This window comes from Pelagibacterium lentulum, assembly GCF_003992625.1.
GTDB lineage: Bacteria > Pseudomonadota > Alphaproteobacteria > Rhizobiales > Devosiaceae > Pelagibacterium > Pelagibacterium lentulum.
Genome location: NZ_RZMW01000003.1, coordinates 1 through 113322 on the forward strand (window position 1 = coordinate 1; position 113322 = coordinate 113322).

Annotated in this window: 113 protein-coding genes, 1 tRNA gene and 1 pseudogene (1 of these 115 only partly in view); 50 read left to right on the forward strand and 65 right to left on the reverse strand. The window is 58.3% G+C overall.

The window, feature by feature from the left end:
• Positions 1-395: 395 nt before the first annotated feature.
• From clpS to EO133_RS00275, 6 genes are all read right to left on the reverse strand, one after another.
• Positions 396-701, reverse strand: coding sequence for an ATP-dependent Clp protease adapter ClpS (gene clpS, locus EO133_RS00250; RefSeq protein WP_127070593.1), 306 nt, complete (start codon positions 699-701; stop codon positions 396-398).
• 209 nt (positions 702-910) lie between these two features.
• Positions 911-2737 carry a translational GTPase TypA gene (gene typA, locus EO133_RS00255; RefSeq protein ID WP_127070594.1) on the reverse strand — a complete coding sequence of 609 codons (1827 nt, stop codon included), beginning with the start codon at positions 2735-2737 and terminating at the stop codon, positions 911-913.
• Between the two features lie 126 nt (positions 2738-2863).
• Positions 2864-3247 (reverse strand): VOC family protein, encoded by a 384-nt coding sequence (locus tag EO133_RS00260; RefSeq protein ID WP_127070595.1) that lies wholly within the window; start codon positions 3245-3247, stop codon positions 2864-2866.
• Between the two features lie 55 nt (positions 3248-3302).
• Entirely contained in the window at positions 3303-3917 is a 615-nt protein-coding gene (locus tag EO133_RS00265; protein WP_127070596.1) for an RNA polymerase sigma factor, read from the reverse strand.
• A complete protein-coding gene (locus EO133_RS00270; protein WP_127070597.1) occupies positions 3911-6031 on the reverse strand; it encodes a putative bifunctional diguanylate cyclase/phosphodiesterase in 2121 nt (706 codons plus the stop codon). The genes EO133_RS00265 and EO133_RS00270 overlap by 7 nt, the downstream gene beginning before the upstream one ends.
• 129 nt (positions 6032-6160) lie before the next feature.
• Positions 6161-7384, reverse strand: a complete 1224-nt coding sequence (locus EO133_RS00275) for an argininosuccinate synthase (RefSeq protein WP_127070598.1) — start codon at positions 7382-7384, stop codon at positions 6161-6163.
• Between the two features lie 197 nt (positions 7385-7581).
• Here EO133_RS00275 and EO133_RS00280 point away from each other — a divergent pair, with 197 nt between their 5' ends.
• The 3 genes from EO133_RS00280 to EO133_RS00290 all read left to right on the forward strand — a co-directional run bounded on the left by EO133_RS00280 (position 7582) and on the right by EO133_RS00290 (position 9470).
• Entirely contained in the window at positions 7582-8229 is a 648-nt protein-coding gene (locus tag EO133_RS00280) for a LysE family translocator (protein WP_244640563.1), read from the forward strand.
• Between the two features lie 7 nt (positions 8230-8236).
• Positions 8237-9088 carry a 23S rRNA (adenine(2030)-N(6))-methyltransferase RlmJ gene (locus EO133_RS00285; RefSeq protein ID WP_127070599.1) on the forward strand — a complete coding sequence of 284 codons (852 nt, stop codon included), beginning with the start codon at positions 8237-8239 and terminating at the stop codon, positions 9086-9088.
• Between the two features lie 190 nt (positions 9089-9278).
• Complete coding sequence (locus tag EO133_RS00290; protein WP_127070600.1) at positions 9279-9470, forward strand: YqaE/Pmp3 family membrane protein; 192 nt, start codon at positions 9279-9281, stop codon at positions 9468-9470.
• A 145-nt stretch (positions 9471-9615) separates the two neighbouring features.
• Here the strand turns inward: EO133_RS00290 and EO133_RS00295 are convergent, their stop codons facing one another.
• The 15 genes and pseudogenes from EO133_RS00295 to rplU all read right to left on the reverse strand — a co-directional run.
• A complete protein-coding gene (locus tag EO133_RS00295; protein WP_127070601.1) occupies positions 9616-10302 on the reverse strand; it encodes an aspartate/glutamate racemase family protein in 687 nt (228 codons plus the stop codon).
• Positions 10299-10838 carry an RNA pyrophosphohydrolase gene (locus tag EO133_RS00300; protein ID WP_244640562.1) on the reverse strand — a complete coding sequence of 180 codons (540 nt, stop codon included), beginning with the start codon at positions 10836-10838 and terminating at the stop codon, positions 10299-10301. The genes EO133_RS00295 and EO133_RS00300 overlap by 4 nt, the downstream gene beginning before the upstream one ends.
• Positions 10835-12001, reverse strand: coding sequence for a divergent polysaccharide deacetylase family protein (locus tag EO133_RS00305; RefSeq protein WP_127070603.1), 1167 nt, complete (start codon positions 11999-12001; stop codon positions 10835-10837). Before EO133_RS00305 ends, EO133_RS00300 begins: the two co-directional genes overlap by 4 nt.
• 54 nt (positions 12002-12055) lie before the next feature.
• Positions 12056-13432 (reverse strand): S41 family peptidase, encoded by a 1377-nt coding sequence (locus EO133_RS00310; RefSeq protein ID WP_127070604.1) that lies wholly within the window; start codon positions 13430-13432, stop codon positions 12056-12058.
• The gene (locus tag EO133_RS00315; protein ID WP_127070605.1) at positions 13432-14847 is read right to left on the reverse strand and encodes a murein hydrolase activator EnvC family protein; all 1416 of its coding nucleotides are present in this window, start codon (positions 14845-14847) and stop codon (positions 13432-13434) included. The genes EO133_RS00310 and EO133_RS00315 overlap by 1 nt, the downstream gene beginning before the upstream one ends.
• A 52-nt stretch (positions 14848-14899) precedes the next feature.
• Positions 14900-15385: a 23S rRNA (pseudouridine(1915)-N(3))-methyltransferase RlmH gene (gene rlmH, locus EO133_RS00320; protein WP_127070606.1), complete on the reverse strand. Its 486-nt coding sequence runs from the start codon at positions 15383-15385 to the stop codon at positions 14900-14902.
• A 15-nt stretch (positions 15386-15400) separates the two neighbouring features.
• The gene (rsfS, locus tag EO133_RS00325; RefSeq protein ID WP_371870911.1) at positions 15401-15811 is read right to left on the reverse strand and encodes a ribosome silencing factor; all 411 of its coding nucleotides are present in this window, start codon (positions 15809-15811) and stop codon (positions 15401-15403) included.
• 280 nt (positions 15812-16091) lie between these two features.
• Positions 16092-16652, reverse strand: coding sequence for a nicotinate-nucleotide adenylyltransferase (locus EO133_RS00330; protein ID WP_244640626.1), 561 nt, complete (start codon positions 16650-16652; stop codon positions 16092-16094).
• A gap of 56 nt (positions 16653-16708) precedes the next feature.
• Complete coding sequence (locus EO133_RS00335; protein WP_127070608.1) at positions 16709-18001, reverse strand: glutamate-5-semialdehyde dehydrogenase; 1293 nt, start codon at positions 17999-18001, stop codon at positions 16709-16711.
• A gap of 29 nt (positions 18002-18030) precedes the next feature.
• A complete protein-coding gene (gene proB / locus EO133_RS00340) occupies positions 18031-19179 on the reverse strand; it encodes a glutamate 5-kinase (protein ID WP_244640560.1) in 1149 nt (382 codons plus the stop codon).
• Entirely contained in the window at positions 19167-20210 is a 1044-nt protein-coding gene (obgE, locus tag EO133_RS00345) for a GTPase ObgE (RefSeq protein ID WP_127070609.1), read from the reverse strand. The genes proB and obgE overlap by 13 nt, the downstream gene beginning before the upstream one ends.
• Positions 20207-20755, reverse strand: a complete 549-nt coding sequence (locus EO133_RS00350) for a GNAT family N-acetyltransferase (RefSeq protein ID WP_127070610.1) — start codon at positions 20753-20755, stop codon at positions 20207-20209. Before EO133_RS00350 ends, obgE begins: the two co-directional genes overlap by 4 nt.
• Positions 20739-21299: a GNAT family N-acetyltransferase gene (locus tag EO133_RS00355; RefSeq protein WP_127070611.1), complete on the reverse strand. Its 561-nt coding sequence runs from the start codon at positions 21297-21299 to the stop codon at positions 20739-20741. The genes EO133_RS00350 and EO133_RS00355 overlap by 17 nt, the downstream gene beginning before the upstream one ends.
• A 116-nt stretch (positions 21300-21415) precedes the next feature.
• Complete coding sequence (rpmA, locus tag EO133_RS00360; protein WP_127070612.1) at positions 21416-21682, reverse strand: 50S ribosomal protein L27; 267 nt, start codon at positions 21680-21682, stop codon at positions 21416-21418.
• A 102-nt stretch (positions 21683-21784) separates the two neighbouring features.
• Positions 21785-22237, reverse strand: a pseudogene (gene rplU / locus EO133_RS00365) (50S ribosomal protein L21); the annotation flags it as partial.
• A 410-nt stretch (positions 22238-22647) separates the two neighbouring features.
• Here rplU and EO133_RS00370 point away from each other — a divergent pair.
• The 9 genes from EO133_RS00370 (at position 22648) to EO133_RS00410 (ending at position 30657) form a co-directional block, all read left to right on the forward strand.
• Positions 22648-23718 (forward strand): ABC transporter ATP-binding protein, encoded by a 1071-nt coding sequence (locus EO133_RS00370; RefSeq protein WP_127070614.1) that lies wholly within the window; start codon positions 22648-22650, stop codon positions 23716-23718.
• 48 nt (positions 23719-23766) lie between these two features.
• On the forward strand, positions 23767-25005 hold the full coding sequence (locus EO133_RS00375) for an extracellular solute-binding protein (RefSeq protein WP_127070615.1): 1239 nt from the start codon (positions 23767-23769) through the stop codon (positions 25003-25005).
• Between the two features lie 80 nt (positions 25006-25085).
• Positions 25086-26006: a carbohydrate ABC transporter permease gene (locus tag EO133_RS00380; RefSeq protein ID WP_127070616.1), complete on the forward strand. Its 921-nt coding sequence runs from the start codon at positions 25086-25088 to the stop codon at positions 26004-26006.
• Positions 26003-26872 carry a carbohydrate ABC transporter permease gene (locus EO133_RS00385; protein ID WP_127070617.1) on the forward strand — a complete coding sequence of 290 codons (870 nt, stop codon included), beginning with the start codon at positions 26003-26005 and terminating at the stop codon, positions 26870-26872. Before EO133_RS00380 ends, EO133_RS00385 begins: the two co-directional genes overlap by 4 nt.
• Positions 26869-27543, forward strand: a complete 675-nt coding sequence (locus EO133_RS00390; RefSeq protein WP_127070618.1) for an N-acetylmannosamine-6-phosphate 2-epimerase — start codon at positions 26869-26871, stop codon at positions 27541-27543. The genes EO133_RS00385 and EO133_RS00390 overlap by 4 nt, the downstream gene beginning before the upstream one ends.
• Positions 27540-28436 (forward strand): N-acetylglucosamine kinase, encoded by an 897-nt coding sequence (locus EO133_RS00395; protein WP_127070619.1) that lies wholly within the window; start codon positions 27540-27542, stop codon positions 28434-28436. The genes EO133_RS00390 and EO133_RS00395 overlap by 4 nt, the downstream gene beginning before the upstream one ends.
• Positions 28437-29324 (forward strand): N-acetylmuramic acid 6-phosphate etherase, encoded by an 888-nt coding sequence (locus tag EO133_RS00400; RefSeq protein WP_127070620.1) that lies wholly within the window; start codon positions 28437-28439, stop codon positions 29322-29324.
• Positions 29321-29752, forward strand: coding sequence for a GNAT family N-acetyltransferase (locus tag EO133_RS00405; protein ID WP_244640559.1), 432 nt, complete (start codon positions 29321-29323; stop codon positions 29750-29752). Before EO133_RS00400 ends, EO133_RS00405 begins: the two co-directional genes overlap by 4 nt.
• Positions 29749-30657: a DMT family transporter gene (locus EO133_RS00410; protein WP_127070621.1), complete on the forward strand. Its 909-nt coding sequence runs from the start codon at positions 29749-29751 to the stop codon at positions 30655-30657. Before EO133_RS00405 ends, EO133_RS00410 begins: the two co-directional genes overlap by 4 nt.
• On the opposite strand, the gene EO133_RS00415 is transcribed toward EO133_RS00410, so the two are convergent.
• Genes EO133_RS00415 through EO133_RS00430 form a run of 4 tightly spaced genes read right to left on the reverse strand, consistent with a single transcriptional unit; the run spans position 30647 to position 34693 of the window.
• Entirely contained in the window at positions 30647-31759 is a 1113-nt protein-coding gene (locus tag EO133_RS00415; protein ID WP_127070622.1) for an anhydro-N-acetylmuramic acid kinase, read from the reverse strand. The genes EO133_RS00410 and EO133_RS00415 overlap by 11 nt on opposite strands.
• 11 nt (positions 31760-31770) lie before the next feature.
• A complete protein-coding gene (locus tag EO133_RS00420; RefSeq protein WP_127070623.1) occupies positions 31771-32769 on the reverse strand; it encodes a serine hydrolase domain-containing protein in 999 nt (332 codons plus the stop codon).
• A complete protein-coding gene (locus tag EO133_RS00425) occupies positions 32769-33731 on the reverse strand; it encodes an ABC transporter ATP-binding protein (protein WP_127070624.1) in 963 nt (320 codons plus the stop codon). Before EO133_RS00425 ends, EO133_RS00420 begins: the two co-directional genes overlap by 1 nt.
• Entirely contained in the window at positions 33728-34693 is a 966-nt protein-coding gene (locus tag EO133_RS00430) for an ABC transporter ATP-binding protein (RefSeq protein ID WP_244640558.1), read from the reverse strand. The genes EO133_RS00425 and EO133_RS00430 overlap by 4 nt, the downstream gene beginning before the upstream one ends.
• Before the next feature lie 200 nt (positions 34694-34893).
• Here EO133_RS00430 and EO133_RS00435 point away from each other — a divergent pair, with 200 nt between their 5' ends.
• The 4 genes from EO133_RS00435 (at position 34894) to EO133_RS00450 (ending at position 39140) form a co-directional block, all read left to right on the forward strand.
• The gene (locus EO133_RS00435; protein ID WP_127070625.1) at positions 34894-36387 is read left to right on the forward strand and encodes an ABC transporter substrate-binding protein; all 1494 of its coding nucleotides are present in this window, start codon (positions 34894-34896) and stop codon (positions 36385-36387) included.
• Between the two features lie 178 nt (positions 36388-36565).
• Positions 36566-37519, forward strand: a complete 954-nt coding sequence (locus EO133_RS00440) for an ABC transporter permease (protein WP_127070626.1) — start codon at positions 36566-36568, stop codon at positions 37517-37519.
• Positions 37516-38346 carry an ABC transporter permease gene (locus tag EO133_RS00445; RefSeq protein WP_127070627.1) on the forward strand — a complete coding sequence of 277 codons (831 nt, stop codon included), beginning with the start codon at positions 37516-37518 and terminating at the stop codon, positions 38344-38346. The genes EO133_RS00440 and EO133_RS00445 overlap by 4 nt, the downstream gene beginning before the upstream one ends.
• The gene (locus EO133_RS00450; protein WP_127070628.1) at positions 38343-39140 is read left to right on the forward strand and encodes a GntR family transcriptional regulator; all 798 of its coding nucleotides are present in this window, start codon (positions 38343-38345) and stop codon (positions 39138-39140) included. The genes EO133_RS00445 and EO133_RS00450 overlap by 4 nt, the downstream gene beginning before the upstream one ends.
• On the opposite strand, the gene EO133_RS00455 is transcribed toward EO133_RS00450, so the two are convergent.
• From EO133_RS00455 to EO133_RS00510, 12 genes are all read right to left on the reverse strand, one after another.
• Positions 39137-39943, reverse strand: a complete 807-nt coding sequence (locus EO133_RS00455; RefSeq protein WP_127070629.1) for an ABC transporter ATP-binding protein — start codon at positions 39941-39943, stop codon at positions 39137-39139. The genes EO133_RS00450 and EO133_RS00455 overlap by 4 nt on opposite strands.
• Complete coding sequence (locus EO133_RS00460) at positions 39940-40953, reverse strand: ABC transporter substrate-binding protein (RefSeq protein ID WP_206513444.1); 1014 nt, start codon at positions 40951-40953, stop codon at positions 39940-39942. The genes EO133_RS00455 and EO133_RS00460 overlap by 4 nt, the downstream gene beginning before the upstream one ends.
• Before the next feature lie 31 nt (positions 40954-40984).
• Complete coding sequence (locus EO133_RS00465; protein ID WP_244640557.1) at positions 40985-41794, reverse strand: ABC transporter permease; 810 nt, start codon at positions 41792-41794, stop codon at positions 40985-40987.
• Positions 41795-41855: 61 nt separating this feature from the next.
• Positions 41856-43154: a PQQ-dependent sugar dehydrogenase gene (locus EO133_RS00470; RefSeq protein ID WP_127070630.1), complete on the reverse strand. Its 1299-nt coding sequence runs from the start codon at positions 43152-43154 to the stop codon at positions 41856-41858.
• A 69-nt stretch (positions 43155-43223) separates the two neighbouring features.
• Positions 43224-44264, reverse strand: coding sequence for a trans-3-hydroxy-L-proline dehydratase (locus EO133_RS00475; protein ID WP_127070631.1), 1041 nt, complete (start codon positions 44262-44264; stop codon positions 43224-43226).
• A gap of 4 nt (positions 44265-44268) precedes the next feature.
• The gene (gene lhpI, locus EO133_RS00480; RefSeq protein WP_127070632.1) at positions 44269-45954 is read right to left on the reverse strand and encodes a cis-3-hydroxy-L-proline dehydratase; all 1686 of its coding nucleotides are present in this window, start codon (positions 45952-45954) and stop codon (positions 44269-44271) included.
• On the reverse strand, positions 45951-46952 hold the full coding sequence (locus EO133_RS00485; protein WP_127070633.1) for a 4-hydroxyproline epimerase: 1002 nt from the start codon (positions 46950-46952) through the stop codon (positions 45951-45953). Before EO133_RS00485 ends, lhpI (EO133_RS00480) begins: the two co-directional genes overlap by 4 nt.
• A gap of 4 nt (positions 46953-46956) precedes the next feature.
• Entirely contained in the window at positions 46957-48204 is a 1248-nt protein-coding gene (locus EO133_RS00490) for an NAD(P)/FAD-dependent oxidoreductase (protein WP_127070634.1), read from the reverse strand.
• Between the two features lie 70 nt (positions 48205-48274).
• Entirely contained in the window at positions 48275-48997 is a 723-nt protein-coding gene (locus tag EO133_RS00495; protein ID WP_127070635.1) for an amino acid ABC transporter ATP-binding protein, read from the reverse strand.
• On the reverse strand, positions 48990-49646 hold the full coding sequence (locus EO133_RS00500) for an amino acid ABC transporter permease (protein WP_127070636.1): 657 nt from the start codon (positions 49644-49646) through the stop codon (positions 48990-48992). Before EO133_RS00500 ends, EO133_RS00495 begins: the two co-directional genes overlap by 8 nt.
• 14 nt (positions 49647-49660) lie before the next feature.
• Positions 49661-50386 carry an amino acid ABC transporter permease gene (locus tag EO133_RS00505; protein ID WP_127070637.1) on the reverse strand — a complete coding sequence of 242 codons (726 nt, stop codon included), beginning with the start codon at positions 50384-50386 and terminating at the stop codon, positions 49661-49663.
• Between the two features lie 113 nt (positions 50387-50499).
• On the reverse strand, positions 50500-51318 hold the full coding sequence (locus EO133_RS00510; protein WP_127070638.1) for an ABC transporter substrate-binding protein: 819 nt from the start codon (positions 51316-51318) through the stop codon (positions 50500-50502).
• A gap of 155 nt (positions 51319-51473) precedes the next feature.
• Between EO133_RS00510 and EO133_RS00515 the strand changes: the two genes are divergently transcribed.
• On the forward strand, positions 51474-52202 hold the full coding sequence (locus EO133_RS00515; protein WP_127070639.1) for a GntR family transcriptional regulator: 729 nt from the start codon (positions 51474-51476) through the stop codon (positions 52200-52202).
• A 34-nt stretch (positions 52203-52236) separates the two neighbouring features.
• Positions 52237-53187: a bifunctional Delta(1)-pyrroline-2-carboxylate/Delta(1)-piperideine-2-carboxylate reductase gene (lhpI, locus tag EO133_RS00520; protein ID WP_164734819.1), complete on the forward strand. Its 951-nt coding sequence runs from the start codon at positions 52237-52239 to the stop codon at positions 53185-53187.
• Between the two features lie 18 nt (positions 53188-53205).
• On the opposite strand, the gene EO133_RS00525 is transcribed toward lhpI (EO133_RS00520), so the two are convergent.
• Positions 53206-54828, reverse strand: coding sequence for a CRTAC1 family protein (locus tag EO133_RS00525; protein WP_127070641.1), 1623 nt, complete (start codon positions 54826-54828; stop codon positions 53206-53208).
• A 1-nt stretch (position 54829) separates the two neighbouring features.
• Entirely contained in the window at positions 54830-56242 is a 1413-nt protein-coding gene (locus tag EO133_RS00530; protein WP_244640556.1) for a vanadium-dependent haloperoxidase, read from the reverse strand.
• A gap of 324 nt (positions 56243-56566) precedes the next feature.
• Here EO133_RS00530 and EO133_RS00535 point away from each other — a divergent pair, with 324 nt between their 5' ends.
• A complete protein-coding gene (locus EO133_RS00535) occupies positions 56567-57679 on the forward strand; it encodes a glycosyltransferase family 4 protein (RefSeq protein WP_244640625.1) in 1113 nt (370 codons plus the stop codon).
• Entirely contained in the window at positions 57676-58800 is a 1125-nt protein-coding gene (locus tag EO133_RS00540) for a glycosyltransferase family 4 protein (protein ID WP_127070643.1), read from the forward strand. Before EO133_RS00535 ends, EO133_RS00540 begins: the two co-directional genes overlap by 4 nt.
• A 560-nt stretch (positions 58801-59360) precedes the next feature.
• On the opposite strand, the gene EO133_RS00545 is transcribed toward EO133_RS00540, so the two are convergent.
• Positions 59361-60173 carry a sugar transferase gene (locus tag EO133_RS00545; protein WP_244640555.1) on the reverse strand — a complete coding sequence of 271 codons (813 nt, stop codon included), beginning with the start codon at positions 60171-60173 and terminating at the stop codon, positions 59361-59363.
• A gap of 276 nt (positions 60174-60449) precedes the next feature.
• Between EO133_RS00545 and EO133_RS00550 the strand changes: the two genes are divergently transcribed.
• The gene (locus EO133_RS00550) at positions 60450-60662 is read left to right on the forward strand and encodes a hypothetical protein (protein ID WP_127070644.1); all 213 of its coding nucleotides are present in this window, start codon (positions 60450-60452) and stop codon (positions 60660-60662) included.
• 163 nt (positions 60663-60825) lie between these two features.
• Here EO133_RS00550 and EO133_RS00555 read toward each other — a convergent pair whose 3' ends face one another.
• A complete protein-coding gene (locus tag EO133_RS00555) occupies positions 60826-62046 on the reverse strand; it encodes a hypothetical protein (RefSeq protein WP_127070645.1) in 1221 nt (406 codons plus the stop codon).
• 240 nt (positions 62047-62286) lie between these two features.
• On the opposite strand from EO133_RS00555, the gene EO133_RS00560 reads away from it, so the two are divergent.
• Positions 62287-62844: a transglutaminase-like cysteine peptidase gene (locus EO133_RS00560; RefSeq protein WP_127070646.1), complete on the forward strand. Its 558-nt coding sequence runs from the start codon at positions 62287-62289 to the stop codon at positions 62842-62844.
• Between the two features lie 15 nt (positions 62845-62859).
• Here the strand turns inward: EO133_RS00560 and EO133_RS00565 are convergent, their stop codons facing one another.
• The 18 genes from EO133_RS00565 to hemC all read right to left on the reverse strand — a co-directional run bounded on the left by EO133_RS00565 (position 62860) and on the right by hemC (position 83375).
• Complete coding sequence (locus EO133_RS00565; protein ID WP_127070647.1) at positions 62860-64038, reverse strand: glycosyltransferase; 1179 nt, start codon at positions 64036-64038, stop codon at positions 62860-62862.
• Between the two features lie 59 nt (positions 64039-64097).
• Positions 64098-65093, reverse strand: coding sequence for a 50S ribosomal protein L11 methyltransferase (locus EO133_RS00570; RefSeq protein ID WP_164734814.1), 996 nt, complete (start codon positions 65091-65093; stop codon positions 64098-64100).
• A gap of 178 nt (positions 65094-65271) precedes the next feature.
• Complete coding sequence (locus tag EO133_RS00575; RefSeq protein WP_127070649.1) at positions 65272-66582, reverse strand: lipopolysaccharide biosynthesis protein; 1311 nt, start codon at positions 66580-66582, stop codon at positions 65272-65274.
• Between the two features lie 2 nt (positions 66583-66584).
• Complete coding sequence (locus EO133_RS00580) at positions 66585-68336, reverse strand: asparagine synthetase B family protein (RefSeq protein ID WP_127070650.1); 1752 nt, start codon at positions 68334-68336, stop codon at positions 66585-66587.
• A 77-nt stretch (positions 68337-68413) separates the two neighbouring features.
• Positions 68414-70537 carry a GumC family protein gene (locus tag EO133_RS00585; protein WP_164734815.1) on the reverse strand — a complete coding sequence of 708 codons (2124 nt, stop codon included), beginning with the start codon at positions 70535-70537 and terminating at the stop codon, positions 68414-68416.
• Entirely contained in the window at positions 70530-71351 is an 822-nt protein-coding gene (locus EO133_RS00590; protein ID WP_127070652.1) for a metallophosphoesterase, read from the reverse strand. The genes EO133_RS00585 and EO133_RS00590 overlap by 8 nt, the downstream gene beginning before the upstream one ends.
• A gap of 12 nt (positions 71352-71363) precedes the next feature.
• Positions 71364-72788, reverse strand: coding sequence for an O-antigen ligase family protein (locus EO133_RS00595; protein WP_127070653.1), 1425 nt, complete (start codon positions 72786-72788; stop codon positions 71364-71366).
• Positions 72789-72816: 28 nt separating this feature from the next.
• Positions 72817-73302 carry a hypothetical protein gene (locus EO133_RS00600; RefSeq protein WP_127070654.1) on the reverse strand — a complete coding sequence of 162 codons (486 nt, stop codon included), beginning with the start codon at positions 73300-73302 and terminating at the stop codon, positions 72817-72819.
• Positions 73303-73669: 367 nt separating this feature from the next.
• A complete protein-coding gene (locus tag EO133_RS00605; protein ID WP_127070655.1) occupies positions 73670-74077 on the reverse strand; it encodes a hypothetical protein in 408 nt (135 codons plus the stop codon).
• Between the two features lie 262 nt (positions 74078-74339).
• Complete coding sequence (locus tag EO133_RS00610; protein ID WP_127070656.1) at positions 74340-75032, reverse strand: TetR/AcrR family transcriptional regulator; 693 nt, start codon at positions 75030-75032, stop codon at positions 74340-74342.
• Positions 75025-76560 (reverse strand): tripartite tricarboxylate transporter permease, encoded by a 1536-nt coding sequence (locus EO133_RS00615; protein ID WP_127070657.1) that lies wholly within the window; start codon positions 76558-76560, stop codon positions 75025-75027. Before EO133_RS00615 ends, EO133_RS00610 begins: the two co-directional genes overlap by 8 nt.
• 9 nt (positions 76561-76569) lie before the next feature.
• Positions 76570-77118, reverse strand: coding sequence for a tripartite tricarboxylate transporter TctB family protein (locus EO133_RS00620; RefSeq protein ID WP_127070658.1), 549 nt, complete (start codon positions 77116-77118; stop codon positions 76570-76572).
• A gap of 73 nt (positions 77119-77191) precedes the next feature.
• Positions 77192-78226, reverse strand: coding sequence for a Bug family tripartite tricarboxylate transporter substrate binding protein (locus EO133_RS00625; protein ID WP_127070659.1), 1035 nt, complete (start codon positions 78224-78226; stop codon positions 77192-77194).
• Positions 78227-78568: 342 nt separating this feature from the next.
• Positions 78569-78644: transfer RNA gene (locus tag EO133_RS00630), tRNA-Thr, on the reverse strand.
• 138 nt (positions 78645-78782) lie between these two features.
• Positions 78783-80219 (reverse strand): heme biosynthesis protein HemY, encoded by a 1437-nt coding sequence (locus EO133_RS00635; protein WP_127070660.1) that lies wholly within the window; start codon positions 80217-80219, stop codon positions 78783-78785.
• Complete coding sequence (locus tag EO133_RS00640) at positions 80216-81619, reverse strand: COG4223 family protein (RefSeq protein WP_127070661.1); 1404 nt, start codon at positions 81617-81619, stop codon at positions 80216-80218. The genes EO133_RS00635 and EO133_RS00640 overlap by 4 nt, the downstream gene beginning before the upstream one ends.
• 42 nt (positions 81620-81661) lie before the next feature.
• A complete protein-coding gene (locus EO133_RS00645; RefSeq protein WP_127070662.1) occupies positions 81662-82411 on the reverse strand; it encodes a uroporphyrinogen-III synthase in 750 nt (249 codons plus the stop codon).
• Positions 82412-82430: 19 nt separating this feature from the next.
• Positions 82431-83375 (reverse strand): hydroxymethylbilane synthase, encoded by a 945-nt coding sequence (gene hemC, locus EO133_RS00650; protein ID WP_280516073.1) that lies wholly within the window; start codon positions 83373-83375, stop codon positions 82431-82433.
• Between the two features lie 125 nt (positions 83376-83500).
• Here hemC and tsaD point away from each other — a divergent pair, with 125 nt between their 5' ends.
• From tsaD to EO133_RS00675, 5 genes are read left to right on the forward strand one after another with little or no spacing between them, the layout of a single operon-like run.
• Positions 83501-84565 (forward strand): tRNA (adenosine(37)-N6)-threonylcarbamoyltransferase complex transferase subunit TsaD, encoded by a 1065-nt coding sequence (gene tsaD, locus EO133_RS00655; protein WP_127070664.1) that lies wholly within the window; start codon positions 83501-83503, stop codon positions 84563-84565.
• Entirely contained in the window at positions 84562-85554 is a 993-nt protein-coding gene (locus EO133_RS00660) for an NAD(P)H-dependent glycerol-3-phosphate dehydrogenase (protein ID WP_164734816.1), read from the forward strand. The genes tsaD and EO133_RS00660 overlap by 4 nt, the downstream gene beginning before the upstream one ends.
• Before the next feature lie 3 nt (positions 85555-85557).
• Positions 85558-85848 (forward strand): YciI family protein, encoded by a 291-nt coding sequence (locus tag EO133_RS00665; protein ID WP_127070666.1) that lies wholly within the window; start codon positions 85558-85560, stop codon positions 85846-85848.
• Positions 85849-85852: 4 nt separating this feature from the next.
• Positions 85853-86269, forward strand: coding sequence for an EVE domain-containing protein (locus tag EO133_RS00670; protein WP_127070667.1), 417 nt, complete (start codon positions 85853-85855; stop codon positions 86267-86269).
• Positions 86270-86329: 60 nt separating this feature from the next.
• Positions 86330-86746: a DUF1761 domain-containing protein gene (locus tag EO133_RS00675; RefSeq protein WP_127070668.1), complete on the forward strand. Its 417-nt coding sequence runs from the start codon at positions 86330-86332 to the stop codon at positions 86744-86746.
• Between the two features lie 70 nt (positions 86747-86816).
• Here EO133_RS00675 and EO133_RS00680 read toward each other — a convergent pair whose 3' ends face one another.
• Entirely contained in the window at positions 86817-87002 is a 186-nt protein-coding gene (locus EO133_RS00680) for a DUF1674 domain-containing protein (protein WP_127070669.1), read from the reverse strand.
• A gap of 131 nt (positions 87003-87133) precedes the next feature.
• Here EO133_RS00680 and htpX point away from each other — a divergent pair, with 131 nt between their 5' ends.
• The 6 genes from htpX (at position 87134) to EO133_RS00710 (ending at position 94215) form a co-directional block, all read left to right on the forward strand.
• Positions 87134-88108, forward strand: coding sequence for a zinc metalloprotease HtpX (gene htpX / locus EO133_RS00685; RefSeq protein ID WP_127070724.1), 975 nt, complete (start codon positions 87134-87136; stop codon positions 88106-88108).
• 117 nt (positions 88109-88225) lie between these two features.
• Positions 88226-89419, forward strand: coding sequence for an RsmB/NOP family class I SAM-dependent RNA methyltransferase (locus tag EO133_RS00690; protein ID WP_127070670.1), 1194 nt, complete (start codon positions 88226-88228; stop codon positions 89417-89419).
• A gap of 92 nt (positions 89420-89511) precedes the next feature.
• On the forward strand, positions 89512-91158 hold the full coding sequence (locus tag EO133_RS00695; RefSeq protein ID WP_127070671.1) for a heparinase II/III family protein: 1647 nt from the start codon (positions 89512-89514) through the stop codon (positions 91156-91158).
• 92 nt (positions 91159-91250) lie between these two features.
• Positions 91251-92843 carry a bifunctional phosphoribosylaminoimidazolecarboxamide formyltransferase/IMP cyclohydrolase gene (gene purH / locus EO133_RS00700; RefSeq protein WP_127070672.1) on the forward strand — a complete coding sequence of 531 codons (1593 nt, stop codon included), beginning with the start codon at positions 91251-91253 and terminating at the stop codon, positions 92841-92843.
• An 86-nt stretch (positions 92844-92929) separates the two neighbouring features.
• A complete protein-coding gene (locus tag EO133_RS00705; RefSeq protein ID WP_127070673.1) occupies positions 92930-93901 on the forward strand; it encodes a sodium-dependent bicarbonate transport family permease in 972 nt (323 codons plus the stop codon).
• Complete coding sequence (locus EO133_RS00710; RefSeq protein WP_127070674.1) at positions 93898-94215, forward strand: P-II family nitrogen regulator; 318 nt, start codon at positions 93898-93900, stop codon at positions 94213-94215. Before EO133_RS00705 ends, EO133_RS00710 begins: the two co-directional genes overlap by 4 nt.
• A gap of 168 nt (positions 94216-94383) precedes the next feature.
• Here EO133_RS00710 and katG read toward each other — a convergent pair whose 3' ends face one another.
• Both katG and deoD read right to left on the reverse strand, forming a co-directional pair.
• On the reverse strand, positions 94384-96573 hold the full coding sequence (gene katG, locus EO133_RS00715; RefSeq protein ID WP_127070675.1) for a catalase/peroxidase HPI: 2190 nt from the start codon (positions 96571-96573) through the stop codon (positions 94384-94386).
• A 263-nt stretch (positions 96574-96836) separates the two neighbouring features.
• The gene (gene deoD / locus EO133_RS00720; protein ID WP_127070676.1) at positions 96837-97547 is read right to left on the reverse strand and encodes a purine-nucleoside phosphorylase; all 711 of its coding nucleotides are present in this window, start codon (positions 97545-97547) and stop codon (positions 96837-96839) included.
• Between the two features lie 189 nt (positions 97548-97736).
• Here deoD and leuD point away from each other — a divergent pair, with 189 nt between their 5' ends.
• The 4 genes from leuD to leuB are packed head-to-tail and all read left to right on the forward strand — an operon-like array spanning position 97737 to position 100286.
• The gene (gene leuD, locus EO133_RS00725; RefSeq protein ID WP_127070677.1) at positions 97737-98342 is read left to right on the forward strand and encodes a 3-isopropylmalate dehydratase small subunit; all 606 of its coding nucleotides are present in this window, start codon (positions 97737-97739) and stop codon (positions 98340-98342) included.
• Positions 98343-98349: 7 nt separating this feature from the next.
• Positions 98350-98778, forward strand: coding sequence for a GNAT family N-acetyltransferase (locus tag EO133_RS00730; protein ID WP_127070678.1), 429 nt, complete (start codon positions 98350-98352; stop codon positions 98776-98778).
• A gap of 5 nt (positions 98779-98783) precedes the next feature.
• Entirely contained in the window at positions 98784-99173 is a 390-nt protein-coding gene (locus tag EO133_RS00735) for a RidA family protein (protein WP_127070679.1), read from the forward strand.
• A 15-nt stretch (positions 99174-99188) separates the two neighbouring features.
• Positions 99189-100286, forward strand: coding sequence for a 3-isopropylmalate dehydrogenase (gene leuB, locus EO133_RS00740; protein ID WP_127070680.1), 1098 nt, complete (start codon positions 99189-99191; stop codon positions 100284-100286).
• Positions 100287-100330: 44 nt separating this feature from the next.
• Here leuB and EO133_RS00745 read toward each other — a convergent pair whose 3' ends face one another.
• Positions 100331-101329 (reverse strand): LLM class flavin-dependent oxidoreductase, encoded by a 999-nt coding sequence (locus EO133_RS00745; protein WP_127070681.1) that lies wholly within the window; start codon positions 101327-101329, stop codon positions 100331-100333.
• A 148-nt stretch (positions 101330-101477) separates the two neighbouring features.
• Here EO133_RS00745 and EO133_RS00750 point away from each other — a divergent pair, with 148 nt between their 5' ends.
• The 5 genes from EO133_RS00750 (at position 101478) to EO133_RS00770 (ending at position 105450) form a co-directional block, all read left to right on the forward strand.
• Complete coding sequence (locus EO133_RS00750; RefSeq protein WP_164734817.1) at positions 101478-102050, forward strand: acyloxyacyl hydrolase; 573 nt, start codon at positions 101478-101480, stop codon at positions 102048-102050.
• A 178-nt stretch (positions 102051-102228) separates the two neighbouring features.
• Positions 102229-102750: a fasciclin domain-containing protein gene (locus EO133_RS00755; RefSeq protein ID WP_371870910.1), complete on the forward strand. Its 522-nt coding sequence runs from the start codon at positions 102229-102231 to the stop codon at positions 102748-102750.
• Positions 102751-103120: 370 nt separating this feature from the next.
• The gene (locus tag EO133_RS00760) at positions 103121-104164 is read left to right on the forward strand and encodes an aspartate-semialdehyde dehydrogenase (RefSeq protein WP_127070683.1); all 1044 of its coding nucleotides are present in this window, start codon (positions 103121-103123) and stop codon (positions 104162-104164) included.
• Positions 104164-104472, forward strand: coding sequence for a YciI family protein (locus EO133_RS00765; RefSeq protein WP_127070684.1), 309 nt, complete (start codon positions 104164-104166; stop codon positions 104470-104472). Before EO133_RS00760 ends, EO133_RS00765 begins: the two co-directional genes overlap by 1 nt.
• Before the next feature lie 93 nt (positions 104473-104565).
• Positions 104566-105450: an EamA family transporter gene (locus EO133_RS00770; protein WP_127070685.1), complete on the forward strand. Its 885-nt coding sequence runs from the start codon at positions 104566-104568 to the stop codon at positions 105448-105450.
• On the opposite strand, the gene EO133_RS00775 is transcribed toward EO133_RS00770, so the two are convergent.
• Positions 105447-106106, reverse strand: a complete 660-nt coding sequence (locus EO133_RS00775) for a carbonic anhydrase (protein ID WP_127070686.1) — start codon at positions 106104-106106, stop codon at positions 105447-105449. The genes EO133_RS00770 and EO133_RS00775 overlap by 4 nt on opposite strands.
• Positions 106107-106233: 127 nt before the next feature.
• Here EO133_RS00775 and EO133_RS00780 point away from each other — a divergent pair, with 127 nt between their 5' ends.
• The 5 genes from EO133_RS00780 to EO133_RS00800 all read left to right on the forward strand — a co-directional run bounded on the left by EO133_RS00780 (position 106234) and on the right by EO133_RS00800 (position 110599).
• The gene (locus EO133_RS00780) at positions 106234-106440 is read left to right on the forward strand and encodes a DUF1737 domain-containing protein (RefSeq protein ID WP_127070726.1); all 207 of its coding nucleotides are present in this window, start codon (positions 106234-106236) and stop codon (positions 106438-106440) included.
• Positions 106441-106560: 120 nt separating this feature from the next.
• Positions 106561-107712, forward strand: a complete 1152-nt coding sequence (locus EO133_RS00785) for an MlaE family ABC transporter permease (RefSeq protein WP_127070687.1) — start codon at positions 106561-106563, stop codon at positions 107710-107712.
• A gap of 3 nt (positions 107713-107715) precedes the next feature.
• The gene (locus EO133_RS00790; RefSeq protein ID WP_127070688.1) at positions 107716-108498 is read left to right on the forward strand and encodes an ABC transporter ATP-binding protein; all 783 of its coding nucleotides are present in this window, start codon (positions 107716-107718) and stop codon (positions 108496-108498) included.
• Positions 108488-109978 carry an MlaD family protein gene (locus EO133_RS00795; RefSeq protein WP_127070689.1) on the forward strand — a complete coding sequence of 497 codons (1491 nt, stop codon included), beginning with the start codon at positions 108488-108490 and terminating at the stop codon, positions 109976-109978. Before EO133_RS00790 ends, EO133_RS00795 begins: the two co-directional genes overlap by 11 nt.
• An 18-nt stretch (positions 109979-109996) precedes the next feature.
• The gene (locus EO133_RS00800) at positions 109997-110599 is read left to right on the forward strand and encodes an ABC-type transport auxiliary lipoprotein family protein (protein WP_127070690.1); all 603 of its coding nucleotides are present in this window, start codon (positions 109997-109999) and stop codon (positions 110597-110599) included.
• 3 nt (positions 110600-110602) lie between these two features.
• Here the strand turns inward: EO133_RS00800 and EO133_RS00805 are convergent, their stop codons facing one another.
• A complete protein-coding gene (locus EO133_RS00805; RefSeq protein WP_127070691.1) occupies positions 110603-111184 on the reverse strand; it encodes an NUDIX domain-containing protein in 582 nt (193 codons plus the stop codon).
• 286 nt (positions 111185-111470) lie between these two features.
• Here EO133_RS00805 and sdhC point away from each other — a divergent pair, with 286 nt between their 5' ends.
• The 3 genes in view from sdhC to sdhA are tightly spaced (at most 20 nt apart) and all read left to right on the forward strand, a layout consistent with a single transcriptional unit that may run on beyond the window.
• Positions 111471-111854: a succinate dehydrogenase, cytochrome b556 subunit gene (gene sdhC, locus EO133_RS00810; protein WP_127070692.1), complete on the forward strand. Its 384-nt coding sequence runs from the start codon at positions 111471-111473 to the stop codon at positions 111852-111854.
• Between the two features lie 20 nt (positions 111855-111874).
• Complete coding sequence (sdhD, locus tag EO133_RS00815; protein ID WP_127070693.1) at positions 111875-112219, forward strand: succinate dehydrogenase, hydrophobic membrane anchor protein; 345 nt, start codon at positions 111875-111877, stop codon at positions 112217-112219.
• A gap of 8 nt (positions 112220-112227) precedes the next feature.
• A protein-coding gene (sdhA, locus tag EO133_RS00820; protein ID WP_127070694.1) for a succinate dehydrogenase flavoprotein subunit crosses the window boundary here: on the forward strand, positions 112228-113322 show its 5' portion. The gene runs 708 nt beyond the window's last position; 1095 of the gene's 1803 nt are visible here — the first part of the coding sequence; its start codon is at positions 112228-112230; its stop codon lies beyond the right edge, outside the window.

A 113322-nucleotide genomic window follows, 5' to 3' on the forward strand; every position in this document is an offset into this window, starting at 1 on the left:
TGGCATGACTGGAGAGGGCGGGGATAAGTTTTTTGGCAATGCTTCTCTGTTTCGCCCCCGGGCTTGACCCGCGGGTCGGTGCCCCAAGCAAGCGCTGCAAAGAGAGATCCCCGGGTCAAGCCCGGGGACGATAGCGGAGGGGATGGGGCAGAACGTGAGGCGCGGGCTTCTCGGCTTTGCCTCGTCGGTACGGGCAATTCCAAAATCATCACGCGCTCAAGTATCCATAACCAAACTATCCGATCTCGCCCGCGGGCTTGACCCGCGGGTCTGTGCCCCAAGCAAGCGCTGCAAAGACAGACCCCCGGCTCAAGGTCGGGGACGATAGTGGAGGGGATGGGGCAGGATGAGAGGCGGGGGGCGGCGTTGGTGCAGAAGCCGAAACGCTGCGCCGGTCATTCTTCGGGTTCGGTGGTGAAAAGCAGCGGAAATCCGTTCTGCTGGGCCAGATCAACCGCTTCGGTCGCCTTGGTTTCGGCAATCTCGCGCGTATAGACGGCGATTACGCACACGCCTTTTTGATGGGCTACCATCATTTTTGCATAGGCGGTGTCGGCTGTGAGCCGGAACACGGCCTTGAGCACCTGCACCACGAATTCGCGCGGGGTGAAGTCATCATTGACCAAAAGCACCTTATGCAGCTTGGGCTGTTTGGTCTTGATCTTGGGTTTTGTACGGGTCCTGGTATCGGTCTCGCTCATCGTCCTTGCGTTCCCGAAAGAGCTTGCACCTAGAGCAAATCTGCTTTTCATGGAATCGCAGACTCTCTCTAACTCCTTGAAATGTCGCGAGTTCGAACCGGAAAACCGTTTCCACCTTTCCTGAACACGCTCTAAAGCGCGATAAAAAAGCGCGCTGGCGGCGTTTATACCATACCAGCGCGCGATTGTTCCAGTGACCGTTTGGTCGGTTAGCTTGCCTGAGCCTCTGCGGCTGCGGCGCGGGCGGCCCGCTTGCGCTCATGAGGATCGAGATGGATTTTACGCAGGCGCACCGAGGTCGGCGTCACTTCCACATATTCATCGTCGGCAATATAGCTCAGCGCCTGTTCGAGACTGAGCTTTTTGGGAGGAGTCAGTCGGATCGCCTCGTCCTTGGACGTGGTGCGAATATTGGTGAGCTGTTTGCCCTTGAGCGGGTTCACTTCGAGATCGTTTTCCCGGTTGTGCTCGCCAATGATCATGCCTTCATAAACATCGACACCGGGATCGATCAGCATGGGCCCGCGATCTTCAAGATTGAACAATGCATAGGCAACGGCCTGACCTGTCCCGTTGGAGATCAGAACGCCGGTGCGGCGCATGGGCAGTGGGCCCTTGAAGGGCGCATATTCGTGAAAGACGCGGTTAAAGATCGCCGTGCCGCGGGTATCGGACAAAAGTTCGCCCTGATACCCGATCAGCCCGCGTGTGGGCACATGCAGGCGCACACGGGTGCGACCGGCGCCAGAGGGGCGCATTTCGACCAGATCGCCGCGGCGCTCGGTCAGCTTTTGCACAACCACTGAAGAAAATTCGTCATCGACGTCGATGATTACTTCCTCGATCGGTTCGAGCTTTTGCCCGTTTTCCTCGCGGAACAGCACTTTGGGACGGCCAAGACACAGCTCGAACCCTTCGCGCCGCATGGTTTCGATCAGAACGCCGAGCTGGAGTTCGCCGCGACCGGCAACGTCAAAGCTGTCATTGTCATCGCCGGGGGTGACGCGAATGGCCACATTGCCTTCCGCTTCGCGCATCAGGCGCTCACGAATCACACGCGATTGCACCTTGTCGCCTTCGCGACCGGCCAGCGGGCCATCATTGATGCGGAAGGTGACCGAGAGGGTCGGCGGGTCGATCGGCTTGGCCTCAAGCGGTTCGGTGACCTGGGGCACCGCAAGCGTATTGGCAACGGTTGCGGTTTCGAGCCCTGCAATGGCGACGATATCGCCGGCCTTGCCTTCGTCGATGGGCTCGCGTTCGATGCCGCGGAACCCGAGAACTTTCGAGATACGGCCCTTTTCGACAATCTTGCCGTCACGGTCGAGCGCGTGAATGGCATCGCCGGGCTTGACGGTCCCTGAGTGAATGCGGCCGGTCAGAATGCGGCCGAGAAAGGGGTTGCGCTCGATGGTCGTAACCAGCATCTGGAACGGCCCGTCCTCGACTTTGGGTTCGGCGAAATGCTCAACCACCTTATCGAGCAAGGCGCCGATATCGTCCCTGGGGCCGGAGGGGTCATCGGCCATCCAGCCCTGCTTGGCCGAACCGTAAAGTACGGGGAAATCGAGCTGCTCGGGGGTGGCATCGAGGGAAACGAAAAGATCGAAAATTTCGTCGAGCACTTCGTTATGGCGCTCTTCGGGCTTGTCGATCTTGTTGATCGCAACGATGGGGCGCAGGCCGATCTGCAGGGCCTTTGACAGAACGAATTTGGTCTGCGGCATCGGGCCTTCGGCAGCATCGACGAGAATGACCGCGCCATCGACCATCGAGAGGATACGTTCAACCTCGCCGCCGAAATCGGCGTGGCCCGGTGTGTCGACGATGTTGATGCGGGTGTCTTTCCAGTTGAGCGAGGTCACCTTGGCCAGAATGGTGATGCCGCGCTCTTTTTCCAGATCATTGGAATCCATAACGCGTTCATCGACGCGCTGGTTGTCGCGAAAGGTCCCCGATTGACGCAAAAGCACGTCGATAAGAGTGGTTTTGCCATGATCGACGTGTGCAATGATCGCAATGTTGCGCAAGCTCATAAGGGTCAGCCAGTTTTTGGGAGGTTTGAAAATCTTTGGCTGCCCATACCCCAGCGGGGGCTGCGAAACAAGGAAAAACGGCGCGAACCCGCTATGCGTGCCGCGCCGATGGTTTTGCGAATGGGCTTATTTGAGGCTTCTCGGCTTATCTTCGGGCTGCCACAGCCCGAGCCCGAAGCCGTCGGGATCTTCAAAATCGGCGCTCCAGCCGCCCGGTGCTTCTTCGACCGGGGTTACAATCGTGACCCCTTTTTCGGCCAGTTGGGCAACGACATCGTCAATGCCGCCATCGGCAAGCTCGAAAATCAGGGCTGGCGTATTGCCGCGTTTGCCTTCCATCTGGAAGAAGACGAGTTCAAGGCCCCGATCGAGCGTGCCGGAGAGCCAGAAGGGATCAGCCCCTTCCTGACGTGTGAGGTCGATGCCAAGCACATCTTTGTAAAACGTCTCGGTGCGTTCGATATTGGCGACGTAAAAGACAATCGAGGCACGGTGCGGTTTGGGGAGCATGGTCGGGGGTTTCCTTGGTATGGGATTGAAAACTTACGCCTGCTTGTTGCCGCGACTAGTCTTTTTGTGAGCGCGCTATGATAAAAAGATGTCCATCAGGATCGTGGCTGGCAAAAACGCCGCCATGGCGCGCCAGAAACGGTGTGAGTGCCTGCCGGATGGCGCCATAGGCGAGATCGAGATTGAGGCTGTTTGCGCCTTGCGGCAGCGTTATGCCGTTGCGGGTCAGCGCCTTTTTAAGGCTGCGAATACGCTGGCGCAGAGCGTCGTCTGAAATGCCCAAAAGATAGGTGATGTCCTTGCGTGTATGGCCCGAAAGCGCAAGGGCCGCAATCACGCGCAAAGCCGGGGGCAGGGATTCCAGAAATGCGGCGATTTCCGTGCCGGAGATAGCTGGTTGCGCATCGTCTTCTGGCGCGGTTTCGGCTTCCCAGCTTGTTTCCCGCCGCCGTCGCCGGATTGCCGAACGCGCGTCAAAGGCCGCGCGTCGCCTTATGGCACCAGCCATCCAGCGCCGGTCGGCCAGAGAGGAAAAATTGGAACGTCCCGCCGAAAGGGCGGCGATCAGAACGTCCTGAACGATGTCTTCAGCTTCCTCCGGTAGTCTGGCATAGCGTCGCGCTGTTTGCAGCAGATGCGCATAAGGGAGCTTTTCCGGCATGCTTAGCATGCGGTCTTTTCCGCTTTTATGGTTTCTGAGGCAACCATTTGTGCAAACGCTTCGGCTGAAACGGGGGGTGAGAAATAATAGCCCTGAACCTGCGCGCACCCTTCTGCGCGGATGACTTCGAGCTGTTCGATGGTTTCCACGCCTTCGGCAACGGTCGTCATTCCAAGGCTGGTGCCAAGTCCGATCATCGCTTTTACAATTGCGCGGCTATCAGATTTTGTGGCGATATCGCTCATAAAGGCGCGATCAATCTTGATCTTGTCGAAAGGGAAGGCCCGGAGGTAAGAGAGCGCAGAATAGCCGGTGCCGAAATCGTCCATGGCAATCCTTATGCCCAGATCCCGCAACTTATGCAGCGTATCGAGATTGGCGGCGCTGTCCTCGAGCAGAAGCGATTCCGTGATTTCAAGCTCAAGGCGCCAAGACTCCAGCCCCGAACATTTCAGAGCTTCGGCCACTTGCGCCACAAGATCGCCGCGGGCGAACTGAACCGAGGAAAGATTGACCGCGACGGCAATTTCGGCGGGCCAGTTGGCAGCGGCTTTGGCCGCCTTTTCGAGTACCCGAACGCCGATTGGCCGGATCAGCCCCGACTCTTCGGCAATGGGTATGAACTCGACGGGGGAGATCGGGCCAAATTCGGGGTGGGTCCAGCGCAGCAGTGCTTCTGCAGCGACGATTTTATTGCAATCAAGTCCAACAAGGGGCTGAAAGACCAGTTCAAGCGCATCGGTTTCGAGCGCCGCCCGCAGGCCGGTTTCTATGGCGCGTCGGCGCTGCAAGGCGGCGTCCATACCGGCCTCAAAAAAGTGATAGGTTGAACGGCCTTCCGATTTGGCACGCGCAAGCGCAAGGTCGGCATTGTTCATCATCGTATCGGCACTGTGGCCATCGGCGGGTCCCACTGCAATGCCGACGCTCGCTGTTACCTGCTGGCGCAGGATGCCATCGATAATGGGCTCGGCCACCGAAGCAACGATGGCGCTTGCGGTATCGGCCGCCTGGCGCGGATCTTTAAGCCCGGTCAAAATTATACCGAACTCGTCACCGCCCAACCGGGCAACGCGTCCCTTGCTGCCTGCCAGATCGACAAGCCGCTGGGCAATGGTGCGCAGCACATGATCGCCCATGGCGTGACCGTTGCTGTCGTTGATGGCCCGGAAATTGTCGAGATTGATCGCCAGCAGCGCAAAGTGCCGACCCGCTTCAGTATTCTGGCATGTCGCTTCGAGATGCTCGCGGAAAAGCGCGCGATTGGGCAGGTCGGTCAAGGCATCGTGGGTTGCGATATGGCGCATGCGCGCTTCGGCGGCCAGTTGCTCGGTAATGTCCTCGTGCGTGGTCACGACGCCGCCGCCATCGAGCGGCTGGTGGCGCAGGGACAGATATGTGCCGTCGGTCATCTTGACGACTTCTCGCACATATTTCCCGCCGGTCAGGATCGCCATGCGTTCGCGGAAATATTGCTCGCGATCGACCGGAGCGTGCCGGTTGGAGGCGAGTCGATGATCGAGAATGGCGGCAAATTCTGTTTCGGGCCGTGTTAATTCTTCCGGCAAGCCATACATTTGCGCATAGACGCGGTTGCAGGCGACAAGCCGACACTTGGCGTCAAACATGGACAGGCCCTGGCTCATATTGTTGATGGCTGCGTCGAGCAGGGCATATTGGCGCTCAAGTTCATGCTTGCGCTCGGCCATCATATCCGAGCGCGCAAGCTCGTCGGTGACGTCCTCATGGGTGACGACCCAGCCCAGACCTGGCGCGTAGATATGGGCGGTTTCGAGCGTTCTCTGGGCCGCTGTCAATTCGAGATTGACCATGCGGGCGCCTGAGCGGTTGCTCAGCAACTCAGCGGTATAGGCTTCATAAAAGTCCTCGACGCTGGTGTCGGGGTGATTGCCCAGTTTGCAGCTTAGCGCGACAAGCTCGTAAAGCGACATGCCTCTGCGGATCGCAGTGCCGGGAAAGCCATAAATATCAAGGTAATGCTGGTTCCACAGGACGAGGGAGAAATCCGGGCTCCAGACACAAAAGCCGAAGGGAATTGCCTGAAGTGCTGCGTCGAGCAGCAAGGCTTCGCCGGTGCGGGGTGAACCCAATTCTTCCTGCATTGCGCGTGAGGTCCAACTCGAAAAATACCGCGGCAGTCTAGAATGGTGTCGCTTAACGCGAACTTAAGGTCAGCTTTTGCAAAAAAGGGCCCGAAACGGGCCCTTTTTGATATGTTTTCGTCAGAGGTCTCAGTGGCCGGTGCGCAGCTTGCGCGCACCATAGGTTTTGAGCCGCAATCCATTGAGCTTGATGAAGCCTTCGGCGTCGTGATGGTCGTAAGTGCCGGTGCCTTCCTCGAAGGTCACAAGGTCTTCCGAATAGAGCGAAAAGGGCGAGGACCGGCCGATGACATGAGCCGAACCCTTGTAAAGCTTCAGTGTTACCTCGCCAGTAACGTATTCCTGGCTCTTGTCGATCAGCGCCTGAAGCATTTCGCGCTCGGGGGCAAACCAGAAACCGTTATAGATCAATTCGGCATAGCGCGGCATGATCTCGTCTTTCAAATGCGCCGCGCCGCGGTCGAGCGTGATCGATTCAATGCCGCGATGGGCCGCAAGCAGAATGGTGCCGCCCGGCGTTTCGTAAATGCCGCGGCTCTTCATGCCGACAAAGCGGTTCTCGACCAGATCGAGCCGCCCGATGCCGTGCTTGCCGCCAAGTTCGTTGAGCTTGGTGAGCAGGTTGGCGGGCGAAAGCTTTTCGCCATTGACCGAAACCGCATCACCCTTCTCAAACCCGATGGTGATGGTTTGCGGCTCATTGGGTGCATCGATGGGGTCGACAGTGCGCTGATAAACGTAGTCGGGGGCTTCAATGGCGGGGTCTTCGAGCACCTTGCCTTCCGAGGAAGTGTGCAACAGGTTGGCATCGACCGAAAAGGGGGCTTCACCGCGCTTGTCTTTTGGGACCGGGATCTGGTTGGCTTCGGCATATTCGAGCAGTTTGGTGCGGCTCTGGAGATCCCATTCGCGCCAGGGTGCAATGACCCGGATCGAGGGATCGAGCGCATAGGCGCATAGCTCGAAGCGCACCTGGTCGTTACCCTTGCCGGTGGCGCCATGGGCAATGGCATCGGCGCCGGTTTCACGCGCGATCTCGACAAGCCGCTTGGCGATTAGCGGGCGGGCAATCGAGGTGCCCAGCAGGTAAACCCCTTCATAGACCGCGTTGGCGCGGAACATGGGGAAGACGAAATCGGAAACAAATTCCTCGCGCAGATCGTCGATATAGATTTCCTTGATGCCCATCATTTCGGCGCGCTGGCGCGCCGGTTCGAGTTCCTCGCCCTGGCCGAGATCGGCGGTGAAGGTCACGACCTCGCAATTATATTCATTGCGGAGCCATTTGAGGATGATCGAGGTATCCAGCCCGCCTGAGTAGGCGAGAACGACTTTTTTGATGTCTTTGCTCATGGATGGGCTTTGTGCTTGGAATTGAAAACTTGGGTTTGAAAATTGAAAACAGGTGGCGCACCCTAATCAGATCGGCCCACTTTAGGCAATGGCGCGCGCAAATCGGGCGTTGTTTGCGCGAATTTTGGGTGGACGCGGGGAAAATTGCAGCGCAGTGTTCGCGCAAATAAGCTCATTCCTTCAAGCGATAGCCCACAATGATCGAATTCGTTCCCGACCTTCCCGTCCTGCTCGGTTTTGCGCTTGCCGCCATCGTGCTTGCGATCACGCCCGGCCCTGATATGGCGCTTTTTATTTCCCGCACCATCAATTTCGGCACGCATCATGGCTTTGCGACGGTTCTGGGCGCGGTGACGGGCATTGGGGTGCATACGCTTTTGGCCGCATTCGGCATTTCCATCCTGATTTTAACGGCACCTGCCGCTTTCATGGCGCTCAAGATTGCCGGGGCGGTCTATCTGATCTGGCTGGCGATTTCCGCCATCCGGTCGGGCGCCGGGCTTGTCATCACCAAGGGCAATGGCCGGGTGCCCAGCCTTAAGGCCAGCTATTTTACCGGACTGGGGATCAATCTCACCAATCCCAAAGTGGCGTTGTTTTTCGTGACCTTCCTGCCCCAGTTCGTTTCCCCCTCCGATCCGGCGGCGGCGGGCAAGCTGGTGTTCCTGGGGCTCGAATTTATCGTTTTGTCCGTGCCTATCGTTATCGGGATCGTGCTTGGCGCCCATTGGCTTTCGGGTACGCTGGCGCGCAGCGAAAAGATACAAAAGGCGCTGAACTGGAGTTTTGCGGCGGTCTTTGCCGGATTTGCCGCGACCATCTTGATGGCCGAAGCCCGGAAATAGCAGCCAGATGAATTATCGACACGCTTTTCACGCGGGCAATTTTGCCGATGTGGTCAAGCATATCACCCTCACCCGTATCCTGGCCCATCTGTTGCGCAAGGAGGCCGCGTTCCGGGTGGTCGATACCCATGCCGGTGTCGGGCTTTACGATCTTTGGGGCGATGAGGCCGAGCGCACAGGCGAATGGCGTGAGGGGATCGCGCGCTTGTTCAATACGCCGCCGCCAGAAGCGGTAGCCGAACTTTTCGTGCCCTATCTCGATGCGGTCAGGGCCCAGAACCCGGATGGCCAGTTGCGCTATTACCCCGGCTCGCCCTTTGTGACCCGCCACATGCTGCGCAAGCAAGACCGGCTGATGGCGCTCGAGCTGCACCCCAGCGATGCGCAGGCGCTCAAGGAAAATTTCGCCGGCGATATCCAGACGCGCGTAACCGAACTTGACGGCTGGGCTGCCCTGGGCACGCATTTGCCGCCCAAGGAGCGGCGCGGGCTTGTGCTTGTCGATCCGCCTTTCGAGCAGAAGGGCGAATTTCAGCGCATGGTCCAGAGCCTTGAAAAGGTGCATAAGCGTTGGCCGACCGGGATTTATGCCTATTGGTATCCGATCAAGGATCCAAGGGATGTTTCCGCCTATGGTGCAGCGCTCAAGGCCACAGGTATCAAGAAGATTCTGCGGCTGGAATTGACCATTCGTGCGGCCTCGACCCCGCCGCGCCTGCATGGTTCCGGCATGATCATTATCAATCCCCCCTTTATGCTCGAAGCGGAGATGCAGGCGATTCTGCCGTTTCTGGCCAAACGGCTTTCGGACGAGAATCGGGGCCGGTTTTCGATCCAATGGATCGCCGGGGAAACCTGAAATTTTCGGGACAGGTGGAACGGCTTGTGAGTCTGGCCGCTTATTCCCCCAGAGCCGTTCAGGATTTGATTGAATCAAATCCCGTGGCTCTAAGTCCTTGTTTTGTTGCGTGTCCGAACCGCAAAACCGTTTCCACTTTTGCCGGACACGCTCTATTCTGGACAAAAATGAATAATGGATAGGGTTTAAAATGACATTTGGCGATTTTATCAGGATTTTGTTTTCGATCCTCATTCCCCCGCTCGGGGTCTTCCTGCGCGTGGGGTTCGGGCTGCATTTCTGGCTCAACATCCTTTTGACGCTGCTGGGCTATGTTCCCGGCCTTGTGCATGCGATCTGGATCATCGCCAGTCGCCGCACCCAGGACGGTCTGCCGCGGTAGGGCTGGCGCTTGTTGCTGTCTGGCTGCCGGGAATAAATCCCGGAGTGACAATTGGGGGTGAGGGAGGCGTCGGTGTAAGAGTGTGGACGCAAAACCGGACACGTTCGGGCGTTCGGGTAAGAGCCAATATCGCTACCCATCGTGTCTATCCCATGATGAAACGGGCGGCGGCCTCGGCGTGCAATTGGGTCGTATCATAGACCGGCAGGGGGCTGTCATCATCGGAAATCAGCATGCCGATTTCGGTGCAGCCGAGAATGACCGCCTGCGCGCCATTGGCGGCAAGGCGCTCGATGGCGGTGATATAAGTCTGCCGCGATTGCTCGGTGACAATGCCCCGGCATAACTCGTTATAGATTATGGCGTTGAGATCGGTGATCCCGACATCGGGCACGATGGGGTCAAGGCCATGCCGGCGCAGCCGCGCGGTATAAAAATCCTTTTCCATCGTAAAGCTGGTGCCCAATAGCCCGACCCTTTGCGCACCGTCGTCCTTGAGCGCCTTGGCTGTCGGGTCGGCGATATGAAGAAAGGGAATATCGATGGCCGTTTCGATGGCGGGGGCGACGATGTGCATCGTGTTGGTGGCCAGAACGATGGCCTCCGCACCTGCCGCTTCGAGCGTCTTTGCGCTTTGCGCGAGAAGGGCGCCTGCCTTGTCCCAGTCATTGTCGCGCTGCATCTGGGCGATGGGGGCAAAATCGAGCGAATGGAGCAGGATGGGCGCCGAATGCAGCCCGCCCATTGTGCGTGCGACCGCGCGATTGATGGCGCTGTAGTAATGGGCGGTGGACTCATGGCTCATGCCACCGATCAGACCGAGCGTTTTCATGAGGCTTGTATGGCTTCAGCCGCCAAACGCTTCGGGATGTCCTTGAAGGCGGCGACGATCTTGAGATAGGCGGGGCGCTTGAAAGGCACGATGATGTCGGGCAGGGCTTCAAGATCCTCCCAGCGCCAATCGTCAAATTCAGGATCGCAATTGGGCTGGGTTTCGGTTGAAAGGTCGATTTCCCTGTCATCACCCTCGAAAAGGAATGCGAACCATTTTTGCCGCTGGCCGCGATATTTGCCCTTGAGCGCGATTCCAAGCACCTCATCGGGCAGATCGTAATAGATCCAGTCCGGTGCCTCATCGAGAAGCGAGACCGAGCGGATCGCGGTTTCTTCATAAAGTTCGCGATAGGCGGCAGCGGCCGGGTCTTCGCCCTTGTCTATTCCCCCCTGGGGCATTTGCCAGGGGCGTTCGACCTCCGAGGTGTCGGGGCCGGGGGTAAAGATGCGCCGGGCGATAAAGACCCTGCCGGCAGGATTGAACAGAGCGATGCCGACGCAATCGCGATAGGGCAGGTTTTCGCGGGAAATCACTGGTTGTCTCCAACTCTCGATAAAGCGCTGATGGGGACCAGCACCACGCCGGCTTGATCCAGGTCTTCGGCCCATTGACTCAACGTGCGGATCGAGACCGGCAGAGCGGTAATCGAACCGATGGCATAGCCGCGCTCGCGCGCCTGGGCCTCGAGTGCAGCAAGCTCGGAAGCGATCGCTTGGCTGGACGGGTTGGCGTCCAGTTCGCGGTCGATGCGGGCAAAGGGCACCTGGTTCTGGCGCGCCAGTTGGGCGGCAAGCGAGCGGTTGGAGCTGCCATCGTCGAGATAGGCAAGGCCCCTCATGCTCAGTTCCTCCATTACCGGGCCGAAATCGGCGGCCGAGGCGGTAAAGCGTGCGCCCATGTGGTTGATAAGCCCGGTATAGCCCCCCATGCGGCCAAGCACCCAATAGAGCTTTTCGAGATTTTCCCGTGGCGGGTTGTCGGCGAGAAGCGTATGGGGCCCCGGATCATTCTGGGGGTAGTCGAAGGGTTCGAGCGGAACCTCGAGCATAAGTTCATGGCCGGCTTCGCGGGCCTGGGCAGTCAATTGCTCAAGACCCGTGCCATAGGGCGCAAAGGCGAGCGTTACCGCGCCGGGCAGCGCGCGAATGGCCTCACGGGTCGTGGCTTCGTTGATGCCAAGGCCGGTCATGACGATGCCGATCAGGGGGCGGCCACCGGCTGCTTCGAGAGAGATCGAGGGACGTGCATAGGCCTCGAACGGGCGCACGCCATCGCCCCCGACGCGCGGCAAGGGGCCCATCTGGGTCGTTTCGACAAGTTCGGGCAGGGAACCGAATTCAGTCAGACGGTCGCCGGTTGCAACAACGCCATCGTCGCCAAGGGTGATGAAGGAGGGGCCGGTGCCGATGGCCGGCTGGCTAGAGGCGGGCGGGGCCTCGCCAGCGGGAAATTCCTCGCCCATCTCTATGGCAATCGGATTGTTGGCTTGCGCTGTGCTCAGGGGCACCTCGGCTGCGGGCCTGCCGCCCATTGGATCGTCCGTAAAGGCGATCCAGAGGCCGATCCCGATGCCAATGCCGACGACGAGCGCGGCGCTGGTGCGCGCCCAGGGCCAGTGCCGCCATGAGGCAAAAGCGCCGGACGTCTTTGTCCGGCGCCGCTTGCCGCCCAAAGGCGCGTTCAGTTCCTCACTCATACCTTGCTCCAAATCCAATTGAGCATGGACCCTGCCCCCAAAGCAAAGTGGCGCTTATTGTCCGGCTGCTTCTTCGAGCGCTTCGAGTTCCTCGATCTGGTCTTCGCTCGGCGCGATCACGGCATCGGGATCGGGCGGGAAGGCCTCATGGGTCTCTTCGCCGAGGATGAGGCTGATCGCGAACTGGAGCTGGTTGTCCTCCTCCCGGTTGGCGGGGACATAGACCGACGATCCTACCGTCGCTTCTTCTTCCTCCTCTCCGGCAATATGCCCGGACAGCCCGGCCTCTCCGATGATTTCGTCACGGCCCTGGAATTCCTCTGGAACGTTCTGGAAGACGACGATGTCGGGCTGGATGCCCAGTGCCTGGATCGAGCGGTTGTTGGGCGTGTAATAGCGTGCCGTCGTTAACCGCATGGCGCCATCGGGCCCAAGCGGGATGATCGATTGGACCGATCCTTTGCCGAATGAGCGGGTGCCGACGATTGTCGCACGGCCATGATCCTGCAGTGCGCCGGCAACGATTTCAGCCGCCGAGGCCGAGCCGCCATTGATCAGGACTATGATCGGCACATCTGCAATCATGGCGTCCAGATCGTCGGGCCGTGCATCATAGCGCGAACTTTGACCCGCCACGCGACCGCGTGTGAGCACCACGCTGCCCTGGGAGAGGAAGGCGTCGGCAACGAATTGGGATTGATCGACCAGCCCGCCGGGATTGTTGCGCAGGTCCAGGATAATGCCTTGGGGCAAACCGTTTTCGGCTTCGTCGACGATTTCCCGGATCGCCCGGTCAAGGCCGGAATAGGCCTGAGCGGAAAAGCGCGATAGCCGGATGATGGGCACGTCGCGCTCGTAGTCCCAGCGCACGGCCTGAACGGCAATGACATCGCGGGTGAGGGTCAGTTCAATCGGTTGGCTGGCGCCTTCGCGCGCGATGACGATATCGATGTCGGTGCCGATCTCGCCGCGCATGAGATTGACCGCCTCGTCGAGGGTCATACCCATGACCTGTTGGCCATCGATTTCAATTACAAGGTCATTGGCCAGTACGCCGGCGCGGGCGGCTGGGCTGTCGTCATAGGGGGTGACGACCTTGACCAGGCCGTCTTCCATCGTGACTTCGATGCCAAGCCCGCCAAAGGTGCCCGAGGTGTCCTCGCGCACATCGGCAAAGCTTTCAGGAGAAAGATAGGCCGAATGAGGATCGAGCGACGACAACATGCCCTGAATGGCGGCGCGGACCAGTTCGGTCTCGTCGGGCGCTTCGATATACTCGTCGCGAATGCGATCGAGCACCAGCCCGAACAGCTCGAGCTGACGGTAGAACTCATCGTTGGGATCCGCGTTCTGCGCAAGCACCGTACCGGGTGCCATCAGTCCGAGAACCAGAACGCCCACCGCCATAATGCGCCGTTTAAATACTGCCATCAGCTCGATCCACTTTCTTCCTGATCCGGGCTGGCCACCCACCACCCTGCCGGGTCGATGGGGATGCCGCCCTCTCTGAGTTCAACATATAGGGTTGGGCCGTTAACATTGGCAGACCCCGATGTGGCGATCTGACCGGTCGAACGCGCGCCCATCGCTCCGATCGGGGTGCCCATCTGCACGAACTGGTCAGGCTCGACATCGATACGGGCCAGTCCGGCGAGAACGATCATATAGTTTTGTCCGGCATTGAGAATGACGATTTGGCCATAATTGAGGAAGGGCCCGGCATAGGCAACCCAGCCGTCGGCAGGGGCATGGACTTGTGCCTCCGGGGCAACCAGATAGGTCATGCCCTGAGTAATGCCGCCATAACCGTCCGAGGCTCCATAGGTCGAAAGGTGTTCGCCAAGGACCGGGGCGGTGAGAAAACCGCGTGCCGCTTCAAGGGGTACGGCCGGTTCGGTGCGCTCGGTGTCGGCAAAGGCGAGTGCCAGCGTTGCGGGGTCGAGCGTGGGTACGGTCTGGCCGGCGCTGGCCGCCCGATGAGCCGCATCGGCTGCGGTCACGGCGGCAATGCGCGTTTCCAGCCCTGCGATCAATTGTTCGAGAGATGATGCGCGATCGGCCAGGGCCTGGGCTTCGGCCTCCTCGCGAATCAAATCTTCGCTGAGCCACTCCAGCCCCTGGGTCCGGGCGTGGATGATGGTTGCAATGCGCAGGCGCTCGCCATTGAGGGTTGCAAGATTGGCGGCCAGAAGGTCCGCTTCGGCCAGGGCCGCGTCCTTAAGCTGCTGAAGGTCGGCAAGATCGGTGGTGACGGTCTCGGCTCGGGTCTGCAATTGAGGCAATACCGCACTTAACAGCATAGCGGCGCGGGCCGAGCCGAGCGCATCGGAGGGATCAACGATCAGAGCCGGGGGCGGGGCGGCCGAAATGCGCTGCAGCGAGGCCAAGAGATTGGAGATCGAGCGGTCGTGGCCATCGAGCCTGGCTCGGATCGATCGCTCGGAGGCAAAAAGCGCCTCAAGCCGTTCCTCTATGATGCGAATTTCGTTGTCGGCCTGATCGACCCTTTGTCCGGCGGCCACGAGTTCGGCGCCAAGCCGGGTTGCATCGCCGCCAAGGGCCTCGATTTCCGCGCGGATCTGTTCGATCCGTTCCTGGGAAAGATTGATCTGCCCGGCAATAGCTTCAAGATTGCTCGTCGCTTCTTGCGCAGCATCGTCCAGTACTCTGGTGGGCACGGCATCTGGATCGGGCAATTCGTCCTGTTGTTGGCTGGTCCCGTCATTGTCCTGCGCGGGGAGGACGACGGGCAGGCAAAGGGTAATGACAATGGCAATCAGGGCCGGGCGCAGGGTGCGCAGGCGCGTGAATATATCAGGTCTGGTGCCACCAGAAGATTGCAGCATTGGGCGGGACGAACCTCCGAATCAGCTCAGGACCATAGCAGAGTGCGGTTCATCAATCGCCCCGGTGATAAGGATGGCCCGATAAAATTGTTGTCGCCCTATAAAGCTGCTCGGCGGCCATGATGCGCACGATCTGGTGTGGCCAAGTCATGGGCGAAAACGAGAGGATGAGATCGGCCCTTTGCCGCAAGTGCGGATCGAGCCCGTCGGCGCCGCCGATCACAAGGCTCAGGGCGGCACGGCCTTCTTCGCGCCACGCGCCGATCTTTTGCGCAAAGGCCTCGCTATCAAGGCCCTTGCCGCGTTCATCAAGTGCGATCAGCACGGATTTTTCCGGCAGATTGTCGAAAAGCAGGCGGGCTTCCTCGGTTTTACGGGCCGCAGCGCTGCCCTTGCGCGATTCGGGATATTCGGAAACCGCAAAACCTGACAGCCCGAGCGCCTTGCCGCCAGCTTGCGCGCGTTCGAGATAACGGCTCACAAGTCCTCTTTCGGGGCCGTCTTTCATGCGCCCGATGGCAAATATGGAAACGCGCATGGACCTGTCAGTCGGTCAATGCGTGTCGGCGCCGAACTCCGCGGCCCACATCTTCTCGATATTGTAGAATTCGCGGACTTCGGGGCGGAAAATATGCACGATCACATCGGATGTATCGACAAGCACCCAATCGGCGGCGGCAAGCCCTTCCATGCGCGGCTTGTCATAGCCATTGTCGCGCAGGGCCTTGACCAATTGGTCGGCAATGGCGGCAACGTGACGATTGGAGCGGCCCGTCGTCACGACCATGTGGTCGGACAGGGACGATTTTCCGGTAATGTCGATGGCGATTGTGTCTTCGGCCTTCGCATCCTCAAGGGTTTCAAGGATGATATCGATCTGGGGGCGCTGGGCCCCGGCCTTTGGTGCTGCATCAGCGCGCGATGCTGTGGTCGTGGGCGTGGATGCCATTACAGCGTTCCCCATGCCCGGTGCGCAAAACCATTTTTCATCAAGTTGGTTTTCGATCCTTTTCGGTTGCACGGCCAACCCCCATGGCTGGCCTGTCCTTAAGAGCCTATCCTGTTTGATTCAATCAAAACAGCGGCTCCAAGTCCTTGTTTTGTTGCGCTTCCGAACCGAATAAGTGGTTTCCCCTTGTTCTGGAAGCACTCTAAATATGCGCCTTGCGGGTTGATTTGCCAAGAGCAAGGCGCACCCGTTATCCCATCATCACAAGATGTCGGTATTGAGACAGCGGCCGCTTCTACCGGCCGTTACGCAACTGGGTGGACGAAAGCGAACTCATCATGCCGTTGAGAAATACCCAGGCAGGGACGCGGCTGGTGGGCAGAAGCCGGGCGTCAGCCTCGTCGATGCGGTAGCGGGCAAAGCGTTGGGCTGCCTTGGAGAAGGGGCCGGTGCGCGTGGAGCCGGGCCGGATATAGACGGCGATGGGCATGAGGGTGAAAATCTCTTCCCAACGCTCCCAGCGGTGAAAACCGGCAAGGCTGTCCGCGCCCATGATCCAGACAAAGTGCCGGTCGGGCAGGCGCGTCTTCAAAAAGCGCAGCGTTTCATAGGTGTAGCGGAAGCCGTACTGGGCCTCAAAGCCGGTGATCTTGATCCTTGGATCGTTGGTCAGCCCGCGCGCCGCTGCCACCCGCTCCCCGATGGGGGCAAGCGTGCGCGTGTCCTTCAAAGGATTGCCAGGGGTGACAAGCCACCAGACCGCATCGAGCCCGATACGCTTGAGGCTTTCGTGCGCGACCAGCCTGTGGCCCTCATGAGGCGGATTGAAGCTGCCGCCGAACAGGCCGATTTTCATGCCCGGCGCGGAAAGCGGCAGATCCGTTATCCCCGGCGCGTCCATAATGCGCGCCGTCAAGGGCGGATCTGCCCGTTGCCGCGAACCAGATATTTAAAGCTCGTCAATTGCTCGACCCCGACCGGCCCGCGCGCGTGCATCTTGCCGGTCGCAATCCCGATTTCGCCGCCAAAGCCAAATTCGCCGCCATCGGCGAACTGGGTCGAGGCATTGTGCATCACAATTGCCGAGTCCACTTCCGAGAAGAATTTTTCGACCACAAGCGGGTCCTCAGCGATCACCGCTTCGGTGTGGTGGGAAGAATAGGTTGCGATGTGATCGATTGCGGCCTGGGCGTCATCGACCACTTTTACCGAAATGATGGCGTCCTCATATTCTGTGCGCCAGTCCTCCTCGGTGGCGGTGGCGATGTCTGCGATCTGGCCAACGACGGTTTCATCGCCGCGGATTTCGCACCCCTTCTCGATCAGCGCGTCAAGGATGGGTCGCAAATGGGTATCGAGGACGTCGCGGTGGATGAGCAGGGTTTCCGCGGCACCGCAAATGCCGGTTCGGCGCATCTTGGCATTGGCGATCACGCTTACTGCGGTTTCAAGCGCGGCGCTCTTGTCCACATAGATATGGACGATGCCCTCAAGATGGGAAAAGACCGGCACACGCGCTTCGGCCTGAACGCGGCCTACCAGCGATTTGCCGCCGCGCGGCACGATGACATCGATATTGCCATCCAGCCCCTTGAGCATTTCGCCAACGGCGGCACGGTCACGGGTGGGGACGATCTGGATCGCATCAATGGGCAGGCCTGCGGCCTGCAAGCCGCTTTGCAGGCAGGTATGGATGGCGCGGGAGGAATGAAAGCTGTCCGAGCCGCCACGCAGGATCACGGCATTGCCAGCCTTGAGGCAGAGCGCGCCAGCATCGGCGGTGACATTGGGGCGCGATTCAAAAATAACGCCGATCACGCCAAGCGGGGTGCGTACGCGGGAAATATCGAGCCCATTGGGGCGTTGCCAATTGGCAATGGTGCTGCCGACAGGATCGGGCAGTTCGGCAACCGTTCTGAGCGCTTCGATAATGCCGCTTATGCGCGCATCGGTCAAAGCCAGCCGGTCGAGAAAGGCTGCGCTCATGCCGCCGGCCTTTGCCGCCTCGATATCTTTGGCATTGGCCTCAAGGATTTCGGCGCGCGCAGCGTCGAGCGCATTGGCGGCCTCATTGAGCGCCAGAGTCTTGGCCTTTGGGTCCGCGTGCGCCAGTACGCGCGCAGCAGCGCGGGCTTTTTCGCCCAACTGGGCCATGATTTTTGCAATGTCATCGGTTCCGATGATGGCTCCGGCCAATGCCGACATTATGCTCCGCCTCCCTGATAATGGGTCTGTTATCCTAAAAGCACGAGATTGTCGCGATGGACAAGCTCGGTGCGTGTCGAGGGGCCAAGCAAGTCCTTGATGGTCTCGCTTTTCTTGCCCTTCACAAGATCGGCGGTTTCGCGGTCAAGGCTGACAAGACCGCGTGCGATTTCCCGGCCCTCCAGATCGAGGACGGCAACAGTATCGCCACGCCCGAAATCGCCCCGGACCCGGACCACGCCGATGGGCAGCAGTGAACGGCCCGATTTCAGCGCGCGCACCGCACCGTCATCAATCGTTATATGGCCGGTGACGTCCAATGTGCCCATGATCCAGCGCTTGCGTGCGGCCCGGGTTGTGGGCGCGGGAGCAAAAAGCGTATGGCGTCCGCCATTCATCAGATGGCGCAAGGGGTTCTCGATGGTGCCTGGCCCGATCAGCATGGCAGTGCCTGCCTGGGTTGCGATGCGGCCGGCTTCGATTTTGGTCGTCATGCCGCCGCGTGAGGTGAAACTTGCTGCCCCGCCCGCCATGGCTTCGATCTCGGGGGTGATTTCAGTCACGAGCGGAATGTGGGTTGCCGAGGGGTCTTTGGTCGGCGGGGCGGTATAGAGCCCGTCGATATCGGACAAAAGCACCAGTGCATCGGCTTCGATCATGGTCGCAACGCGGGCGGAGAGCCGGTCGTTGTCGCCATAGCGAATCTCGGCTGTGGCGACCGAGTCGTTCTCGTTGATGATGGGGACCGCGCCAAGGCTCAAAAGCGTGTTGATCGTCGTGCGGGCGTTGAGAAAATAGCGCCGCTCCTCGGTGATATTGGGGGTCAGAAGAATTTGTCCGGTAACGATATTATGGGCTGCAAGGTGCTGGGACCAGGCCTGGCTCAGCGCAATCTGTCCGGTGGCGGCAGCGGCCTGGCTTTTCTCCAGCGGCAGGGTTTTCTCGGTCAGCCCCAGGAGGCGGCGCCCCAGAGCTATGGCACCCGAGGAGACGATAACGATCTCGGCGCCTGTGGCCTTGAGCGCAGCGATGTCGGTAGCCAGCGCAGCAAGCCATGAGCCGCGCAGGGCACCGGTCTGCCCATCGACAAGAAGGGCCGAGCCGATCTTGATCGTGAGGCGCCGATAGGGCGCCAGAGGATTGGTCAGAGACGCTTGCGCCTGCATCAGGGTTCCCATTTTTCCTGTGCCTCAACCTTTGAGGAGCGTGCTTCATTGTCTTTGTTGTGGTCGAGCACGTCCAGGACGCCATAGAGCACTTTTTCGACGTTGAGTCCGGTGGCGCCCGAAATTGTGAGGATCGTACCTCCGGAAGCCTTTTCGAGCGCTTCTGCGCGCTCTTTGAGGGTTTCGGGGTCGAGCGCATCGATCTTGTTGAGCGCAAGGATTTCCTCTTTTTCGGCCAGCCCGCCGCCATAGGCCTGCAATTCGGCGCGGATGGTCTTGTAGGCGCCAGCGACATCATCCTGGGTGCCATCGACAAGATGGACCAGAACCCCGCAGCGCTCCACATGGCCAAGGAAGCGGTCGCCGAGCCCGGCGCCTTCCGACGCCCCTTCGATGAGGCCGGGAATATCGGCAAGAACGAATTCGCGGTTGCCCGCGCGCACCACGCCAAGGCCGGGATGAAGCGTTGTGAAGGGATAATCGGCAATTTTCGGTTTTGCCGCGGTGACGGCAGAAAGGAAGGTGGACTTGCCCGCATTGGGCAGGCCCACAAGCCCGGCATCGGCAATCAGTTTGAGGCGCAGCCAGATCCATTTTTCCTCGCCCGGCAGGCCGGGATTGGCCCGGCGCGGCGCCTGGTTGGTCGAGGATTTGAAATGGGCATTGCCAAAGCCGCCATTGCCGCCTTCAAGAAGGGTGATGCGCTGGCCGACTTCGGTGAAGTCCGCAATCAGGGTTTCCCCATCATCTTCAAAGATCTGGGTGCCGACCGGCACTTTGAGAACGGCATCGGTGCCGTCTGAGCCCGTCCGGTTCTGGCCCATGCCGTGCTGGCCGGTTCCCGCTTTGAAATGCTGTTGGTAGCGATAGTCGATCAGGGTGTTGAGCCCATCGACACATTCAACGATCACATCGCCGCCCCGGCCGCCGTTGCCACCATTGGGGCCACCGAATTCGACGAATTTTTCGCGCCGGAAGGCGATCGAGCCGGCGCCGCCATTACCGGAACGGATATAGACCTTGGCAGAATCGAGAAATTTCATTGTGTCCTCGTGGCGCGGAAAAAATCGCTGCGCGTCAGTTGGGTTTCGATATGATCGATCTCGGCGCTCTGGGCAAGACAGATGCGCTTGCCAATGCCGGTCTCAACGAAACCGAATTTCTTTTGAACCGCCAGGGAGGCGGTGTTGAAGTAAAAAACACCCGAAATGAGGGTGTCGGACTGCGAATTGGCGAAATACCACTCAAGCACCGCCTTAAGCGCCTCGCTCATATAGCCCCTGTTCCAATAGGGCTGGCCGAGCCAATAGCCGATTTCGGTAAACTGGCCCTCGCGATGAGTGCCGCAAAAGCCGATCAGCCCACCCTTTTTCTCGCAGACGGCGAAGGTAATGGTTTCGGGCGTCCAGTCGCGCTTTTGCCGCAAGAGCCAGTCGAGCGCCATGTTAAGCGTATAGGGATAGGGTACGCGGGCAAGGTTTTTTGTGACTTGGTAATTGTTCAGAAGCGAGGCGATCCGCGGCCCGTCGCGCAGGCGCGGACGGCGCAGCACCAGCCGTTCGGTCTCGATTTCAGGCTGACTGGTCATTGGGGCCTTCCGCGGGCGCGAGCTTATACAAGGCAATTTCGACCCCCTTGTGGGGTCCGCAAGAGCCGAGAGCCTGGCTGACAAGGCTAAAGCCAAGCTTTTCAAGCAGTCGGCGCGAGCCGATATTTTCGGCGATTGCCCTTGCCTTGATCGCTACAGGACCAATGGCAAGCGCTGCATCCAGCAGTGCGCCCGCCGCTTCGCTCGCAAAGCCTTGCCCCCAATAGGGTTCGCCGATCCAGTATCCAATTTCGGGCATTTCGTTCTGCGCAAGGATCAGGCTGACAACACCGACAAAACCGTGCTCACGGCTGATTATGGCATAAGCTTGCTCGCTCTGGCTGCGCGCAACATCGCAAATAAAGGTTGTGGCATCGTCTTCGCCATAAGGATGTGGCAGACGGCTCAGCATCGCATGAATCTTGCGATTATTGGCAAGACGGGTGAGTGCTGGCACGTCAGAAAGATCGGGCGCGCGCAGGATCAGCCGGGCTGTTTCCAGCCGGTCGGGCAGGGCGGCGCGCAGGGCTTGGTTCTCGATCATGGCCAAGGTGTGTACTCACAAACAAAAAAGGGAGCCGGTCGACCCGGCTCCCCTGTTCTTTAGCGTAACGGGCCGCCGGGGAGAAGGTCTCCGGCAGCGCTCCGATACAAGCTGCCTTATTCAGCAGCCTTTACCGGTTCAACCGATACAAAGCTCTTGCCGCCAGACTTGGTGGCGAAGGTGACCTTGCCGTCGACCAGTGCGAAAATCGTGTGGTCCTTGCCCAGGCCGACATTGGTGCCCGGATGCCACTTGGTGCCGCGCTGACGCACGATGATGTTGCCGGCAATTACAGTTTCGCCGCCGAACTTCTTGACGCCAAGGCGCCGACCGGCTGTATCGCGACCGTTGCGGGATGAACCGCCTGCTTTTTTATGTGCCATTGGTGTCCGTCCTTATTCCTTGTCGGCCGACTTTTCGGCCTTCTTGGCTGCGGGCTTCTTTGCAGGAGCCTTTGCCTTGGTTTCCTTCTTTTCCGCAGCGGGTGCAGCTTCTGCCTTGTCGGCGGCCTTTTTCGCAGGCGCCGTCTTGGCTGCGGGCTTGTCTTGAGCCGCTTCAGCAGCTTCGGCCTTGGGTGCCGCTGCCTTTTTGGGCGCTGCAGCCTTTTTGGCCGATGGCTTTGCGCCGCCGGTCAGGATTTCGGTGATGCGCACCAGCGTCAGTTCCTGGCGATGGCCGTTCTTGCGGCGATAGCCCTGGCGGCGCTTCTTTTTGAAAACGATGACCTTCTTGTCACGGAACTGCTCGACAACTTCACCGGCTACCGCGGCGCCATCGACAAGCGGGGCGCCCAGGGTGACGTCGGCATCGGCGCCAACCATCAGGACATTTTCAAACGTTACGACATCGCCTTTGTCGCCGGCGATCTTTTCAATCCGGACCAGATCATTGGCAGCAACCTTATACTGCTTGCCACCGGTCTTGATGACTGCAAACATATCTTTTTGCACCGGGACGCTTCCCGGTTCCCTTATTGTCCGCACCTTACGGCGCCGCGGGTATATGGGCCCTGAAGTCTTGAACCCCGCGGTCTTTTTGCCGGTGTGGTTTGTTTTAGAAAACCGCGCCGACGGCCAGCCTTTGGCAACGTATTGACGTCAACGAAAATATGCGCAGAGGCAATGCCCATGCGCTTTTCAGCGGTGCTTATGATGTTTCTTGCCCCAAGAGTCAAGCATTTGTCGTGCTCCCGGCGCTGCTTTCAGCCTGGGGAGACCGGGGCAACTGCTTTCGGTGTCTGTCGCGTGACACCTGATACCGATCTATGAGCACGGTTGACGAAAATTCTAAAATGGTATCAGATTGGCTTTATGTTGGTATGTCCCGGCGCGACCGTTTTGGAGGAACGATGGCACGTTTGTCGCTGCGCAATGTCAAAAAGCAGTTCAAGGACACCAAAGTCCTCCATGGGATCGACCTCGACATAGGGGATCGCGAGTTCGTCGTTTTCGTCGGGCCTTCGGGCTGCGGGAAATCGACGCTTTTGCGCCTGATCGCCGGGCTCGACCCGATTACGGAAGGCCAGTTTCACCTCAATGGCCAATTGATGAACGATGTGCCGCCTTCAAAGCGCGGCATTGCCATGGTTTTCCAGTCCTATGCCCTTTACCCGCATATGGATGTCTATGAGAACATGGCCTTTGGCGTGCGGCTGATGGGGCTCAAGCAGACCGAAATCGATGCACGGATCGATGAAGCGGCCAATATGCTGCGTCTGGGCGAATTGCTAAAGCGCAAGCCGCGCGAGCTTTCGGGCGGACAGCGCCAGCGCGTCGCCATCGGCCGGGCGCTTGTGCGCAAGCCGGATGTTTTCTTGCTCGATGAGCCGTTGTCCAATCTAGATGCCGCGCTGCGCTCCGATGTCCGGCTCGAAATCGCGCGCCTGCATCGCGATATCGGCGGCACAATGATCTATGTGACCCACGATCAGGTCGAGGCCATGACATTGGCCGACAAGATCGTGGTCATGAATCTGGGGCGGATCGAACAGGTCGGCAGCCCGCGTACGCTTTACGAAACCCCCGCCAATACGTTCGTGGCGACCTTCATTGGATCGCCCCGCATGACGCTTATCAAGACCAGCCGGGATGGAAACCGGCTCGGGCTCGAGGATGGCGGCTCGGTTGTGATCGAGGATCTGCCCAATGCCAATGCCAATGGCACGCTGACGCTGGGCGTACGCCCCGATGCACTGACGATTTCACGAGATGGCGAAGAGGGTTTCGCCGCAAGTGTCGTCTATACCGAATATCTGGGTGACGATGCTTATGTCTATGCGCGGCTGGCCGATGGAACGCTGGTTTCGGTGCGCACCCACCCCAACGCGCTTTATGAGGCGGATGAGAAGATCCGGCTCCATGTCGATGCGGCCCAGGCCCATTTCTTCGATACGCAATCCGGCCAGCGCCTTGTGGTATGAGCGCGGCCAAACCTATCCATCAAGGATGACCTACAAAGGAGAGGAAACATGCAAAAGACAATAATCCGCTCGGTTGCGGCGCTCGCGGCTGCAAGTGTTGCGCTGCCAAGCTTTGCCCAGGAGATCAGCTTCTGGTCATGGCGGCAAGAAGACCGGGCGCAATATCAGGCCATTATCGATGCCTTCCAGGAACAAAATCCCGGCATCACGGTGAATTTCGAGGCCTTTGAAGCGGCCAATTACAACACGATCCTCTCGACGGCTCTGGCCGGGGATTCGGGCCCGGACGTGATGATGGTGCGCGCGCATGGCGCGTTCGAAACCGTCGCCGGGGGTGGCTATCTCATGGCGCTAAACGATGAGAATGTGCCGGGATTGATGGATTTGCCCGAGCCTGCGCTTGCCGCCCAGACTCTGCGGGCCGATGGCCAGATCTACGCCGTGCCCTTTGCCTCCCAGACCATGCTGGTGATCTACAACAAGGACATTTTCGACGATCTTGGCCTTGAAGAGCCCCAGACCTGGGATGACCTTCTGGCTGTAAGCGAAGCCATCCAGGGGGCAGGTCTATATGCCTTTGCCAATGGCACAGCGGAAGCCTGGCAGAATGAAACCATCGTTTCGGCGCTCGGCTCCTCGATCATCGGGCAGGATTTTTACGAGGACCTGATGGCGGGGGAGGCCGACTTTACCGATGAGCGGTTCGTGGCCGCGCTCGAGGCGCTTGTCGAGATCAAGGATTACTTCCCGGACGGCTTTGTCGGGCTCGACTATCCTTCCGCTCAGCAGATCTTTGCGTCCGGCATGGCGGGCATGTTTGCCGGGGGTTCGTTCGAGATTGCCAATTTCCGGTCCCAGAATCCCGATCTCAATCTGGGTGTCTTTCCCGCTCCGGTGGCCAATGAAGGCGACCAGCACCTTGTCGGGCTGTTTTTCGATGGCGGCTATGCGGGCAACGCCCAAACCGAGCATCCCGAAGCGGTCGCGACATTCCTGACCTATCTGGCGAGTCAGGAATTCGGGCAGGTTTTTGCCAATACGCTCGGCAATATCTCGCCGATCCCGGGCGTTGTGTTCGAGAGCGCGCTTTTGCAGGAAATTTCCGAGCTCAACCAGAACTCCATTCCCTATATCATGCTCGTTCATTTCCGCTATCAGGAGCCATCGGGTTCGGTGCTGTTGCAATCTGAAGTCCAGCGCATGATGGCTGGTGAATCGACGCCACAGGCTGCGGCCCAGGCTGTGACCGACGGTATCGCCACCTATTACGAGCCGTTCCAGAACTGAGTGTGCAATCAGCGTTCCGGGGCGGTGTATGCCGCCCCGGAGCCAATGGCAAAGCCTTTTTGATTGGAGGATCACACGTCATGCCGCGTTTGCGTCTTACCGGACGAGGGCTTTGGATCACCGCGCTGATCGTGCCCCCGCTTGCGGTCATGGTGACTTTTGTCGCCTATCCGATCCTTTCGGCGCTTGCCTATGCCTTTTATGACTGGCAGGGCTTGCAGCGCGGCGAGTTCGTGGGGTTCAAGCATTTCCATACGGTGCTGTTTACCGAACCGTTTGCCTCCTGGACGCGCAATGCGTTTATCAACAACGTCATCGTCTTTTTCTCGCTAATGGTCATCCAGAACGGGTTCGGGTTCGTTCTGGCCTATGCGCTCTGGCGCGAATTGCCCGGCGCCGCGTTCCATCGGGTGGCGGTATTTTTACCGGTGGTTCTGTCCACGGTCATTATCGGCTTTCTCTGGAAGCTGTTCTTTCATCCGATCTTCGGGCCGGTAAATCAGATTTTTCGTGGCATGGGGCTCGATTTCCTCGCCCAGCCCTGGCTGGGGCAATCCTCGACCGCGCTAGGTTCGCTGATTTTCGTCAATGCCTGGGCGTGGGTGGGGTTTCCAACGCTGGTTTTTCTTGCCGGTATGCAGCGCATTCCAACCGAATTGCTCGATGCGGCGCGCATGGAAACCAATAGCGAATGGGTTCTGATCCGCAAGATCGTCTGGCCGCTCGTTGCGCCAAGCGCCACGGTTGTGTTTATCCTCTTGTTCATCGGCTCGTTCAACTGGTTCGAGTTGCCCTATATCATGGTGGGGCTCGATGGTTCGCCCTATGGCTCGACCGATGTTCTGGGGCTCTATTTCTACCGCACGGCCTTCGGCAATCAGTCTGCCGGGGTGCAAGATTTCGGCCGGGGCAGCGCCTTGGCGGTCTTGACCTTCATGTTCATCGCGGTGGTTGCGGCGTTCTGGACCATCCGGTTGCGCAAGCGGGAGATCCAGATATGAGCACGGCAAGCGCGAAGGCCATGGCCTATGACAATAAGGGGATATTGGGCACGCTGGGCCGCGACGGGCTTTTGCAGATCATTCTGATCGCCAACACGATCCTGATGCTGTTCCCCATCGTCATCATGATATTTTCAGGGTTCAAATCCAATCCCGAGATTTTCAACAATCCCTTTGCGATCCCAGATTTCACCAATCTTTCCAATTACATATCGGTCTGGACCCAGACCAATTTCATCCGCTACCTGTTCAATTCGGTGTTTGTGACCGGAGTATCGATTCTTTCGATCCTGGTGCTGGGCACGATGGCGGCCTATGCGATTGCGCGGTATGAGTTTTTCGGTGCCAGCTTTATCCTGCTGTTTTTCATGGCGGGGCTGACCCTGCCGCTCAAGCTCGCGATCATCCCGCTGTTCATCCTGTTTCGCGATCTTGGCATTCTCAATACCCATTGGGCGCTTGTGGCTGTTTATGTGGCGATGGGGTTGCCCTCGACGGTTTTCATCATGACCGGGTTCATTCGCACCTTGCCGCGCGAACTAGAAGATGCGGCGCGCATGGATGGGGCAAGCGAATTGCGCATCATGTGGTCGGTGCTGTTGCCGCTCTGCCGCCCGGCGCTGATCATTTCGGCGATCCATAATCTGGTGCCGATCTGGAACGATTTTTTCTTCCCCCTTGTCTTTATCCAGCGCGATGCCCTCAAGACGCTGCCGCAGGGGCTGACCGCGTTCATGGGGGAATATACGACCAATTGGGGCGTGATGTTTGCCGGGCTGACGCTGGCTGCTGCCCCGATCACGGTGATCTATATCATCTTGTCGCGCCAGTTCATCAACGGCATGACATCGGGAGCGCTCAAGTGAGCGCGGTGCTCAAAAAAGGCGGTTTGATCGTCTCGTGCCAGGCGCGGGCCGGCAATCCGCTGCACGGGCCGCATTTCATGGGCGCCATGGCGCTTGCCGCGCGCGATGGCGGCGCTGTGGCGATCCGGGCCAACGGGCCAGACGATGTTGCAGCCTGCAAGGCTGCCGGTCTGCCGGTCATTGGCATCAACAAGGTGTTCTCCGAAGACTACGAGGTCTATATCACGCCCGATTTTGCGGCGGCAGAGGCACTCAAGGTTGCGGGAGCCGATATCATTGCGCTCGACTGCACGCCGCGCCCGCGTGATGGGCAGGTTCCCGACATTCTCGTGCGCCGTATCCGGGACGGGCTGGGCCTGCCGGTCTTTGCCGACATTGCAACGCTTGAGGAAGGGCTTGCCGCCGAAGCCATGGGCGCGGACTATATCGCGACAACCCTGTCAGGTTATACAAGCTATACCCAGCCCAAACCCGACGCGCCCGATTTCGCGCTTATCGAAGCGCTGGCGGCACGCGTTTCGGTGCCGATTATCGCCGAGGGCCGGTTCAATACGCCCGAACTTGCCCGCGCCGCGCTCGATGCGGGCGCGCATGCGGTCGTGGTCGGCACCATGATCACCAATCCGCGCGAAATCACACGGCGCTTTGCCGTAGGGCTTGCTCAGGGATGAACCGCTATCTGGGGATCGATATGGGCGGGACGGGAACCCGCTGGGTGCTTACCGATGCCAGAGGCACCGAACTTGGCCGGGGCCGCGCGCCAGGGGCGACCGGGCATTTGTTCAACCCCGAAGCCAGGGCGCGGTTTAGCGCGGTGATCGCCGAGATCGCCCAGCAAAGCGGCGGGCCTGTCGATGGGCTTTATGCCGGCGTGACAGGGTTGGGGGGCAAGGCGGTCGAAGAGGCACGCGTAATTTTATCCAAGGCGCTGGACTGTCCGCGGGACACGATCTGGGCCAGCGATGACATGAGCCTTGCCTATCGCGCGATCTTTGCGCCGGGCGAAGGGCATCTGGTTTCTGCCGGGACGGGCAGTGTCGGGTTGCATATCGGTCAAGATGGTGAGCCGATCCGTGTGGGTGGGCGCGGTATCCTGATCGATGATGGCGGATCGGGGGCATGGATTGCCCTAAGGTCGCTCGATGCTGTGTTTCGCGAGATCGATCTCAAGGGACCGGAGGCGGAAACGACGCCTTTGGCGGAACACCTTTTCGCCGCGATCGGGGGCAGCGACTGGGACAGCGTGCGCGCCTATATTTACGGCGGCGATCGCGGGCAGATTGGCGCTTTGGCACAGGCGGTGGCGCAAGCGGCAAGGGCCGGGGACAAGACTGCTCTTGGGCTGCTCGATGCGGCGGGGCGCGAGTTGGCGCGACTGGCACAGGCCCTGGTCGCGCGGGGCGGGCACAAGCCGGTTGCCTTTATCGGCGGGGTCCTGGCGCTCGATCCGGCGATTACTGAGCGGCTCAGGGCCGAGTTGAACGATATTGAACTTGTTTTTCCCAAGGTGGATGCCGCGCTTTCCGGTGCCTGCCTTGCAGCCGAGCATTACGGAGCCAGATAGATGATCAAGACAGAAATTGCAGCCGCCCGTTTTGCCGATCTCGAAAGTTGGTCGGGGTCCGAATTGATCGAGGGCATTATCGAAGGTCAGTTTGCCGCCATCGCCGCGGTCCATGCGGTGCGGCCCCTTCTGTCCGAAGCGGTTGAGAAAGCCACACAACGCCTGGAAGCGGGCGGGCGGCTTATCTATCTGGGCGCTGGCACATCGGGGCGCATCGCCACCCAGGATGCGGCGGAATTGCCGCCGACTTTCAACTGGCCCTATGCACGGGCGATCTCGCTCATGGCGGGGGGCAATGGCGCTTTTATCGAGGCGGTGGAAGGGGCCGAGGACAGCGAAACCGCGGCGCCGCAAGCGCTCGATCATCACGGCGTCGGCCCCAATGACGTCGTGATCGGGCTGGCGGCGAGCGGACGGACGCCCTTTACCATCGCCGGGCTTGCTCATGCGCGCAAAAAGGGCGCGCTGACCATCGGCATTCACAACAATCCGGGCGGGCAGGTTGGCGCGGTCAGCGAAATCGATATCCTGCTCGATACCGGCGCTGAAATTCTGGCCGGATCGACGCGCATGAAGGCGGGAACAGCGCAAAAGGCCGCGCTCAACTGCATTTCGACCGGCGTGATGATCGCCCTTGGTTATGTCTATAAGGGGTTGATGGTCGAGATGCGCCCGACAAACGAGAAATTGCGGATAAGGGCCGCCGAGATCGTTGCCGCGATCACCGGGGCAAAGCCCGAGGTTGCGCAAACGGTGCTGGTGCAAACCGATTATTCGATCAAGCTGGCAGCGATTATGATTGTGCAAGGGCTCGATCTGGCGGCAGCCGAAAGCGTGCTTGCCCAAGCGGGTGGCAATCTGCGTATCGCCATGGACGGGCGCGCGTGAACACGTTCAGCCTGACACTGACGGACAATCCCGAGCCCGAGCGGTTGAAAGCGCTTGGCGACAATCTCATGGACTTCAACGATGCCGATGTGGGGTCTGCGCAAAGGCGGCTCCTCGCCATCTTCATTGATGATGAGGCAGGCGCTCTAAAGGGCGGGCTTTACGGCCAGACAGGCTGGGGCTGGCTCTATGTGCAATGGCTGTGGCTGGACCAAGACGCGCGCGGGCAGGGCATGGCCGGTCAACTTTTGGCGAAAGCTGAGGTTGAAGCCCGCGCCCGTGGGTGTCACAGCGCTCATATCGACACCTTCAACCCTTTGGCGCTCAAGGTCTATTTAAGGGCTGGCTATGAGGTCTTCGGTGTGCTTGAAGACTTCCCGCAGGGCCGCACGCGGTCATTTCTCAAAAAACGGCTGATGACAGATTGAGCGAAACACGTACGGCGTCAAAAGCACTGACGCTTGCAATATTGGGTATTGCCGGGCTGTGTCTGATGGACGTACTGGCCAAAACGCTTGGCGCCAATTTTCCAATCGCGCAGGTGGTGTTTTTCCGCTTTGCCGGTGCCGCGCTCTGGCTGGCGCTTTTCATAGCGCTAACCAGGAGGGCATGGCCGCAATGGCGGTTTTTGACCCGGCACGGTTTGCGGGCGGTGCTGGGGTGCCTCACAGCCTTTTTGTTCTTTTATGCCGTAACCAATCTACCGCTTGCGATTGCCACCGCACTTGGCATGACGGCGCCGGTCTATATGGCGCTTTTGGGCGTGCTCTGGCTCAAGGAGCCCTGGAGCCGCTCGTTGCTTATGGCGATTGGTATGGGGCTTGCCGGTTCGCTCGTTATCATCGTTGGCGGGGAGGACGCGGTTTCGGCAACCGGCGAAGCGACACCGCTGGCCTGGATTGCCGCCGTGCTTGCGCCTTTCACCTATGCGTCGGCGCTGGTTCTGCTCAAGCGGCACGCGACAGATGAGGGCGCGGTGGCGACGACTTTTGCGCAGGCCATGCTGTCTGGCCTGATTGCCCTGCCCTTCGCCCTGCCGGTCTTTGTTATGCCCGGACCTGACGACTGGTTCGCCTTTGTCGGGATCGGTGCGTTGGGCGCAATCTGTTATATCCTGCTTTTGACCGCACTGCGGATGATCCCGGCTTCGCTGTTCTCGCTCGTCGATTATACCGGCCTGCTCTGGGCCGCGTTTTTCGGCTTCGTGCTGTTTGCGGAAGTGCCGGGGGCAAGCCTCTGGCTTGGCGGTGGGCTTGTGATTGCCGCCTGCGCCATCGGGGTCAATGGCGCGCGGCCAAAGCCGCCACGCCGGGGCGTCAAGCTCAAGCCGTAAGCCGGCCGCCTGTCATGGGATGCGGAACTCCGGTTGTGGTGGGAAAACTGATCGGCAGACCGCGCAGGGTACGCACGGCAAGCAGGGCAAAACATTCCGCTTCGATTGCATCCCCGCGCCAGCCGACGCTTTCTGCGGGCAGCGCCTCGACCTTTGCGCGCTGGTTCAGCGCCTCCATAATGGCGGGGTTGTGCCGCCCGCCGCCACAAACGATCAGTTTTTGCGGGCGCTTGGGCAAGAGGTCCAGCCCGCGGCCAACGGCGGAAGCGGTGAAGGCGGTCAAGAGCGCTGCGCCATCTTCGAGCGAGCAGCCATCGGCCATTGTTTCGGAAAAGTCGAAACGATCCAGAGACTTGGGATAGGGGGCCTTGAGATAGGGATGATCGAGCAGGGCTGTCAGACGATCCTCATCGACGCGCCCGGCGCGTGCCAGTTTCCCGCCCTTGTCCATATCCTCTCCCGTTCGTGCCTTGACGAAATCGTTGATCGGGGCATTGGCCGGACCGGTATCGAAGGCGACCAACTTTTCGCCATCGGTCCAGGTGATATTGGCCACGCCGCCAAGATTAAGCACGGCGGTTGCGCCGGACAGGTCGAGATTGCGTAAAAGCGCCTGATGGTAGATTGCTGAAAGCGGCGCGCCCTGTCCGCCCGCGCGTATGTCGGCGGTACGGAAATCGTAGGCGACTTTTACCCTGAGCATATCGGCCATCAACTGACCGTCGCCCAATTGCCGTGTGTCGCCGATGCGGCCGGGTTGGGGTGCGCGATGAAGCACGGACTGGCCGTGGAAACCAACGATTCCAATATCGGAAAGCGCAAGCCCGCTGTCTGTGACCAGCATACGCACCGCCTCGGCCTGCGCGCGGGTCAGTTTTTCTTCCGCCTCGGCAAAGATTGCGGGTTCGGGGCCGTCAAAATTCCATGTGCGGGCGGCATCGAGCGTTTCGACAAGCAGGTCGCGGATTGAAGGGTCATAGGGCGCAAGCCTATAGGCGCCGAATTGGGAGACGGTTTGACCATCGGTTTTCAAAAGCGCCACATCGATATTGCCGTCCAGAACGGTTCCGGTCATCAGGCCGACTGCCCAGATCGGGTCCATAAGCGATACTCCTATGCAGCGTTGACGATATCGCCGACGGCCCGGCGCAGTGCAAAAATGCCGCTGTCGAAATGGCGGGTGGGATGGATGCGGTTGGTCAATAGCGCCCAGGCGCGTGATCTGTCGAAATCGATCCAGAGACCAGTGCCGGTAAAACCGGTATGCCCGATTGTGTTTTCCGAGGCATTATCGCCGCCCGGCCAGCCGATATGAGGCCGTTCCCAGCCATGGGTGCGGGTGGGGGAAAGCGGGGTGCGCATCAGGGCGATTGCATGATCTGACGCGCCGGAGCCGTCGAGCAACCCCCTGGCGAAATCGAGAACCGCTTCGGCGGTGCCGAAAAGCCCGGCATGACCGGCGCCTTCGAGCGCATGGCAATTGTCGTCATGGACGATGCCGCACAGAATTTTGTTGCGCCAGGTGCAGTCTTCGGTTGCGGCACTCATTTCAGGGGCAGCCGCCCATGCAAAGCCCCTGCCTGGATTAAGGCTGCGTAGGCGCGAAACCTTTTCAAGCCGCTCAAGGGCAAGCCCCAAAAGGATGAAGTTTATATCCGAATAGACCGCCGGGCCCGCCTTCCATTCGCGCTGCAGAATGAAGGCGCGCAGGAGATCGGGGTCGCGTCCATAGGTATAGATCGGTTCGACAGCGGGAAAGGGTGTCTGGTGACCAAGGCATTGGCGGAAGGTTACTTTGCGTTCCCAGGCGGCGGGCTGGTATTGGCGCAGATCGGGCAGGACGGAAATGAGCGGAGCATCGAGGTCGATCATGCCGGTTTCGGCCAGAGCCAGGATGCGGGGGGTCGTGAAGATCACCTTGGTCAGCGAGGCCAGATCGAACCAGGTATCCTCGGTCATCGGGCGCGTTTTGGGAATGGTTTGTGCGTCACCGAGATGGCGCAGGGCCTTATTGCCCTTGTCGTCGATAATGCCGAGAACCGCGCCGGGGATGCGTTTTGCGTTCACAGCGGCAGCGACCGGCGCGAAGGCCTTGTCGATGAGAGCGTCCATCAGGCCACCTCATAAAGATGGCAGGCGGTGGTGGCCGGTTTTGCGCACGCGGCAATCTTGCGGGCAACAAGTGCAGGCCGCTCGGTTGTGCAATGGGGCATGGCGCTGGGGCAGCGGGTGTGAAAGGCGCAGCCAAGGGGTGGGTTGGCCGGATCGGGCAATTCACCCTTGAGGACCACCCGTTCGGCGCGCGGCACATTGGGTCTTGGGATGGCCGAAAGCAGGGCCTGGGTATAGGGGTGCGCGGGCGTTTCCATCACGTCTTCGGACGGTCCGATTTCCACGATACGCCCCAGATACATGACCGCGATCCGGTCCGAAACGTGCCGGATGACGGAAAGGTCATGGCTGATGAAAATGATGGAAAGCGCGAGCTTTTCCTGCAGTTCCGCGATCAGGTTGATGATCTGGGACTGGATGGACACATCGAGCGCCGATACCGCTTCGTCGGCCACCAGCAATTTGGGTTCAAGGGCCAGCGCGCGGGCAATTGCAATGCGCTGGCGCTGGCCGCCGGAAAATTCGTGCGGATAGCGCTCGGCGCTGCCTTCGGGCAGGCCCACAAGGGCTAAAAGTTCGGCAATACGCGCCGCGCGGGAGGCAGTGTTGCCGATCTTATGGACCTTGAGCGGCTCGGAAATGATGGCGCCGACCTTATGGCGCGGATTGAGCGCGCCGAAGGGATCCTGAAAAATGATCTGCATGTCGCGGCGAAAGGGCTTGAGCTGTCTGCGCGAAAGCCCTGCAATCGATTTGCCCTCAAACCGGATATCGCCGCCTGAAGGTTCAATCAGGCGCAAGAGCGCGCGCCCAAGGGTCGATTTTCCGCAACCCGATTCCCCGACGATGCCCAAAACCTCACCGGCTTCGACCGATAGCGAGACCTCGGACACCGCCTTGACCGTCGTGCCGTGCGCGCCGGGATAGGTCTTGGAAAGGTTTTCGATTTCCAGAAGGGTCATGACGCAGGATTCCAACAGCGGGTTGCGTGGGGTATGCCTTCAAGGCGAGGCAATGTGGTGGTGCAGGGCTCGATGACCGCGTGGCAACGGGGATGAAAGCTGCATCCTGCAGGCCGGTTTCCCGGTGGGGGTACGGTGCCTGAAATAGCCGGAAGGCGGGTGCCTGGCGGGTTGGATGCCGGAATGGTTGCGAGCAGTGCTTCGGTGTAGCGATGGCGAGGATTGGCAAAAAGCTCGGCGGCGGCGGCTTGTTCGACGATGCGTCCGCCATACATGACCGCAACCCGGTCGCAATATTGGGAGACGACGCCCAGATCGTGGGTGATCAACAGCACCGCCATGCCGGTTTCGCGGCGCAGGTCGTCGATCAGGTCGAGGATCTGGGCCTGAACCGTGACATCGAGCGCGGTGGTGGGTTCGTCGGCAATCAGAAGGCGGGGATCGCAGGCGAGCGCCATGGCAATCATCACGCGCTGGCGCTGGCCGCCCGAAAGCTGATGGGGATAACGGTCAAGCGCGGTGCGCGCCGAGGGAATGCCGACACGATCAAGCAGTTGGGCTGCGCGGGTGCTGGCCTCCTGGTTGGACACCTTGCGGTGCAGCAGGATCATTTCGCGCAACTGGTCTCCTATCGACAGGACCGGGTTGAGCGAGGTCATGGGCTCCTGAAAGATCATGGCTACGTCTTCGCCGCGGATTGCGCGCAATTGCTTTTCACTGAGCGCGAGCATGTCGAGCTCGCCAAGGCGGATCGTGCCGGAGCGGTATTGCATGGGTGGTTCGGGCAAAAGCCGCATGATCGACAGTGCCGTCACGGACTTTCCGCAGCCCGATTCGCCAACCAGGCCCAGCATTTCGCCCGCGCCGATCTGGAGCGATACGTCCTCGACAATGGCGCTGGAACCCACCGAAATCGTGAGATTATCGATGCTCAACAATGGTGCGGCTATGGTGTCGGTCACGCTCTCTCCCTTGTGGCAAGCCTTGGCCCCGCAACTTGCGCTTGCAAGATGAAAACTAATACCATAGCGTTCAATAAGTCCAGATTGGTTTTAAATTGGACATATACTGCCTGGCGGCCGGGTTGGGTCCGGTTCCTTCAGGCATGAGGGAATATCGGTGGGGCCGGGCCGGCCTTGCCTGGCTTTTTCGGAGGACCATCATGACCATCAAATCCATTGCAGCCGGACTGCTCGCAACAACGATGCTGGCCGGCGCAGCGCAGGCAGCAACCTTGCAGGTAGCGATCGATTCCGCTCCTGCGGGGCTCGACCCGCATCTGATTACCGCGTTCAACTCGGTCGTAATCGTGCAGGGCAATATCTATGAGGGCCTGACGGCAATCGATATCGATCTCGCTGTCGTCCCCGGCCTGGCGGAAAGCTGGGAAGTCTCGGATGACGGGCTGACCTATACGTTCAGTTTGCGAGAGGGCGTCACGTTTCACGACGGGTCGGCCATGACGGCACAGGATGTTGCCGCTTCGATCGCGCGCGTTCAGGCCGAAGCCACAGGCTCGCCGCTGGCCAGTCGCGTGTCGCCTATCACAGCGGTCAACGTGGTTGACGATCTGACGGTGGAACTGGTTCTCAATGCGCCTTTTGCGCCGATCCTCACCTCGCTTTCCGGCATTGCCATCGTGCCGGCCGAATTTGAAAGCGATGTTGACGCGCTTCAGCAAACACCCGTGGGCACCGGCCCGTTCGCCTTTGCCGACTGGCAGCCCAATTCCTATATCGAATTGACTCGGTTCGAGGACTATCACCAGCAAGGCAAGCCGCAGCTCGATGCGGTGCGGTTCCATTTCGTGCCGGAATCGGCGACCCGGCAGGTGGGGATCACCTCGGGCGATTATCACCTGCTGCCCGCCATAGATCCGGCAACCGCCCTGCAATTGCAGGGCATACCGAATGTGACCGTGCAGGAAACGCGCGACTTGTCCTATACGCTTGTGGGCTTTAACGCGGCGCGTGAACCGTTCGGTGATCCGGTGGTGCGTACGGCCTTCAACATGATGCTGGATCGCAATGAGATCATCGAAGGCGCATTGTTCGGTGCTGGCGTGCCCGCCGGCCCGCTATCGCCGGCCCTTGTCAACTGGGCGCTCGATACGGGTGAATATGCCTGTTACGAAACCGATCGCGACGCGGCCATGGCAATGCTTGAAGAGGCAGGGGTTGAACTGCCCGTGCGGCTGACAATGAACGTACTGCCGCGTCAGGACACGCGTGACATCGCCCAAGTGGTGCAACAGCAGGTGTCGGGCGCCTTCGAGATCGAATTGCTCAATCAGGAAATCGGGCAATTCGTGCAGGATTGGCAGAACTCGAACTTCGATCTTTTCGTTTCGGCCAATGGCGGTAGCCCCGATCCTGACGAGTATTTCTACCGCACCTTCCGTGGCGGCGGCTCGACCAATGTGTTCCGGTATGATGATGCCGAGATCGATGAATGGCTCGACGCGGGGCGGAGCGAAACCGAGTTCGAAGCCCGAAAGGCAATTTATGATCAGGTGCAGCGCAAGCTCGCCTGTGAGGGCCCGATTGCTCATATTGCCTATGGCAACCTGTTTACCGCAGTCGCCAATTCGGTCGAAGGCTTTGAAATCTACGCCAATGGGCGGCTCACAAGCCTTGTCGATGTGACCGTGCAGTAGTTTGGATATGGTTCCGGGGTGCGCAAATTGTGTGCCCCGGAGCCCAAATGAGCAATGCCCCTGGATCGTGCCGGCACTTCCTTGAATCGCCAGCCTGATCTGACCTTCTGTTTCATCGCAAGTCTTATCGGGAAACTGATCCCGCTTTTCCAGACTTGCTCCAGACGCGAAAGCAACGATGCGAACCCGATTCCTTTTTTCCCGGTTGGCCGATCTCGCCTTCGTCCTGTTTGGCGTCTCGATCATCGTATTTCTGATGATTCGGCTGGTTCCGGGCGACGCGGTCGCCATCATGCTGGGCGCAAATACCGACATCACGCCCGAACGGGTGGCCGAATTGCGCGGCAGGCTGGGGCTCGACCTGCCCTTTTACGTGCAGTATTTCAACTGGATCGGCGGTGTATTGCAGGGCGATTTCGGCACGTCGATCTGGACCGGGCGACCTGTCGCCCAGGAAATCGGCGCCCATATCTGGCCGACATTGCAATTGACGTTGCTTTCGGTCGCCGTGGGGGCCGGGCTTTCCATTCCCATCGGCTGTTTCATGGCGCAGGCGCGTGGACGGGGCATCGAGGTTGCAGTGCGCGTGGGCGCCATTGCCGGGCTGACCATTCCATCTTTCTGGCTGGGGATCGTTTCGATCTTCCTTCTGGCCAAATTGCTGCCCGGCGTGTCCGCGCTTGGTTATGTGCCCTTTACCCAGGACCCGCTCGGCAATCTGCAGCGCATGATTTTGCCGGTCATTGCCCTGAGCCTGCCCATGCTGGCCAATCTTTCCCGCCTTGTGCGCTCGGCTATGCTCGATGCGCTGAGTCAGGATTATATAAGGACGGCAAAGGCAAAGGGCGCGAGCCAACGCCTCATCGTTTACAAGCACGCCCTGCGCAACGCGCTCATTCCTTTCATCACCTCGGTGGGTGTGATGACCGGTTATCTTTTGGGTGGTGCGATCGTTGTCGAACAGGTCTTTGCCATTCCGGGGCTGGGGCGGCTGGTGCTGGGCGCCATTGCCGAGCGCAATTATCCTCTGGTGCAGGCGACCATTCTTGTGATGACCTCGGCCTTTGTGATCGTCAATTTCCTTGTCGACCTGCTTTATGCGGTCATCGATCCGCGGGTGGCGCAGAAATGAGGCGGTTCGTTGCAAAAAACAGACTGTTGAGTTTCGCGCTGGGCTTTGTGGCGCTGCAGGTGCTGCTTGCGGTAGCCGCGCCACTGGTTTCACCCCATAGCCCATTTGCCCAGGTGATGGCCCAGCGGATGCAGGGACCGAACCTGCTTAACTGGCTGGGCACCGATCAACTTGGGCGGGACGTATTCGCGCGCATCCTTTACGGCTACCGCACCTCGCTTCTGACCTGCGTGACCGCGGTTGGGCTGGCGCTTGTTGTGGGCGGCACGCTGGGCATGCTCGCCGCCTATTATCGGGGCTGGTTCGACCGGATATTGATGCGGTTCATGGACGTTCTGTTTGCCTTCCCCATCCTGCTGCTTGCCATCGGGGTTATCGCGGTTCTGGGGCCGAACATGTGGAGCGCAGCCATCGCGATTGCCATTGTCTATACACCGATTTTCGCGCGGCTTTTGCGCGGGCCGGCACTGGTGATCTGCGAGAGCGAATATGTCATGGGAGCAAAGGCCATCGGCGCATCGGACGCAAGAATCATTTTCGCCCATCTCCTGCCCAATTTGGCCTCGGTGGTTCTGGTGCAAACGTCGCTTCTGCTTTCGGCTGCCATTCTGGTGGAAGCCTCGCTGTCATTTCTGGGACTTGGGGCACAGCCGCCGGTGCCCTCGCTTGGTCTGATGCTTTCCGAAGGGCGCAATTTTCTCATGCTTTCCCCCTGGCCCGCGATCTTTGCCGGATTTGCGATCCTGTTTTTGTCCTTCGGGTTCAACCTTCTGGGCGACGCCTTGCGCGATACGCTTGATCCCCGGCTCAGAGGCCAAGACCAATGAGCGCACAATTGGACGGCGCCAAGCCGATGGCCGAGGTTTCAAACTCAAGCCAGTTGCTGAACGAGATCGCGACGCGGCTGCCGGCTTATGAATCGGTTGGCCCGCTCTATCAAAGGCTGTCGCGCACGATCCGCAGCCTGATCGAAGCCGGGGTGCTGCGTGGGGCCGAGGCGTTGCCATCGGAACGCGACCTTGTGCGCGTAACGGGCCTTTCGCGCATTACCGTGCGCAATGCGATCAAAGATCTGGCGCGCGAAGGGTTGATTTCAACCCGGCATGGGGCGGGCACCTATGTGTCCCATCATATCGATCAGCCACTTTCGGTTCTGGCGGGTTTTACCGCCGATATGGCGCGGCGGGGTGCGGTGTCCCGCTCGGTGGTGCTGCACAAGGGCGAAGGTCTGCCCAATCCCGACGAGTTGTTGAAGCTGGGCCTTTCGCCCAATGACAAGGTTTTAAGGCTTTCGCGCGTGCGCATCTCCAATGACGAGCCGCTGGCGGTCGAACACGCAGTGGTGCCACTTTTTGCGGTTGGGCCGGACGATATTTCCGATTCGCTATATGAAGCCATGCGGGCCCGCGGGCATATGCCGGTGCGGGCGCTGCAAAGGTTGCGTTCAGCGATTGCCAATGACGAGGAAGCGCGCTTGCTCAATGTGATGGCCGGCAGTCCGATCCTGCATATCGAGCGCCGGTCCTTCCTTGCCAATGGCCGGCCGATCGAAGTTACGACCTCTGCCTATCGTGGAGACCGGTACGATTTTATCGCGGAACTCAAGATCGAAGCCGATTAGCGCCCATAGAAATCCGATTGCGGATCGGACAGGACAAGCTCGCGCATTTTTTTCGACAGATGCTGGCGCAGGGCGATAAAGCGGGTGTCGGCGCGGATGGCGTCGGGGTCGCGCGGGCGTTCGAGATCGACCGTCAGCGTTTCCACAATCCGTCCCGGACGGGTACCCATAAGCAGAATGGTGTCGGACAAAAGCAGCGCCTCATCCACGCTATGGGTGACAAAAAGAACGCTGGCCTTTTGCTCGGACCAGAGCGAGAGCAGCTCGGCCTGCATCAATTCGCGGGTCTGTGCATCGAGGCTGGCGAAAGGCTCATCCATCAAAAGCAGCGAGGGGTTCGGTGCAAAGGCGCGGGCCAGCGCGACGCGCTGTTTCATGCCGCCCGAAAGCGTGTCTGGCCAGGACTGGGCAAAACGGGACAGGCCGACCTTTTCAAGCCAGTGGAGCGCGCGCTCGGTGCGCTCGGCTTTGGACAGCGGCAGGCTGCGCAGGGAAAATTCGACATTTGCAGCAACACTTGCCCATGGGATCAGCCGGAAGGACTGAAAGACAAAGCCGATTTCGGGGCCCGGTCTCGGCGGGGCACCAAACGCGGCTATCGTGCCGCTATCGGGGGCAATCAACCCATCGGCAAGGCGTAACAACGTAGTCTTTCCGCAGCCGGACGGCCCCAAGAGGCTGATGAACATGCCCTGGGGCAAGGCAAAGTCGATATTGCTCACAGCCGGGCGAGCGTCGGCCGGGTCAAAGGTCTTTGAAACCCCGGCAAATTCCAAAGCCGGTTGGGAAGGTTTTTCGGTCATCGGGCGGGCGGGTCGAGATCGGGCGCCTGGCCGAGTGTTTCAAGTATGGTATCGAGGGGCGCAAACGCGGTCCATTGCGTGATCGGTGCCGGGTCGAGCCCATCGAAATCGGGCGTTTCAAACAGCCAGTCTTGCGAGAACTGGAGTTCGTCGGCATTGAGGCCGCCATTGACGCTCCAGCTTTGGGCAAACGATTGTGAAAGCTCACGCCGTTCTGCATCGGAAAGCTGGGGCGCATAGGGCGCGATAGCCTCGGCCCAGAAATCGGGATCGGCGGCAAAATCGCGCGAGAGCGCAATAAGCGCGCGCAGCACCGCCTCGATATCTTCGCGCCTTGTTTCCAGAACCTCGCGCGAGACGACATTGACCTTTTGGACGACCGGAGCGGCCTCGTAATAGGTGTCTGGGTCGACAAGGATTTCCAGGCCGCTTTTATCGGGCATGGCCAGCCAGACCCCAATCGACATTGTGGTCATATCGATCTGGCCTGCGGCGAGCGCCTGCGCGCGGACGGAGGGCTGGCCCAACGCAACAAATTCGATAGCATCGGTTTGCGCGCCCAAGGCTTCGAGCACATTAAGGCTGAGGCCGTGATCGAGGCTGCCGACCCGGCCAATGGCAAAGCTGTGGTTTTGCTCAAAGGGGATCGCGATTGTCTCGCGGGCTGCGATCAGGAAAGGCAGGGATTTGTTGGGTGAGGCGACGGCAACCAGATCGGTTTGCCCGCGCGCATGAAGCTGTAAAAGCGCATCGAGCCCGATATTGGCCATGTCGCCTTCGCCTGCACTCAAGGCCGCAAGCGCGGATGGGGTCTGCTGGACGCGGATCAGTTCGACCTCGACGCCCTCATTTTCAAAATAGCCAAGCTCATGGGCAAGGTCCATGACCGAATTGGGCACGAGCGGGGGTTCGAGATGGGTGAGGATCAGCCGGAAGGGTTCGGCCAGGGCCGGGTATGGCAAGAGGGCCGAGGCGAGAACAATGGGCAAAGCAAGAAGGGGGCGCAGCACAGCGGACAGACTCCGGGATAGGGGAACAGGTTCAGCTCATTTTCCAGCGGCCAAGCCGGGATTCGATAAAGCGCAGGATTTCGGTCATCACAACCCCGATGATGGCAAGGCAGATGACAATGACGAAATATTCTGCCATGCGGAAGGTGTTGCCATAAAGGGCGAGCAGCCCGCCAAGGCCGGTAACGGCGGTGTAAAGTTCGGCAACCACCGTGTTGATCAATCCGATGGTGGCGCCGATGCGCAGCCCCACCGCCACAAAAGGCAGCGCGCCGGGCAAAACGATATGGCTAAAAATACGCGTTTGCGGTGCGCCGGTCGAGCGCGCCATCTCGACAAGCTCCTTATCGGCTGCCAAAACCCCGGCATAGGTATTGATGAGGATGGGCATCACCGCGCCCAGAAAAACGATAAAGGCCTTGGCCTCGATCCCCAGCCCCAAAAGAACGATCACGAGCGGGATGAAGGCGACGCGCGGGGTGGCGGCGAGCGCAAAGACATAGACGTCGAGGGTTTTACCAAAAGGCCTTATCGCGCCCATCATGGCGCCAAGCGGGATGGCGACAAAGGTGGCCAGAAAAAAGCCGGACAAAAAAACGGCAAGGCTTTGGCCTGTGGCCTCAAGCAATCGGCCTTCGGAGAACAGGCGGGCGCCCGCTTGAAGCGTTGCAAGCGGGGTGGGGATAATGTTGCGGCCGATAAACTGGGACGCAATGAACCAGCCAAGGATCAAAAGAAAAAGGAAGGCCAGGCGGTAAAGCGCGGTCATGTCCGCCTCATCGGTAGCCAAAAGGCAGGGGCGACCGGACGGGATCGCTGCCGTCCGGTCCGTACAGGTCATTGTTTTGTCGCGTGTCCGAACCAAATAAGCGGTATCCACTTATTCTGGACACGCTCCAGTATCAGGCACCGGTGACGCGCCAGATCACATCGCCAACATCGTCGGCCATTAAAATGGCATTGTCGGCGGCCACGGTCACACCGACCGGACGGCCATAGGAATGTTTTTCATCTTCGGACAAAAAGCCGGTCAGGACATCGCGCAGCGGCCCGCTGGGCTTGCCATTGGCAAAGGGCACAAAGGCCAGTTTATAGCCCGAAAGGACCGAACGGTTCCACGAGCCATGCTGGCCGATTGCCATGCCCTCGCCATAGCCGGGCAAGACACCGTCGGGAATCCAGCTCAGACCCAGCGAAGCGGTATGCCCGCCCAGAGCAAAGTCCGGGGTTTCGGCCTTGGCCACCATGGCAGGGTCCTGGGGCACGCGATCATCGACCGTTTTGCCCCAATAGCAGAAGGGCCAGCCATAAAAGCCGCCATCCTTGACCGATGTGAGGTAATCGGGCGGGGTTTCATCGCCAATGCCATCGCGCTCGTTGACAACAGTCCAGAGCGCGTTGGTTTGCGGCTCGAACGCCATGCCGACCGGATTGCGCAGGCCCGAGCCATAAACGCGGGACTGACCGGTCGCCAGATCGAGCTCATGGATGCAGGCGCGATCGATTTCCGCTTCCAATCCGCCCTCTCCAATATTGCCGACCGAACCGACCGCGACGTAAAGCTTGGTCTGGTCCTTGCTCACGATCAGGTTGCGGGTCCAGTGGCCGCCCGGCTTTGTGTCCATGACCTTGCGGCCCGGCGCGGTGATTTTTGTCTGACCTTCTTCATAGGGAAACGCGACGACGCCATCGGTATTGCCGACGTAAAACGTGTCGCCGACAAGCGCCATGCCATAGGGCTGGTTAAGGTTTTCAAGGAACGGCTCACGGATTTCCGCCACCCCGTCGCCATCGGCATCGCGTAAAAGCGTGATCCGGTTGGCGCTGACCCCAACCGCCTTGGCGCGTTTCATGGTAACGAACATGGCGTAATCGAACGGCGTATGGATCTGGCCGGCCACGCCGCAGGATTCGGCAACCAGAACGTCGCCATTGGGCAGAACATAGACCTGGCGCGGGTGGTCGAGCCCCTTGGCAAAGGCATTGACCTTGAGGCCCGGTGCTGCGGTGGGCGTATGATCGCCTTCCCATCCCTTAGCTGTCGGCATCTTGAGGGTGGGGATGGTTTGCGGTTTGGCTTCGGGAATGGCCGGTGCAGTGCCTATGGCCTGAACCGGGGTCTTGCCGTCCCAACTTCGCATCAGAATGGGAAGGGCGCCGATCCATGCGACGACCTTGGCGGAAAATGATGCAAAACTCATAGGGCTGCCCTCTCGAAATACCAGTTGGCCGCAAGCTATCCCAAAGCGCGCGTTGATAAAACCATCAAGTTACTTGTTCAGTCCGCTTTGTGGCCAGGTATCGCCGACGCGATAGCCGCCGGGCCAGGGGTCGGTGGGGTCAAGCATGAGCTGTTTGGTTTCGGTAATCCAGCCACGTCCGGCAATCGAGGGAATGATGGCGGGGGTGCCCGCAAGATCGGTTGTTTTCTCGATCCGGCAATCAAATGTGCTGCCGATGATCGAGACGCCCCGAAAGGCTTCGCCGATACCCAATTGCCCACGGGCGTGAAGCACCGCCATGCGGGCCGAGCAGCCCGTACCGGTCGGTGAGCGGTCGAGTTTTCCCGGTTCGATGGCAACGGTGTTGCGCCCGGTCTTGATGCCATCGACGATCTCGACGGGCGCGGTGAACTGGCAAAAGGAAATGTGGTTCCAGTCCGGGTTGGTTGGGTGGGTAAAGCCTAATTGCTCGGTGGCGGCGCGTGTGAGTTTCATACCGGTTTCCGAGAGGTCACGGGCTTCATCGGGTGAGAGCGAGAACCCCAGACTTCTGGCATCGACGAGCACGAAGCTGTCGCCGCCATAGGCGGTGTCGACTGTAAACGTGCCCAATCCTTCAACCTCGATTTTCGCATCCAGTTTTGCGGCAAAGCTGGGGTGGTTTGTGACCCGGATCGAGATTGCCTTGCCGTCCTTGCAGGTGGCGACGACATCGACAAGCCCGCCGGGTGCTTCCAGGGTAAAGCGGGTTTCCGGCTCCTGCATTTCGATGATGCCGGTATCGAGCAGGACGGTCGCAACGCAGATGGAATTGGACCCGGACATGGGCGGGGTGTGGACCGGCTCCATGATGATCCAGCCCATTTTGGCGCGCGGGTCTTTTGGCGGCACGAGGAGGTTGACGTGCCGGAAAACCCCGCCGCGCGGTTCGTTAAGCACGAAATTGCGCAAACCGTTATCGGTTGCGATCCACTTGGCTTGCTCCCAGATGGTATCGCCCGGTGGCGGGGCGACACCGCCGACAATCACATCGCCGACCTCCCCCTCGGCATGACAGCCAACGATATGGATCACTTTTGATGTGCGCATGAGATCAATCCAGCAACCATGAGGGAAGACGCGCGGGTGCCGAACCAGTCAGGGCGGCCGTGATGCAATCGGCAAAGGTGCCAAGCCTTACCGAACGGCCCGAGAGTCCGGGGCCGTAATGGGCATATTTACCGGAATCGGTGAGAACGGTTTTTGCTTTTGGTGGAAAAACCGGTTCTGAAATCGAGCACCAGCACAGATCGGAAACGACGGTGACGCCGCTTTGTTTGAGCCGGGCGAGCGTGCCATCGTGCGCGATTGTGCCTTTGATGGCCGGGCCGATGGTCAGGATCACGGCGGTATCGGGGTGGACATGCTTGCCGTCAAGCGCTGTGGCAAGCGCGCGGCATTCGTCCACCGAGGCGTGCGGGCTGCCAATGGCCACGAGATCGATTTTATCGGGCCCGGCATTGAGCTTTTGCCAGACCGTGCGCATTTGCGCAGTGTCGATTGCGATATGGTGCGTATCGGGAGCGACAGTGTCAGCTTCCGGGGTTATGCCCTCGATATGGAGCATAGGCGCTGCCGAGGTTGTGCCGAACGCCGCGCAGAGCGCCTTGAGGTCGTCGCGACTGGGTTTGGCCGAGGCAACGCCGCGCAGGAGCGGGATCTGGTTGGGGGCGGCAAGCCCTGCCATATAGCCGATGAGCGGCCAAAAGGCGTTTTCGATATTTTTTGGCAGTGCGATGTCGAGAACGCGCTGCGCTTTGCGGTGGCTGTCGAGATAAACGCCCGATAGCGGCGCGCGGCCCGTCAGCGCAATGCAGAGATCGAGGAAATCGGGATGTTTCGCTGTGCGGGCGCCAAGAACCGAATTGGCGAAAATTACCGCATTGGATTCCGACCAGCCGATGGCTTCTCCCTTGACCGGCGCGGTGTCGAGCAAATAGGGCGCGCAGGTGAAGCTGGGCTGGCAGCCCATTTGCACATAGGCGTCGGCCAACTCCTGAGCCGGGGCCCCGAACCGGGGCGGAACGCCCTGGGCGCGCCAATGGGCGTGATCGACCGAGATCGCGTTCATGGTCGTGGGGATCACGACCTTGCCGCCGAGATCGGCCATCTTGCGCGCAAAGGTCAGATTGGCCGGGCTGGCATAGATGCAACCGTCGATATGAGCCTGAGTGACATCGACGAGCTGTTTTGCCCCTTGCTGGATGGCCATGGCGCATAAAATACGCATAGCCTGGGCGGTGGCCGGTCCATCGCGCCCATCAAGCATGGCCATGTCAGTTTCGGTCAACTGGAGTTGGGATGCCGGGGGCGGGGCGACGGGGATTTCAAATTCATTGGCGATGATGGCCGTCTCGGTGATCCTTACCGAGCGCGTATCGCCAAGGGCTGCAAAAGTGTCCGGATTGACCCGCAGGACGGGGACGGATTTGTCGAAGATTTGCGCGACCAATGCCCCAAGGGTAAGGACGTCCTCGTCATCGCGGAAAATCAGCGCGGCGGGTGCACGGTCATTGAGCGCCAGATCGAGCAAAACGCCCGAACCGGTGCACGATCCCCGGCTCGAGGGCATGAGCAGGATCGTGCCGGAAATCGCTGTCCCGTGGAGCGGGTGATAGACGTCGATGATCTTGCCGGTTGCCGGATCGACCCCGCCCCAAAAGCTCAAGGGTTCGTCCGATACAACGACCGGGCCGCTGGCTGTACCGCTAATAATTGATTGCGCGGCAAGCCGGGTCATTTGACAGTAAACCCGTGGGCGAAGGGATCGCGGTCATCGATAAAGATTGTGTTGAGCCCGGTCTGGCGTGCCCAGCCGGCAATGGAGGGAATGATGGCGGGCTTGCCCGCAACGGTCACTTCGTCCTCAACCCGCCCTTTGAACATCGAGCCGATGATCGATTCATGGATGAATTCATTACCCTTTTTGAGCCTGCCCTTTGCGTGCCATTGGGCCATGCGGGCCGAGGTGCCCGTACCGCAGGGTGAGCGGTCGATGGCCTTGTCGCCGTAAAAAACTGCGTTCCGTGCGGTGGCTTCGGGCCGGGTCGGCTTGCCGGTCCAGAGAATGTGGGACAGCCCGTTAATGGCAGGGTTTTCCGGGTGCTCGAATGTGTATTTTTCGTTGAGTGCGCGGCGCAGTTCAGGGCTCCAGCGCAAGAGATCGGATGCGGCGACATCGGCCATATCGGCTATGGCGTCCTGGGGATCGACAATCGCGTAGAAATTGCCGCCATAGGCGACATCGACCGTGACCTCGCCGAGCCCATCCACTTGGGCGGAAAGCCCTTCTGAATGCAGGAAGGCCGGTACGTTGGTCAGGCGCACCTCTTCGACATAATCGCCAACCTGCTTGTACTGGGCCACGACAAGACCGGCGGGGGTGTCGAGCCTTACGATGCCGGGCGTCTTTGGTGTGACAAGTCCCTGCTCGATCATCATCGTGACCGTACCGATGGTGCCGTGTCCGCACATGGGCAGGCAGCCCGAGGTCTCGATAAACAGGATCGCGATGTCGCAATCCTCGCGGGTGGGTGGATAGAGGATCGAGCCGGACATGACATCATGGCCGCGCGGCTCGAACATCAGCCCGAGCCGTATCCAGTCATACTCGGCCAGAAAATGCGCCCGGCGCTCCATCATGGTCTTACCTTCAAGGCGCGGGCCACCCCCGGCAACGAGCCGGACCGGATTGCCGCAGGTGTGGCCATCGATGCAAAAGAATGTGTGTCTGGTCATTTTTCTAGAACCGTTCAGCCCGATAGGGCGCAATGTCGATAGGCAGAGGCTGGTCCAGCGCGATATCGCGGACGAGCCTTGCGGTTGCTGCCGATTGGGTGAGGCCCAGATGCCCGTGGCCGAAGGCCATGATAACCCGATTGGCTTTCTTCGAGCGACCGATCACGGGAATGGTATCGGGCAATGATGGCCTGAAGCCCATCCATTGTCTGCCATTTTCGGTTCTAAGCCCCGGCAGGATGGCTTTTGTCTTTTCCACCATGATTTCGGAACGCCGGTAATCGGGTGCGCGGTCAAGGCCGCCCAATTCCACCGCGCCGCCAATGCGCAGGCCCGTATCGAGCGGGGTGATGACAAAACCATCGCCAGGGATCACGAGCTGACGCTTGAGATCGAATGCGCCCTTGGGGAAGGTCGTGTTGTAACCACGTTCGGTTTCGAGCGGAATGGCGTGACCCAATTGTGCTGCAAGTTTGTGCGACCACGCGCCGGCAGCGATGACGAGCTGGCCGGTATTGATAGTGCGGCCATCGGCAAGGGCGACCGAGACGCCATCTGCGGTCTGGGCAACGGATTTGACTTCTGCGGTTTCCAGCGTAGCGCCCTTGGCGATCGCCGCCTTGCCGATGCCGATTGCAACGTCATAGGGATCGGAAACGGTGAGCCATTGGGGCACGAAGGTGGCGTGGGTAAAGCTGGCACCAAGCCCTGGCTGGAGGTCTGCGAGGCGGTTGCCGCTTACATGCTCGAAATCGATCCCGTGCGCGGCGCGCAGATCCCATATCTGACGGGCCGCCGAGAAGGCTTTTTCGCCTTTGTAGAGATAAAGCGCGCCGTCATGACGCAAGAGGTCGGCAATTCCGGCATCCTCGAAAAGCGGTTCGGCCTCGGTGCGGGCGAGATTCATCAGGGCCGCTTGGGCAATTGTGCTTGCCTTGTACCGATCAGGCAGCGAGGCGCGGAAAAAGCGCAGCATCCAGGGTAGGATTTTCGGGGCGTAGGCGGGCGGGATCGAAAGCGGCCCGAGGGGGTCGAACAACCATTTGGGTGCTTTGAGGATCATGCCGGGCGAGGCCAGCGGCTCGATATCGGCAAAGGCCAGCGCGCCGGCATTGCCGCGGCTGGTTTCCTCGGCCATGCCCTTTTTATCGATCAAAATGACACTTTGGCCCGTTTCGGCAAGCCGTAAGGCAATCGAAAGGCCGATGATACCGGCCCCGATGACGCAGAAATCATAATGAGGGTGCGCCAATTGTTCTTATTACTCCGGGAAAGAAAGTTCGGTTCGGGCGGATTGCGTTCTCCCGCCCGAACGCAAGCTATTACAATACAGATTTCAAAAACGCGGCAGTCTCGGGGCGCTCGGGTGTCTCGAAAATCTGCTTGGGGCTGCCGATTTCATGGATCAGCCCGTCCTTGAAGAAGGCCACACGGTTAGAGACTTCACGGGCAAAAGCCATTTCATGGGTCACAACGATCATGGTCATGCCTTCGGACGCCAAAAGCCGCATGGTGTCGAGCACTTCGCCCACAAGCTGGGGGTCGAGCGCCGAGGTCACTTCGTCAAACAGCATGTATTTGGGGCTCATTGACAAGGCGCGGGCAATCGCCATGCGCTGCTGCTGGCCGCCTGAGAGCTTTGAGGGATAAACCTTAAGTTTGTCGCCAAGCCCGACATGCTCAAGCTGCTTTATGGCGATTTCATCGGCTTCGGCTCTGGATTTTCCCAGAACCTTGCGCAGGGCGAGGGTTGTGTTCTCCAGAACCGTGAGGTGCGGAAACGCGTTCCATTGCTGGAAAACGATGCCGATATTGGTACGCAGCTTGTTGAGGTCGGTGCCCTTGGCATGAACCTCGACGCCATCGACAAGGATGCGGCCGGAATCGATGGGCTCCAGCCCGTTGATGCACATGAGCATCGTCGATTTGCCCGAGCCCGACCCGCCGATCACCGAGACGACCTCGCCACGGGCAACGTTCATGGAGACGCCCTTGATCACTTCGAGGTTGCCGAAGGATTTTCTGACGTTTTCGATCTCAATCATTTTCGCGCCATTTCTTTTCAAGGTGAGCGCCCAGGCGGGAAACGGGGAAGCTCACAAGGAAGTAGATGAGGCCGGCAATCGCAAGGATCACAAGGGCCTCGTGGGGTTTACGGGTGATGATAATCTGGGACGAGCGCAACAGCTCGATCACACCGATCGCATAGACCAGAGCGGTGTCTTTCATCACTCCGAGCGTCAGTCCGATCCAGCTCGGCAACATGACCCGGGTGCCGAGCGGCAAGACGATATAGGTCATATCCTGCCAGTAGTTCATGCCCAGCGAACGTGCTGCGCGTCGGGTCGTGATCGGCACGGCCAGAATGCCGCCGCGCACGATTTCAGTGCAGAACGCCGACGTATAGGCGGCAAGCACGACGCAGCCCACGACAAAGGGATTCATGCCCCAGCCCAGGATCGACTGGAAGGAATTGAACAGGATGAACTGGATCAGCAAGGGCACCGAGCGCAGAACGTCGAGAACGGTCCCCATGGAGTAATTAACATACCAGGGCGATTGCGCACGGATCAGGCCGAAAACGACGCCCGCCAATGTGCCACCGAGCATGGCCCAGAAGGTGATGGCCAGGGTCAGACCGGCCCCGGTCATCATGAAGGTGATATCGCCCCAGGTAACGGAAGTGCCTAACATATCTGTCGCCCCCCTTAGTACCGGAACAGTCGCCAGGCGATGAGACGGGCGCCGCCCGTCACGATCTTGGCGATGACGTAATAGATGGCCGCAGCAAGGGCGAAGAACTCGAAGGTGCGGAAGGTGCGCGCATTGAGTTCCTGAGTCACCCCGGTCAGATCGGTATTGAGACCCACAAAGATCCCGATCGATGTCATAAGGATCGCCCAGACCATCTGATTGGTCATGGGATGGAAAACGGCCCGGAACATCTGCGGTAGAACGATCAGCCGGAAGGCGGCAAAGGCACCAAAGCCCAGCGAACGGGCCGCACGGGTTTGCGTAGGAGGAACGGCCCGCAACCCGCCGCGGAAGGTTTCGGCGAGATAGCCCGCATTGTTAAACGCGATGCCGACGAGAACGGCCCAATAGGAATCGAGATAGAAAATGTTGATTCCCATGGCTCGGAAATTGATGCCGAAGGCTCCGGCGACAAGCTGGAGCACCGCGGGAATGCCGAAATAGATCATATAGACCTGGAATAGCGCCGGCGTGTTGCGGGCAACTTCGATCCAGGTCACTGCAAACCAGCGCAAGGGCGCCAAACGCGCTTCCTTGGCTACAGCTAGTGCTACACCCAGAACGATGCCGATGATCATGGAAAGCACCGCGATCTGGAGCGTGATCAGCGCACCATCGAGCATCTGGGGCAGGGCGCGGAAGGCCTGATTCCAGTGAAAGGTATAATTGATATCGAACATGCGCGTCTTCCTCGGTTGCGCGCTACCCCTTGGGTTTCGCCGACCCCTCGTGTGCGCTCCAGAAGAATGAGCGAACGGGGGATCGCACGGATCCCCCGCCCGGTGAGTCTGGCTTAGTAATAGGTGCCGGGCACCATCAGAGACGGAGGCGTGGCGCCGCCGCCGACCCATTTTTCGAACAGCTCATGATAGCGGCCGGTGCGGTATTGCTGATGGACGAACAGGTTGAGATAGTTGAGCAACCCATATTCCTCACGCAGCGCGATCACCGAAACATAATCGGCCAGGTACGGCGCGTCGCCTGCAATGACGAAGCCATCGAAGTTACCCGATTCCACGGTTGCCGCAGCCACGGTGCCGGTTACGACGGTTGCGTCGATCTGACCCTGGTTCAGCGCCAGGAACACATCGGCCTGGCTCTGGAAGGTTCGGAACGAGCCGCCCGCATCCCATGCGTTGAAATCTTCCTCAAGCGCGATGGCTTCATAAACCCCGGCAACCGAACCGAGATTCTTGCCGGCAAGCTCTTCATAACTTCCAATGCCGGTATCCTCACGGGTCAGAACCACGTTGGTGAAGGCGAAATAGGGAATGGTGAAACCGATGGTCTTTGCACGTTCAAGCGTATCGGAGGTCGAGGCAACGCCAACGTCGGCGCGACCCGAAACCAGTGCAGGAATACGATCCGGGAACGGGGTTTCCACGATCTCTGCGTCAACACCCAGCGCTGCGGCCAGGTCGTTGCAGGTGTCAACGTCAAATCCGATAGGGTTGTTGTTGTCATCGCGCGAGCCCATGGGTGGGAAGTCGAGCGTTACGGCGCAGCGCAAAACGCCGGAAGCGATGATGTCGTCGAGCTTGTCGGCGAAAACGGGGGTGGCTGCAAGGCTCAATGTCATGGCAGCAGCGCCCAGCATGACGGGTAGTTTCATGATGAAATAATCCCTCTCTTTGAAATCTGACTTTGAAATGTCCCTCACCGGCCTGTTTGTTCGACCGGATTAACGATTACGTTTGCATAATTGTATCCAATCTACAATATACTACGTAAGGGCGCTTTCATTTTCTCGCCACACCGATGCGATTGATGGGCGTCCTAAAGGGACAGCACGCGGGCTACCGGGAGAGGCTTATTGTGGCCAATGGCTTGAAATTGCGGGCTTTTGACCTTGGACGGCAGGCCACATCGGCGGATGTGATCTATGACGCGCTGCGCGACGCCATTATCCGGGGCGAGTTGGAAGAAGGCGAAGCACTGCGCCAGGATACGATCGCGCGGATGTTTAATGTTTCCCGCATTCCGGTGCGTGAGGCCATGCAGCGGCTCGAAGCGCAGGGCCTTGTGATTTCAGAGCGTTACAAGGGTGTCGTGGTGGCCTCTCTGAGCCATGAGCAGATCACTGAAATCTTCCAGTTCCGTGCTCTTGTCGAACCCTCGGTCATCGAAATGGCCGTGCCGCTGATGAGTGCGAAATCGCTTGAACAGGCGCAATATTATTGCGATGCGTTCGGCGCTGAAACCGATCCGGAACGCTGGGGCGATCTCAATCGGCATTTTCACAATTGCCTCTATGTCGATTGCGACAAGCCTTATTATCTTTCGGTGATCGACAAGACCAACGATCTTGTCGAGCGCTATGTGCGTCTTGTGCTCTATCTCACCCAAGGGATGCGCAACGCGGTGGCCGAGCATCAGGCCATTCTGGACGCTTGTGTGGCAAAAAAACCCAAGCAGGCCGCTGAACTGACCCGCCAGCACATCGACAAGGCGGGCAAAACGCTTGTCAGCTATTTGCGCGATCACACAAGAAAATAGGCCTATTTGCTTTATGTCTGAGCCTCAGTCCACCATCCCCTTTTTCGACGCCGATCAGATCAGGGGTGCGACCCCATGGCCCCGGCTGATCGAGGCTATCGCGCAAGGGTTTGTTTCGACCCATCATGCGCCGGACCGGCACATCCATGATCTGGCTGTGCCTGGCGAAGTCGATGCGACTGCGCTTTTGATGCCGGCCTGGATCGAGGGGGAGATCTACGGGGTCAAGCTGGCAACCATCTTTCCGTCCAACAACAAGGCAGGCGCGCGGGCGGTCAACGCGATCTATGTGCTTTTTGACGGGATGAACGGCAAGCCTCTGGCGCTGATGGATGGCGGTGAGATTACCGCGCGCCGTACCGCAGCCACATCGGCGCTGGCCGCGCGTTATCTGGCGCGCGAGGATGCCCGGACCTTGCTGGTTGTGGGTACTGGCCGCTTGCCACCGCTTTTGGCGCAGGCACACAAGGCGGTGCGCGATATCGACACTGTTCTTGTCTGGGGGCGCAATGGCGAGAAAGCCGAAAAGCTGGCCCAACGGATCGGCGCCGAACTCGACGTTGAGACAGGTGCGGTCAAAGATCTCGAGGTGGGGGTGCGGCAGGCCGATATTGTTTCATGCGCCACGATCTCGCGCGAAGCGCTGGTGCTTGGCGATTGGCTGGAGCCGGGCACCCATCTCGATCTTGTCGGCGCCTTTACCCCGCTGATGCGGGAAACGGATGCGAAGGCGGTTACACGCAGTGCCGTTTTTATCGACACGCTGGGCGGCGCAAAGGCGGAAGCGGGCGATCTGATCCATGCCATAAATGAAGCCGCTTTTGGCTGGGACGATGTGGTGGCCGATCTGCCTGCGCTTTGCTCGGGTGCGCACAAAGGCCGGTCATCTGCCGATGAAATCACGCTCTTTAAGTCAGTCGGAGCGGCGATCGAGGATCTGGTTGCGGCGCGGCTAACCTATAAGGCATCAACGCCCACAGGATAGAATTGTGTCTCCTGGGCCTTACTTTTTAAGCGGTTCGGGTAGCCATGGCGCGGCGGCGCTGTCGCGGGAATAGGTATAAAAGCTGTTGGGGCTGAAATCCTGCCAGCTATCCTCATAGCCGTCTGGCCAGATGACTCTCATCCGGCCCGATTGGGTATCGCCAAGTCCGAAATGCCACCATCCGGCCTGCCCGCTCACATGGCCGCCTCCGGCAAAGACTTCGCGGCGCATGGTGACGCCATTGCGTTCGACTTCGATCCATGCGCCGATCCCGTTCCGGTTCGGGCCGGGCTGGGCAAGGCGGATCTGAAGCCAGTTTCCAAGATCGGTGCTGGTATTTTGCCAGATTTGCGCCCTGTCGTGTCGATTGACGACAACAAGATCCAGTTGACCGTTGAGGTTGAAATCGGCCAGCGCCCCGCCACGGGCGGTCAGAAAGCTCGCGACACCGGCATGGTCGCCAGCCTCGAAAAAACTGCCGTCCTCGCGCTGAAGCAAAAGATTGTTCGGGTCCTCAATCGCAAAATCGGGCATTTCCCAGACATTGCCCTTGGCGATGAAGAGATCGGCCAAGCCGTCATTATTGACGTCCTCGAACTGGGCGTGCCAAGCGGTGCTGGGGCGCACCTCATCGCCCGTATAAGGGCGGTGTGCGGTGACACCGCGCGCATAGGCGACATCGCGATAGGTGGGCCAAGGCAGTCCGTTTTCAGGGATTTCCGTCAAGACCTGTAGCCGGTTGTCGGTCATGCTGGTGAGGAAATAGTCGGGATAGGAATTGAAATCGAGATCGTAGCTGGCAATGCCCATGCCCCAGATGCGCAATTGCTGCCAGCCATCGTTCTCGTCATAGAGCCGGGGAGCTTGTCCGGCCTCGATACGCCAGAGCTGTTCCTGCCCGCCGCGATAATATTCACGGTCATTGGAGACCCGCAAGCTGGGTGTGCCGGAGCGATCCCAATCGGTAAACAGCATCGAGAGCGTACAATAGCTTGGTGTCAGCGCGAGCGGTGGGGCAAAGCCGGAACCGGTCTCATCCGGGCGGTGCAGCCAGTTATCCGTGCATGATCCCCATGGGAACATGGGCTCGTTGCGGTCGATATAATTGCCAATGGCAATGGTTGGCCAGTCCGCGCCATGCTCCCAAATGGCAGCAAAGGCCGAGGACCAGGCATCGCCACCATCGAAAGCCCATTGGCTGTTGGCGTTTTCAAAGCGGCAGTTGCCAAGGCCGCGCATGACAATATTTTCGCCCACGCGCAGCAAAACCAGATCCACGATGCCGTCGCCGTCAATGTCGATGGGATAAGCGCCCGATACGGCCTCGATTTCAAGCCCGCTTTCATGGGGGCTGAACGTCAGATTGCCGCCCTGCGCGCTCTTGTTGCGATAAAAGCGGGCCGGCGCCGTGCCGCCAGCGAGGAAGATGTCGGGAAACCCGTCGTCGTCGCAGTCAAAGACTGCGACCCCGCCACCGACCATATATTCCCATTCCCCTTCAAAAACGCTATCGATGTCGGCTGCGTCGGTGACCTCAACGAATGTCGGGATGGTTGGCGTCTGCTGATTTTGCGCCAAAGCGGGGGACATGGAGCAAAAGGCTGCAAGGGCGCAGAAACTGAAAGCAAAAGGTCTGGTCATGTCAGCGCTCCCACGTAACGAGCGCGTTGGTGAAGGCACCGACGCAGCGACCCTGATCCAGCCCGCTTTCGATCGCCACGCGATAATGGATCCCGCCATAAAGCCTTGAAATCGCGGCTTCTTCGGCCGCATGCCAGAAATCTTGATAGGAGCGCACGCCCAGCCCGTCGCGTTCGTGGGTCTTGTCGGAAAAGGCGAAGCCGGGACCGAAATGGGCTTCCAGAACCGCCGCGGCTGCACCTGACTGGGTGCTGTGCCCGCTTGGATATTCGGGGAAGGGCGGGGTTATCAAAATGGGGCGCCAATCGGGATCGATATGGAGGTTGATATAGGTAACGGGGCGCAGCAGGTCATAGAGATATTTTTCGTGCCAGCAGCCGATAAAGGAATCGGCAAGCGAGATTCCGAGCCGGGCGAAAAGATCGACGCTGTCGTGCAGTTCGGCGTCCGTTTCGCGCAGGAGCTGAAGAGCGATGGCAATCCAGTGGCCCGGCGGGGTGGGTGAAAGCATCGGATCGTCCGACCAGAACCGTGCGATTGCCTCCTCGTCGGGTTCGATTGCCTGGACGGCCTCGTAAACTTCCATAGCTTCGGTATAGAATTCTGACCCTGCTTGGGCATCATAGACAGGCGGCTCAACCACAGGGCAAGTTGCCCCATTCGGCATGGCAAAGGTGCGGTTGTCGCCCCAGTTGGGGAGCAGGGGGGCCTGCTGAAGCCCGATGGTGCTTGTCGGCACCCAGCTTTGCGGGCTCGATCCGGGCTCAAATTCGTAAGGAAAGCCAAGATTTTCGACCAAGGCGCCCCCATCGGTGAGCGACCACTCCAGAATATGGGCCGCAACGGCCTCGCCATAGGCAATGCTGGTGGCAAGGGTCTGCTCGTCCAGACTGGCGCTCACCATGGTCTCAATCTGGCTTTCCATTGCGTTCATGGCGCGTTGGCCGGTAGGGCCGGTATTGCCAAAGAAATTGCGCACGCCATGGGTTAGGGCAGCGTGAAGGATCGCTGCTTCATCGTAATGGGCATTGGGGTCGCGTTGCGGGGGCAAGCTTAATTCGTTGAGTTGGCCTGCTAGGCTTTTCAGCTCATCGGTGCCTGAAGCCACGGCCTCATAAGCAGTGACACCCAGATAGGCAAAAGAGCGGCTGGCGACCGGTGGGGAATAGGTGGGTGTGTGCCGGACAAGTTCGAGTACCATCCGGTTCCAGTTGAAAAGCACGTCCTGGGGGTTGGCGCCTGCCTGTGCCGCCGCGCCCATTGGCTGGAACAGGACGGTTGCGACAATCATTGCGGCTAGCAGATCTCGATATTGTCGCATGTGCGAACCGCAAAGCCGGTTCCACGCCGGATTGCGTCGGAGGGTGTGCTTTTGCGCCGAACGCTTGAACAGCCGCACAAACGATGACGCCAATCGGAACACTCCCCCCAAGATGCGCCTCCCAACGCGTGAGTTGTCTGGCGCAAATATGCCTTGGCATCACTAGAGGCGCAACAGAGTTTATCATCGGCGCCGATGCCGCAATACCTACCGCATTCGCAAGCAATGTCTCACTGTCTTGCCTAACGAAATTTACCCTTGGCGGGGATAGAATTTGGAAAAAATGGCGATGCCGACTATCGTTGGCCGGTAACGACTTGCCAAGGCAAAGTATCTGTAATTGTAAGGCGATAGTAAAAGTCGCGATGCAGCATATTATTTGTGTATCGACCGTCGAAGGAGAGCCGGTTGCGTGTCATGGTTCTTGGATTGCGGGCGATGTTTGGGGTGCAGGGTGGCATCGAAGCTCATGTCCGTGCAATCGCGACCCAAATCCTCGGCGATCCGCGTTTCAAGGATATAGAATTTGAAGTGCTGGAACGACGGGCCTTTGTCGATGCTGCGCGCCAAGTGCCTCCATTGGCGCAATTGACGCTGACCCCCCTGGCCCATCCGAGATATGTCGCGTTTGAGACCATTGTGCATACGCTGGCAGGCGTGTTGTACGCGGCGCGCAAACGGCCCGATATCGTCCATATTCACGGTATTGGACCCGCGCTGGTGGCGCCCTTGGCACGCTTGCTGGGGCTGAAAATCGTCTGCACTCATCATGGTGAAGATTACCATCGCGACAAATGGGGGGGCTTTGCACGGCTTGTGCTGAAGATGGGCGAGTATAACCTCACCTATTGGAGTAACCAGCGCATTGCGATTGCGCCGGGATTGGCCAAAAGACTGGACGCGAAATTCGGCAGGTCTTTCGTCTATATTCCCAATCCGGCGCCGCAGGCCCTGCCAGGCGATGGCGGCGATGTTCTGGCGCGCTACGGCCTTTCGGCGCACAAGTACATTCTCAACGTTGCCCGGATCGTGCCGGAAAAGCGACAGCTCGATCTCATCGCGGCCTTTATTGCCGCCAAGCGGGATGGCTGGAAGCTGGTGCTTGCCGGTGGCAGCGATCATGGCGGCGACTATGCGCAAAGTGTCGAGCGCGCCGCGGCAGGTGATCCCGACATCATTCTCGCAGGTCGCCTTTCAGGGGCGCCCCTCGGCGCGCTCTACAACGATGCAGGTCTTTTTGTGCTGCCATCGAGCCATGAAGGGCTGCCCCTTGTGCTGCTTGAGGCCATGACCGCGCATTTGCCCCTGCTTGTCAGTGACATCGACAATCTTGTCGATCTGGATTTGCCCCCAGACGACTATTTTCGGCTCGGCGATCCTGGTGCGCTTGCCATGGCGCTTGGCAGAAGGCTCGCGGTGCTCGACGCAAACTGGCGGCCTGTCGACTGGTCGCATCGGCTTAGCGCGTTTTCCATTGCACGGATCGCGTCCGAGACGGTGGAGGTTTATCGCCGGTGCATGGACCAATGAGCGAGGCCGCTGCAAATGTGACGATCGCAATCATCGCGCCAGAAGCTTACGGCGTTCATGGCATAGCCCGCTATGTACAGAGTCTGCTGGCCAATCTTGGCGCTGAGCATAAGGTTGTGCTTGTTGCCGGTCAGAAAGAGTATGATTTTCCGGTCGCTCAGAACGTTGAAATCATAAACATCACGCGACATAGAGGTCGATCGGGTATGCTCCTGTGGGCATTTGCTGCAAGAGGCGTACTTTCCCGGTTGTCGGCAAGGGAGGGCCTTCTAATTGTCAATATGCAAATCCCGCCGTTGCTGCCCGGACTGCTCGTTCAGCGTGGGGATGGATTTGTTGTCACGGCTCACACAACCTATCTCGGGATGACCGGCCGATATGGCGGTATCGACGCCGTAAAAGGGCAGTGGCATCCGCTTGTAGCCCGAGTAAAAATGGCACTTGAGCGTCTAATTCTGCGACGCGCCACAAAGATTATTGCGCTTACAAATCAGGGTCGACAAGAACTGATCCAATACAAGTCGCGTGCATCGATTGAAATTCTGCCCAACGGGGTGGACACAAAGCTTTTTCATCCACGACCAGAACTCAAACAAATATATGATGTGCTTTTTGCCGGGCGACTGGAGCGCCGCAAAGGCAGCAGAGCGATGGTGAAAATCTGCGAGAGTCTGGTTGCTCGTTGCCCCGATATTAGGATCGCGATTGTCGGGCATGGCGAAGACGAGGGACTTTTGCGCAGCGCATTCGGTCGCTGGCCGGACAATATTGCGATGCTGGGTAAAGTTCCGTTCTCGCAGATGCCGGAACTTTACGCGCAGTCTCGCCTATATGGCTCGGCATCCTATTATGAGGGGTTGCCCGGTACATGCCTAGAAGCCATGGCAACCGGCGTTCCACCGGTGGTCTGGGACTTACCATTCTACGACAACCTTGTCGGTCCGCAAATGGGTGTGCGGGTTGCTGTCGACGACAACAGCCGGTTTGTCGAAGCTGTCTCGGAACTTCTTGCAAATCAAACACTTTATGAGTCGATGAGCGGTGCAGCACGCAGCCTTGTGGAGCGCGCTTATAGTTGGGAACGACTTGCGGATCGCATTATAAGCGCCGCAGTGCGATGAAGCCTGTCTTCTTCTTGAGGGAATTTTGCAAAGACATGCGTTTCACCTGTTAGGAAAGAGCCTCCTTATGAGGCACCCTTTGCGCCGATACTGAATGTGCGCGGTGGCGTCGTCGATCACGCGCTGCCATTGCTCGCCATAAAGGGAGGAGTTGAACGAGATCGCACCTGATCTGAGAAATCCGCTTTATCAACAGGACCTGACATTGGATTGATTATTTTCGCATATCTTGATAGCTGAAAAGATCAAAATATGAATCCGTTGTCGCTAACTGCTCAGATCAGGTTTTCAAATGCTGTTGGCTGGTCAACCCCCCGAAAAGCGAAGTGAAGCGTTAAAACTTCGTTCACGTTCCTAGAGGCATAACCAGCCTATGTCACCGCGTGCCTTCGGATGGCTTATTGCAATAATTGCGTCTGCACTTCTGTGGGCCCTGATCTTTTTGGGACTAGGGTTGCTATAGAGTCAAAGACGCGGCGAGTTCGCGTGTTCCGTGCTCGGTTGACTAAAGCCTTGAAGCAAATTTCCCCAGCCTTGTCGGCCGTTTATGCGTTTACGGCCTAGTATCCAGTGCCTGAAAAGACTTCATAGCGAAGCGTTAACAGAATGATCTTGATATCGAGCCAGATCGAGTAGTTGTTTATATATGCCAAGTCGTGATCGATACGAGCGACAGCCAACTCAGCATTGACGGTTGGACCGCGCAGACCATTGGCTTGCGCCCATCCTGTTAGTCCCGGCTTTACGATCAAACGCTGCCGGTAATATGGAACGAGTTCGCCATAGGGGCGACCGGCGGCCAGCATTCCAACGGCGTGAGGACGTGGCCCTACAAGCGACATGTCGCCCTTGAGCACATTGATGAGTTGAGGCAACTCATCAATATTGGTCTTTCGCAGGCGCAGCCCCAAGGCCGTGACACGTGAATCGTTTGATTCCGTCTGTTTTATTCCAGACGGATCGCATTCATTGCAGTGCATGGTTCGGAATTTGTAAATATCGAATGTTGACCCATAAATACCTTCACGCTCTTGGCGAAAAAGAACGGGGCCGGGACTGCTGATTTTGATCGCCAAGGCCACACAAATAAGAAATGGTGCAAAGAAAATCAGAGCGAGAAGTGAGAATACGACGTCCAGGACGCGCTTTATTGCCAGATCAAATTGTCTTCTTGGGGTAATGACAAACGGTTGCCCGTTCTCAATAGGCAGCTCCAGCCCAGACAGATTGCGCGCTCCCTTTTTGCTCGAACTGTCGACCTTGCTGCCGCGTACCAGTGATCCGCTCATCGACGAGGTCAAGAAATTAGCGATATTCCAGCTTTTTCTAATATTGTGCGGGTCACGCCCTGAATTCGAAGTCCAGTCAGCCATTGTGGTCCGCCCTCCGACGCACTACACAAACACGATTACTGCCCTTGGTCTTTGCCGACTGCGCAACTCAGTAATTTCCCTATTGAACCATAAAATTTGCAAACATCAAAGCATTTGTTTACGATTGGTTAACCAAATAGAGCGTCGCATTTATTTCAGTCAATTTGTGTCCTTAAGCATTAAAACTTGAGTGGAGTTTGGTGTTCAAAATAATGTGTAGAAGCGGGGTCTTGCGTCTGGTTCCGCAGCCTGAACGTTCATTCTGGAGTAAATCTGATGGGTGTCGTGGCCGGGTTCACTTTTGGGTTGGTGGTTGGACTGCTGCCAACGATCAAGGCAATTTTCCTTGTCCTGGCCGCTCTACTGGCGGTTCTGGTGTCTGTCGCAACGGCGCTGTACGGCGTTTCCGTCGTGGCGCTGATATGCGTTATTCTTGCGCTCAATCTGGGGCTTGTCGCGGGTAGTTTGTGCCTGCCCGATGACGTCTAGACCGGTTCAGTTCTTCCCGGAAATAGGAGTGAGGCCGCTCGGCCCGCTGGGTTGGCGCCCTGCCGGTCTTGGCCGACGGACGCCATTGCCCTGCGCCCGTTTGAGCGCCGGGTCCATCGGCCAATACGCCAACGGAGGCGTTTTCGAGAAAAAATGAAGCGGTCTAGCGGCTGGAATGATCGTTCAAGGCCGGACGATTTTGGCTGGCGGTGATGTAAAGGCCTGCCGTGAAATAGAAGATGGCCATCGACGCGTAGTTATCGATCAGGTTCTCGGTGAAAAAATAAATCAACAGGACGGTGAAAAACGTCTTTTGAAGCCTGCTGGGTAGGGAAAGCAGAATTCTTGCATTGAAAACCAGAAAGAAAATAAAGTTGATTGCGCCAAATTCGGCGAGAACTCTCAGATAATCGTTATGTGGTATCAGGCCTTCATTGGTCATGAAGGGAGAGCGTCCCGGTCCATACCCAAAAAGCCATGTGCCAACGCCGCCCTGGGCGTAGAGCGATAGGATATCGAGCCAGTGTTTGATCCGGAAATAGCCTGAAAGGTCGGTAGAACCTTGCCGGGCGATGATGTCATCATAACTCATTCGGGAAATGCCAGATATGCCCATGGTCCGCAGATCGGAATAAAGCGAGGCGGCAACATCGGTGAAACGGGACAGGAATCCGGCTTGCGCCATGACGACAACGGCAATGACCACTGCCGAGACGAAGGCAATATTGCGGGCTCTAAAGCTTGAGAAGTACCACGTGCCGATGGCAAGAAACGTAGCAAGCAAGACGCCTATCTTCTGAAACAGGATGACCTGTATGACCTGGATAACCAATGCCTTGCTTGTCAGATAATGGCTTGCAGCAAAAAGCAGGGCGGTAAAATAAATGGCGGCCGTATTGGCATTGGGGAAGTACGAAAAGGCAACCCAGGATGGATAAATCCGGGACTGACCGAAAAGGGCAAACGATAGCGGAATGATGGCAAGTGCCGCCAAGACGGGCCGGGAAAGCGACCCGGATACTGTTTTCACATGCCGTGCCGCAAGGAAGAAGATGTAGATCGAAAGGTATTTGATTGCATCGACGGCGGCGACATGCGGTGCGTTCACCAGAATCGTTCCGATCAGCGCGAGCCCGATCAGTCCGGCCTTAAAGGCGTAAAGCTTGTAAAAGGACTTTCGCGTGAGCAGGAAAGCCAACAAAAACAGCACATAGCCTGCAGAAATTGCATTATTTATCGATTGCAGCGGCGCCGAGGCGGTTGCATTGAAAGCCAGAAGCAAAAGGGCATTGGCCAGCAATATGCCAGCGGTAACCGAGACGAGTACCGAACTTTGCTTCGTTCTGTTCCATGCGGCTGAAAAATTGTCCTGAGCGATGCTCATGTGCCCAACCGGTTGATCGCACCTTCGATCAACCGAGTATGACGCAGGACGAATAATCTGGAAATGGGTAGCACCATCAATAAGTCACCCTCGCGCGGAACGGGGCTGGCTATTTGCCGCGCGGCTTGATCCAGCGCGTGTCACGCGGCCGAATGCCCTGAACTTTCTTCACAGGTAGAAAGCATTTTTAAAGATGCCTGCCGCAATGATGCCTTCAGCACTGCATACGGAGGCGTCAATATGGATTTACGTTCTTTTGCGCTTAGCGCCAGTTTCGCCTTATTCGGACTCTCTGGGACTGCGGCTTATAGTTATGATAGTTCCAGCCCGGCTGCGCAGATCAAGACCGCAGCCCCAACGGCAGCCCCTGTCGGCCTTCAGGTTTTTTGCCTTGGCAACGCGCATCATTGCACCTCGAGCAATGTAAGTGTCGTTGAAATGAGCCAGGATCTGATGGCCATGCTCAATCGTGTCAATGGGTCGGTCAATCGCTCTATTCGACCGCGTGTGCGTTCGACCCAGGTTTGGGAGCTTGGCGCCCGCTCAGGCGATTGCAAGGATTATTCGCTTAACAAGCGCGCCCAACTGGTTGCCCTGGGTGTTCCGGCTGGTGCCTTGCGCATAGCGATTGGCTATACCGCACGCGGGGAAGGTCATGCCGTTCTGGTGGTGCGAACCAGTGCTGGCGATCTGGTGCTCGACAATCTGACAAACCAGATCAAGCCATTTCATCAGACCGGGCACCGTCTGATCGCCATATCGAACGGCGATTTGCGCAAGTGGAACACGATCGTCTGATTGCCTGCCTATCGATCAAGTGCCGACGAGCGATTCATAAAAGCGCTCATATTGACTTGCGATATATGCCGGATCGAAACGCCTGGCATAGCTGACTGCGTTGGCGGATAGAGTGGCAAAATCGGTTCCGGCGAGGCGAGCGATGGCCTCTTTTAGGTTGTCAGGGCTTTCGGGATCAAAAAGTTCCCCGGTCTTGCCGGGCTCGATCAATTCCGGAATGCCCCCTTTGTTGGCGCCCAGTACCGGCAGCCCAAATGACATTGCCTCGATAACAACCCGACCGAACGGTTCGTTCCAGCGCGAGGGCACGACCAGCGCATCGATCTGCTCAAAGAGCTCTCCGGGGCTGATAAAGCCGCGAAACTGCAGCCGTTGCGGGTCGGCTCTGGCTTTAAGGGCGGTCACGAATGGCTCTGGACCTGCACCCGCAACAACGCCCCGTAGTCCGGGATCGGCATTGATTGTATCGACGAAGAGGTCAGCGCCCTTGTGGGGGCTTAACTGGCCAATAAAGCCCAGAGTAAGCGGCCTGTCTGCCGGACGAGGCCGTTTTGAGCCGGGCACCTTTGCGATCGGATTGTAGATAACGGCATTTGGTGACTTCTCGAAGTGCGCGAAAAAGCCCTGATGAACCTGCCGGGAATATTGGCTGACAAAGACATAGCCGTCGCTTCGGCCAACACCGAAACGGCGCGGTGCTGTCAGAATGGCGCAGGAGCGGCATTGATATGAACAAGGCCTGCCAGCGCGGAACATGCTGGCACGCCAGCAGCCCAGATAGTAGTCGCGCGGCGTATGAACATATTTTGTATCGGGGCGTTTTGTGAGCAGAAGGCTCAACGGGGAAAAGCCGTAAAGACAATTTGTATGCACCACTTGGGGTGCCAGGTCTCCGAGCGCATCATTGATCTGGCGTGCGGCAAGCAGATTGACGTCATCGATCAGGCGCCAGGCTAGACGTTTTACAAGATGGTGATCTTTTTGCTCGGCAACGCTAAACAGGTTTGGGGTCGGCAATCTGACAATGTTAACGCCGTTGCGCGTTTCGTACTCTATGCCTTTTTCAGGCGCGCAGGTTATGACGTCAATCCTGTGGCCGCGAGCGGCCAGTGTTTCGCCAATCACTTGCACCGACCGTTCCGATCCGCCCTTTCCATAGGGCGCGTACCAGGAGTTCAGGTAAACGATGTGCATCGGCGCCCTGCCTGGCGAGCATCACGAAACCAATGCGTGTGCGGATTGTACGCCACCGTTCAGGACGCGCTGCCTGCGCGCTCTAATACCGTAGTCGCATGCGTCCAGGTTGAGACGTTGCAGATATCTTTCACATCCCAATCGACGCCGATACGATCCCCTTTCGATACCGGTATGGCCTCGCTCCGGATGAAATGGCAGTTCCAACTCGTCCGGCGGTCATTTGGCCCATTCTGAATAAAGATTTCGTCGTCAAAAAGCGTCTTGAAATAAAGACAATATCCATCGATTTCGCCGTCCTGAACGATGCTGCGCTGCTGATGCCAGGTGCATCCAAACGTATCGGAGCCGGCTTGATAAAGATCGAACTTGAACACCGGTTCGGGATTGCACAGCAAATGCTCCACCTCATCGGGCAATATGCGCCGTTGCAGGGTCGTTCTTGCCAACGCGCTGAAATCTTTGCTTTCCTGAATGAACCGCCTGGTTCCACTGAACTTTAGCCCGAAAAGATCGCGCTCCCAGAGAAAGGGCATTTTGTAGCTCGGCTTGAGGCTGACGGGCTCAAGAAACAGCTCGAATTTCGAGGGCAGGATCTTGCCGCCGGGAGCCAATATGCGATCACGCAGATCCGTAATGTTCTGGATCAGGTATTCGTTGAACAGTTCCGAGCCCATCTGCTCGTGGATGATCGCCGTCACCTTCTCCTGGGGCGCGAAGCTCCGGCTATGCCCTTTGAAAAAGACAACATTGTCTATGTCGTTGTCCTTTGCCAGAAACTCCGCCATTTCAATGATATCGCTATGATCGATGGCGTAAACTTTGCGGGCGCCGGCCTTGGATGCAAACATTGCCAGGATTCCGGTGCCGGTTCCAAGGTCAACGGCAATGTCGCCTGGCGAGATATATTTTTTAATTGCCTTATAATATGCGGAAACGCGCGATTCATCGGCAAGCATTCTTTCGTGAATCTCAGGCTTTGTGAAATATCTTTTGTTTCGGATTTCCATGATTTTTTCATGGATGTAAGGGATGTCCTGAAGATAGTTCTTCACGGCATTTGCCTGTTTGAAAATCATACTTCCAATCGACATTTGAACCCTTTCGGTAAGCGTATTGATCAAGTCCTGTTTTGCCGCGAAATCTCCGTCTGCCAACGATAGCTCAGCCTTTTTTCTTTAGAAAGTCATTTGATTGGCAGTATTCGTGTTGTCTCTCACTTTGATGGCATAATCAGTTTGCCCTGCCTTTTGCCAGATTCAAAATCCAGATGATCAGCACGCTGTTGTGAGCGACGCTGAGGGTACAGAAAACGGCAACGGCTGTCAGTGAGCTGCCGCCGAACGCAATTACCAGTGCGAAGCCGAGCGCCTTGCAGGCCAGTGCTACAACTTCAATGAGTAGGAATTGGCGTTGGACTTTAATGACAGGAATGGCTGCCAGACTTGGCCGATTGATGAAGGCAAAAAATAACCAGAGACTGATCCATCGGGCATAGTCGCCCGCTCCGGACCATTGCTCGCCCAGCACAAGGCTGAACAGCGGTTCGCCCCATATTATAACGGCGCCAAATGGGACGATGCCCAGCCCGAAAAGGCGGATCGTATAGGTTCTGACAAGCGGATAGATCTGCTGACCGCTGCGGTCCTTCTCGGCGAGGCCTGGATAAATGACATCGGAAACGGCTTTGCCGACAAGCGTAACGGGGATTGCGAGGATGGTTGCGGCCATCGTGAAATATCCCGCTGCCATAATGTCGAAAAAACTGGCAAGCGTCAGGATGGGAATACTCTGGGAAATTGAATTGAGCAGAATCTGAGGAGATCGATAAAACAGGAAATCGATATATCGGAGTGCAGCGTTGCGCAGATGGAGCAGCCTGAAGTGCGTCGCACCCAATGCGCCATGCCTTATGGCGGCACCTGCATTTGCGAAAAACATGAGTGCCAGGCCCGCGACATATATCGAAATCAGGGTCAAGGCCGACGGGGCGACAAAGCCGGCACCAAGCCGGATTGCGTTGTTGAATATTGCAACGAGGACCACGACGACGGCAATCTCGCGGAACCGGTGCTCGCGGATCAGCCATTGAACCGCAGCCTCATTGAGGGCGAAACACCAGATCGCCACCGCAATGAGAGGAATAAGCGCATATCCGGATATGGTGACAAGCGAGAAGGGATAAAGGGCAACTGCACCCAACCCGATTGTCAGAAGCGACAGACAGACAAAGGATGCGATCGCAAGGCTCAACGCGACTAGATGTCTGGCATGATCGGGCTTTTGCGGCAAAACGACGGCAAGGGGGTAAGCAAAAGCGGCGATCGGTCCCACAATGCCGATGATGGCTGTCACTGTGCCAAGGACGCCCCATGCTTCAGGGCCGAACAATCTTGCAATTATGGGCACAAAGGCCATGGATACAGCCTGCGCAAGCGTCGTGCCGAGCGTTACCGTGCCGATATTGCGCATTTGCGGGTCGTCCAGCCAGGATTTCCCCGATGCTCTCCATTTGACCATAAAGGCCTGATTGAGCCGGTGCATGGTCAATGGCCCCTGAGTTGCGCGAGGACCTGAAGCAAGTTGACCTTCTGGCTGACAAGAAGCTCGGATCCCGAAAACATCGACTTCAGCCGCTCTATGGTCAAATCGGGGTGAAGAAGAGTTCCCGTCGCAACAACTTCTTCGACCTGCGCCTTAAAGCAGTCAGATGCAAGGTCTGCTGTCCAATCGTTCCAAGGTCCCTGGTTGCCTGTCTTTCTGACAATTCCTGCAAGGCGTCGTGAGATCCAGACGCTCGCGCGTAGTCCGAAATTGAGCTGCCAGGGCAGATGAGGAAAGCCACCATCGGCGTGGCGGATGTGGCGAGTGGATTGCAGCACCGGCGCCGCAGCGGCGTTAAACAAGCGCCGATTGAGCTTCCAGGATTGCGGTACGGCAGCAGAAATTCTGATGACGTCGCTGGATGTGAAGGGTTCGTAGCTGGCATAAAGACGGCGCGCAATGTTGATATTGGGGTTACCCATATCCATGCCAGCGGGCCAGAACGTGCTCCATTCCTCGGCACTTTGCGGGCGGAGTTGTTCCAATAAAGACAAATGGGTCCGCCTGCGTTCATCCACTGCCAGCGTCAATTCGTCGGGTAATGCACGCGCGGCCCGTTGATTGCTCAAGCGGCGACCAGGTAACTTGATTTCGGGCATGATTGGCATGCGCCCGGTCGGCGGATATTTCTTTATGTCGCATCCCTTGATCAAGACGTCGGAGAAATAGCCACCAAAGACTCTTGGATGGCTTGCCAGTTCAAATCGGCGATGAAAGTCGTAGGAATGGGCGTGGATGGTTTCCGCGCCGCGGCCGATAAGCCGGCCGGCGGCTTGCATATGACGCAAGTAATGATGGGGCTCGCGCAGCCCGAAATTGAATTTTATGCCAAGCGTTTTGCAAACATCGGCGGCTATTTTTGCTTCGCGGTTCCATTGATCGGCAAAAGCAAAACCTGAGATGCTGACATGTTCTGGCAAAAGCGAGCCGATCAGTCTGGAATCTTCGCCCGCACTGATCAGGATCGCTGCCTCATCTATGTCCCGGCATGCACCGGTTACGCAGTTGGAAAGAGCGGTGCGCAGATCGGCGGCAGCGTCCTTGATTTTGCCATAGTGAACCTGTTCGCGTGGCTGCCAATAAATGTCCTGCGCCTTGATGTCGTCGCACCCATTTTTGAACACGGAAACGCTTGCCGGGGGCAACTGGCGTATTTCAGTGTAGGCGGTATAGGGAAACGTTATTGAACCATAGGTGATGAAGTCGACAAGCGAGACGGGATCAGGCTTGCCAACCCTACCTGAGAGTTCCGCCAAGGTATCGATATGAGTGCCAATGCACAATTCGGAGCCAGCACCTTTCTTGTAAAAGGCCGGAATTAGCGCCATCATGTCTACAATCGCTGAGACGTGACCGGAACTTTTGTCGATAGCAAAGATGAAAAATGGTCCGCTAAGCGTGGCACTCCAATCGCAATCTGAAGTTTGTAGCCAGATGTCGTAGATCAGCTTGCTGGTTGCGGGGCGCCATTGTGAAGGTGCGCTGGCAAGCAACGGACCACCCAAAACGCAGAACAGGTGACGCTCATTGTCGATGACGGGAAACCCGGCATAAATGCTCGCGCTTATTGCAACGCTTCCCCACTCACCGTGAAATTCAGCGATAGGGGGCGGGGCATCCTCATAAATTGCGCCAATCCACTCAGAAAGCTGTCCTTGCGGGCATTTGCGGTTCGAGTAAAGGACATCGCTCATGGTTTGCCGGCTGATGGAAGGTGCGCGTTTGGGGCAATATGCTCAGAAAGATGCTGCACCATCATCTGGCGTCCTGGTCAATCTTCGTCGAAATATTCTGCGTAATAGGATGACTTGGCGCGGGAGAACTGAAACTGGTTTAGGACGATTATGCTCGGCACTTCCTGTTCAAGCGACAATCTGAGTTGTTCAAAGGCTCTTTGAGCGTCCTTCTGAGCTGTCGCAGCCCAGCGTAGAACGAAAACAGCAGCCGTTGCATGGCGCGCGAGGTAAATCGTATCGACAATCGGTTCGAGAGGCGGTGTGTCAAGAACGATGATTTCATAGCGGCTTCTGCCTGCGTTTAGAACCTTCTCGAAATTAGCGCTAGTGAGCAATTGATCAGTTGATGCTTGGGGCGGGCGCGTGCTGGTGAGGATGTGTAGACCACTAGGGTCCACTTGAACAAGTTGGTCGAGGTATTCGATTTGAGCCTTGCCGTTCAGAAGGTCTAGCAAGCCATCAGACTGACCGACGTCGATATAGGTATGAACGGCCGGTTTGCGCAGGTCGCAATCGATAAGCAGTGTCTTGTGGCCCGCCAGAGCATAAACCCGCGCCAACGAGAGCGCTATAGTGGTTTTGCCGTCGCCGGGCAGAGCAGAAGTGACCAGCATGATTGGTGGCTCTTGGCGTTCCTCTGCCCGTCCAGTCTTCAGTTGTCGCAAACTGCGATCAATAGATGCGCGAATTCGACGGATCGATTCGCTGTAGATCGAAACCGGCGCAGCGATAACGGCGGTCGTGGGCGAGTTACCTTGTACGAGATAGCGAGGAACCTCGACGACATTGGGGGTTTTGAAAAGATCGACGGCTTGTTCCGAGGATGTGACGCCGCCGACAAAGTTTTCCCTCAAATAGCCTAGCCCCACGCCTGCGGCAGCGCCCAGCACAAGGGCGGCGCCGATAAACAGCACCGGATTGGGGAAGGAGGGCGCCGAAGGCGGCATCGCTTCGGAAACCACACGTGCGTCGGCCAATTGGGTGTGCGCCTGCAAGCGCAAGTCGTTCGAGCGCTCCATCAATGCCTGGTATTGCAGGCGCGCCAGTTCAGCAGCCTGCTGCAATTCGAATACCGAGGTTAGGGCATCGGCAGGCAGATCGCTGCTTACAACTGTTGAACGTATCTGCTGTCGTAATCGAGCCGTTTCGGCCTGGAGCGAAGAAGCCTGCTCTCGAAGCCCTTGGGTTGCCTGTTGGCTGTGTGCTGCGATGCTTGCTTCAATCTCTTCAAGCTCGGCCCGCAGGCCCAAAGCAGTTTCCGATTCCGGCTCAACCGCTTGCAGCGCGGCCACGATGCCCTCCCGGTCCTCAAGCAATAAAAAAGTGTCATCGGTGTCTATTGCATTTAAGAGGCCCGCCCAATCGGCGCTGGCCAGATTGGTATCCAGTTGCCGGGCTTGTTCCAGCAACAGGTCGCGCTCCCGCGTTATATCTCTGAGGCGCGATTGAAGCAGCGCGGCTTGGATCGTGATGCCCTGATCGGAGGTCTCGTCTATATAGTTGGAAATGAAGGAGTCGAGATTGGACTCAGAGGCGACTACGGCCCGTCTGACCTCATTGAGACGGCTGTCGAGCACCGACTGGCTTGCAAGTACGGCCTCAACCTTACGGGTGACCTGATGATGGATATATGTTTCAGCGACGAGGTTGGAGAGTTGTGCTGCCTTTTGAGGGTTTTCAGACTGGACCGAGACGCTGATCAGATAGGTCATGCCATGCCGTTGGACAGTGAGTGCGCGGCGCAATTGTGCAAGGGCGCTGCGTTCAGCAGTGTCGCTCGCATTGGCACGGTTGGTGAAAGGGAGAAACAGTGATCGCGCCTGCGCAAGAGGGCCGACGCGGCGCCCAAATTCAGGATCCTGACCAAGTCCGCCGCGCGCGATAACGTCGAGCAGAACGGCATCAGATCTTATGATTTCGGCCTCACCTTCAATGCGGGCATTCTCGTTCACGGAAGATGAGGTAGCGGCATCGCCTGTCAACGCGTCAATTCCGCGAGGATCGACAACGAGCAAGGTGGATGAAGTATAAACAGGGGACAGGGCGGCCAGCGCCAAACCGGCGAGTGCTAGTGCCAGTGCGATTGTTACGATTATCAGTTTGGATTGGCGCTTCAGGAGATTGAGCGCCGCTCTGATGTCGAATTCATCGCTACTCATGATGATCGCTACTCCTCGGTACATGCAAAAGGTCGGTCGTATTGACCGCCGCCTGGATGAAAAAGGGCTCGGCCCGCTCCATCAGGCGTACACAAGTTAAAATACCTCTATAAAAGGCGCCGGTATCGATGTTGATCGCGCCTGGCTGTACAGTGGGAGCGTCAACGATGGTATGCCCGTGAACGACGAGAATATCAGATTCTGGGTCAGGTTGCGCGCGCGTCCACAATAAGTCTGTGTCGCTATGATCTGAGAGCGTGCGCCCGGGCTGTAATCCGGCGTGGACAAATATGTGATCGTCCACAGTCAATGAAACCGGCAGGCCTCTTAGAAATGCAATATGATCGGCAGGGATATAGGCCTGCAGAGAGCCGGCCAACTTATGCCATGGCGCTCGTCCTTTGATCATCGTGTGGTGGGACAGACCGTAGGACTGCAAGGTATCGACGCCACCAAATGCCAGCCAATGGTCAAAAGAACGCTGATCGAGCAAGCCATCAAGCATCATTGCTTCATGATTGCCGCACAGACAGATGCGGCGGAAGCCATGCGGTGCAGAGGCGAGAAGGTGCGAGATAACACCCGCCGAGTCAAAGCCGCGATCCACATAGTCGCCCAGCATCACGATCCATTTTTCGCCTGAAATGGATTGTGAATCCTCGATGATAGACTGCTCGAGTTGGCACAACAGATCTAAGCGGCCATGGACATCGCCAATAGCATAGATCGCCTTGGGCCAATCGGCTATCAGCCGTTGTCGAAAGGATTCTGTAGGCAGGTGCGCCCTACCGAATAGTGTTTTGAGTAAACCCATGTTCAGTGTTTCTCAACCTTCAAGCATTTTTCTTTCTTTTCCTCTCGAGGCAACAGAAATCCCGACGCCTATGATAGCAAGAAACTGGTAGGCGTTGGCATCAATTTCGAGACTGAAATCAAAAATGGAGTGAATCGTTACGGCAGAAATAACAACCAGCGCTGTTTGAGCGTGCCACCATGCCGAATCCTGTATGAGAAACAATTGAAGGGCATGGCGGAAGAAGAATGCGACTACAACAATTGGAAGCAGGCCAACGACAATACCCAGCTCCGCAAACAAACTCAGATAGGTGGAGTGTGCCTTATCCCACCAGTGGTTGGGTGATACTGGCTCGCGATGATAAAGCGGGTATGCAACTTCAAAGCTGCCCGCGCCATACCCGGTCCAGGGTTTGGCACGGATCATTTCAATTATCTGGCTGTAGAGGTTGAGACGCACTGATGTGTCATGGCCCAACATATCGATACGTCCCAACAGCCCTGCGCCGACAAGAACTATTGCCAAGAGGAGGATAAGGGTCATACCAGCTGCCAGCACAGAAAATTTGGTTATCGCACCGCTGCGAAACTTCAGTCCGGCAAGCAGCAAGGATGCCAAGACGGTGAATACCGCCATCACAGTTCCCATTCGGGATTGAGACGCGATTATGGCACCCATCATTATGAACAGGCCGGTGCCGATACAAAACAACTGGCTCAACTGCTGGAAGGCGTGGGTTTGCCGCTCGCTCTCAGTTTTGGTGCCAAGCATTGTGTGCAAGGCCATACAGCAGCCGATCCCAATGCCCATTACAATAAAGCTTGCGAAAGAATTGCGGTTAACGAAGGTGCCGGTGACCGCGCCCGGATAAGCATCCGCTGCCAGAAAGCCAAGCCACCGGCCATCTTGGGCAAAATCGAGCAGGGCTATGGCAGCGTGTGCAGCTATAATAAAAAAGATGGCGCGCAGCATCCAGTCGGCGCGCGAGCGACTGGTCGCGATCTGTACGACAAGGAGAAAGAACAGGCCAAAGGAAATCCAGCGCAAGGCCGATAATATTGTTGTGCCGGCGGCCAGACTGATTGTGCTGCTTTGAATTTGGCCTCCGTCGGCGCTGACGGCAGTTATGTAAAGTCCGAAATGGCCGAAGGGAATGATTTGAACAACCATCGCAAGGACCACAATCAACCATAGAATAGAGGGTATGCGAAACAGGCGTTGTGGTAAGCGTACCCGAAAGCGGCCGCGTATCAGCGCGATATACAGCAGCCCCATACCGCCGACGATTGCTACATTGCTCGCCCAGAAGAAAGGGCGGTTTGAGCCCAAAGGTACAGGGCAGAGGGCGAGGAAGACCAAAAGGGAAACGGCAATCCAGTCGTTGGGGCGACCGAACATGGCAGCAGAGCCGGATTTTGGTACAGTCCGTAATGCCTGCAACAGGTGGGATGCCATTGCCTAGGCTTTCATTTCGGATTGATGCCTAGTCATTACCGAGGCCATGTGCGATGCGGACGAAGTGAAAGAACTGTGCCTGATCGTGCTCATTGAAATGCACCAGAATATTGTCCAAACGCGCTCGAAATACCTCGTCCGATACATATCTGCGCGCCAGGTCTTCGGCACCTATGTAGGATTGAGCGAGGAGCGTAACGTCATCCCAGTAGGCGTTCCGCGCTCTTTCATCGAGAATATCAAATCGGGGCTCCGCCACCTCCCAGCGCCATCGCGCCAGCCAAACTTCGTATGGGGCGATGAGATGCGATACCGCAAGGTAGGTGTTTCCGCTCTCTGGCAAATTGAGATCAAAAGCAAACTTTGCTGAAACCAAATGAGCGAAAGCATCGGCGGGGGAGCGCGCTTGCGCAGTCTGTGCCGCAGCCTTGCAATTGGTCGCCAGGCTTAGTTTTTGCGGTGTTGGTTGAATGCGGCCATGAACGCTAAGGCTAGCTTTCAGACACGCGCTCAAGCTGACCCTCGTGCCGAGAAGCGAATAGGGGATTGGGGGCATTGTATGAACAAAGCGCTCGAAAACATCCTGCTCGCTACCTTGAGCGGCCAGAAACGGTCGCGCTTCGCTCAGTGCGGCAAGACCCCCTCCCATGACGCAAATGAGGCAAATGCCCAATAGGCGCAGCACTCAAGTCCTCCTTGGGCAGCCATTGGCCTCTATGCGATGTTCGCTGCTTTAATGTTTTGAACAGCTATCAGTGCAGTGGCAAAGTTGGCTTGCCGATGGCGCCTATCCTATATTTCCTAATGTCACAGCATTGCCGCTGCGCTGCCGCATGATAACGATGTTGGTTCTGCTGCAATCGCAGAAGCTCCAGCCTGTCTCAGTTGTCGCTCGCAAAGGCGGGCGTTACTGTTGGAATCGCTGCAACCGGGAACGGGCTGCATTGCATGATCGCCAGAGCAATTTCTTCAATCGCCAGGGACTGCTGTGTATCGGTGATCGAGTCGCCCAGCTGACGCACCGCTTCCGCGACACGGACACACAGAGACAGTTCGTTTAACTCTACCGACGCAAGCGAGGTTACAGCATTTGCAATGTCATCCTCGCTTCTTGCGAAGTTGATGAAGGCGCCCACCGTTACAAAACAATCCTCATCGGTTGCGCTGAACGTCGTACACAGATTGGTGAGTTCAGGAATCGATGGGGGCGCTGCCACTTGTCCGTTGGCGGGGGACATCAGAAACAGTGCGGGCAGGGTATACACGAAAATACGCATGGCACGAAACATTGTGCACCCTCCTAATACTTAATGAACTATTAACATGCGCAAATATATCTGGCGCAGTCAAGTTAATTCTTAAGTTTGAGGTATTTGTCATGTTGCCTTTATTGTTGTTCTGGTGGCGCCTTACCCTTGTATCATTCGACTGAATGACGTTATTTGATAAAAGTGTAATAAAATTTAAGTGCCGATGCTTGGGGCGTATGCTTTCCGGCAGTGCGACTGTCGCACCAAAAGCGCTGAACTCATGCTTTCGATTGTGCATCTTTCAAGAGAGCTTGGCAGTCGGCTCCTTTGGCGCCGGGCGTGTAAGCAGATGGTCGAGCACCATCTGCACGCAATGATCTTCTCTGGTGGCGATCCGGTCCCGCGCGCGCAGGTCGGTTTGGAAGATCACCGAGAGCGTGGCGCAGTTCGAGACGTAAAAATAGCCCAACGCTGCAATCGAGATGTAGAGCTGAACCGGATCGATATCGCGGCGGAACAGCCCTTTTTCCGCCCCCCGCTCGATGAGCGTGCGTAATTGATCGACAAGCGGGGAGTGCAGCCCGCTTATTTCCGGCATGGATTTGATGTAGCGCGCCCGCATAAGGTTTTCATTGGTCAGTAGCGCTATGAACCATGGGTTTTCGAGAAAATGCCTGAAGGTGAAGCGCACGAGACGTTCAACCGCCTCGACGGGTTCCGAGCAATCCAGACTCAGTGCCTTTTCGCCGGCACGGATTTCGCGGTAGGCCTCGGTGAGCACCGCGCGATAGAGCGCGTCCTTATCGCCGAAATAGTGATAGAGCATACGCTTGTTGACATTGGCGCGGGTGGCAATGGCATCGATGCGCGCACCGCCAAAGCCCTTGTCGGCAAATTCGGCCCGGCCGGCGGCCAGAATGTCGCTCTTTGTGGCGTCCGCATCCCGCCGTCTGGTCCGGGGGGGAACTGCCTGTGCCGGGGCGGCCCTAGCCATCCCGCGCTCCTCTCGCACCAAGGCCAAGTCTTTTGGCAAGGAAATCCTGGATAGGGCGCGATATGGCGGGGATGCTCATCGCAATGGTCAGCGCTATGACGATCCAGAGCACCGCGGAGATGGGGCGGACAAAGAATGGCGTCAGATCGCCATCTGAGAGAAGCAGCCCGCGCCTGAGGTTGGCATCGAGCAACTCGCCCAGAATGATGCCGAGCACCAGCGGCGCCATGGGATATTTCATTTCGCGCAGGATAAAGCCGACAAAGCCGAAAAACAGCATCACATAGACATCGAACATGCGCTGGGTGATGGCAAAGGCACCGACCACGCACAGCACGTAGATGACGGGCATCAGCTTTTCGCGCGGCACGAGCAGCACCTTGACCAAAAGGCGCGTAAGCGAGAGCCCGTAAATGGTAATAGCGATGGTCGTTAAAAGCAGGATGGCAACGATCTGATAAACAAAGCCGGGGTTTTCGATCATGATCATGGGGCCCGGCCGGATGCCATGAATGAACATCGCAGCGATCAGAACCGCCGCCGCGGCCGAGCCGGGCAAGGCTAGGGTAAGGGTCGGGATCATGGCGCCGGGAATCGATGCGGAATTGCCGGTTTCGGCGGCAACAAGACCTTCAACGGAGCCCTTGCCGAATTTCTCCCGTTCCTTGCTTTTCCGTCGTGCCGCCGCATAGGACGCCCAGGAGCCGATATCTTCCCCCACTCCGGGGATGATGCCCATGAACGTTCCAATGATGCCGGACCTTATGGTTGTCCAGCGGTAGCGGAACACATCCTTAAAGCGCGGAATGACGCGGTCGGTGCTGGTGATGATCGTCGGGATGCCTCTGCGTTTCATAACGGTCAGGATTTCGGCCAGCCCGAATGCGCCCACCATAGCCGGTATGAGGTCGATCCCGCCGCCCAAGGGTTGGATGCCGAAGGTAAAACGCTGGTAGCCATGCAGGGATTCCATGCCCACCATGGCTACGAGAAGCCCAAGGATGCCCGCAATATAGCCCTTTATGGGATTATCGATTGCCGTGAGCTGGCCCGATATGACGACGCCGAACAGTGCAAGCCAGAAAAACTCATAGGAGCCGAAGCGCAGGGCCACTTCGGCAAGCAGCGGTGCAATCAATGCGAGAAAGAAGATCCCCACCAGAGTGCCCAGAGCCGAAGATGTTGTTGCAATGCCCATTGCCATGCCGGCCTTGCCCTGACGCGCCAGCGGGTACCCGTCAAGGGTTGTCGCAGCGCTTGCCGGAGTGCCAGGAATGGCAAGCAGGATTGCAGTGCGCGAGCCGCCATAAATGGCGCCGACATAGAGTGCCAAAAGGCTCAGGATCGCCTGATCGGGGGGCATGCCATAGGTAAAGGTCACCAGCAGCGCCACGCCCATGGTGGCAGTAAGGCCGGGGAGCGCGCCGATGATGATGCCAAGCAGCGAAGCCCAGGCGATGTTAAAAAGAGATGCCCAGTTAAGAAGGCTGAGAACGCCGGCTCCAAGTAGTGAAATGCCGTCAAACATCTGCAAACCCTATGGCAAACGCACGAGAAAACCGCGCTCGAAAACAAGGGTCACGACCGCGGCAACGATGATGGCCTGTACCAGAGCCCAGAGCACCGATCTGGCAATCGGGGCGGCGTTTTCGGCAAGCACGGTTTCGTAGAGCATGATGAATGCGAAAACGAACAGGCCCGTTGCCAGCCAGAACGGAACGAGCCCGACAAGTCCAAGCGTATAGATCAGCACAAGTGCGGCCAGCACGAAGGTCCGGATCGCTTCGGTGTTGACGAGGGTCCGCCCGAGCACGGCCCAACTGTTGCGCACGGGCTCGACCCGCGCGGCGCGGACGGCAAGCAAAAAACCACAAAGGGCAAGGCTTCCGCCCAGGAGCATAGGGACGAGACCTGGGATCGTCGCGGGATGAATGCGACGCGTTTCGAGCCGCGGCATATCCCAGGCCAGGTAAAAAATAGCAATCCCAACAATCAGAAAGAACAGCCCGGCGAGCAGATCGGCCTTGATCATGGCCCCAGATTCGGTTTCGGCCGGTGGCAGGGTCTCAGAGTCCAGATCGCTCATGGTTCTTGCTCACGTTTGAAAAGCCGGGCCGCCCGGTTTTGGGCGGACCGGCTCGTTATATCCGGCGGGCGTTTTAACCGCCTATTTCGCTGTGGGTATCGCAGTCGATCCCGATGGTGGAGGGATCGTTTTCCGCCTCACCACGTGCCAGCGCGGCACAGGCCTTTTCGATCACGACTGGCATGGCCATGGCGCGGGCAGCTTCCCCGGAAGCCGGGGTCAGAACGGCGCCATTTGTCAGCGTGTAGTTGAGCAGGGTTTCGGAATTGGCAATATCGCTTTCCCAGATTGCGTCGAGCGCTGAGATGACCTCATCAGGCACGCCGGTTGGCACGAGAATGCCGAAATAATCGGGTGCCAGCGGCATGTCGGGCAACCAGTCGGTAATCGGCGGGATTGGGTCAACGCCCGCGATTTCAAGCGGCTGGTCGGATAGAACCGCGAGACCCTTGATGCGGCCGCCCCGGATCAGTTCGGCCTGTTCGGCTGCGAGCTGGGTGGTAACCATGACTTCGCCGGCAGCGGTTGCCGTTGCGGCCGGTCCGCCGCCATCATAGGCGACCATGCGGTATTCGAACTCGCCGGCTTGGGAGATCGAGGCAATTGCGGTGCCACCCGATGATGTGACGCCAGCGGTGCCGACGGTTATACCTTCACCGCGCTCGCGGAACGCATCGAGCAATTCACCGAAATCGTTAAACTCGCTATCGGCCGGAACGCCGACAACCGGCACATGGGCGACAGCGATATAAAGGTGCCAGTCATCGATATTGGTGTCAGGCAACAGGCCCGAGATCTGATAGGTGGCATTGTTGGCAATCGCATTGCCGGTCCAGGTGTAACCGTCGCGCGGCGCAGCCAAGACTTCCGCCGTTCCGGTGGCGCCCGATGCGCCGGGCTGGTTAACAACAACGACCGACTGGCCGAGGGCTTCACCAATGATCGGGGTCAGCACGCGGATAACCTGGTCGGTCGAACCGCCCGCCCCCCAGGGCACGACGACATTGATGGGCCGATCGGGTTGCCAGTCCTGTGCGAAAGCGTTTGCGACGCCGAGCGTCAATGGTGCAACAGCCACGGCCAAAGCGGCCTTGGTTACAAATTTCATGATTTCCTCCCCTTATGGGTTTTTCGACGCAACTCCTCCTGAAGCGCCGATATCCCAGAGTGAAACGCATCAAGCCCGCTGTCAAGAAGTAAGTAACTGGTTAGTTCTTTTGGGGTTGTTGGCGAAGGAGGAATAAGCCAAGGTTGATCCCAGCCGACGATATCGTTCGCGTGGCTGACGACATTATTGCCAGCTATCCCGACCCCGGAAGGAAGCCTTCCCCCAAGCATTTGCGGCGACTTTGCCACACTATACCCAATAGTGGAGGTGGATTTAGGGGGTGGATCGATAAAAGTTGTCTGGCGTTAACTTATTGATTTAGCGTTCTCATTTTATGAGAAGTGGTGCCGCTTACGTGACTCGAACACGTGACCCCATCATTACGAATGATGTGCTCTACCAACTGAGCTAAAGCGGCCCGGCGCGGATTGCGCGTTATTGCAGTCTGGCCAGCAGGGGCCAAATGTCCGCGTCTTTTACTGGTGTCCGCCAAAACGCGCAAGAGCGAACTCGTGCGTCAAAGGATCGAATTTTTCGCTTTGGCCATCCTGACCGATCAGCGAGGCGGTGTGGCCTCGCCTGCACCGTTTGGCTTTGCTGTTGCCGGTTCAGCAGAGATCGTCTTGGGCTCATTTGCAATGGCCTCGATGGCAGCGCTTGCGCCCGGCAATTGTGCGTGACCATCGGGCGCGATTGCCGCAGGGCGGTGGGCGGAAACCGGCACCTTCCATTCAAACGCATCGAGTTGGCCCGTGATCGGCGATGTCGGTGCCCATTGGTCGGCGGTGATCCCGTCGGCGGTCCAGACCGGGTCGCGTGGCGCTGTGATGGCGCGGGCCAGCCAGGCGCGCGCCTTGCCCTGATCGCCCGATTGTCCCTCCTCGATTTCGGCCATCAGCGTGCAGATGGTCTGGGTGGGTGCATCAGCCGAATAGGGCGCCAACGCATTGCGGGCCAGTGACCATTCATGGGCGTCGATTGCCGCGCGGGCCAGAGTCATGGCGGCGGCAGGCTCACTTGTCGCATCGGCTTCCACAAGCGTTTTCATACGCTTGAGCCGCTCGAGTGCGGAACTGCCGGGTGTCACATGGGCATAGAGGGTTGCAACATCTCGGTGATGGGTTGCGCGCCAGACCTTTGTCAAAAGCCAACTGGCCTTGCGTGTATCGCCGCGATTGATATGAATCCGGGCTGCAATCAGTGCGGCGGGCACGAAATTGGGAATGGATCTAAGCGCAGCCTGCGCGTGATTGAGCGCGGCTTCGGGCTCGGTATCCTCAATGGCATGGGCCAACGCGGTTTCCAGAACGCCTTGACGGCGCTTCTTGGCCTCCTTTTGTGCCTTGGTGCGGGCGGGCAGAGAGATCGACATTTCAAGGGCATCGGCCCATGCACCCCTTGCGGCAAGATCGTTGAAAACCGCGTTGGAGGCCCAGTCAAGGCTTGGCGCCAGCATCACGGCCTTGCGGGCAAAGGTGAGTGCCGCCTTAGGACGGTTCTGGGTGTTTGCCTGTTCATAAAGTCCGGCGAGGGCGGCCAGCGCGGTTTTGGGATCGGAGATGAGAGCCCGGTAATGCTCGCGGGCCGAGGGCAGATCGCCAAGTGCCAGTTCGGCCCGCGCTTCGAGCAATTGGGCAGCGGAATTGCCGGGCAGTTTTGCGCGCGCGTCGCGTGCCAGCATGCGCGCTTTGGAATATTCTCCGGCCTGCAATGCGATAAGGCCGTCAGACAGGGCCTCGACGCCTGCCGCCTGTTTTTTGCGTTCTGTGTGACGGGCAAGTCGGCCGGGGGCTTCAATCACGCGGCGTATGATGGCCCAGACAAGGATCGAGACCACGATAAGGCCAAGGATCAACGCAATGGACGTGCCAAGCCCCGGTTCCAGCCGATAATTTGCGACCTCGATCGAAACGGTGCCAGGCATGGCGATCAGCCAGGCGGCGCCCAGGGCGAGAACAAGACTGGCAACGAGATAAAGAACGAGCCGGGTCATTGATCGGCCTCCGCGTTGCCTTGTTGTTCGGCTTGCGCCTCAACGGTCATTGATTGCGTATTTGCGATGAGATTGCCTGCGTCGATCCGTGCCGTTAGGCCTAAAAGCACCGGCGCCATGGCATCCTGCATGGGTTGCGGCAGGGTTCGGGCAGCATCGTGCGCTGCCGCCAGATCGCCGCGCTCAAGTGCTGCCTCAACGCGAGCCAATTGTGCGTCCGGTCCATCGCCATCCAGATCGCCCGATACCCGCAAGGCCAGCGCCGATTGGGTCTGGGCAATAAGCCGATCGAAAATGCCTGCCTCTTCCGGTAGCGGGCGGGCCGCCAGAATCTGGGGCAGATTGGCGCGATAAGACCTGACAAGGCTTTCATCGGTCATGAGCCCGGATAGGGAGGCTGTGCGGATTTGCTGTGAAATGTCGAGATCGGGCAGCAGCGCTTCCACTTCGCCAAGGGCATCGGCAAAGGGAGCCCCTGCATTCATGTCGCGCTCGAGCTGGGCAATGGCGCGCGGCAGCCGGGCCAGCCGGTCGCGATCGGCGGTCAATTCGGAAATGGAGGGCTGTTCGGCAAGAGCGGTTTCCATCGCATCGAGCCGGACGAGGACATCTGCAAGCCCTGATTGATTGGCCTCGATTTCGGCGCCAAAGGATGCGGTGGCGGTGGAAAGTTCGTCGATCCGGCTGCGGATCGCGCCGAGATTTTGCGCCAGTTCATCCATATCGGTTTCCGACGCGCCGAGTGCCAATGCTTCGATCCGCGCCGCAAGGTCATTGTTTTGCCCGGCAAGGTCGCTCAACTGCTGAGCCTGGGCGGCAAGCGTGTTCTCAAGGGCAGCAATGGATTGTCCGGCATCGGTATCGTTTGAGGCCGGAGCGGCTTCAAGCGCGTCGAGCCGGCCGGCGATGTCACCAATCCGGGTGCTTTCGGCTTGTGCTGCATTCTCAAGCGTTGCAAGGCGAGCGTCCAACGCGCTTTGGCCGGTTGGGGCCGCCATCGGCGGTTGTGGCCAATAACCGAAATAGGCAAGCCCATAGGCCAGTGCAACACCGGCCAGGGCTCCACCCAGACCGGCAGCAATGCCCAGGGTCAGTCCGCCGCCATTACCGGGGTTTTCTGATGGCCGTGTCTGGCCGGTACGCGGTCCTGTCGGGCTTTGGGGTGGCTTGGCATCTTTTCTGGCACTGGCCTGTCCGCCTGCGCCTTTTGCCGCTTCGGGTTTGTCCCCGCCAGCCGGAGCAGTGCCGGTGGCGCTTTTCGGCTCTTGGGAAACGGAAGCTTTGGTGGCATCCGAATTTTTGTCCTGGCTGCCCTCTTGTGTAACGCCCTCGGCCTGGGTTCGCCGGGCGTTGCCTTCAATGACGGGCGGTTTGACCGGGCCGGACTTTTTATCCACCATTCGCTCTGCCTCGTTGTTCTTGTGTGTCTCGTTCAGTTGGCATCATGGACTGATTTGCTCACGCGCAAAAGCCAGCGCGAGGCTCATCATCGCGCCATGGTCGGGATCGTCCGCCAGCGAAATGCGCAGGAAATGATTGTCGATCAGGGGCTGCGCGCAGCTTTCGGACACGCACAGGCACTCGACCTGGCGGCGAACGGGATCAAAATCATCCCCCTTGCACAATTCGGCAAAAATCTGTGCTGTCCGGCGCGAGTAAAAGAGGATGCCGGCGACTTCACCGCGGATAAGCGTTTCGGCTACCTCGGGGGCAAGTGCCTCGGCTGCAACCATTTCATAAAGGACTTCGGTTCGCGTTGAAATACCGCTGCGGGCAAGCAGCCCCGCCAGGTCGCCGCTCTGGTGGTGCGCCGCGGGGTAAAAGACCGTGCCATCGGGACGGTTGGTTTCGATCAGATGGGCCAGATCGTTGAGGGTGCCCTGGGCGCTGATGACATTTGTAAACCCCGCCTGCCGCGCCTCGTGGGCTGAATGATCGCCCACCGTAAAGACCGGCAATTGCCAGGGGGCAGCACCATCGAGGCCATCGAGTTCGCGCGCCAGAAAGCGCGCCGCATTGGCGCTGGTGATCGCGAGTGCGCCGAACGCGGAAAGATCCGGTATAGTTCCCTCTCGCGGTTCTGCCCTCAAGAGTGGCGCGATGATTGGCTCGATCTCAAGCGCACGCAGATGCCCGGCCGTCCGGTCGGCATCGGGTTGCGGGCGGGTGACGAGCAGTCTGGGCCGGTCCATCGGCGTTTACTGTCCTTTTTCAGCGGTTGAACTGGGCGATAAAATCCGGTCCGGCTTCAGCGATCAGCTTTTCGCCAAGGGCAAATCCCATTTGCTGCCCATCGGTACGGGTGCCGGTCATTTCGGCCTCGAAAGCCTGACTTCCATCGGGCGAAAGAATTTGCCCAAAAAGCGTAAGCCTATCGCCTTCAAGGGTTGAAAGCGCGGCAATGGGCGTGCGGCACGAGCCATCGAGCTTTTCCAGAAATGCGCGTTCGGCCAGAACCCGGATCTCGGTCTCCCTGTGGCTTAGCGCTGCCGCCAATTGGGTGGTTCTGGCATCATCGAGCCGCGTTTCGATGCAAATGGCGCCCTGGGCGGGAGCGGGCGGAAAATCGCGCTCATCGAGTATGAGGGTTGCGCGGTGGTCCTGATCGAGCCTGTTGAGGCCGGCAATGGCCAAAAGGGTTGCGTCGGCAACGCCATCCGCGAGCTTTTTAAGCCGGGTTTGCACATTGCCGCGAAAGCCGACAATGCGGAAATCTTTACGGAAGCGCTTGAACTGGGCGGCGCGGCGCAGTGAGGAGGTGCCGATCTTTGCGCCCTCTGCCAGATGATCCGGGCTTTTGGCAACAAGCGAGATGAAGGCATCGCGTACGTCTTCGCGTTTCAAAAATGCGCAGATCTGCATGCCTTCGGGTAACGATGTGGACATGTCCTTGGACGAATGGACCGCCAGATCGATTTCTCCGGTCTCCAGGGCCCGTTCGATTTCCTTGGTAAAAAGGCCCTTGCCGCCGACTTCCGAGAGCGGTCGATCAAGGATGATGTCGCCGCTGGTTTTTATGACCTTTATTGCAATCGTATCGGGGGCAAGCCCGTGCACCTTGGACAAGAGATCGCGCACTTCTTCCGCCTGCGCCATGGCCAGAGGGGAGCCGCGGGTTCCGATGGTCAAAGCCGGTTGGGTTTGAGAAGATTGCAATGTTGCCTCGTCCTGATAAGAAATGTCCGCCCAATGGGGCATAATGATTTTGTCGGGCTATTCGATCCCCGTTTTTGCCTTTAGACACCAGCGCAATTGGTAAGGCCAGAGTTCAGATCGCCGCAATGAATAGCGAAAGCCTCATATTGGGAATCGAAACAAGCTGCGATGAAACCGCAGCCGCCCTCGTGCGTCGCAAGCCTGACGGCTCGGGCGAAATCCTTTCCAACATCGTGCGCTCGCAAATCGAGGAGCATCGCGCCTATGGCGGGGTGGTGCCCGAGCTTGCCGCGCGCGCCCATGTTATCCATCTCGACACGATCATTCAAACCGCATTGGACGAGGCCGGCGTTGGTTTTGACGATCTCTCCGCGATTGCCGCAACTGCCGGGCCGGGGCTGATTGGCGGGGTGCTTGTGGGTCTGACAAGCGCCAAGGCCTTGAGCGCGGCAACCGGCAAGCCCCTGATCGCAGTCAATCACCTTGAAGCCCATGTACTGACGCCAAGGCTCACCGACGGCATAGATTTTCCTTATCTGGTGTTGCTGGTTTCAGGCGGGCATTCCCAATTCGTGCTCGTCAAGGGCGTGGGCGATTACGAGCGTTGGGGCACGACCATCGACGATGCTTTGGGGGAGGCCTTCGACAAGGCAGCAAAGCTGCTCGATCTGGGCTATCCGGGCGGCCCGGAAGTGGAAAAGGCGGCGCTTGGCGGCGATGCCAGACGGTTCGATCTGCCGCGCCCGCTGCTCAATCAGAAACGGCTCGATTTTTCCTTTTCCGGCCTCAAGACCGCGTTGCGGCTGGCAGCCGAAGCGGTGGCGCCGGTCAGCGAACAAGATTGTGCCGATCTTTGCGCCAGCTTTCAGCAGGCGGTTTGCGACATCGTTTCGGCGCGCGCAGGCATGGCGCTCAACCAATTTACCGCCCGGTTTCCCGGTCATCGGCCAACGCTTGTGGTGGCTGGCGGTGTTGCGGCCAACAAGACCATCGGCGCGGCGCTTGAGACGGTCTGCGCTCAAAACGATGCGCGGCTCGTTGTACCGCCTTTGCCGCTTTGCACTGATAATGGCGCCATGGTCGCCTGGGCTGGGGCCGAACGGTTTGCACTGGGCAGGCAGGACGGATTCGATGTGGTTGCGCGCCCGCGGTGGCCGCTTGACGATGCGGATATGAGGATATTGCCGTGAGCGTTGATGTTTTCGTTATCGGCGCGGGCGCGTGGGGCACGGCGCTTGCACAGGCTGCCATATTTGGCGGCAGTCGCGTCACGCTTTATGGCCGCGATGACGCGGCTATAGGCGAGATCAATGAAAATCACAGGCTCAGCCGCTATCTTGGAGACACCAATCTCGATCCTGCACTTAAGGCGCAGTCCGATTTTGCCGGGCTTGACGCTGCCGATGTCATTTTGCTGGTGGTGCCGGCTCAGGCAAGTCGCGCGACGCTGGCCCGGATTGGCCCGGATATATTGGCTGGCAAGCCGGTCGTGCTGTGCGCCAAGGGGTTCGAGATGGGCACAAATCTGCGCCAGAGCGAGATTCTGGCCGAGCTTGCCCCCGATGCCGAACCTTTTGTTCTGTCAGGACCAAGCTTTGCCCATGACGTCGCCAATAAGCGTCCCACAGCGATAACGCTTGCCGGACCGGATGCCGACCGTGCGCAGGATATTGCCAATATTCTGGCTGGACCGTCATTCCGGCCCTATGCCAGCGGGGATCTCGCCGGGGTCGAGCTTTGCGGCGGGCTTAAAAATGTCTATGCGCTGGGCGCAGGCGCAATTGAGGGTGCGGGGCTTGGTCTGTCGGCACGCTCGGCTTTTCTGGCGCGCGGTTTTGCCGAATTGGGGCGGCTGGTGCTCGCCATGGGCGGGGACGAAGCCACGCTCTCGGGGCTGGCCGGTATCGGCGATCTGGCGCTTAGCTGCACTTCGGAGGCGTCGCGCAATTACAAATCCGGTATCGCTCTGGGCCGGGGCGAGTCCGTCGATACAATCAAAGCGTCGGGTATGGGGCTTGCCGAAGGCATCTACACAGCGCCTGTTGCTTTGGCGCTGGCGCAAAAGGCAAAGGTCGATGCGCCGCTTGTCGAGGCCGTCAATCTGCTGATCTCGGGCGCCGCAACAATCGACTCCATCGTGCCCATGCTTATGGCGCGCCCGCTCAAGAAGGAAGGATAAGTCATGCTCTTTGCCGTTCATGCCAAGGATAAGCCCGGCCATCTCGAAACCCGGCTGGCAACACGCCCCGCACATCTCGCCTATTGGGAACAGAACGATCCGGAGCTGGTGCTGGCGGGGCCCTTTCTCGATGATGACGGCAAGCCTTGCGGCTCGCTGATCGTTGTGCGGGCCGATGATCTTGCGGGCGCCAGAGCACTCATCGATGCCGATCCTTATGCAATCGCGGGTCTTTTCGAGTCGGTTACGATCCAGCCCTGGAACTGGGCGCTCAAGCGGCCGGAAGGAGTTTAGAGGCATGGCTTACTGGCTGTTCAAATCCGAACCTGAAACATGGGGTTGGGACGATCAGGTTAAGAAAGGCGCGCCCGAGGAATGGAACGGGGTGCGCAATTACCAGGCGCGCAACAATATGCGCGAGATGAAAAAGGGGGAGCTTGGCTTTTTCTATCACTCGGTGAAGGAAAAGCAGGTGGTGGGTATCGTGAGGGTCGCAAACGAAGTCCATCCCGACTCAACCACCGACGATCCGCGCTGGGAATGCGTCGATGTCGAAGCGGTCAAACCGTTCAAGACGCCGGTGACGCTGGAAGACATAAAGGCCCATCCCGAACTTTCCGACATGGTGCTGGTCAACAATTCCCGGCTCTCGGTACAGCCTGTGTCGGAAAAGGAATGGAAGATCATTTGCACGATGGGTGGTGTTGAGCCATAAAATGGGGTGATCGGCTACCGGGTTGGGAGATGGTCGGCCGTATTTGTGGGGGAACGGGACATGTCACATCTGGCTGTAAACTGGTTGGCCGTGGTTCTTGCGATGATCGCCTCGATGGCGTTGGGCGCGGCCTGGTATATGGGGCTTTCCAAGCAGTGGATCGCTGCAACGGGCAAGACCGAAAAGCAAATCATGGCGGGTTCGGGCGGCCCGGCTACACCCTTTATCTGGGCTGCTGGCTGCCAATTGATCATGGCCTATTTTCTGGCACTTTTGACACCCGCGCTCATGGGCGAGATCACCGTTTATAACGGTATTCTGTTGGGCGTTCACATGTGGCTGGGCTTTATCATCACCTCGATGATCCTCAATCACCGTTATCAGGGTATGAGCTGGAACCTGGCGCTGATCGATGGCGGGTATCTTCTGTTGGTAATGATTGTTCAGGGCGCCGTGATTGGGGTCATGGGCCGATAAATCCGCAAGAGGGCTGGCCGCCCGTTGCGCGCCAGTCACCGGACGAAACGGTCAGGCGGCCAGCGCCTTTTCAAAAATCGGAGGAGATTCCCTTGATTTCCCAGTCGCCATAGCGAGCGGGGTCAAGCCCGCCGCGGCCATCGATTTCCTTTGGTGCCTGGCTGGTTTTCGCATCGATCCCGGCCTTGCGCGCCGCCGCTTCTTCAAGCGCGCGCTTTGCAATTTCAGGATCTGGACGTCTGGTTGATGTAGGCATCTGGTTTACCGGACCGATTGGCTTTTGCAAAAGATGACAAAGAGTTTAGGTGTCAGGCTCTTGCTGGCACGGCTCTCGATCCCCATCATATAGCGACCTTTGGTTGGAGATAAAGAGTTCATAGAACAATGATGAATACCTTGCGTACCACCGTTTTGCTGGCAGGTATGACCGCGCTCTTTATGGGTGTTGGTTATCTTATTGGCGGCGAAGGCGGCATGGTGATGGCTCTGGGGCTTGCCGTCGCAGTGAATGCGTTTGCTTATTGGAATTCGGACAAGATGGTCCTTTCCATGCAGAATGCGCGCGAGTTGAGCCGATCCAATGCGCCTGAATTGTTCGACATGACCGCGCGGCTGGCCGAGCGCGCAGGCCTTCCCATGCCAAAGCTCTATCTCATCGATACCGATCAGCCCAATGCGTTTGCCACCGGACGCAGTCCCGATGTCGGAGTGGTCGCGGTTACGCGCGGGCTTGTGCGGCATCTAGACGATCGGGAAGTAGCCGCCGTGATCGCGCACGAGCTGGCCCATATCAAGCATCGCGATACGCTCGTGATGACCATCACGGCAACGCTGGCCGGTGCGATTTCCATTCTTGCCCAGTTCGGCTTGTTTTTCGGCAATCGTGACAATGATTCCCCGCTCGGGCTTTTCGGCACCATTGCCATGGTTCTCCTCGCGCCGATTGCCGCCGCGCTGGTGCAGATGGCTGTAAGCCGTACCCGCGAATATGGAGCGGACAAGGAAGGCGCGGCCATTTGCGGCGACCCGCTGGCGCTGGCCTCTGCATTAGAGAAAATCACCGCCATATCCCGTACGCGCCACAATATGCCTGCGGAAAAGGCTCCGGCCATGGCGCATATGTACATTGCCAACCCTCTATCGGGCGCGCGGATGGATAATCTCTTTGCAACCCACCCGGATCCTGCCAACCGGATTGCAGCACTTAAGGCCATGGACGCAGAAATGGGCACTTCCGGTGCTGGCAATTGGGTCAGTGTCGCTGTAAGACGTGAACCAAATGCTGCGCGCACGACGCCGGGCTGGCGGACGCCAGGAACCCATACGCGTGGCTCACAAAACACCAAGGGACCATGGGGTTGACCGATTAGCACGCAAAATCCTCAACGAAATGCTGGCCTCAAGCCTCGGCTTGAGGCCGCTTTGCATCTGGCGGCCATCCTCAAGGGTAAGCCTTTTCAACCTATCTCTCCCGCCAGCATGCCCGATCCGCGCGATCGTGCGCTTGCCAACAGGATCGTGACCACAGCCATGCGGCGACATGGGCATATATCGCTCGTGCTGGATGATTTGCTGAAAAAAGGCGTGCCTGACCGTGCCGGACCGCTCGAAGCGGTCTTGCGCACGGGAATCGCTCAATTGCTTTACATGGAAGGCATTCCTGCCCACTCAGCCTTGCACCTGAGCGTTGAGGCGGCGCGGCGCGACAAACGCAGTGGCCGGTTCGACAAACTGGTCAACGGGGTCTTGCGCCAGGCTCAGCGCGACGCCGAGAAGTTTGCCGCGCTCGATCCGATCCTGCTTTTGCCCGACTGGCTAGCAAAGGGCTGGATCAAGACTTTTGGGGCCGAGGCCGTGAACAAGTTTTGTGTGGCGCTGCTTGAAGGCGCGCCGCTCGATCTGACGCTCAAGCGGTACGATAAAGATCTGGTCGATGCGCTTGGCGGGGAACTGGTCATCGGCAATTCAATCCGGGTCAATACGCGCGAGAGCGTGATTGCGGATCTGCCCGGCTTTGCCGAGGGAAAGTGGTGGGTTCAGGATGCCGCCGCTACATTGGGTGCCCGGCTCATCAATGCTGGCAAGGGCATGCGCGTGCTCGATCTTTGTGCAGCACCGGGCGGCAAGACGGCCCAATTGGCCAGTATGGGCGCAGATGTGGTGGCGCTCGATATCGATGAGAATCGTCTCGAGCGACTGGCCCAGAACATGGACCGTCTCGGATTTGCGCCCGAGGTTGTTGTGGCTGATGCTCTTGCCTATGAACCCGACGAAAAATTCGACGCGGTTCTGCTCGATGCACCCTGCTCGGCGACAGGCACGTTCCGTCGGCACCCCGAAGTTCTCTGGCAGCGCGATGCCGGTGGCATTGCCGAGCGGGTCAGGATACAGCGTGCAATGGTATCCCATGCGCTCGATCTTCTGAAGCCGGGCGGCCTGCTGGTTTATTGTGTGTGTTCGCTGGAATCGGAGGAAGGCGAAGATCAGGCCCGATGGGCGCTTGAGCAGTTCAAATCCATAGCCCTTGCGCCGGTTTCAGCCGATGAGTTGGACGGATGGGTCGAACCGATCACTTCGCAAGGCACCGTGCGCACCCATCCCGGCCTAGCCGTGCCGGGCAGTGCAGGCGGTACGCTTGACGGGTTCTTCATCGCCCGGTTTGTAAAAAACTAACCGCATTTTACCCAAATGTTTTGAGAATCGCTGTGGTTAACATGCGCTTGATGATATTGTCGCAAACCCTTGAGTGAGTTTGGGACCCCTTTGTGTTTGAAGTTCTGCGTTTTGTGCTGCGGCGGGCAGCCCTGTCCGTTGCAGACCGGGCTGTAACAAGCCCGCTTTTTTCCTGGACGTGGTCGGGCGGATCCAAACAGGGTTTTACCGCAAGGCTAACCGATTTCAGGGCCACCGATAGCCAGACGGTCATCGAAATGATGAACGGACAATATCTTTTGGCCGGTCGGGTTATCGATACCGAAGGGGTTTCGCCATTTGCCGTTGAAACCGATGCCCAGGACTGGCTGACCGATCTGCATAGCTTCGGCTGGCTACGCCATTTCCGCGACTTGCGTGACCCCGGTCAGCGGCGATTTGCGCGTACGCTGGTGCTCGACTGGATCGGGCGCTATGGCGATTTCGAGCGCGATGCCTGGGACGTTTTTGTCACCGCGCGACGCGTGCTCAACTGGCTCAAGCTTTATGCGCTCCTGACCGAGGATGCGGGTGTCGATCAGGTGCGCGCAATTTCAGGTTCCCTTGCCATTCAGATCCAATCGCTCAAGCTCAGGGCACCGCTGGCGCGTGAACCTAATAGTGCGCTTATGGCGGCAATTGCGCTGGTTGGTGCCAGTCTTTGCGCCAACCAGGATGACGAAAAAGAGCTTTTCGAGCGCGTAAGCCAGCTTGAGCGTGAACTCAATGCTCAACTCGATGCCGACGGTCAGCATCGCTCGCGCAATCCCCATAGCCAGATTCAGCTTTTGAGCGAGCTGATTCCGGTCAACCAGCTTCTCAACCTGCGCCATGGCGATAAAGGCTCAGCGATTGCCCGTAAGGTGGAAGCCATGCACCGTGCGATGGACAGGCTGATACTGGGTACGAGCGAGCCGGGCTATTTCAATGGCTCGGGTCAAATTCCTGTCGAACTCGTCATTTCGATAGCTGCGCAATCGGGAATGCGCAGCACCGGATCGGGACTTTCGGGAGGGTACGGTATTCTCACTTCCGGAGACAGCAAGCTCGTTGCCGATAGCGGGTTGGTGCCCCCGATTGAATATTCATCCAGCGCTCATGCGGGTGGGCTGAGTTTTGAATTTGCCTGCGGGGGGGATCTGATTGCCGGCAATTGCGGACCGGCACCGGCGCAATTGCCCGAAAGCCAGATCCTTTTCCGCCATTCCTCAGCCCATAGTGCTCCCACCATCGATGATGTTTCAAGCGCCAGGATCGGGGGGCAGGGCATTTTGAGCGACAGGCTTCGGCCTGCAGGGTCGCCGCCCCAGATCGTCTATCTCGCAGAAGAAAATACCATCGATCTGCGTTGTCACGCTTACAGGGCACGCTACGGCCTCGATATTGTTCGGCGGTTAACGCTCATGAGCGCCGGGCAGACGCTTGTAGGGCAGGACAGCTTTGTTGCTGCGAGCAAAAGGGCCGGACGGGAAGGGGATTTTTCAATTCGTTTTCATCTGGCGCCAGGCGTGGCGCTAGAGCGCTCCGATGCAGAAGACCTTATCGTCATGCGGTTTCGCAGCGGGCGGAACTGGGCCTTTATTTGGGAGGGTGCGCATGCCGAGATCGAAGAAAGCGTCCGCCATTCGGCTCATTTCGGGCTTTTGCGCACCCGCCAGATCGTTTTGTCGGGCGTTGCAAGGGCCGGTCACGAGATTGCCTGGGTCTTCACCCGGCAATAGAACCGGGCTTTGTGGCTTTCAAGCGGTTCCCATTGCTGGCGATCCGTGGTAGCGAGCCGCCAAATCGCAGTATCTGCAACAGGACATGAGATATGGCTCAGCCCACTTCCTCCCGGATCAAGCGCGCATTGCTGTCGGTTTCCGACAAGACAGGGATCGTCGAATTTGCAACTGCGCTTTCTGCGCTTGGCATTGAAATCATCTCGACCGGCGGCACCCGCAAGGCGCTTGAGGAAGCGGGGATTCCGGTCATCGATGTTTCGGAAGTCACCGGCTTTCCCGAAATCATGGACGGCCGCGTAAAGACCCTTCACCCGAAGGTTCATGGGGGGCTGTTGGGCATTCGCGGCAACGAAGCGCATAAAAGCGCCATGCGCATACACGATATCAGTCCGATCGATCTGGTGGTGGTCAATCTCTACCCATTTGCCCAGACCGTTGCCGCTGGGGCAGACTACGCAACCGTGATCGAAAACATTGATATTGGCGGCCCGGCCATGATCCGGGCAGCAGCCAAGAACCACGGTGATGTCACCGTTATTGTTGACCCTGCCGATTACGCGCTGGTTCTTGGGCAGCTCAAGACCAATGGCGAGGTGGCCAATGCCGACAGGCAGAAGTTTGCCGCCAAGGCTTTTGCGCGTACCGCGGCCTATGATGCTTCGGTATCGAACTGGTTTGCCAAGGAATTGGAGAAGCCCGATCTGGAATGGCGTAGTTTTTCAGGACGGCTGCGCGAGGTGATGCGCTATGGCGAAAATCCCCATCAATGGGCAGCGTTTTATGCCGATGGCTCGAATCGGCCCGGCGTTGCCACTGCCCGGCAGGTTCAGGGCAAGACCCTCTCGTTCAACAATATCAACGATACCGACGCAGCCTTTGAGCTTGTCGCTGAATTCGATCCGGCCAAATCTGCTGCCGTTGCCATCATCAAGCACGCCAATCCTTGCGGGGTCGGGCAGGGCGAAACCCTGGTTGATGCCTATGAAGCGGCATTGCGTTGCGATCCGGTTTCGGCCTTTGGCGGTATTGTCGCCCTCAACCGTCCGCTCGATGCGGCGATTGCCGAGCAAATCGTCAAGCTCTTTACCGAGGTAATCATTGCGCCGGGCGCCAGCGATGAAGCACTGGCGATCATCGAAGCCAAAAAGAACCTGCGCCTTCTGTTGACCGACGGCCTGCCCGATGCGAAGGCGAGCGGAATGACGGTCCGGTCGGTGTCCGGCGGGCTTTTGGTGCAGACGCGCGACAATCGCAATGCCGATGATTGTGAACTCAAGGTTGTAACCAAGCGGCAGCCAACCGAAAAGGAACTAGCCGACCTGCTTGTTGCGGCCAAGGTCGCCAAGCATGTCAAATCCAATGCTATCGTTTACGTCAAGGATGGCGCGACGGTGGGAATCGGTGCGGGGCAGATGAGCCGGGTGGATTCGGCGCGCATCGCCCATTCCAAATCAAAGGACGCGGCCAAGGCCGCCAAGATCAAAGGTGCGTTGGCCGAAGGCTCGGTTGTGGCATCGGACGCCTTTTTCCCCTTCGCGGATGGACTTGAAGCTCTAATCGCGGCAGGCGCTACGGCTGTGATCCAGCCGGGGGGATCGATCCGCGATGAGGAGGTGGTTGCCGCCGCCGACAAGGCCGGTCTCGCGATGATCTTTACCGGCATGCGCCATTTCCGGCACTGATCGCGCCATCATCTTGCCCATAAGTGCAAACCCGCTATAAGCTTTTGTCAGATTGTGTGCTGGTAAGGGCTTGAGGGGTTCGATCTATGGCGGGGACACTGGGCGTTCTGTTTTCGCCAGTCATCCTGTTTTTCATCCTCGGCGCATTGGCCGCCTTTGCCCGATCCGATCTCACCATCCCCGAAGCTGTGGGGAAGGGCATTTCGCTTTATCTGATGGCGGCCATCGGCCTTAAGGGTGGAGTGGAAGTTGCTACGATCGGGTTCACGCTCGAAATGGTATTGGCAGGGCTTGCCGGTATCGCTCTGAGCTTTGTCCTGCCATTGCCCGCCTTTTTTCTGCTGACCCGGTTGGGAAAGCTCGACAAGGTCAATGCGGGTGCGGTCGCGGCCCATTATGGTTCGGTATCGGTTGTGACATTTGTCACAGGGGTTGAAGTTCTTACTGCAGGTGGCCTTCCGCCCGCGGGCTATATGGTGGCGGTTTTGGCGCTTATGGAAACGCCGGCCATCATCATGGGGCTGGTGCTTGCGCGCGGCAAAGCGGAATCGGCCGGTGGAAAGCACGGGCAGTCCGAGCTCCTGCGTGAAACCCTGCTTAACGGTTCGGTGGTTTTGCTGATGGGCAGTTTCATCATCGGCATCTTGATCGGGCGGGACGGGTTCGTTCAGATTGCGCCGGTTTTTGAAGCCGGGTTCCGGGGCATGCTGTGCCTGTTTCTGCTCGATCTCGGGCTTATCGCCGTCAGGCGCTTGCGCGAGGCGCGGTCATTGACTTTGCCGCTGGCCGGGCTTGCCATTTTCATTCCCCTAATCAATGGCACGATCGGTGCTGTTGTCGGGACGCTGATCGGGCTCGATCAGGGCTCGGCTTCCGCCCTTGCCATTCTCGCGGCCAGCGCCTCCTATATTGCGGTGCCTGCGGCCATGCGCCTTGCCTTGCCGCAGGCCGATCCGGGCCTTTATCTGGCCATGTCGCTTGCCGTGACCTTTCCATTTAATATCCTGATCGGCATTCCGCTTTATTCCGCCTTGGCACAAGGACTGTCCGGCCTATGAGCATTTCAGCGACCCAAAGGGTGAGGATCGAAATACTGGTGGATGCGCCGCTGGTGCGGCTTGTGGTGGCCACCGCCAAGGAAGCGGGGGTGACCGGCTATACGCTTGTGCGCGCGCTCGGTGGCGAAGGCGCCGGCGGGGCTTGGCGCGAAGATCGGGTAACAGGGGCGGCTGACACCAAGATGATCTTTCTTTCGGTCACAACCACTGAGGTTGCCGATCAACTTGTCGAGGCCTTCACGCCCCTGCTCGATAGCCACAGGCTTATCGTCTGGCGTTCCATGGTCGAGGTCATACGCTCGGAAAAATTCTGATCGTTTTACAGAAAAACCCGCGCCAGCCTTGTCTGACGCGGGTTGCTGTTTTCAGTGCATCGCTTGGATTAGAACCACTGTTTTGATTGAATCAGGACAGTGGTTCTAAGTCTTTTGTTGTCGCGCTTCCGAACAGAATAAGTGGTTTCCACTTATTCTCGAAGCACTCTATTGCAGATCGAAACGATCCGCGTTCATCACCTTGGTCCATGCGGCGACAAAGTCATGGACGAACTTTTCCTTGTTGTCGTCCTGGGCATAGACTTCGGCATAGGCGCGCAGGATCGAGTTGGACCCAAAGACCAGATCGACCCGTGTAGCGGTCCAGCGGACCTTGTCAGACTTGCGTTCGCGGATTTCGTAGCTGTTTTTGCCCGTTGGGTGCCAGCTATAATCCATGTCAGTCAGGTTGACGAAAAAGTCCGTCGTCAAGGCGCCGGGCCGGTCGGTAAAGACGCCATGTCCCGCCCCCCCAAAATTGGTTCCAAGCACGCGCATGCCGCCCAGAAGCACTGTCATTTCCGGTCCAGACAGCCCCATCAATTGTGCCCGGTCGAGCAGGAGCTCTTCGGGGCTGACCACGTAATCCTTCTGGACGTAGTTGCGGAACCCGTCATGGATGGGCTCCAGGACCTTGAATGAATCGGCGTCGGTCATTTCATCGGTGGCATCGCCGCGTCCGGCAGCAAATGGTACTTCGATCTCAAAGCCAGCTTCCTTTGCCGCCTTTTCGATCCCGACATTGCCGGCCAGAACGATGATGTCGGCAAGACTCGCGCCGAATTCGGCTGCAATCGGCTCGAGAACCGAGAGCACCTTGTTGAGACGGGCGGGCTCGTTGGCTTCCCAATCCTTTTGCGGTGCCAGCCGGATACGGGCGCCATTGGCACCGCCGCGCAGGTCCGAACCCCGGAAGGTGCGGGCACTGTCCCATGCGGTCGCCACCAGTTCGGCAACCGAAAGACCGCTGGCAGCGATTTTTGCCTTGGCCGCGCCGATGTCGTAATTGATCGGCCCGACGGGAATGGGGTCCTGCCAGACGAGATCTTCCTTGGGAGCGTCGGGGCCGATATAGCGCACGCGCGGTCCCATATCGCGGTGGGTCAGCTTGAACCAAGCCCGTGCGAAGGTGTCCTTGAAATATTGCGGATCGGCCATGAACTTCTCGCAGATCGCGCGATAGGCGGGATCGACCTTCATGGCCATATCCGCGTCGGTCATCATGGGCATGCGACGCACTGACGGATCGGTGGCATCGACCGGCATATCCTCTTCCCGGATGCCGATCGGCTGATACTGATGCGCGCCGGCTGGGCTCTTTGTTAGCTCCCATTCATAGCCGAACAGCAGATCGAAATAGCCCATGTCAAAGACAGTCGGATTGGTAGTCCATGCGCCTTCGATCCCCGAGGTGACGGCATTGGTTGCCTTGCCGTCGAGATTCTTGTTGAGCCAGCCAAATCCCTGGCCTTCGAGATCCTGTCCCTCGGGTTCGGCGCCCAGAAGCGTTGCGTCGCCGTTGCCATGAGCCTTGCCCACGGTGTGGCCACCGGCTGCCAGCGCTGCGGTTTCTTCATCGTTCATGGCCATGCGCGCAAAGGTTTCGCGCACTTGTGCTGCTGTTTTGAGCGGGTCGGGCGCGCCGTTGACGCCTTCGGGGTTGACGTAGATCAGGCCCATCTGCACGGCAGCGAGCGGGTTTTCCATGGTTTCGGGCTTGGCAACATCGTCGTAACGGTTGTCGGAAGGTGCAAGCCATTCCTTTTCAGCGCCCCAATAGGTGTCCTTTTCTGGGTGCCAGATGTCTTCGCGGCCAAAGGCAAAACCATAGGTCTTGAGCCCGAAAGATTCATAGGCAATCGTGCCGGCGAGAACGATCAGGTCGGCCCAGGAAATCTTGTTGCCGTATTTCTTCTTGATCGGCCACAACAGGCGGCGGGCCTTGTCGAGATTGCCATTATCGGGCCAGGAATTGAGCGGGGCGAACCGTATGTTGCCGGTGCCGCCGCCACCGCGCCCGTCGGCCAGGCGGTAGGAGCCTGCCGAGTGCCAGGACAGGCGAATCATCAGCCCGCCATAATGACCCCAGTCCGCCGGCCACCAATCCTGGCTTTCCGTGAGCAGGGCCTTCAGGTCCGCCTTGAGCTGCGCGAAATCGAGCGTCTTGACCGCTTCGCGATAGTTGAAACCCTTGAGTGGGTTGGTCTTGGTGTCGTGCTGGTGGAGAATGTCGAGATTGAGCGCTTTGGGCCACCAGGCCATAACCGTGCCACCCGATGCGGTGTTGCTGCCATGCATGACCGGGCACTTTGCTGCGCCTGCAGTCTTTTCCGATTGGTTGACGTCCAACGCTTCCATTTCCATCTCCTTGCATAACGGATGTCGTTTACGGGCCGGAACATGCGCGCTCAGCGAATGGCAGGTGTGTGAGGGTTGCAAAGCGCACCGGCACCCCAATATGGGCCCAGTTTATAACCGTTCTTAGAATAATTTTAATTCGCATTTTCCGATCAATGCGATAAGTTAAAATTATAATTCGCTTTGGCGCGCGATTAAAGGCTTTGCGGGCTGGTGCCTAGCCCGCAATCCCAATGCGAAAACTCATCAAAGTTGATAAGCGTTCAGCCTCCGGTCGCCACACTCAGGGCAATTTCAACCATGTCATTGAGCGAAGACTGGCGCGCTTCCGAATCGATTTCTTCGCCGGTGATCAGGCAATCGGTCATGGTGCAGATGGTCAGGGCCTTGGCGCCAAAACGTGCCGCGAGCGTATAGACCGTTGCCGCTTCCATCTCGACGCCCAGGACGCCGTGATCGATCAGCGCCTTATAGGCTTCAAGTCCAGAGGGATGGTAGAAAATATCTGAAGAGACGATGCCGCCCACATGGACCGGCAGGCCTTTTGCCTCTGCTGCCTCGACCGCCGCACGCAGCAGGTCGAAATCGGCAACCGGGGCATAATTGTAATTGCCGAAGGCGCCCTTGACGATCACGGAATCGGTCGACGCGGCCGCGCCGATCACGACATCGCGGACCTTGACCTTGGTGTTGAGCCCGCCACAGGTGCCAACCCGGATCAGGGTCTTGACCCCATAGGTGTTTAAAAGCTCGTGGCAATAGATGGCGGTTGAGGGTTGTCCCATGCCGGTCGCCTGCACCGAGACGCGCTTGCCGTTCCATGTGCCTGTAAAGCCGAGGCAATTGCGCACTGAATTGACGCAAATGGCTTCGCTGAGAAACGTCTCGGCAATCCATTTGGCACGCAGGGGGTCGCCGGGAAGCAAAACGGCTTCAGCGTAATCGCCGGGCTTGGCGTGGTTATGCGGCGTCATCTTTTACCTCTTGGTCAAATCCTTGCGCTTTTGACCATAAGGGAGAGTTTGGTTCGGGCGCAATGGCCAGATTTCATGGTTTCTGGCGCTTCCCTTTCGGCAATTGTTCGATTAGACAGCAAGCCAGCAGATTTATTCATCGTACCTTGGGTTGGTTTTTTTGCCGACCGTAATGGGGAGTTTGGCGACATGGAAAAATTCACGACATTGACGGGTGTGGCCGCACCCATGCCGATCATCAATATCGACACCGATATGATCATCCCCAAGCAGTATCTGAAAACCATCAAGCGGACCGGGCTCGGTTCGGCGCTGTTTTCGGAAATGCGCTATAATGAAGACGGCAGCGAGAAAGATGATTTCGTTCTCAACAAGCCCGCCTATCGCGATGCCAAGATCATCATTGCCGGGGATAATTTCGGTTGCGGATCCTCGCGCGAACACGCGCCTTGGGCGCTTCTCGATTTCGGTGTCCGCTGCGTGATCTCGACCAGCTTTGCCGATATTTTCTACAATAACTGCTTTAAAAACGGCATCCTGCCCATTGTCGTTACACCCGAGCAGCTCGAAATGCTGCTCGACGATGCCGAACGCGGCTCGAACGCCACCCTGACTGTCGATCTTGAGGCCCAGACCATTTCCGGTCCCGATGGCGGTTCAATCGCATTTGAGATCGACCCCTCGCGCAAGCAGGTGCTGCTCGAAGGGCTCGACGACATCGCAATGACACTCAAGAGCGACGCGGTGATTGGCGGCTTCGAGGGCAAAATGGCCGAAAACCGCCCCTGGGTGTAAGGGCGAGATGGTTGAGATAAACTACGAATCGGAACTGCAGCCTGAGAGCCGCGCCGGAATCCTCGATGGCCTCGTGGCATTCAATCGGAGCCAGACGCCCGAATTTACCGGTGTGCTTAAAAACATCGGTCTGACGCTTACTGACCCCGAAACTGGTAAGGTCGACGGAGGCCTGACCGGTCGCATCGGTTTTGGACGATTATTTGTCGAACTGCTCTTTGTTCCCGAGCGCTTGCGTGGACAGGGTGTAGGAAGGCAGCTTATGGAGCGGGCCGAGGCTGTTGCGCGCGAATATGGCTGCAACGGCGTCTGGCTGGATACGTTCAGCTTCCAGGCCCCCGATTTTTACGCAACGCTAGGTTACACCATTTTCGGAGAACTGGCTGATTACCCACCCGGCCACCGCCGGTACTTCCTGCACAAATCCTTGAGTTGATTGCCATGGTTCGACGCATTTCTTCAGGTTCGCCCTTTGAGGCGCGTATCGGTTATTCCCGCGCGGTCGTTGACCGGGACATGGTCTATGTCTCGGGCACGACGGGCTATGATTATGCGACGATGACCATGCCCGAAGACGCTGGTGCGCAGGCGCGCAATGCACTGGCCGCCATTGAAAATGCGCTCGAACAAGCCGGTGCGTCGATCAGGGATGTGGTGCGGGTGGTCTATTATGTGACCGATGCGGCGTTCGTCGATGATGTGGTTGAGGCGGTTGGGACCGTATTCGGCGATGTCCGCCCGGCAGCGACAATGGTTCTTTGCGGCCTGATCAAGCCCGAAATGAAAATCGAAATCGAAGTCACCGCCCGGATCGGGGCGGGGGCAAATTAAAATAAGGAAGCCAACATGGCCCAGCATAAACTCTTCCTTCTGCCCGGCGATGGCATCGGCACCGAAATCATGGCCGAGGTCGAAAAGCTCATCGCGCATCTCAACAATACCGGCGCGACCGATTTTGCGACCGAGTCCGGGCTTGTGGGCGGGTCCGCCTATGATGTGCACGGGGCGGCAATTTCCGAAGAGGATATGGAAAAGGCACTGGCAAGCGACGCTGTGATCTTTGGTGCAGTGGGTGGACCAAAATGGGATAATGTGCCCTATGAGGCGCGGCCCGAAGCTGGTCTTTTGCGCCTGCGCAAGGATCTGGGGCTGTTTGCAAATCTGCGCCCTGCCATTTGCTATCGCGCGCTGGCCCAGGCCTCATCGCTCAAGCCCGAACTGGTCGAAGGGCTCGATATCCTGATCGTGCGCGAATTGACCGGCGGGGTCTATTTCGGTGAGCCCAAGGAAATTACCGAGCTTGGCAATGGGCAAAAGCGCGCCGTCGATACCCAGGTCTATGAAAGCTATGAGATCGACCGCATCGCGCGTGTTGCCTTTGACCTCGCGATGACCCGCGGCAAAAAAGTGCATTCGGCCGACAAGAAGAACGTCATGAAGTCCGGGGTTCTCTGGGACGAAGTGGTCAGGCAGGCGGCTTCCGACTACCCGGAGATCGAGTTGCAGCATATCCTTGCAGATAATGCCGCTATGCAGCTTGTGCGCACACCAAAGCAGTTCGACGTGATGGTCACGGACAATCTTTTCGGCGACATCCTCTCGGACGTCGCTGCCATGCTCACCGGGTCACTGGGCATGCTGCCATCGGCCTCGCTTGGCGCACCCGATCCCCAGACCGGCAAGCGCAAGGCCATGTATGAACCGGTGCATGGCTCGGCTCCCGATATTGCTGGCAAAGCTATTGCAAACCCGATCGCCATGATTGCAAGTTTTGCCATGGCGCTGCGCTATTCGTTCGATATGATTGAGCTTGCCGACAAGGTTGAAAAGGCGATTTCCGACGTGCTCGATGACGGCTTGCGCACTGGCGACATCATGCAGACCGGCTGCCGTCAGGTGACGACAAGCGAGATGGGCGACGCGATCATCGCCAAGCTCCAGTAAGCACAATTTTGAAAGGGCCGGATTTTCCGGCCCTTTTTCAGAGCCTACAAGCCCCAGGCTTGCGCGACCAACCGATAGCTTTCCAGCCGCTTGTCGTAATCGTGGATCGTGGTTGAAATCATCACCTCATCCGCGCCGGACTTATGGGCCTTTTCCTCGATTTTGGCCCTGACCGTTTCCGGGCTGCCCACGAGCCAGAGGTTGGACTGGCTGGAAACGAAAGCGCGCTCCTCTTCGGTCCAGGGATAAGCATCGGCCTCCTGGGGTGTTGCGATCTTTTGCGGATTGTTCTGCCGCAGGCGCAGCCAGGTCAGTTCCATCGATTTGGCAAGGTGTTGTGCCTCCGCGTCGGTTGGCGCGCAGATAATGGCAAGGCAAAGGATCGCATGGGGTGCAGCGAACTGATCTGAAGGCCGGAAGGTGCGGCGGTAGGCGTCAAAGGCCGGTCCCGCCGGCGTTGCCGAGAAATGCGCCGCAAAGGCATAGCCAAGTCCATATTGGCCCGCCATTTGCGCCGAGGCGCCCGACGATCCCAGAAGCCAGATTGGGGGCAGAGCGATTTCACCGGGTACGACCGCAACCTTGGCAAAGGGATGATCGTCCGGGAAACTGCCGCGCTCGAAAGCTAGCATCTCAGCGAAATTTTCGGGGAATTGTTCGCCGCCAAATGAGCGAAGAGCCTGCAGGGTCCGCCCGTCCGAACCCCCGGCGCGCCCGATGCCCAGATCGATGCGGTCAGGATAAAGCCCTTCAAGCGTGCGATAGGTTTCAACGACGCGCAAAGGCACATGATTGGGTAGCATCACGCCCCCCGCGCCAATGCGGATTTTCTGGGTTCTGGCCGCCGCGTGGGCGATCAGTATGTCGGGGGCCGAGGACGCAATCGAGGCCATGCCGTGATGTTCGGCATACCAAAGGCGCGTATATCCCAGCGCTTCGCCCAATTGGGCAAGGCGTGTTGTCTGGTTAAGCGCTTGGCGGGCGTCAAAGCCCTGGGAAATGGGGGCAAGATCCTGAATGGACAGAGGAATGGTGCGTGTCATGGGCGCTTATGTGGTGTCTAGCCGGGGCCGCGGCAAGCGGAACACAAAGGGAAAAACGCTTTGCTCCGAGATTGACAAATGCAACGGGCTGGGGCTGATTGCCGTTCTGGTTGATATTTGCCAAAGCGTATTTTTGAGTCCGGTTTTCATGACCCCCCGTCTTGCCCCATTTTGTCTGAGTCTTGTTATCGGCTTGAGCGCGATGCCCACAGGCGTTGCGGCGCAGGGCCTCGAACTCGATGAATTGCGGGCCGGGGTGTTTTACCACAGCGCCTATGGCGGCTTTCTGCCCACCGGCAACAATTGGGATTTTGCCCGCTTCGAGGACATCAAGTTCGCCGCGCTTTTTGCCTCGCCCGACATAGAGGCCTTTCACTGGATCGGGTCTCCGCGGATCGAAGTGGGGACAACGCTCAATCTGCAGGGGCGGGAAAATCTCATCCACGCCAACCTCAATTGGCAGATCGGGCTTTTCGATACCCCGCTTTATCTGGAGGTTGGCTTTGGCGCAGCACTGACCGATGGGGCGCTTGACGGTGCTGCCCGTCCCGCACGCAACATGGGTTGTCCGCTCAATTTCTATGATGCCTTCGGTATCGGCGCGCATATCAACGAAACGACCACCGTCACCTTGCGCTACGAACATATTTCCAATCTGGAAATCTGCTCGCCCAATGATGGACTTTCCAATGTCGGCGTCATGGTCGGGGTGAAGTTCTGATCGCTCATCACGCCCATGTGATGGCGTGCGACGAAACTTCCGCTGATTGCTCTCCGTACCTTTCTGGTCACTGCCCGAATTACCGGGCCAAACCGTTCTTGAAAGGTTCCAAAGGGGACACATCATGTTTAACCGCTTTATGAAATCCGGCCTTGTCGCACTTTCTGTTTCGCTGGGCATGGGCCTTGCCACCGTTCCGCTAACCAATGCGCAGGAAATGAGCGTGATGGTGGGTGGGGCTCCCATGCTGCCGTCGCAGAACATCATTGAAAACGCCGTCAACTCGCGCGACCACACGACGCTTGTGGCTGCCGTCCAGGCAGCCGGGCTGGTCGATACATTATCCGGGCCAGGACCGTTTACCGTTTTTGCGCCCACCAATCGCGCCTTCGGCCAGTTGCCTGCCGGGACCGTTGAAACCCTGCTTGAGCCAGGCAATATCGAGATGCTGCAAAAGGTTTTGACAGCGCATGTGCTGGCCGGCAAGTATTCTGCTGCCGATCTGGTTGAGCGCGCGGAAGCCGCAGGCGGCGCTTTTGCACTGACCACGGTCAGCGGCGACACGCTAGGCTTCCAGATTATCGGCGGTGCGCTTTATGTCATTGACGAAAATCGCGGCGCAGCCAGGGTAACGATTGCGGACGTTAACCAGTCCAATGGCGTTATTCATGTCGTCAATTCAGTGCTTGTGCCTAATTGAACCAGGCGCGGCCTGATATTTGAAAATTGTGGCCCTGCCCCTCTGTGGCAGGGCCTTTTTGTGTGCCCAAAGGGCTTGCGAGCGGAACGCGATAGGCTCTTGGCAATTGACTATTTTACCAGAGCGCGTAAGAAACGGGGCCAAACGCGGAGCCAAGGTTGCAAGATGGGTCATCTGACCGGATCATCGCTGAAACGAATGGCAGGTGCCACAGCACCGGCCACAATGGCATGCGCAGTTAAAACCACCACCAAAACCGCTTAAAGCGCATCTTCCCGGGCCGGACCTCCCCGCGGGGAGGGCGAGCAAGCAAAATGGCCGCGGATTGGATATATCCGGTGCGGGGGGTGGGGTAAAAAGGACAGATTTGATGGGTTACAAAGTTGCAGTCGTCGGAGCCACGGGCAATGTGGGCCGCGAAATGTTCGAGATTCTTGCCGAGCGCAATTTCCCGGTTTCCGAGGTCGTTGCTTTGGCGTCCTCCCGCTCGGTCGGGCGCGAGATCAGCTTTGGCGACAAGGTGCTCAAGTGCAAAAATCTCGATGACTACGACTTTACCGGCACCGATTTCGTGCTGATGAGCGCAGGTGGGGATATTTCCAAGGCCTGGGCTGCAAAGATCGGGGCCACCGGCGCCATTGTCATCGATAATTCTTCGGCCTTCCGCTATCACGAAGACGTTCCGCTCATCGTGCCGGAAGTCAATGCGCATGTCCTCGATGCCTATATGGCCAGGAACGATCGCAAGAACATCATTGCCAATCCCAATTGCTCGACGGCCCAACTTGTCGTGGCACTCAAGCCGCTCCATGATCTCGCCAAGCTCAAGCGTATCGTGGTTTCCACCTATCAGTCTGTTTCCGGCGGCGGCAAGGATGCAATGGACGAACTCTGGAATCAGACCAAGGGCATTTTCGTCAACGATTCTCCGACGCCAAACAAGTTCCCCAAGCAGATCGCCTTCAACGTCATTCCTCATATCGATGTCTTTATGGAAGACGGCTACACCAAGGAGGAGTGGAAGGTTCTGGCCGAAACCAAGAAGATCCTCGATCCCAAGATCAAGGTGAGCTGCACGGCTGTGCGCGTGCCGGTTTTTGTCGGCCATTCCGAAGCGGTCAATATGGAGTTTGAAAACCCCATTACCCCCGACGAGGCTCGGGAAGCGCTGCGCAATGCACCGGGCATCATGGTTGTCGATAAGCGCGAGGCGGGCGGCTATATCACCCCCGTCGAAGCCAAGGGCGATGATGCAACCTTTGTTTCGCGCATTCGCGAGGATGTGACGGTTGAAAACGGGCTGGCCATGTGGGTTGTCTCGGACAATCTGCGGAAAGGCGCCGCACTCAATACCATCCAGATTGCCGAGGCGCTTGTTGAGCGCGGCCTCGTACAGCCACGGGTTGCCGCATAATGCGTTGGGTTGCGTTGTTTGAAGACAAGGCCGACGGTGGCGATATCCGCGCGCGGTTTCTCGACGCTCATCAGGCCTATTTGCGCGCCAACAAAGGCAAGATTGTTCTGGCCGGGGCCATGCGGCCCCAGCCGGATGGCAAGCCGGTCGGCGGGCTTTGGGTTTTTGAAGCTGAAACCAGGCAGGAAGTCGAAGACATTATCGGCCACGATCCCTTCTATCGTGAAGGGCTGCGGGCTGTGACCCGGATTTATGCCTGGGGCACGGCGCCGGGCTTTGATGATATGGTGATCGGGCCGAAAGACTGATTCCGGCAAAACGCTTTTTCGGGCAGGCGCTTTATTGTGCGGCTGTCCGATGATACACGGTTTTCACCTCTATTGCCCGCCCGGTAGTTTCCAATGCCCCTTCGCGATGTCCTCATCGCCCTTGTCGTCGTTTCGATCTGGGGCTTCAATTTTACCGTTATCAAGCTTTCGGTGGCCGAACTGCCGCCGCTGTTTGCCGCTGCGTTGCGTTTTTTCTTCGCGGCTGTGCCGGTGATCTTTTTCGTCGCCCGCCCCAAGGCGCCTTGGCGGCTTGTCATGGGTTATGGGCTGGCGATGGGATGCGCGCTTTACGCGCTTTTGAACATGGCGATTTACCTGGGTATGCCAGCTTCGCTTGCCTCGCTGGTGCTTCAGATTCAGGCCATGCTCACGATGGGGCTGGCCTTCTTCTTTCTGGGCGAAGTGCCCAGGAAATTGCAGCTTGTCGGGGCCGGTGTCGCGTTTTCCGGTATCGGCATTATTGCATTGGGCCACGGTGTCGGGGTCGAAATGATTCCGCTGCTGGTCACGCTTCTGGCGGCAGTGGCCTGGGCGATCGCCAATATCGTTTCCAAAAGGGCCGGCGCCATTCCGATGATCCCCTTTACCGTCTGGGGCAATTTTTTCGCATCCCTGCCGCTTTTTGCTCTCGCTTTTGCCTTTGAGGGCGGGCCTGCACTTGTCGGCTATGTTAGCCCGCCCAGTGTCAATGCCATCGTCCTGATTGCCTTTCTGGCCTATCCTGCAACGCTGTTTGGCTTTTCCATGTGGTCGGGCCTGCTGTCGCGCCATTCTGCAGCAACGGTCGCGCCTTTCACCCTGCTTGTGCCGATCGCCGGCATCACATCGGGCGTTCTGATCCTTGGCGAGCCGGTTTACACCATCGATATCATCGGCGGTGTGTTCATCATGGCAGGATTGGCGCTTACGGTCTTCAAGATCAAACCCAAGCAGACACCGGTCCAGCCGGGCGTCTAGCGCATTTGAATGCTTTCAAGATCGGGGCGTACGAAATCGCCGCTCTCCCCGTTCATGGTCCACAATTCGCCGCCGGAAATGTCGAACCAAGCGCCGTGTAGCGAAAGCTGGTTCTGATCGACGCGCTCCTTGACGAACGGAAAGCTCAGCAGGTTGCCGATGGACTGGCGGATGGCGATGCGTTCGAGCGCGGTCTGGCGTTCGGACGGGGTAAGCAAGTGGTTCGCTTCCACTTTATCTGCCACGTCCTTGACCATTGTCAGCCATTTGCCGATGAAATGACCTTCGGGGGCATGTCCGCCTGCGGTAGCCAGCGCACCGGTGATGCCGCCGCAGCGCCCGTGACCCATGACGATGATATGCGCGACCTTCAAATGAACGACAGCAAATTCTATGGCTGCCGAGGTGGCGTGGAACGTGCCGTCCGGTCCGAATGGCGGCACAAGATTTGCCACATTGCGCAAAACGAAAAGCTGGCCCGGCCCGCTATCGAAGATGGTTTCCGGTGCCGCCCGGCTGTCGCAGCAGGCAATCACCATTGTCGTCGGCTTCTGGCCATTTTCGGCCAGTTCGCGGTAACGGTCACGCTCGGCCGTATAGCGGCCGGACATGAAGTTCTTATAGCCCTCGATCAGAAAGGCGGGAAAGTCTTGCATCCGGTTCCCTTTTCGTCGCAGGTATGTGCGCGTTAGCGCTTACCGGCTAAGCGTCTCAAGATCAATCGCCTGTTTGGCATGGGTGGGGTGCGGAGCCGGAAACGCGGAGAATGGAGTGCTTTTGACGATGGTCATCTACAGGTTCCTGAGCGGGGACGATGATTCGGCTTTCTGCCACAAAGTTACAAAGGCCCTTTCGGAAGGGTGGCTGCTTTATGGCGAACCGCATTATGTTTTCGACGCGGCGGCCGGCAAGATGCGTTGCGGACAGGCGGTTACAAAAGAAGTCGCCGATCAGCCCTACGATCCTGACAGGAAACTTGTCGATTACTGAGCGGAATGTGACCTTGTTGCATCAGTTCGCCGCCGGTCTCGCTTGACCTTTGGCGGGGCGCCCTGCCATTGTGTGGAAAAATCGGTGGGCCGGAGCGCTCATTTTATTTGGGATCTGTGAGTGGATTTAGAGGCAGCGCAAGGCTCGGCCCGGATCAGACTGGAATCGGTCCAGAACGGGCTCGTGCTGCATGTCTCCGGGAACTGGACCAAGTCCGACGCCCGGGAGCTGGAAACAGAAACGGCAAAAGCGGTAAAGGCGGCCGGGACGCCAGCCTATGCGGTCTTCGATTTTTCCGGCCTTTCCACGCTTGATACGATCGGTGCGCTTCTCATCGTAAGGACAGAGCAGGCGCTCAAGGAAAAATCGGCAAAGACCGAATGGGTCAATCTCGACGCCAATAACGGTAAATTGCTCGAGCGTGCAAAAGATTTCCAAACTGTCGAACCTGCGCGCGTGAAAAAGGGGCCGGCGCTGTTGCGGCCCTTTGCAGCGCTTGGCACGGCCCTGTTTGCCATGCGCGACGACCTCTTCGGACTGATGGCCGTTCTGGGGCGGATATTGATCGCGGTACTGATGGTCGCAACGTTTCGGACGCGGTTGCGCTATCATGCTTTCGTCAACCAGTTCGAGCTTATCGTTCTGCGCGCCATTCCCATTGTGGCGCTGATCTCGATCGTTGTCGGCGCCATCATCACACAGCAATCGATCCTGCAATTGCGCAATTTCGGCGTTGCCATCTATGTGGTCGATCTTTCGGCCATCCTGATGCTGCGCGAAGTGGGGCTTTTGCTTGCCGCGATCATGATCGCGGGTCGGTCCGGTTCGGCAATAACGGCGGAAATCGGCTCGATGCGCATGCGCGAGGAACTCGATGCGCTCAATGTCATGGGCGTCGATCCTTACGTGGCGCTTGTGATGCCGCGCATTCTGGCGCTGCTTGTCGGCATGCCGCTTCTGGCTTTTATCGGTGCGGCGTCCGGGCTTGCGGGCACGGCAATCGTTTCGGTCATTTACGGGGAAATCCCACTTTCAATTTTTCTGGACCGGCTTCAGGCGGCGCTCACCCTGCAGAGCCTTATGGTGGGCATGATCAAGGCACCCTTCATGGCGCTGATTATTGGGCTTGTGGCCATCAATGAGGGCTTCAAGGTCAAAGGCAGCGCCGAGTCGCTGGGCCGGCGGACAACCGCTTCGGTCGTGCGCGCGATCTTTCTTGTGATTGTGGCCGATGGTGTCTTTGCCATGTTCTTTGCAGCGATCGGGTTTTAGGCCATGGCAAGCGATGCAAAGCCCATCCTCTCGATCAAGGACCTTGTCGTTGCCTTTGGCTCCAACAGGGTGATCGACGGGTTTTCGCTCGATGTGCAGCAGGGCGAGGTGATCGGGATCATCGGGCCTTCAGGGTCGGGCAAATCCGTCACCTTGCGCGCCATGATCGGCCTTTTGCCGATTTCGGGGGGAAGCGTTGACGTTTTCGGGCGCGACTATACAAGCCTTGCGCCGCGCGAACGGGTCGAAACCGAGCGTCAATGGGGTGTTCTGTTTCAGCAGGGAGCGCTGTTTTCGGCGCTGACCGTACGCGAGAATGTGGAATTTCCCATGCGCGAGCATTTAGGCATTTCGGCCAAACTGCGCCGGGAAATTGCCCGGTTCAAGATCGATCTTGTCGGGTTGCCGCCCCAGGCTGCCGAGCTTTATCCATCCGAGCTTTCAGGCGGGATGATCAAGCGCGCGGCACTCGCCCGCGCGCTTGCGCTCGATCCGCGCATCGTTTTTCTCGACGAGCCCACCGCCGGCCTCGACCCCATCGGCGCGGCCAATTTCGATCAACTTTTGCTCAGCCTTAAAGACACGCTCGGGCTGACCGTCTATATGGTTACTCACGATCTGGACTCGCTGGTTACGGTCTGTGATCGTATTGCTGCGCTGGGCAAAGGTAAATTGCTCAAGGTCGGTACGATGAAAGAAATGCTGGCGGCGGACGACCCCTGGCTGGTTGAATATTTCCACGGACCCCGCGCCCGTCACCTGGAGGCAAGCGCCAATGGAATATAAGGCAAATCACGCTCTTGTTGGCGTTTTGGCGACCCTGCTGATCGCAGGTTTTGCGGGCTTTATCTATTGGTTCAACGCGGCCGATACCCGCATGGAGCGCGTGCCCTATGAGGTTGTTTTCACCGGTTCGGTCAGCGGGCTGGGTGCGGGAACAAACGTGCTTTTCAACGGTATCAGGGTGGGCAATGTAACCCATGTAGGGATCGATCCGCGCGATCCCAGTCGGGTGATCGCCCGCATTTCGGTCAATGCCACGGCACCGGTTATGAACGATACGCGCGCCATCCTGGAAGTGCAGGGGCTGACGGGCATGGCCAATATCCAGCTTTTGGGCGGTACGCTCGAAGCGGGGCGGCTCGAGGCACCTGGTCCCGATCAGGTCGCAACGCTTCAGGGTGAGCCCTCGGACTTTCAGATGATCATGGAAAGCGCGCGCGATATCGTTGCCAGCGCCGAATCGACATTTTCGCGCATAGACGGGTTCTTTTCGGCCAATGAGGAGCGCTTGGGCTCCACAATTGCCAATATCGAAAATATTTCGGCGTCTCTGGCGTCCTTTGCGCAAGGGGCCGACGAGGATTCCGACCTGCAGGCAATCATGGCCGGGGCGCGAGCAACCATCGAAAGCGCGAGCGCGAGCTTTGCGCAGATCGAGGCCTTTTTCATGGACAACCAGCAGAGCCTGGGCAATACCGTCGCGAATGCGGAAGTCTTTACCGCGGCATTGGCACAAAATGCCGATGGGCTGGAGAGCTTTCTGGCGTCGATGACCGATGCCAGCAACCAGATCGGCCCATTGGCCGACGAATTGCGGTTCCTAACCACTGATGTCCGAGCGCTTGTTGAGGCGGTGCCGCCTGAAGAAGTGCGCAGCACCGTTGCCGATATCGGGGAGTTTGCCAATGCGCTGGCGCGCAATACCGGCAATATTGACGAGTTCTTTGACGATGCGCGCACGCTGGCTGAAAATCTGTCCGGGGTTTCGGGTGGGCTGCAGGCAACGCTGGACCTTATCGATACGGCAACCGCCAATATCGATCCCGAAGTCATTGGCCGGGCCATGGACAATATCGACCGCTTCTCATTGGCTCTTGGCGACAATGCGACCACGGTCGATACTATTCTGACCAATGCGCGCGATATCACCGAAACGCTGACCGGCACCGCCGATCGGGTCGATGCCATTGTGGCTCAACTCAATTCCATGGTGGAAAGCGAGGACGGATCCGATTTCTTCGGAGAACTGGCGCAGGCGGCGACGGCGGTGAGGATGCTTGCCGAGCGGCTCGACGTCCGGACTGCCGAAATTACGGCTGGCTTAACCGGCTTTACCAATCGCGGACTTGGCGAATACACTCAGTTCGCCGCAGAGGCGCGTGGAACCTTAAGGCGTCTGGATCGTATATTGACTAACTTCGAGCGGAATCCGCAGATTCTGGTCTTTGGCGGTCAGAACGTTCGCGACTTCCAGTCCCGGTAAGAGTAGGTTGGGTATACTATGAGTCGCAATCTGAGCCGTCGCACTGTTCTGGGATTTTCCGCCGCCGGGCTGGCAGCATCGCTGGCAGGGTGCCTTGGCGCGCCGACCCCGCTTGTCACCTACGACCTTATTGCGTCGGCGCAGGCTGCGTCCACGTCCCGCAGGCTCAACCGTGCGGTGCTCGTTGTTGAGCCCGATGCGATCGAGACCTATGACACCAACCGCATCGTTGTGCGCGAGCCCGGTTCCATCCTGAGCTATCTGCCCGATGCGCAATGGTCCGACCGTTTGCCGCGCCTCATCCAGACGCGCATGGTGCAATCGTTCCAGGATGCAGGGGTGACAAATATCGGGCGTCCCTCCGATCAGATCGACGCCAATCTGGCGCTTGCCGCCGACATTCGGGCCTTTGAGGTCAATGCGGGCCAGGAGCGGCTTGCTACTGTAACGCTGGCCGTGCGGCTCGTCGATGACTGGAACCGGCGTATTCTAGCCGCCCAATCGTTTTCGGCCAGCGTGCCACTTGGCAATCTTAATGCGCCAACGGTCGTAGCGGGACTCAATCAGGCGCTCGACACAGTCATCGCGCAAATCGTTGCCTGGACCGCATCACGGGCCTGAGTGTCAGACGAAACGCGGTCGATTGAGTGCCGCAAACTGGATCAGGGCGACGGTTTTCGCATCCATGATCCTGCCATCGGTTGTCATGGCCAGCGCTTCATCGAAATCGAGTTCGACGACTTCGATGTCCTCGCCTTCATGGTCGAGCCCGCCGCCATTGCCTTTCCGGTCCTGGGGGCCATAGGTGCCGACAAAGCAATGAACCTTTTCAGTTACAGAACCGGGGCTGGCATAAAGATCGAAGGCATGAAGCAGCGTTTGGGGCGCGATGCCGGTTTCTTCCATGGCTTCCTTTTTCGCACATACCTCGGGTGAATCGCCGTCCAGCAATCCCGCGCAGGTTTCGAGCAGAAATCCGTCATCGCCATTGAGATGGGGGGGCAGGCGGAACTGGCGCACAAGCGTGATCTTTCCAGCGTCCGGGTTAACCAGAAGAACTGCTGCTGCCGAGCCGTGGTCATAGACCTCGCGGACAAGGATTTGGGACGGGCCATTGCGCGTGCGATACTCAAATTCATGAGCGGACAGGCTGCCCCAGTTTTCAGCGAGGATTTTTTTTGAGATCGGGTGGATGGAATCGGACATTATGACTCTGGTTTACGTGAAAGGTAAAGTAATCTGACATTTCGATGAAACTATCGACACTTAAGGGAGGATGTCCAGTGCGGATTGGAAACATGAATGAAAAAGTCAATTTTTTAAATGACTTATCGGAGGCTGTTTTCAGACCAAAGACTTACTCCCCGCCCTTTGACGAATGGGGAAAGCAGGGATAGAAGTTGGCGCCAATGAGGCTGGCGCGGTGTCTTTGCGCCATTTTAAGAGTTCTTGCAGATGATTGTTCATCTTGTGAGGCCACATTGAGGCAGCAATGACCCAAAAGTTCCGACCAACCTCTCCGCATTTGCAGATATGGCGGCCAACGCTGACCATGACGATGTCTATCCTGCATCGCATTCTGGGCGTGGCGCTTTATGTGGGTACGCTTTTGTTCGTGCTCTGGCTGGGTGCTGCCGCTCTCGGGCAGGGGCAGGTTGCGGCAGTCAACGGATTTTTCAGCCATCCACTGATCCAGATCGTGCTGTTCGGCTATACCTGGGCGTTGTTTCACCACATGGCGGGCGGGATCAAGCATTTCATCTGGGATTTTGGCCATGGGCTCGATCCGGTAGGGCGCGAAGCGATCACGCTGGCAACGCTTATATTTTCGGTTGTGGCGACGCTTGTTGTCTGGGCCGTGTTCGTCTGGTTTTGAGCGGGAAGGGTTTTTAAACAATGAGCAAGACCCACAAGGGCACGGGCCATTTCATCAAGCAGCGGGTTACCGGGCTTTTGAATATTCCGCTGATCGGGTTTCTGATCTGGCTGATCGTGTCGCTGGCCGGCGCCAACCGGGCGGAAATGGCTGCTACCTTCTCCAATCCTATCGTTGCGATCCTCACCCTGGCCCTTCTGGCCTCGGCGCTTTTTCACATGCGCATCGGGATGGGTGAAATCATTGAAGATTATGTGCATGAGCCGCGGCTTCACAGCCTGTCGATGACACTCAACACCGGCTTTGTCGTGATTGTGGGTGTGATCGGCGCGATTGCGGTGCTCGTATTGGCCTTCGGAGGTTAAATAGTTTCATGGCATCGAATGCTTATACGATCATCGATCACGCTTATGACGTCGTGGTTGTAGGCGCGGGTGGCGCCGGGTTGCGCGCCACGCTGGGCATGGCCGAGCAGGGCTTTAAGACCGCTTGCGTGACCAAGGTTTTCCCCACCCGTTCGCATACGGTCGCAGCGCAAGGCGGGATTGCGGCCTCGCTCTCCAATATGGGACCCGATAGCTGGCAGTGGCATATGTATGACACCGTCAAGGGCTCGGACTGGCTGGGCGATAATGACGCGATGGAATATCTCGCGCGCGAAGCCCCGCAGGCGGTTTACGAACTCGAGCATTACGGTGTGCCCTTTTCGCGCACTGAAGAGGGCAAGATCTATCAGCGTCCGTTCGGCGGCCATATGCAAAATTACGGCGAAGGTCCCCCGGTGCAGCGCACATGCGCGGCGGCCGACCGCACGGGCCATGCCATTCTGCATACGCTTTACGGGCAGAGCCTGCGCAACAATGCAGAGTTTTTTGTCGAGTATTTCGCGCTCGATCTCTTGATGAGCGAGGATGGTGCGTGCCAGGGCATCATCGCATGGAAGCTCGATGACGGCACCATTCACCGATTCCGCGCCAAGATGGTGGTGTTGGCGACGGGGGGTTACGGTCGCGCCTATTTTTCGGCCACCAGCGCTCATACCTGCACCGGCGATGGCAATGCCATGGTGGCGCGGGCAGGTCTGCCTTTGCAGGACATGGAATTTGTCCAGTTTCACCCGACCGGCATCTACGGCTCAGGCTGCCTTATTACCGAAGGCGCGCGCGGGGAAGGCGGCTATCTGGTCAATTCCGAAGGCGAGCGCTTCATGGAGCGCTATGCGCCCAATGCCAAGGACCTTGCCTCCCGCGATGTCGTCTCGCGCTGCATGACCATGGAAATCCGCGAAGGCCGCGGGGTCGGGTCCAAGAAGGATCATATCTTCCTCCATCTCGACCACCTCGATCCGGCCGTTTTGCATGAGCGCCTGCCGGGCATTTCCGAAAGCGCCAAGATTTTTGCCGGGGTCGATCTCACCCGTGATCCGATCCCGGTTCTGCCGACGGTGCATTACAATATGGGCGGCATT

Coding starts and splice junctions, on each gene's coding strand:
- clpS (WP_127070593.1), bottom strand. CDS start 701: ATGAGCGAGACCGATACCAGGACCCGTACAAAACCCAAGATCAAGACC.
- typA (WP_127070594.1), bottom strand. CDS start 2,737: ATGAGCTTGCGCAACATTGCGATCATTGCACACGTCGATCATGGCAAA.
- EO133_RS00260 (WP_127070595.1), bottom strand. CDS start 3,247: ATGCTCCCCAAACCGCACCGTGCCTCGATTGTCTTTTACGTCGCCAAT.
- EO133_RS00265 (WP_127070596.1), bottom strand. CDS start 3,917: ATGCTAAGCATGCCGGAAAAGCTCCCTTATGCGCATCTGCTGCAAACA.
- EO133_RS00270 (WP_127070597.1), bottom strand. CDS start 6,031: ATGCAGGAAGAATTGGGTTCACCCCGCACCGGCGAAGCCTTGCTGCTC.
- EO133_RS00275 (WP_127070598.1), bottom strand. CDS start 7,384: ATGAGCAAAGACATCAAAAAAGTCGTTCTCGCCTACTCAGGCGGGCTG.
- EO133_RS00280 (WP_244640563.1), top strand. CDS start 7,582: ATGATCGAATTCGTTCCCGACCTTCCCGTCCTGCTCGGTTTTGCGCTT.
- EO133_RS00285 (WP_127070599.1), top strand. CDS start 8,237: ATGAATTATCGACACGCTTTTCACGCGGGCAATTTTGCCGATGTGGTC.
- EO133_RS00290 (WP_127070600.1), top strand. CDS start 9,279: ATGACATTTGGCGATTTTATCAGGATTTTGTTTTCGATCCTCATTCCC.
- EO133_RS00295 (WP_127070601.1), bottom strand. CDS start 10,302: ATGAAAACGCTCGGTCTGATCGGTGGCATGAGCCATGAGTCCACCGCC.
- EO133_RS00305 (WP_127070603.1), bottom strand. CDS start 12,001: ATGAGTGAGGAACTGAACGCGCCTTTGGGCGGCAAGCGGCGCCGGACA.
- EO133_RS00310 (WP_127070604.1), bottom strand. CDS start 13,432: ATGGCAGTATTTAAACGGCGCATTATGGCGGTGGGCGTTCTGGTTCTC.
- EO133_RS00315 (WP_127070605.1), bottom strand. CDS start 14,847: ATGCTGCAATCTTCTGGTGGCACCAGACCTGATATATTCACGCGCCTG.
- rlmH (WP_127070606.1), bottom strand. CDS start 15,385: ATGCGCGTTTCCATATTTGCCATCGGGCGCATGAAAGACGGCCCCGAA.
- rsfS (WP_371870911.1), bottom strand. CDS start 15,811: ATGGGGAACGCTGTAATGGCATCCACGCCCACGACCACAGCATCGCGC.
- EO133_RS00330 (WP_244640626.1), bottom strand. CDS start 16,652: ATGAAAATCGGCCTGTTCGGCGGCAGCTTCAATCCGCCTCATGAGGGC.
- EO133_RS00335 (WP_127070608.1), bottom strand. CDS start 18,001: ATGTCGGCATTGGCCGGAGCCATCATCGGAACCGATGACATTGCAAAA.
- proB (WP_244640560.1), bottom strand. CDS start 19,179: ATGGGAACCCTGATGCAGGCGCAAGCGTCTCTGACCAATCCTCTGGCG.
- obgE (WP_127070609.1), bottom strand. CDS start 20,210: ATGAAATTTCTCGATTCTGCCAAGGTCTATATCCGTTCCGGTAATGGC.
- EO133_RS00350 (WP_127070610.1), bottom strand. CDS start 20,755: ATGACCAGTCAGCCTGAAATCGAGACCGAACGGCTGGTGCTGCGCCGT.
- EO133_RS00355 (WP_127070611.1), bottom strand. CDS start 21,299: ATGATCGAGAACCAAGCCCTGCGCGCCGCCCTGCCCGACCGGCTGGAA.
- rpmA (WP_127070612.1), bottom strand. CDS start 21,682: ATGGCACATAAAAAAGCAGGCGGTTCATCCCGCAACGGTCGCGATACA.
- EO133_RS00370 (WP_127070614.1), top strand. CDS start 22,648: ATGGCACGTTTGTCGCTGCGCAATGTCAAAAAGCAGTTCAAGGACACC.
- EO133_RS00375 (WP_127070615.1), top strand. CDS start 23,767: ATGCAAAAGACAATAATCCGCTCGGTTGCGGCGCTCGCGGCTGCAAGT.
- EO133_RS00380 (WP_127070616.1), top strand. CDS start 25,086: ATGCCGCGTTTGCGTCTTACCGGACGAGGGCTTTGGATCACCGCGCTG.
- EO133_RS00385 (WP_127070617.1), top strand. CDS start 26,003: ATGAGCACGGCAAGCGCGAAGGCCATGGCCTATGACAATAAGGGGATA.
- EO133_RS00395 (WP_127070619.1), top strand. CDS start 27,540: ATGAACCGCTATCTGGGGATCGATATGGGCGGGACGGGAACCCGCTGG.
- EO133_RS00400 (WP_127070620.1), top strand. CDS start 28,437: ATGATCAAGACAGAAATTGCAGCCGCCCGTTTTGCCGATCTCGAAAGT.
- EO133_RS00415 (WP_127070622.1), bottom strand. CDS start 31,759: ATGGACCCGATCTGGGCAGTCGGCCTGATGACCGGAACCGTTCTGGAC.
- EO133_RS00420 (WP_127070623.1), bottom strand. CDS start 32,769: ATGGACGCTCTCATCGACAAGGCCTTCGCGCCGGTCGCTGCCGCTGTG.
- EO133_RS00425 (WP_127070624.1), bottom strand. CDS start 33,731: ATGACCCTTCTGGAAATCGAAAACCTTTCCAAGACCTATCCCGGCGCG.
- EO133_RS00435 (WP_127070625.1), top strand. CDS start 34,894: ATGACCATCAAATCCATTGCAGCCGGACTGCTCGCAACAACGATGCTG.
- EO133_RS00440 (WP_127070626.1), top strand. CDS start 36,566: ATGCGAACCCGATTCCTTTTTTCCCGGTTGGCCGATCTCGCCTTCGTC.
- EO133_RS00445 (WP_127070627.1), top strand. CDS start 37,516: ATGAGGCGGTTCGTTGCAAAAAACAGACTGTTGAGTTTCGCGCTGGGC.
- EO133_RS00450 (WP_127070628.1), top strand. CDS start 38,343: ATGAGCGCACAATTGGACGGCGCCAAGCCGATGGCCGAGGTTTCAAAC.
- EO133_RS00455 (WP_127070629.1), bottom strand. CDS start 39,943: ATGACCGAAAAACCTTCCCAACCGGCTTTGGAATTTGCCGGGGTTTCA.
- EO133_RS00465 (WP_244640557.1), bottom strand. CDS start 41,794: ATGACCTGTACGGACCGGACGGCAGCGATCCCGTCCGGTCGCCCCTGC.
- EO133_RS00470 (WP_127070630.1), bottom strand. CDS start 43,154: ATGAGTTTTGCATCATTTTCCGCCAAGGTCGTCGCATGGATCGGCGCC.
- EO133_RS00475 (WP_127070631.1), bottom strand. CDS start 44,264: ATGCGCACATCAAAAGTGATCCATATCGTTGGCTGTCATGCCGAGGGG.
- lhpI (WP_127070632.1), bottom strand. CDS start 45,954: ATGACCCGGCTTGCCGCGCAATCAATTATTAGCGGTACAGCCAGCGGC.
- EO133_RS00485 (WP_127070633.1), bottom strand. CDS start 46,952: ATGACCAGACACACATTCTTTTGCATCGATGGCCACACCTGCGGCAAT.
- EO133_RS00495 (WP_127070635.1), bottom strand. CDS start 48,997: ATGATTGAGATCGAAAACGTCAGAAAATCCTTCGGCAACCTCGAAGTG.
- EO133_RS00500 (WP_127070636.1), bottom strand. CDS start 49,646: ATGTTAGGCACTTCCGTTACCTGGGGCGATATCACCTTCATGATGACC.
- EO133_RS00505 (WP_127070637.1), bottom strand. CDS start 50,386: ATGTTCGATATCAATTATACCTTTCACTGGAATCAGGCCTTCCGCGCC.
- EO133_RS00510 (WP_127070638.1), bottom strand. CDS start 51,318: ATGAAACTACCCGTCATGCTGGGCGCTGCTGCCATGACATTGAGCCTT.
- EO133_RS00515 (WP_127070639.1), top strand. CDS start 51,474: ATGGGCGTCCTAAAGGGACAGCACGCGGGCTACCGGGAGAGGCTTATT.
- EO133_RS00525 (WP_127070641.1), bottom strand. CDS start 54,828: ATGACCAGACCTTTTGCTTTCAGTTTCTGCGCCCTTGCAGCCTTTTGC.
- EO133_RS00535 (WP_244640625.1), top strand. CDS start 56,567: ATGGTTCTTGGATTGCGGGCGATGTTTGGGGTGCAGGGTGGCATCGAA.
- EO133_RS00540 (WP_127070643.1), top strand. CDS start 57,676: ATGAGCGAGGCCGCTGCAAATGTGACGATCGCAATCATCGCGCCAGAA.
- EO133_RS00545 (WP_244640555.1), bottom strand. CDS start 60,173: ATGGCTGACTGGACTTCGAATTCAGGGCGTGACCCGCACAATATTAGA.
- EO133_RS00550 (WP_127070644.1), top strand. CDS start 60,450: ATGGGTGTCGTGGCCGGGTTCACTTTTGGGTTGGTGGTTGGACTGCTG.
- EO133_RS00555 (WP_127070645.1), bottom strand. CDS start 62,046: ATGAGCATCGCTCAGGACAATTTTTCAGCCGCATGGAACAGAACGAAG.
- EO133_RS00560 (WP_127070646.1), top strand. CDS start 62,287: ATGGATTTACGTTCTTTTGCGCTTAGCGCCAGTTTCGCCTTATTCGGA.
- EO133_RS00565 (WP_127070647.1), bottom strand. CDS start 64,038: ATGCACATCGTTTACCTGAACTCCTGGTACGCGCCCTATGGAAAGGGC.
- EO133_RS00575 (WP_127070649.1), bottom strand. CDS start 66,582: ATGCACCGGCTCAATCAGGCCTTTATGGTCAAATGGAGAGCATCGGGG.
- EO133_RS00580 (WP_127070650.1), bottom strand. CDS start 68,336: ATGAGCGATGTCCTTTACTCGAACCGCAAATGCCCGCAAGGACAGCTT.
- EO133_RS00585 (WP_164734815.1), bottom strand. CDS start 70,537: ATGAGTAGCGATGAATTCGACATCAGAGCGGCGCTCAATCTCCTGAAG.
- EO133_RS00590 (WP_127070652.1), bottom strand. CDS start 71,351: ATGGGTTTACTCAAAACACTATTCGGTAGGGCGCACCTGCCTACAGAA.
- EO133_RS00595 (WP_127070653.1), bottom strand. CDS start 72,788: ATGGCATCCCACCTGTTGCAGGCATTACGGACTGTACCAAAATCCGGC.
- EO133_RS00605 (WP_127070655.1), bottom strand. CDS start 74,077: ATGTTTCGTGCCATGCGTATTTTCGTGTATACCCTGCCCGCACTGTTT.
- EO133_RS00610 (WP_127070656.1), bottom strand. CDS start 75,032: ATGGCTAGGGCCGCCCCGGCACAGGCAGTTCCCCCCCGGACCAGACGG.
- EO133_RS00615 (WP_127070657.1), bottom strand. CDS start 76,560: ATGTTTGACGGCATTTCACTACTTGGAGCCGGCGTTCTCAGCCTTCTT.
- EO133_RS00620 (WP_127070658.1), bottom strand. CDS start 77,118: ATGAGCGATCTGGACTCTGAGACCCTGCCACCGGCCGAAACCGAATCT.
- EO133_RS00625 (WP_127070659.1), bottom strand. CDS start 78,226: ATGAAATTTGTAACCAAGGCCGCTTTGGCCGTGGCTGTTGCACCATTG.
- EO133_RS00635 (WP_127070660.1), bottom strand. CDS start 80,219: ATGACCCGGCTCGTTCTTTATCTCGTTGCCAGTCTTGTTCTCGCCCTG.
- EO133_RS00640 (WP_127070661.1), bottom strand. CDS start 81,619: ATGGTGGATAAAAAGTCCGGCCCGGTCAAACCGCCCGTCATTGAAGGC.
- EO133_RS00645 (WP_127070662.1), bottom strand. CDS start 82,411: ATGGACCGGCCCAGACTGCTCGTCACCCGCCCGCAACCCGATGCCGAC.
- tsaD (WP_127070664.1), top strand. CDS start 83,501: ATGAATAGCGAAAGCCTCATATTGGGAATCGAAACAAGCTGCGATGAA.
- EO133_RS00665 (WP_127070666.1), top strand. CDS start 85,558: ATGCTCTTTGCCGTTCATGCCAAGGATAAGCCCGGCCATCTCGAAACC.
- EO133_RS00670 (WP_127070667.1), top strand. CDS start 85,853: ATGGCTTACTGGCTGTTCAAATCCGAACCTGAAACATGGGGTTGGGAC.
- EO133_RS00675 (WP_127070668.1), top strand. CDS start 86,330: ATGTCACATCTGGCTGTAAACTGGTTGGCCGTGGTTCTTGCGATGATC.
- EO133_RS00680 (WP_127070669.1), bottom strand. CDS start 87,002: ATGCCTACATCAACCAGACGTCCAGATCCTGAAATTGCAAAGCGCGCG.
- htpX (WP_127070724.1), top strand. CDS start 87,134: ATGAATACCTTGCGTACCACCGTTTTGCTGGCAGGTATGACCGCGCTC.
- EO133_RS00690 (WP_127070670.1), top strand. CDS start 88,226: ATGCCCGATCCGCGCGATCGTGCGCTTGCCAACAGGATCGTGACCACA.
- purH (WP_127070672.1), top strand. CDS start 91,251: ATGGCTCAGCCCACTTCCTCCCGGATCAAGCGCGCATTGCTGTCGGTT.
- EO133_RS00705 (WP_127070673.1), top strand. CDS start 92,930: ATGGCGGGGACACTGGGCGTTCTGTTTTCGCCAGTCATCCTGTTTTTC.
- EO133_RS00710 (WP_127070674.1), top strand. CDS start 93,898: ATGAGCATTTCAGCGACCCAAAGGGTGAGGATCGAAATACTGGTGGAT.
- katG (WP_127070675.1), bottom strand. CDS start 96,573: ATGGAAGCGTTGGACGTCAACCAATCGGAAAAGACTGCAGGCGCAGCA.
- deoD (WP_127070676.1), bottom strand. CDS start 97,547: ATGACGCCGCATAACCACGCCAAGCCCGGCGATTACGCTGAAGCCGTT.
- leuD (WP_127070677.1), top strand. CDS start 97,737: ATGGAAAAATTCACGACATTGACGGGTGTGGCCGCACCCATGCCGATC.
- EO133_RS00730 (WP_127070678.1), top strand. CDS start 98,350: ATGGTTGAGATAAACTACGAATCGGAACTGCAGCCTGAGAGCCGCGCC.
- EO133_RS00735 (WP_127070679.1), top strand. CDS start 98,784: ATGGTTCGACGCATTTCTTCAGGTTCGCCCTTTGAGGCGCGTATCGGT.
- leuB (WP_127070680.1), top strand. CDS start 99,189: ATGGCCCAGCATAAACTCTTCCTTCTGCCCGGCGATGGCATCGGCACC.
- EO133_RS00745 (WP_127070681.1), bottom strand. CDS start 101,329: ATGACACGCACCATTCCTCTGTCCATTCAGGATCTTGCCCCCATTTCC.
- EO133_RS00750 (WP_164734817.1), top strand. CDS start 101,478: ATGACCCCCCGTCTTGCCCCATTTTGTCTGAGTCTTGTTATCGGCTTG.
- EO133_RS00755 (WP_371870910.1), top strand. CDS start 102,229: ATGGGCCTTGCCACCGTTCCGCTAACCAATGCGCAGGAAATGAGCGTG.
- EO133_RS00760 (WP_127070683.1), top strand. CDS start 103,121: ATGGGTTACAAAGTTGCAGTCGTCGGAGCCACGGGCAATGTGGGCCGC.
- EO133_RS00765 (WP_127070684.1), top strand. CDS start 104,164: ATGCGTTGGGTTGCGTTGTTTGAAGACAAGGCCGACGGTGGCGATATC.
- EO133_RS00770 (WP_127070685.1), top strand. CDS start 104,566: ATGCCCCTTCGCGATGTCCTCATCGCCCTTGTCGTCGTTTCGATCTGG.
- EO133_RS00775 (WP_127070686.1), bottom strand. CDS start 106,106: ATGCAAGACTTTCCCGCCTTTCTGATCGAGGGCTATAAGAACTTCATG.
- EO133_RS00780 (WP_127070726.1), top strand. CDS start 106,234: ATGGTCATCTACAGGTTCCTGAGCGGGGACGATGATTCGGCTTTCTGC.
- EO133_RS00790 (WP_127070688.1), top strand. CDS start 107,716: ATGGCAAGCGATGCAAAGCCCATCCTCTCGATCAAGGACCTTGTCGTT.
- EO133_RS00795 (WP_127070689.1), top strand. CDS start 108,488: ATGGAATATAAGGCAAATCACGCTCTTGTTGGCGTTTTGGCGACCCTG.
- EO133_RS00800 (WP_127070690.1), top strand. CDS start 109,997: ATGAGTCGCAATCTGAGCCGTCGCACTGTTCTGGGATTTTCCGCCGCC.
- EO133_RS00805 (WP_127070691.1), bottom strand. CDS start 111,184: ATGTCCGATTCCATCCACCCGATCTCAAAAAAAATCCTCGCTGAAAAC.
- sdhC (WP_127070692.1), top strand. CDS start 111,471: ATGACCCAAAAGTTCCGACCAACCTCTCCGCATTTGCAGATATGGCGG.
- sdhD (WP_127070693.1), top strand. CDS start 111,875: ATGAGCAAGACCCACAAGGGCACGGGCCATTTCATCAAGCAGCGGGTT.